Annotated in this window: 108 protein-coding genes and 2 pseudogenes; 52 read left to right on the forward strand and 58 right to left on the reverse strand. The window is 61.7% G+C overall.

The annotated features are described in order from the left end of the window. Positions 1-324 precede the first annotated feature (324 nt). The gene (locus ACKAMS_RS08255) at positions 325-519 is read left to right on the forward strand and encodes a hypothetical protein (RefSeq protein ID WP_408988862.1); all 195 of its coding nucleotides are present in this window, start codon (positions 325-327) and stop codon (positions 517-519) included. A 1-nt stretch (position 520) separates the two neighbouring features. On the opposite strand, the gene ACKAMS_RS08260 is transcribed toward ACKAMS_RS08255, so the two are convergent. Both ACKAMS_RS08260 and ACKAMS_RS08265 read right to left on the reverse strand, forming a co-directional pair. After that, positions 521-1,339 carry a Cof-type HAD-IIB family hydrolase gene (locus tag ACKAMS_RS08260; RefSeq protein WP_408988863.1) on the reverse strand — a complete coding sequence of 273 codons (819 nt, stop codon included), beginning with the start codon at positions 1,337-1,339 and terminating at the stop codon, positions 521-523. A gap of 62 nt (positions 1,340-1,401) precedes the next feature. After that, positions 1,402-1,872 carry a MarR family winged helix-turn-helix transcriptional regulator gene (locus ACKAMS_RS08265; protein WP_408988864.1) on the reverse strand — a complete coding sequence of 157 codons (471 nt, stop codon included), beginning with the start codon at positions 1,870-1,872 and terminating at the stop codon, positions 1,402-1,404. Between the two features lie 111 nt (positions 1,873-1,983). Here ACKAMS_RS08265 and ACKAMS_RS08270 point away from each other — a divergent pair, with 111 nt between their 5' ends. Genes ACKAMS_RS08270 through ACKAMS_RS08280 form a run of 3 tightly spaced genes read left to right on the forward strand, consistent with a single transcriptional unit; the run spans position 1,984 to position 4,391 of the window. Beyond that, the gene (locus ACKAMS_RS08270) at positions 1,984-2,499 is read left to right on the forward strand and encodes a VOC family protein (protein ID WP_020968462.1); all 516 of its coding nucleotides are present in this window, start codon (positions 1,984-1,986) and stop codon (positions 2,497-2,499) included. A 37-nt stretch (positions 2,500-2,536) separates the two neighbouring features. After that, positions 2,537-3,325, forward strand: a complete 789-nt coding sequence (locus ACKAMS_RS08275; RefSeq protein WP_408988865.1) for a pirin family protein — start codon at positions 2,537-2,539, stop codon at positions 3,323-3,325. A gap of 1 nt (position 3,326) precedes the next feature. Further along, positions 3,327-4,391, forward strand: a complete 1,065-nt coding sequence (locus tag ACKAMS_RS08280; protein WP_408988866.1) for a maleylacetate reductase — start codon at positions 3,327-3,329, stop codon at positions 4,389-4,391. Between the two features lie 7 nt (positions 4,392-4,398). Here ACKAMS_RS08280 and ACKAMS_RS08285 read toward each other — a convergent pair whose 3' ends face one another. After that, positions 4,399-4,920 (reverse strand): Lrp/AsnC family transcriptional regulator, encoded by a 522-nt coding sequence (locus tag ACKAMS_RS08285; RefSeq protein ID WP_019746936.1) that lies wholly within the window; start codon positions 4,918-4,920, stop codon positions 4,399-4,401. 109 nt (positions 4,921-5,029) lie between these two features. Between ACKAMS_RS08285 and ald the strand changes: the two genes are divergently transcribed. Then, positions 5,030-6,130, forward strand: a complete 1,101-nt coding sequence (gene ald / locus ACKAMS_RS08290; RefSeq protein WP_408988867.1) for an alanine dehydrogenase — start codon at positions 5,030-5,032, stop codon at positions 6,128-6,130. Positions 6,131-6,183: 53 nt separating this feature from the next. After that, on the forward strand, positions 6,184-7,059 hold the full coding sequence (locus ACKAMS_RS08295; RefSeq protein ID WP_408988868.1) for an aldo/keto reductase: 876 nt from the start codon (positions 6,184-6,186) through the stop codon (positions 7,057-7,059). On the opposite strand, the gene ACKAMS_RS08300 is transcribed toward ACKAMS_RS08295, so the two are convergent. From ACKAMS_RS08300 to ACKAMS_RS08310, 3 genes are all read right to left on the reverse strand, one after another. After that, entirely contained in the window at positions 7,060-8,310 is a 1,251-nt protein-coding gene (locus ACKAMS_RS08300) for an NADH:flavin oxidoreductase/NADH oxidase family protein (protein WP_070385833.1), read from the reverse strand. It lies immediately after the preceding gene. A gap of 28 nt (positions 8,311-8,338) precedes the next feature. Then, positions 8,339-8,842 (reverse strand): SRPBCC family protein, encoded by a 504-nt coding sequence (locus ACKAMS_RS08305; RefSeq protein WP_408988869.1) that lies wholly within the window; start codon positions 8,840-8,842, stop codon positions 8,339-8,341. Positions 8,843-8,914: 72 nt separating this feature from the next. After that, positions 8,915-9,490, reverse strand: coding sequence for a TetR/AcrR family transcriptional regulator (locus tag ACKAMS_RS08310; protein WP_007734151.1), 576 nt, complete (start codon positions 9,488-9,490; stop codon positions 8,915-8,917). Between the two features lie 85 nt (positions 9,491-9,575). Between ACKAMS_RS08310 and ACKAMS_RS08315 the strand changes: the two genes are divergently transcribed. Both ACKAMS_RS08315 and ACKAMS_RS08320 read left to right on the forward strand, forming a co-directional pair. Continuing rightward, complete coding sequence (locus ACKAMS_RS08315; RefSeq protein ID WP_003945940.1) at positions 9,576-10,034, forward strand: PaaI family thioesterase; 459 nt, start codon at positions 9,576-9,578, stop codon at positions 10,032-10,034. 288 nt (positions 10,035-10,322) lie between these two features. After that, the gene (locus tag ACKAMS_RS08320) at positions 10,323-11,624 is read left to right on the forward strand and encodes a TrpB-like pyridoxal phosphate-dependent enzyme (protein ID WP_003945451.1); all 1,302 of its coding nucleotides are present in this window, start codon (positions 10,323-10,325) and stop codon (positions 11,622-11,624) included. Positions 11,625-11,688: 64 nt separating this feature from the next. Here the strand turns inward: ACKAMS_RS08320 and ACKAMS_RS08325 are convergent, their stop codons facing one another. Beyond that, on the reverse strand, positions 11,689-12,810 hold the full coding sequence (locus ACKAMS_RS08325) for a CU044_5270 family protein (protein WP_408988870.1): 1,122 nt from the start codon (positions 12,808-12,810) through the stop codon (positions 11,689-11,691). Beyond that, positions 12,810-13,409, reverse strand: coding sequence for an RNA polymerase sigma factor (locus ACKAMS_RS08330; RefSeq protein ID WP_019746930.1), 600 nt, complete (start codon positions 13,407-13,409; stop codon positions 12,810-12,812). The genes ACKAMS_RS08325 and ACKAMS_RS08330 overlap by 1 nt, the downstream gene beginning before the upstream one ends. Before the next feature lie 246 nt (positions 13,410-13,655). Here ACKAMS_RS08330 and ACKAMS_RS08335 point away from each other — a divergent pair, with 246 nt between their 5' ends. Together ACKAMS_RS08335 and ACKAMS_RS08340 are read left to right on the forward strand one after the other, a co-directional pair. After that, on the forward strand, positions 13,656-15,080 hold the full coding sequence (locus ACKAMS_RS08335) for a PQQ-binding-like beta-propeller repeat protein (RefSeq protein ID WP_408988871.1): 1,425 nt from the start codon (positions 13,656-13,658) through the stop codon (positions 15,078-15,080). A gap of 256 nt (positions 15,081-15,336) precedes the next feature. Next, complete coding sequence (locus ACKAMS_RS08340) at positions 15,337-15,654, forward strand: hypothetical protein (RefSeq protein ID WP_134771713.1); 318 nt, start codon at positions 15,337-15,339, stop codon at positions 15,652-15,654. A 66-nt stretch (positions 15,655-15,720) separates the two neighbouring features. On the opposite strand, the gene ACKAMS_RS08345 is transcribed toward ACKAMS_RS08340, so the two are convergent. Continuing rightward, positions 15,721-17,040 (reverse strand): PucR family transcriptional regulator, encoded by a 1,320-nt coding sequence (locus ACKAMS_RS08345; protein WP_408988872.1) that lies wholly within the window; start codon positions 17,038-17,040, stop codon positions 15,721-15,723. A 318-nt stretch (positions 17,041-17,358) separates the two neighbouring features. Here ACKAMS_RS08345 and ACKAMS_RS08350 point away from each other — a divergent pair, with 318 nt between their 5' ends. Further along, the gene (locus tag ACKAMS_RS08350; protein ID WP_037120120.1) at positions 17,359-18,699 is read left to right on the forward strand and encodes an MFS transporter; all 1,341 of its coding nucleotides are present in this window, start codon (positions 17,359-17,361) and stop codon (positions 18,697-18,699) included. A 257-nt stretch (positions 18,700-18,956) separates the two neighbouring features. Next, positions 18,957-20,267: an FAD-binding oxidoreductase gene (locus ACKAMS_RS08355; RefSeq protein ID WP_019746926.1), complete on the forward strand. Its 1,311-nt coding sequence runs from the start codon at positions 18,957-18,959 to the stop codon at positions 20,265-20,267. Between the two features lie 165 nt (positions 20,268-20,432). Here the strand turns inward: ACKAMS_RS08355 and ACKAMS_RS08360 are convergent, their stop codons facing one another. Continuing rightward, positions 20,433-21,305 (reverse strand): alpha/beta hydrolase, encoded by an 873-nt coding sequence (locus tag ACKAMS_RS08360; protein WP_020968453.1) that lies wholly within the window; start codon positions 21,303-21,305, stop codon positions 20,433-20,435. Beyond that, on the reverse strand, positions 21,302-22,528 hold the full coding sequence (locus tag ACKAMS_RS08365; protein ID WP_225320273.1) for an amidohydrolase family protein: 1,227 nt from the start codon (positions 22,526-22,528) through the stop codon (positions 21,302-21,304). The genes ACKAMS_RS08360 and ACKAMS_RS08365 overlap by 4 nt, the downstream gene beginning before the upstream one ends. A gap of 98 nt (positions 22,529-22,626) precedes the next feature. On the opposite strand from ACKAMS_RS08365, the gene ACKAMS_RS08370 reads away from it, so the two are divergent. Both ACKAMS_RS08370 and ACKAMS_RS08375 read left to right on the forward strand, forming a co-directional pair. Next, entirely contained in the window at positions 22,627-23,190 is a 564-nt protein-coding gene (locus tag ACKAMS_RS08370) for a TetR/AcrR family transcriptional regulator (RefSeq protein WP_408988873.1), read from the forward strand. A 245-nt stretch (positions 23,191-23,435) separates the two neighbouring features. Next, positions 23,436-23,804 (forward strand): cupin domain-containing protein, encoded by a 369-nt coding sequence (locus ACKAMS_RS08375; protein WP_007734139.1) that lies wholly within the window; start codon positions 23,436-23,438, stop codon positions 23,802-23,804. 26 nt (positions 23,805-23,830) lie between these two features. Here ACKAMS_RS08375 and recD read toward each other — a convergent pair whose 3' ends face one another. Genes recD through recC form a run of 3 tightly spaced genes read right to left on the reverse strand, consistent with a single transcriptional unit; the run spans position 23,831 to position 32,298 of the window. Further along, positions 23,831-25,699 carry an exodeoxyribonuclease V subunit alpha gene (gene recD / locus ACKAMS_RS08380; protein WP_336505085.1) on the reverse strand — a complete coding sequence of 623 codons (1,869 nt, stop codon included), beginning with the start codon at positions 25,697-25,699 and terminating at the stop codon, positions 23,831-23,833. Continuing rightward, positions 25,696-29,013, reverse strand: coding sequence for a UvrD-helicase domain-containing protein (locus ACKAMS_RS08385; protein WP_408988874.1), 3,318 nt, complete (start codon positions 29,011-29,013; stop codon positions 25,696-25,698). The genes recD and ACKAMS_RS08385 overlap by 4 nt, the downstream gene beginning before the upstream one ends. Positions 29,014-29,016: 3 nt before the next feature. Further along, positions 29,017-32,298 carry an exodeoxyribonuclease V subunit gamma gene (gene recC / locus ACKAMS_RS08390; RefSeq protein ID WP_408988875.1) on the reverse strand — a complete coding sequence of 1,094 codons (3,282 nt, stop codon included), beginning with the start codon at positions 32,296-32,298 and terminating at the stop codon, positions 29,017-29,019. Between the two features lie 97 nt (positions 32,299-32,395). Between recC and ACKAMS_RS08395 the strand changes: the two genes are divergently transcribed. The 4 genes from ACKAMS_RS08395 to ACKAMS_RS08410 all read left to right on the forward strand — a co-directional run bounded on the left by ACKAMS_RS08395 (position 32,396) and on the right by ACKAMS_RS08410 (position 36,011). Further along, positions 32,396-33,229: an ABC transporter ATP-binding protein gene (locus ACKAMS_RS08395; protein WP_020906250.1), complete on the forward strand. Its 834-nt coding sequence runs from the start codon at positions 32,396-32,398 to the stop codon at positions 33,227-33,229. Next, positions 33,226-34,056, forward strand: a complete 831-nt coding sequence (locus tag ACKAMS_RS08400; protein WP_003945560.1) for an ABC transporter permease — start codon at positions 33,226-33,228, stop codon at positions 34,054-34,056. Before ACKAMS_RS08395 ends, ACKAMS_RS08400 begins: the two co-directional genes overlap by 4 nt. After that, entirely contained in the window at positions 34,053-34,850 is a 798-nt protein-coding gene (locus ACKAMS_RS08405) for an ABC transporter permease (RefSeq protein ID WP_070385825.1), read from the forward strand. The genes ACKAMS_RS08400 and ACKAMS_RS08405 overlap by 4 nt, the downstream gene beginning before the upstream one ends. Before the next feature lie 78 nt (positions 34,851-34,928). Then, the gene (locus tag ACKAMS_RS08410; RefSeq protein WP_070385860.1) at positions 34,929-36,011 is read left to right on the forward strand and encodes an ABC transporter substrate-binding protein; all 1,083 of its coding nucleotides are present in this window, start codon (positions 34,929-34,931) and stop codon (positions 36,009-36,011) included. Positions 36,012-36,023: 12 nt separating this feature from the next. Here the strand turns inward: ACKAMS_RS08410 and ACKAMS_RS08415 are convergent, their stop codons facing one another. Continuing rightward, on the reverse strand, positions 36,024-36,623 hold the full coding sequence (locus ACKAMS_RS08415) for a TetR/AcrR family transcriptional regulator (protein ID WP_408988876.1): 600 nt from the start codon (positions 36,621-36,623) through the stop codon (positions 36,024-36,026). Between the two features lie 118 nt (positions 36,624-36,741). On the opposite strand from ACKAMS_RS08415, the gene ACKAMS_RS08420 reads away from it, so the two are divergent. Next, positions 36,742-37,686, forward strand: a complete 945-nt coding sequence (locus ACKAMS_RS08420; RefSeq protein WP_097387874.1) for an alpha/beta fold hydrolase — start codon at positions 36,742-36,744, stop codon at positions 37,684-37,686. A 17-nt stretch (positions 37,687-37,703) separates the two neighbouring features. Here ACKAMS_RS08420 and ACKAMS_RS08425 read toward each other — a convergent pair whose 3' ends face one another. Then, a complete protein-coding gene (locus ACKAMS_RS08425) occupies positions 37,704-38,060 on the reverse strand; it encodes a hypothetical protein (protein ID WP_408988877.1) in 357 nt (118 codons plus the stop codon). A 125-nt stretch (positions 38,061-38,185) separates the two neighbouring features. Between ACKAMS_RS08425 and ACKAMS_RS08430 the strand changes: the two genes are divergently transcribed. Beyond that, entirely contained in the window at positions 38,186-38,620 is a 435-nt protein-coding gene (locus ACKAMS_RS08430; RefSeq protein WP_003945598.1) for a cupin, read from the forward strand. On the opposite strand, the gene ACKAMS_RS08435 is transcribed toward ACKAMS_RS08430, so the two are convergent. After that, entirely contained in the window at positions 38,609-39,814 is a 1,206-nt protein-coding gene (locus ACKAMS_RS08435; RefSeq protein WP_020968438.1) for a cytochrome P450, read from the reverse strand. The two genes, ACKAMS_RS08430 and ACKAMS_RS08435, sit on opposite strands and share 12 nt — an antisense overlap. A 139-nt stretch (positions 39,815-39,953) precedes the next feature. Here ACKAMS_RS08435 and ACKAMS_RS08440 point away from each other — a divergent pair, with 139 nt between their 5' ends. The 3 genes from ACKAMS_RS08440 to ACKAMS_RS08450 all read left to right on the forward strand — a co-directional run bounded on the left by ACKAMS_RS08440 (position 39,954) and on the right by ACKAMS_RS08450 (position 43,692). Next, positions 39,954-40,814 carry an SDR family oxidoreductase gene (locus tag ACKAMS_RS08440; RefSeq protein WP_336505094.1) on the forward strand — a complete coding sequence of 287 codons (861 nt, stop codon included), beginning with the start codon at positions 39,954-39,956 and terminating at the stop codon, positions 40,812-40,814. Beyond that, on the forward strand, positions 40,811-41,539 hold the full coding sequence (locus ACKAMS_RS08445) for an acetoacetate decarboxylase family protein (RefSeq protein WP_007734116.1): 729 nt from the start codon (positions 40,811-40,813) through the stop codon (positions 41,537-41,539). Before ACKAMS_RS08440 ends, ACKAMS_RS08445 begins: the two co-directional genes overlap by 4 nt. Positions 41,540-41,634: 95 nt before the next feature. Further along, positions 41,635-43,692: a neutral/alkaline ceramidase gene (locus ACKAMS_RS08450; protein ID WP_408988878.1), complete on the forward strand. Its 2,058-nt coding sequence runs from the start codon at positions 41,635-41,637 to the stop codon at positions 43,690-43,692. 81 nt (positions 43,693-43,773) lie between these two features. Here the strand turns inward: ACKAMS_RS08450 and ACKAMS_RS08455 are convergent, their stop codons facing one another. Next, positions 43,774-44,970, reverse strand: coding sequence for an MFS transporter (locus tag ACKAMS_RS08455; RefSeq protein WP_020968434.1), 1,197 nt, complete (start codon positions 44,968-44,970; stop codon positions 43,774-43,776). A gap of 143 nt (positions 44,971-45,113) precedes the next feature. Here ACKAMS_RS08455 and ACKAMS_RS08460 point away from each other — a divergent pair, with 143 nt between their 5' ends. Beyond that, positions 45,114-45,560 carry a MarR family winged helix-turn-helix transcriptional regulator gene (locus tag ACKAMS_RS08460; protein ID WP_003945852.1) on the forward strand — a complete coding sequence of 149 codons (447 nt, stop codon included), beginning with the start codon at positions 45,114-45,116 and terminating at the stop codon, positions 45,558-45,560. Here the strand turns inward: ACKAMS_RS08460 and thrS are convergent. Beyond that, complete coding sequence (gene thrS, locus ACKAMS_RS08465; RefSeq protein WP_408988879.1) at positions 45,557-46,777, reverse strand: threonine--tRNA ligase; 1,221 nt, start codon at positions 46,775-46,777, stop codon at positions 45,557-45,559. The two genes, ACKAMS_RS08460 and thrS, sit on opposite strands and share 4 nt — an antisense overlap. A 330-nt stretch (positions 46,778-47,107) precedes the next feature. Between thrS and ACKAMS_RS08470 the strand changes: the two genes are divergently transcribed. Together ACKAMS_RS08470 and ACKAMS_RS08475 are read left to right on the forward strand one after the other, a co-directional pair. Next, positions 47,108-48,382 (forward strand): DUF445 domain-containing protein, encoded by a 1,275-nt coding sequence (locus ACKAMS_RS08470; protein WP_019746908.1) that lies wholly within the window; start codon positions 47,108-47,110, stop codon positions 48,380-48,382. Between the two features lie 14 nt (positions 48,383-48,396). After that, entirely contained in the window at positions 48,397-49,221 is an 825-nt protein-coding gene (locus ACKAMS_RS08475) for an Abi-alpha family protein (protein ID WP_019746907.1), read from the forward strand. Between the two features lie 63 nt (positions 49,222-49,284). On the opposite strand, the gene hsaB is transcribed toward ACKAMS_RS08475, so the two are convergent. The 4 genes from hsaB to hsaA are packed head-to-tail and all read right to left on the reverse strand — an operon-like array spanning position 49,285 to position 52,832. Next, positions 49,285-49,869 carry a 3-hydroxy-9,10-secoandrosta-1,3,5(10)-triene-9,17-dione monooxygenase reductase subunit gene (hsaB, locus tag ACKAMS_RS08480; protein ID WP_003945677.1) on the reverse strand — a complete coding sequence of 195 codons (585 nt, stop codon included), beginning with the start codon at positions 49,867-49,869 and terminating at the stop codon, positions 49,285-49,287. Beyond that, positions 49,866-50,768 carry an iron-dependent extradiol dioxygenase HsaC gene (gene hsaC / locus ACKAMS_RS08485; RefSeq protein ID WP_003945585.1) on the reverse strand — a complete coding sequence of 301 codons (903 nt, stop codon included), beginning with the start codon at positions 50,766-50,768 and terminating at the stop codon, positions 49,866-49,868. Before hsaC ends, hsaB begins: the two co-directional genes overlap by 4 nt. Next, a complete protein-coding gene (hsaD, locus tag ACKAMS_RS08490) occupies positions 50,768-51,646 on the reverse strand; it encodes a 4,5:9,10-diseco-3-hydroxy-5,9,17-trioxoandrosta-1(10),2-diene-4-oate hydrolase (protein WP_182261264.1) in 879 nt (292 codons plus the stop codon). The genes hsaC and hsaD overlap by 1 nt, the downstream gene beginning before the upstream one ends. 10 nt (positions 51,647-51,656) lie before the next feature. Continuing rightward, positions 51,657-52,832, reverse strand: a complete 1,176-nt coding sequence (gene hsaA, locus ACKAMS_RS08495) for a 3-hydroxy-9,10-secoandrosta-1,3,5(10)-triene-9,17-dione monooxygenase oxygenase subunit (RefSeq protein ID WP_031332838.1) — start codon at positions 52,830-52,832, stop codon at positions 51,657-51,659. A 195-nt stretch (positions 52,833-53,027) separates the two neighbouring features. On the opposite strand from hsaA, the gene ACKAMS_RS08500 reads away from it, so the two are divergent. Together ACKAMS_RS08500 and ACKAMS_RS08505 are read left to right on the forward strand one after the other, a co-directional pair. Next, positions 53,028-54,188, forward strand: a complete 1,161-nt coding sequence (locus ACKAMS_RS08500; RefSeq protein WP_003945847.1) for a Rieske 2Fe-2S domain-containing protein — start codon at positions 53,028-53,030, stop codon at positions 54,186-54,188. A gap of 2 nt (positions 54,189-54,190) precedes the next feature. Further along, positions 54,191-54,562 carry a hypothetical protein gene (locus ACKAMS_RS08505; RefSeq protein WP_007734099.1) on the forward strand — a complete coding sequence of 124 codons (372 nt, stop codon included), beginning with the start codon at positions 54,191-54,193 and terminating at the stop codon, positions 54,560-54,562. Positions 54,563-54,635: 73 nt separating this feature from the next. Here the strand turns inward: ACKAMS_RS08505 and ACKAMS_RS08510 are convergent, their stop codons facing one another. The 6 genes from ACKAMS_RS08510 to ACKAMS_RS08535 all read right to left on the reverse strand — a co-directional run bounded on the left by ACKAMS_RS08510 (position 54,636) and on the right by ACKAMS_RS08535 (position 59,185). Then, positions 54,636-55,469: a hypothetical protein gene (locus tag ACKAMS_RS08510; protein WP_408988880.1), complete on the reverse strand. Its 834-nt coding sequence runs from the start codon at positions 55,467-55,469 to the stop codon at positions 54,636-54,638. A gap of 194 nt (positions 55,470-55,663) precedes the next feature. Further along, entirely contained in the window at positions 55,664-56,290 is a 627-nt protein-coding gene (locus ACKAMS_RS08515; RefSeq protein WP_007734097.1) for a TetR/AcrR family transcriptional regulator, read from the reverse strand. Between the two features lie 74 nt (positions 56,291-56,364). Then, positions 56,365-57,621, reverse strand: a complete 1,257-nt coding sequence (locus ACKAMS_RS08520) for an NAD(P)/FAD-dependent oxidoreductase (RefSeq protein ID WP_408988881.1) — start codon at positions 57,619-57,621, stop codon at positions 56,365-56,367. Then, the gene (locus ACKAMS_RS08525; protein ID WP_060938438.1) at positions 57,621-57,812 is read right to left on the reverse strand and encodes a rubredoxin; all 192 of its coding nucleotides are present in this window, start codon (positions 57,810-57,812) and stop codon (positions 57,621-57,623) included. Before ACKAMS_RS08525 ends, ACKAMS_RS08520 begins: the two co-directional genes overlap by 1 nt. Before the next feature lie 30 nt (positions 57,813-57,842). Then, positions 57,843-58,013 carry a rubredoxin gene (locus ACKAMS_RS08530; RefSeq protein ID WP_081098331.1) on the reverse strand — a complete coding sequence of 57 codons (171 nt, stop codon included), beginning with the start codon at positions 58,011-58,013 and terminating at the stop codon, positions 57,843-57,845. Next, positions 58,010-59,185 (reverse strand): alkane 1-monooxygenase, encoded by a 1,176-nt coding sequence (locus ACKAMS_RS08535; protein ID WP_003945652.1) that lies wholly within the window; start codon positions 59,183-59,185, stop codon positions 58,010-58,012. Before ACKAMS_RS08535 ends, ACKAMS_RS08530 begins: the two co-directional genes overlap by 4 nt. Before the next feature lie 465 nt (positions 59,186-59,650). On the opposite strand from ACKAMS_RS08535, the pseudogene ACKAMS_RS08540 reads away from it, so the two are divergent. Together ACKAMS_RS08540 and ACKAMS_RS08545 are read left to right on the forward strand one after the other, a co-directional pair. Then, a pseudogene (locus ACKAMS_RS08540) lies at positions 59,651-60,031 on the forward strand (DUF1254 domain-containing protein); the annotation flags it as partial. A gap of 616 nt (positions 60,032-60,647) precedes the next feature. Continuing rightward, a complete protein-coding gene (locus tag ACKAMS_RS08545; protein ID WP_408988927.1) occupies positions 60,648-60,938 on the forward strand; it encodes a DUF1214 domain-containing protein in 291 nt (96 codons plus the stop codon). 82 nt (positions 60,939-61,020) lie between these two features. On the opposite strand, the gene ACKAMS_RS08550 is transcribed toward ACKAMS_RS08545, so the two are convergent. Beyond that, positions 61,021-61,527 (reverse strand): HIT family protein, encoded by a 507-nt coding sequence (locus tag ACKAMS_RS08550; RefSeq protein WP_408988882.1) that lies wholly within the window; start codon positions 61,525-61,527, stop codon positions 61,021-61,023. 102 nt (positions 61,528-61,629) lie between these two features. On the opposite strand from ACKAMS_RS08550, the gene ACKAMS_RS08555 reads away from it, so the two are divergent. Next, positions 61,630-63,237: an FAD-dependent monooxygenase gene (locus tag ACKAMS_RS08555; protein ID WP_408988928.1), complete on the forward strand. Its 1,608-nt coding sequence runs from the start codon at positions 61,630-61,632 to the stop codon at positions 63,235-63,237. Here ACKAMS_RS08555 and ACKAMS_RS08560 read toward each other — a convergent pair. From ACKAMS_RS08560 to ACKAMS_RS08585, 6 genes and pseudogenes are all read right to left on the reverse strand, one after another. Continuing rightward, positions 63,224-63,712, reverse strand: coding sequence for a VOC family protein (locus tag ACKAMS_RS08560; RefSeq protein WP_020906146.1), 489 nt, complete (start codon positions 63,710-63,712; stop codon positions 63,224-63,226). The two genes, ACKAMS_RS08555 and ACKAMS_RS08560, sit on opposite strands and share 14 nt — an antisense overlap. After that, positions 63,709-64,461 (reverse strand): SDR family NAD(P)-dependent oxidoreductase, encoded by a 753-nt coding sequence (locus ACKAMS_RS08565; RefSeq protein WP_182261267.1) that lies wholly within the window; start codon positions 64,459-64,461, stop codon positions 63,709-63,711. Before ACKAMS_RS08565 ends, ACKAMS_RS08560 begins: the two co-directional genes overlap by 4 nt. Before the next feature lie 3 nt (positions 64,462-64,464). After that, positions 64,465-65,507: pseudogene (gene dmpG / locus ACKAMS_RS08570) on the reverse strand (4-hydroxy-2-oxovalerate aldolase). Further along, entirely contained in the window at positions 65,504-66,406 is a 903-nt protein-coding gene (locus ACKAMS_RS08575; RefSeq protein WP_019746894.1) for an acetaldehyde dehydrogenase (acetylating), read from the reverse strand. Before ACKAMS_RS08575 ends, dmpG begins: the two are co-directional and overlap by 4 nt. Positions 66,407-66,414: 8 nt before the next feature. Further along, complete coding sequence (locus ACKAMS_RS08580) at positions 66,415-67,200, reverse strand: 2-keto-4-pentenoate hydratase (protein ID WP_408988883.1); 786 nt, start codon at positions 67,198-67,200, stop codon at positions 66,415-66,417. Between the two features lie 3 nt (positions 67,201-67,203). Next, positions 67,204-68,802, reverse strand: coding sequence for an FAD-binding protein (locus tag ACKAMS_RS08585; protein WP_021332385.1), 1,599 nt, complete (start codon positions 68,800-68,802; stop codon positions 67,204-67,206). A 115-nt stretch (positions 68,803-68,917) separates the two neighbouring features. Between ACKAMS_RS08585 and kstD the strand changes: the two genes are divergently transcribed. From kstD to ACKAMS_RS08600, 3 genes are all read left to right on the forward strand, one after another. Continuing rightward, positions 68,918-70,642: a 3-oxosteroid 1-dehydrogenase gene (gene kstD / locus ACKAMS_RS08590; protein WP_172932259.1), complete on the forward strand. Its 1,725-nt coding sequence runs from the start codon at positions 68,918-68,920 to the stop codon at positions 70,640-70,642. Then, entirely contained in the window at positions 70,632-71,489 is an 858-nt protein-coding gene (locus ACKAMS_RS08595; protein WP_046377926.1) for a MaoC/PaaZ C-terminal domain-containing protein, read from the forward strand. The genes kstD and ACKAMS_RS08595 overlap by 11 nt, the downstream gene beginning before the upstream one ends. A 69-nt stretch (positions 71,490-71,558) precedes the next feature. Then, the gene (locus tag ACKAMS_RS08600; RefSeq protein ID WP_021342857.1) at positions 71,559-73,322 is read left to right on the forward strand and encodes a cholesterol oxidase substrate-binding domain-containing protein; all 1,764 of its coding nucleotides are present in this window, start codon (positions 71,559-71,561) and stop codon (positions 73,320-73,322) included. 135 nt (positions 73,323-73,457) lie between these two features. Here the strand turns inward: ACKAMS_RS08600 and ACKAMS_RS08605 are convergent, their stop codons facing one another. Further along, the gene (locus tag ACKAMS_RS08605; protein ID WP_128636506.1) at positions 73,458-73,694 is read right to left on the reverse strand and encodes a hypothetical protein; all 237 of its coding nucleotides are present in this window, start codon (positions 73,692-73,694) and stop codon (positions 73,458-73,460) included. A gap of 484 nt (positions 73,695-74,178) precedes the next feature. Between ACKAMS_RS08605 and ACKAMS_RS08610 the strand changes: the two genes are divergently transcribed. The 4 genes from ACKAMS_RS08610 (at position 74,179) to ACKAMS_RS08625 (ending at position 77,727) form a co-directional block, all read left to right on the forward strand. Beyond that, a complete protein-coding gene (locus ACKAMS_RS08610; RefSeq protein WP_020906139.1) occupies positions 74,179-74,466 on the forward strand; it encodes a MerR family transcriptional regulator in 288 nt (95 codons plus the stop codon). Positions 74,467-74,610: 144 nt separating this feature from the next. Beyond that, complete coding sequence (locus ACKAMS_RS08615) at positions 74,611-75,798, forward strand: serine hydrolase domain-containing protein (protein WP_408988884.1); 1,188 nt, start codon at positions 74,611-74,613, stop codon at positions 75,796-75,798. Positions 75,799-75,986: 188 nt separating this feature from the next. Then, the gene (locus ACKAMS_RS08620) at positions 75,987-76,796 is read left to right on the forward strand and encodes a PE-PPE domain-containing protein (RefSeq protein WP_020968420.1); all 810 of its coding nucleotides are present in this window, start codon (positions 75,987-75,989) and stop codon (positions 76,794-76,796) included. Between the two features lie 82 nt (positions 76,797-76,878). Further along, positions 76,879-77,727, forward strand: a complete 849-nt coding sequence (locus tag ACKAMS_RS08625) for a sterol desaturase family protein (RefSeq protein WP_019746874.1) — start codon at positions 76,879-76,881, stop codon at positions 77,725-77,727. Between the two features lie 18 nt (positions 77,728-77,745). On the opposite strand, the gene ACKAMS_RS08630 is transcribed toward ACKAMS_RS08625, so the two are convergent. Together ACKAMS_RS08630 and ACKAMS_RS08635 are read right to left on the reverse strand one after the other, a co-directional pair. Beyond that, positions 77,746-79,053: an FtsX-like permease family protein gene (locus ACKAMS_RS08630; RefSeq protein WP_408988885.1), complete on the reverse strand. Its 1,308-nt coding sequence runs from the start codon at positions 79,051-79,053 to the stop codon at positions 77,746-77,748. After that, entirely contained in the window at positions 79,050-79,895 is an 846-nt protein-coding gene (locus ACKAMS_RS08635; RefSeq protein ID WP_408988886.1) for an ABC transporter ATP-binding protein, read from the reverse strand. The genes ACKAMS_RS08630 and ACKAMS_RS08635 overlap by 4 nt, the downstream gene beginning before the upstream one ends. On the opposite strand from ACKAMS_RS08635, the gene ACKAMS_RS08640 reads away from it, so the two are divergent. Beyond that, on the forward strand, positions 79,870-80,619 hold the full coding sequence (locus ACKAMS_RS08640) for a helix-turn-helix domain-containing protein (protein WP_408988887.1): 750 nt from the start codon (positions 79,870-79,872) through the stop codon (positions 80,617-80,619). The two genes, ACKAMS_RS08635 and ACKAMS_RS08640, sit on opposite strands and share 26 nt — an antisense overlap. On the opposite strand, the gene zapE is transcribed toward ACKAMS_RS08640, so the two are convergent. Beyond that, on the reverse strand, positions 80,606-81,595 hold the full coding sequence (gene zapE / locus ACKAMS_RS08645; RefSeq protein ID WP_408988888.1) for a cell division protein ZapE: 990 nt from the start codon (positions 81,593-81,595) through the stop codon (positions 80,606-80,608). The two genes, ACKAMS_RS08640 and zapE, sit on opposite strands and share 14 nt — an antisense overlap. Positions 81,596-81,722: 127 nt before the next feature. On the opposite strand from zapE, the gene ACKAMS_RS08650 reads away from it, so the two are divergent. Next, a complete protein-coding gene (locus ACKAMS_RS08650; RefSeq protein WP_408988889.1) occupies positions 81,723-82,289 on the forward strand; it encodes a TetR/AcrR family transcriptional regulator in 567 nt (188 codons plus the stop codon). Between the two features lie 10 nt (positions 82,290-82,299). Here ACKAMS_RS08650 and ACKAMS_RS08655 read toward each other — a convergent pair whose 3' ends face one another. Then, positions 82,300-83,460, reverse strand: coding sequence for a lipase family protein (locus ACKAMS_RS08655; RefSeq protein ID WP_046377918.1), 1,161 nt, complete (start codon positions 83,458-83,460; stop codon positions 82,300-82,302). A gap of 207 nt (positions 83,461-83,667) precedes the next feature. Between ACKAMS_RS08655 and ACKAMS_RS08660 the strand changes: the two genes are divergently transcribed. Continuing rightward, on the forward strand, positions 83,668-84,462 hold the full coding sequence (locus tag ACKAMS_RS08660; RefSeq protein WP_279218347.1) for a putative protein N(5)-glutamine methyltransferase: 795 nt from the start codon (positions 83,668-83,670) through the stop codon (positions 84,460-84,462). On the opposite strand, the gene ACKAMS_RS08665 is transcribed toward ACKAMS_RS08660, so the two are convergent. Genes ACKAMS_RS08665 through ACKAMS_RS08675 form a run of 3 tightly spaced genes read right to left on the reverse strand, consistent with a single transcriptional unit; the run spans position 84,453 to position 86,866 of the window. Next, positions 84,453-85,082, reverse strand: coding sequence for a TetR/AcrR family transcriptional regulator (locus ACKAMS_RS08665; protein WP_097387891.1), 630 nt, complete (start codon positions 85,080-85,082; stop codon positions 84,453-84,455). The two genes, ACKAMS_RS08660 and ACKAMS_RS08665, sit on opposite strands and share 10 nt — an antisense overlap. Positions 85,083-85,112: 30 nt before the next feature. Next, a complete protein-coding gene (locus ACKAMS_RS08670; RefSeq protein WP_003945537.1) occupies positions 85,113-85,913 on the reverse strand; it encodes an ABC transporter permease in 801 nt (266 codons plus the stop codon). After that, entirely contained in the window at positions 85,910-86,866 is a 957-nt protein-coding gene (locus ACKAMS_RS08675; RefSeq protein ID WP_003945489.1) for a daunorubicin resistance protein DrrA family ABC transporter ATP-binding protein, read from the reverse strand. Before ACKAMS_RS08675 ends, ACKAMS_RS08670 begins: the two co-directional genes overlap by 4 nt. 440 nt (positions 86,867-87,306) lie before the next feature. Between ACKAMS_RS08675 and ACKAMS_RS08680 the strand changes: the two genes are divergently transcribed. Next, positions 87,307-88,869 carry a glycoside hydrolase family 71 protein gene (locus ACKAMS_RS08680; RefSeq protein WP_021332377.1) on the forward strand — a complete coding sequence of 521 codons (1,563 nt, stop codon included), beginning with the start codon at positions 87,307-87,309 and terminating at the stop codon, positions 88,867-88,869. A gap of 33 nt (positions 88,870-88,902) precedes the next feature. Here the strand turns inward: ACKAMS_RS08680 and ACKAMS_RS08685 are convergent, their stop codons facing one another. The 6 genes from ACKAMS_RS08685 to ACKAMS_RS08710 all read right to left on the reverse strand — a co-directional run bounded on the left by ACKAMS_RS08685 (position 88,903) and on the right by ACKAMS_RS08710 (position 94,776). Beyond that, positions 88,903-90,363 (reverse strand): MFS transporter, encoded by a 1,461-nt coding sequence (locus ACKAMS_RS08685; protein ID WP_182261275.1) that lies wholly within the window; start codon positions 90,361-90,363, stop codon positions 88,903-88,905. Continuing rightward, positions 90,360-91,208, reverse strand: coding sequence for a mycofactocin-coupled SDR family oxidoreductase (locus ACKAMS_RS08690; RefSeq protein WP_019746862.1), 849 nt, complete (start codon positions 91,206-91,208; stop codon positions 90,360-90,362). The genes ACKAMS_RS08685 and ACKAMS_RS08690 overlap by 4 nt, the downstream gene beginning before the upstream one ends. Before the next feature lie 103 nt (positions 91,209-91,311). Next, positions 91,312-92,451 (reverse strand): serine hydrolase domain-containing protein, encoded by a 1,140-nt coding sequence (locus ACKAMS_RS08695; RefSeq protein ID WP_408988929.1) that lies wholly within the window; start codon positions 92,449-92,451, stop codon positions 91,312-91,314. A 180-nt stretch (positions 92,452-92,631) separates the two neighbouring features. Further along, a complete protein-coding gene (locus tag ACKAMS_RS08700; protein ID WP_003945857.1) occupies positions 92,632-93,042 on the reverse strand; it encodes a VOC family protein in 411 nt (136 codons plus the stop codon). 134 nt (positions 93,043-93,176) lie between these two features. Then, positions 93,177-94,178 (reverse strand): AraC family transcriptional regulator, encoded by a 1,002-nt coding sequence (locus ACKAMS_RS08705; protein ID WP_080908907.1) that lies wholly within the window; start codon positions 94,176-94,178, stop codon positions 93,177-93,179. Between the two features lie 55 nt (positions 94,179-94,233). Then, entirely contained in the window at positions 94,234-94,776 is a 543-nt protein-coding gene (locus ACKAMS_RS08710) for a GNAT family N-acetyltransferase (RefSeq protein ID WP_408988890.1), read from the reverse strand. A gap of 85 nt (positions 94,777-94,861) precedes the next feature. Between ACKAMS_RS08710 and ACKAMS_RS08715 the strand changes: the two genes are divergently transcribed. Continuing rightward, positions 94,862-96,166: a DUF222 domain-containing protein gene (locus ACKAMS_RS08715; RefSeq protein ID WP_408988891.1), complete on the forward strand. Its 1,305-nt coding sequence runs from the start codon at positions 94,862-94,864 to the stop codon at positions 96,164-96,166. 107 nt (positions 96,167-96,273) lie between these two features. Here the strand turns inward: ACKAMS_RS08715 and ACKAMS_RS08720 are convergent, their stop codons facing one another. The 6 genes from ACKAMS_RS08720 to ACKAMS_RS08745 all read right to left on the reverse strand — a co-directional run bounded on the left by ACKAMS_RS08720 (position 96,274) and on the right by ACKAMS_RS08745 (position 103,323). Then, positions 96,274-97,443, reverse strand: a complete 1,170-nt coding sequence (locus ACKAMS_RS08720) for a lipid-transfer protein (RefSeq protein WP_019746856.1) — start codon at positions 97,441-97,443, stop codon at positions 96,274-96,276. Beyond that, positions 97,440-97,880 (reverse strand): MaoC family dehydratase, encoded by a 441-nt coding sequence (locus ACKAMS_RS08725; protein ID WP_020968404.1) that lies wholly within the window; start codon positions 97,878-97,880, stop codon positions 97,440-97,442. Before ACKAMS_RS08725 ends, ACKAMS_RS08720 begins: the two co-directional genes overlap by 4 nt. A 2-nt stretch (positions 97,881-97,882) precedes the next feature. After that, positions 97,883-98,890 (reverse strand): bifunctional MaoC family dehydratase N-terminal/OB-fold nucleic acid binding domain-containing protein, encoded by a 1,008-nt coding sequence (locus ACKAMS_RS08730; protein ID WP_387405141.1) that lies wholly within the window; start codon positions 98,888-98,890, stop codon positions 97,883-97,885. 10 nt (positions 98,891-98,900) lie between these two features. Next, positions 98,901-100,052: an acyl-CoA dehydrogenase family protein gene (locus tag ACKAMS_RS08735; protein WP_084326786.1), complete on the reverse strand. Its 1,152-nt coding sequence runs from the start codon at positions 100,050-100,052 to the stop codon at positions 98,901-98,903. Beyond that, on the reverse strand, positions 100,037-101,077 hold the full coding sequence (locus tag ACKAMS_RS08740) for an acyl-CoA dehydrogenase family protein (RefSeq protein ID WP_020968401.1): 1,041 nt from the start codon (positions 101,075-101,077) through the stop codon (positions 100,037-100,039). The genes ACKAMS_RS08735 and ACKAMS_RS08740 overlap by 16 nt, the downstream gene beginning before the upstream one ends. 83 nt (positions 101,078-101,160) lie before the next feature. Continuing rightward, complete coding sequence (locus tag ACKAMS_RS08745) at positions 101,161-103,323, reverse strand: acyl-CoA dehydrogenase (protein ID WP_283384699.1); 2,163 nt, start codon at positions 103,321-103,323, stop codon at positions 101,161-101,163. Positions 103,324-103,417: 94 nt separating this feature from the next. Here ACKAMS_RS08745 and kstR point away from each other — a divergent pair, with 94 nt between their 5' ends. Both kstR and otsB read left to right on the forward strand, forming a co-directional pair. Continuing rightward, positions 103,418-104,056, forward strand: coding sequence for a cholesterol catabolism transcriptional regulator KstR (gene kstR, locus ACKAMS_RS08750; protein WP_003945752.1), 639 nt, complete (start codon positions 103,418-103,420; stop codon positions 104,054-104,056). A gap of 87 nt (positions 104,057-104,143) precedes the next feature. Then, entirely contained in the window at positions 104,144-106,684 is a 2,541-nt protein-coding gene (otsB, locus tag ACKAMS_RS08755) for a trehalose-phosphatase (protein ID WP_019746851.1), read from the forward strand. Positions 106,685-106,687: 3 nt separating this feature from the next. On the opposite strand, the gene ACKAMS_RS08760 is transcribed toward otsB, so the two are convergent. Then, positions 106,688-107,776 carry a LacI family DNA-binding transcriptional regulator gene (locus tag ACKAMS_RS08760; protein WP_007733995.1) on the reverse strand — a complete coding sequence of 363 codons (1,089 nt, stop codon included), beginning with the start codon at positions 107,774-107,776 and terminating at the stop codon, positions 106,688-106,690. A 139-nt stretch (positions 107,777-107,915) separates the two neighbouring features. Between ACKAMS_RS08760 and ACKAMS_RS08765 the strand changes: the two genes are divergently transcribed. The 7 genes from ACKAMS_RS08765 (at position 107,916) to ACKAMS_RS08795 (ending at position 113,796) form a co-directional block, all read left to right on the forward strand. Beyond that, on the forward strand, positions 107,916-108,866 hold the full coding sequence (locus ACKAMS_RS08765; RefSeq protein WP_408988892.1) for a metal ABC transporter solute-binding protein, Zn/Mn family: 951 nt from the start codon (positions 107,916-107,918) through the stop codon (positions 108,864-108,866). A 102-nt stretch (positions 108,867-108,968) separates the two neighbouring features. Next, positions 108,969-109,811, forward strand: coding sequence for a metal ABC transporter ATP-binding protein (locus ACKAMS_RS08770; protein WP_408988930.1), 843 nt, complete (start codon positions 108,969-108,971; stop codon positions 109,809-109,811). Next, positions 109,808-110,689 carry a metal ABC transporter permease gene (locus ACKAMS_RS08775; RefSeq protein ID WP_003945811.1) on the forward strand — a complete coding sequence of 294 codons (882 nt, stop codon included), beginning with the start codon at positions 109,808-109,810 and terminating at the stop codon, positions 110,687-110,689. The genes ACKAMS_RS08770 and ACKAMS_RS08775 overlap by 4 nt, the downstream gene beginning before the upstream one ends. A 34-nt stretch (positions 110,690-110,723) precedes the next feature. Continuing rightward, positions 110,724-111,485: a LamB/YcsF family protein gene (locus ACKAMS_RS08780; protein WP_408988893.1), complete on the forward strand. Its 762-nt coding sequence runs from the start codon at positions 110,724-110,726 to the stop codon at positions 111,483-111,485. Continuing rightward, positions 111,482-112,096, forward strand: coding sequence for a 5-oxoprolinase subunit PxpB (gene pxpB, locus ACKAMS_RS08785; RefSeq protein WP_084326791.1), 615 nt, complete (start codon positions 111,482-111,484; stop codon positions 112,094-112,096). Before ACKAMS_RS08780 ends, pxpB begins: the two co-directional genes overlap by 4 nt. Before the next feature lie 57 nt (positions 112,097-112,153). Then, entirely contained in the window at positions 112,154-113,026 is an 873-nt protein-coding gene (locus tag ACKAMS_RS08790) for a biotin-dependent carboxyltransferase family protein (RefSeq protein WP_408988894.1), read from the forward strand. 77 nt (positions 113,027-113,103) lie between these two features. Further along, positions 113,104-113,796, forward strand: coding sequence for an LpqN/LpqT family lipoprotein (locus ACKAMS_RS08795; protein WP_408988895.1), 693 nt, complete (start codon positions 113,104-113,106; stop codon positions 113,794-113,796). An 88-nt stretch (positions 113,797-113,884) separates the two neighbouring features. On the opposite strand, the gene ACKAMS_RS08800 is transcribed toward ACKAMS_RS08795, so the two are convergent. Next, positions 113,885-114,526: a hypothetical protein gene (locus tag ACKAMS_RS08800; protein WP_029254438.1), complete on the reverse strand. Its 642-nt coding sequence runs from the start codon at positions 114,524-114,526 to the stop codon at positions 113,885-113,887. Between the last annotated feature and the right edge of the window lie 104 nt (positions 114,527-114,630).

Here is a 114,630-nt window from a genome sequence, read left to right on the forward strand (position 1 = left end):
ACGCTGCCAGCTGTATTCACACGCATTGATTCTCTGATAGCGAGTGGCTCACCAAACGGGGTCCTACCAGTACATTCATCTCGCAAACCACTTCTGCGAACACATTCAAGATAGGAATTACCTCCTGTAGAATTTGAAAAGAAAGAAATGGAGTTCGTCGTCGGTGCGCACTTCTTGCGTCAGACTGGGCTCCCCAATACAAATCTCGGACTCTCTGTATCGACCGTTGCCGCACGACGCAATGCTCGCAACTCGCTACTCTTCAGACCCCAGCATAAAATTCTCGCTTCCCGATGGCGCACCCTGTAGTCCATTGAATCAACAATGCCATCGAACGGAATACTTAAGAAACTGCCGATTGCCAACCTTGCCGCCGAAGGTGCGTTTTACCTTGCACTCTCGGGCGCCGGACATTTCCCGCACCTTGACTACCCGGATCGCTTCGACCGCGTCTTCTCCGAATTCATGACGGACTGCGGAGTCGGTATCGGCACCGGACCCAAGGCCGTCAGCAGCTGAACTAGCGCCCCGCAACCAACTCTTCGAGGTAGCTCGCCACGCCGTCCTCGTCGTTCGTGGGCAAAATTCGGTCGGCGAGCTCGATGACCTCGGTTCTGGCGTTAGCCGGCGCCAGAGCTGTTCCGGCCCAGGTCAGCATGGCAACGTCATTGAAGGCGTCACCGGCTGCCGCCACTTCCGACGCGTCGATGCCGTCGATCGCGCACAACTGCGCGAGAGCGCTGGCCTTCGAGACGCCCGCTGCAGCCATTTCCATGTACGGGGCGCCGGAGTGGGTCAACTCCACGCCCTCGATGCCCGCAGCGACCGCTGTTCGGTACAGGTCGGCGCTGGGAACTTCCGCATGCCGGGCCACGATCTTGACCATCGGCTCCACGTCCAGCGGCAGGGTATCGGCGAGCACCATCTCGTGCAGGTGCCGGTGATGGTCCGCGAATTCGCACAGAGCGGCATACTCCGGCTCGGCAAAGAACTGCGTGGGTCCGACATTCGCGAACACGACGCCCGGAACCAGCGCCCGAACTTGCTCCATAGCCGTTGCAGCCAAGGATATTTCGATCGAGACGGTGTCGACGATCTCCGGAGTCCCGTCGGCGAGGTCGAGAATCACAGCTCCGTTGGCACACACAGCTTTACCGCGAAATCCGCACGAGTTCGCCAAAGTGTGTACCGAATGCCGGGCGCGGGCCGTCGCCCACACAACTTCGATTCCGGCGAGCCGCGCGTTCTCCATGGCCTGCGCAGTGCGCGCCGAAATCGTTCGGTCGGAGCGCAGCAGGGTGCCGTCGAGGTCGGTTGCGAACATACGAATGCGGGTCACCACACAATGATGGCAGTCCGTTCGCAGCCCTCACCAACTACGTGACGTGGACCGTTGCTCTGTCAATTACCTGGCTGGGTCCCGAGAAGGTGCCGACGCATCTCACCGAAGACCACACCCAGTCGCTCCACATCTCGCGGACTCAGCAGATCGAACATGCTCTCCCGCACTGCGGCTACGTGCGCCGGGCTTGCCGACGCCAATTTCTCGGCACCCTGGTCGGTCAGCTCCGCATTAGCGCCCCTCTTGTCGTCGACACACTCAACCCGGCGCACCCACCCTGCGCCGACCAATCGATTTACGGCCCTGGTCACACCACTTCGGGTAGCCATCACAGCATCGGCGAGCTCACTCATGCGCAGTTGCCGCCCGGGCGCTTCGGCGAGAGCGACCAGCAGTTCGAAATCGGTGAAGGAAATGTCGGAGTCTCGCACCAACTGCTGATCGAGAACACGCTGGAGCAGTCGGGTCGAGTCCAGGTAAGCCCGCCAGGCCGTTTGCTCCGTGTCGCTCAACCACCGCGTCGATTCCATGACACCAGCATATCCGAAGTAGTTGACAACGAAATCAAATGATCTATTCTCAATGTAGTTGATCAGTCAACTACCTGTTCGAAGAGAAGGTTCAACCGAGAGGCGGGCGCCATGAGCGACAACAACGCAGTGCAGTTCGACAACGCAGTGCAGTTCGAGGAACGCCGGGCCGAGATCAGGGATCGACATCTGATCCCCGCCGACAAACGACCCGCATCGACCGCACGCGGCCTGCACCATACGGCCCTGATCAGCAGTGACGTCGAACGAACCGTGAAGTTCTATCAGGATCTCCTCGGATTCCCACTCACCGAGTTGATCGAGAACCGTGACTATCCCGGGTCGTCGCACTTCTTCTTCGACATCGGCAATGGCAACCTTCTGGCCTTCTTCGACTTCCCGGGTCTCGACGTGGGCCCATATCAAGAGGTGCTCGGCGGTCTCCACCACATCGCGATCAGCGTCGAACCTGCCAAGTGGGCGAAGCTGCGCACCCAACTGACCGAGGCCGGCGTCGAACTGATCGAGCACAGCGAGGTTTCGTTGTACTTCCGCGATCCCGACGGCGCTCGACTCGAGCTGATCGCCGACCCCCTCGGCGAGATGTACGGCAATCACGTCCTCTGAAAACTTGCTCTCCCCCACACCATTCGGAAGGCACACCATGACCTCCACTCTGTCGCAGCCGAACCTCGATATCCGTCGATCCGAGGATCGCTTCAAGTCCAATGCCGGCTGGCTGGACTCGAAGCACTCGTTCTCGTTCAGCAATCACTACGACCCGAAGAACACTCACCACGGTCTTCTCCTGGTCAACAACGACGACATCGTCACGCCCGGAATGGGATTCGACACCCACCCGCACCAGGACATGGAGATCATCACCTGGGTACTGAGAGGTTCTCTCGTACATCAGGATTCGATGGGGCATTCGGGCGTCATCTACCCCGGTCTCGCCCAGCGGATGAGCGCTGGAACGGGAATCCTGCATTCGGAGAAGAACGATTCGTGGCGACTCGGTGACGTGGCGGGCGCGCATTCCGACAAGCACAGCGATCCGGTTCACTTCATCCAGATGTGGGTCGTCCCCGACGAGGCCGGAATCACACCCGGATACGAGCAGTTGGAGATCGACGCCGAATTGCTTGCCGGTGGACTGGTTCCCGTCGCGTCGGGCATGGACGCGTACGCCGATCACTCGGCAATCCGGATCAAGAACAAGTACGCCGCGATGCACGTTGCGCGTCTGCAACCCGGACAACCTGTGACCCTGCCGGACGCACCGTTCCTGCATGTTTTTGTCGCCGACGGTCAGGCCGCCATGGAAGGCGTCGGAGTGCTCGAACAAGGTGACGCGGTGCGAGTATCCGGCGGTGGAGGTCAGCAGCTCAGCTCCGATACCGGGGCAGAGGTCATCGTCTGGGAAATGCACGCCACCGTTTCGCAGGGATGACATGAAGCCCTTCTCGTACGACGCTTCACCGGCTCGAATTGTCTTCGGCCAAGGGATGATCGATACGATCGCCGAAGAAGTGCGGCGGCTCGGCCGTAGCCGAGTGATGGTGCTGGCAAGTCGTCGACTCGACGCGGTTGCCGCCGCCGTGACCGAATCTCTCGGCGACATGGCGGTGGTCCGCTTCGACGGCGCTGTGATGCATACTCCGATCGAAGTCACGACAGCCGCGCTGAGACTTGCCGAGAACCATCACGTCGACACGGTCGTCGCGATCGGCGGCGGTTCGGCAACCGGGTTGTCCAAGGCACTGGCACTACGAGCGGGGTTCGATCAGATCGTCGTTCCGACAACGTACGCGGGATCAGAAGTCACTCCGGTGTTGGGTGAAACAGAGAACGGACGCAAGACAACTCGCTCCTCTCCCCACATCAGACCCGAAACCGTCATCTACGACGTCGACCTCACTCTCGATCTGCGGCTGGATACCACCGTCACCAGCGCCGTCAACGCGATGGCGCATGCGGTTGAAGCGTTGTACTCCACCGAGTCCAACCCGATCACGGACTTGATGGCGATCGAGGCGATCGCCGGGATCACCCGTGCGCTGCCGAGCATTGTCGATGATCCGAAAAATCTGGAAGGTAGGGCCGAACTACTGCAAGCGGCCTGGTTGGCCGGAACTTGCTTGGGCACAGTCGGTATGGGGCTTCATCACAAGTTGTGCCACACCCTCGGTGGCAGCTTCGGTTTGCCGCATGCTCCCACCCACACCGTTGTCCTCCCCCACGCAATGGCATTCAACGCGCCTGCTGTCCCGGATGTGATGTCGCGAATAGCGACTGCTCTGGGCGCATCCGATGCCGCTACCGGCGTTTTCGACCTCGTCACCGCGTGCGGCGGACCGACCACTCTGCAAGAACTGGGAATGAGTCACGATCAAATCGAAAATGCAGTCGAACTCGCCACCTCCGCCGCGTATCCGAACCCGCGTGAGATCACCCCGCCGGGCCTGAGCGAACTCCTCGAGAACGCCTGGTCCGGGCGTCGACCCGCCATCAGGTGAGAACTAATCAGGCAGTACCGCCTCGAGGCCTGACGTGTTCGAAGATCAGAATCGTCTCGGTCGCAGCAACCGCTGGATGTGCCGAGAGATTGTTGACGACGAAGTCACGCAACTGCGCCGAATCCGTCGTTGCGACGTGCAGCATGTAGTCGTCGACACCGGCAACGAAGTACACGTTGAGCACCGAGTCCAGCTTGGCGAAGTCGTCGCCGAGCCGGTTGAGGTGCGACCGTGCGTTGGCCTGCAGGCGTACTGCGATCATCGCCTGCAGATCCATTCCGAGAGCGGCGGGGTCGATGTCCGCGTGAAATCCCCTGATCACGCCGTTGTCCACCAAGGCGCGCACACGGCCGAGGCATGTCGACGGCGCAATTCCCGCGATCGCGGCCAGCGCATTGTTCGGAATCCTCGCGTCTTTCGCCAGCTCTTCGAGCAGAACCCGGTCGACCTCGTCCAACTTCACGGCAGCCCGAACATGCTTCGGCGAGGCGGCCGTCTGAATACCGATTTTTGAACTTTCGCGCACCATGAATACAGCCTAGAGAATTATCTTCACTTCTCTTCACTATCTGACGACGAAACTTCATGCTTGGCACCTGCCATTCGAAGAAACAACAGACTCAGTTCGGAGCCGTGTCATGAAGGTCGGAATCCCCCGCGAAATCAAAAACCACGAGTACCGCGTGGCTATCAGCCCAGCAGGCGTCCACGAACTTGTCGGCCGAGGGCACGAGGTCGTCATCGAAACGGGCGCAGGCGTCGGCTCCTCGTTCAGTGACGAGGATTTCAAGGCCGCGGGCGCGCAGATCCTCGGGTCCGCCGATCAGGTCTGGACAGACGCAGATCTGCTCCTGAAGGTCAAAGAACCTATTGCAGAAGAGTATTCGCGACTCCGTCAGGATCAGGTGCTCTTCACCTACCTGCACCTGGCGGCGTCGAAGGAATGCACCGACGCACTCCTGGCCTCGAAGACCACTTCCATCGCCTACGAAACCGTTGTCGGTTCCGACGGTTCACTGCCCCTTCTCGCACCGATGAGCGAAGTAGCCGGACGCCTTGCGCCGCAGGCCGGCGCCTACCACTTGATGCGTCACGGCGGCGGACGCGGAGTGCTGATGGGCGGCGTCCCCGGAGTGCGCCCCGCCAAGGTCGTGGTGATCGGTGCGGGAGTCTCCGGCAAAAACGCCATCGCCGTGGCCTACGGCATGCAGGCCGACGTCACCGTTCTCGATCTGTCGATCGCTCGCCTGCGGGAAATCGACGAGCTGTACCACGGCCAGGTCAAGACCATCACGTCCAACAGCCTCGAACTGGAACAGGCAGTACTCGACGCCGACCTCGTCATCGGCGCAGTGCTGGTCCCCGGGGCGAAGGCGCCGACTCTCGTCTCCAACAGCCTGGTGGCGCGTATGAAGCCGGGTTCTGTCCTGGTCGACATCGCCATCGACCAGGGCGGCTGCTTCGAGGATTCACACGCGACCACGCACGCCGATCCGACGTACCAGGTTCACGGTTCGGTCTTCTACTGCGTTGCGAACATGCCCGGAGCCGTCCCCCGTACGTCGACGTACGCGCTCACCAACGCGACGCTTCCGTACGTCGTCGCATTGGCAGACAAGGGGTGGAAGGACGCGGTCGCGGCAGTTCCCGGCCTGGGGTCAGGACTGAGCACACACGACGGCCTGCTCCTGTCCGACAGTGTTGCAGCGGCGCATGGGTACTCGGCTACGACTCTCTGACCCAGGCGACTCTGACCCAGGCAAGGAAAGCTCGAGATCGCTAGCCTTGATCCATGAGCAATCCTGACATCACGCTGAATTCCGGAACCACGATCCCGCAACTCGGCCTCGGAGTCTGGCAGGCCACCAACGACGAAACTGAGCATGCAGTGCGGTTCGCTCTCGACGACGCCGGCTACCGGCACATCGACACCGCTGCCGCATATGGGAACGAAGAGGGCGTCGGACGAGGTATCGCCAACTCGTCCGTCGCGCGAGAGGACATATTCCTCACCACGAAGCTGTGGAATGCAGATCAGGGCTACGAGCAGGCGTTGAAGGCTTTCGACAGCAGCATCGACAAGCTGGGCGTCGATTACGTCGATCTGTATCTGATCCACTGGCCACTGCAGGACAACGACCGACTCCTCCGCACTTGGGACGCGCTCGAAAAGATCGCGGAATCGGGCCGCGCCAAGGCAATCGGGGTGTGCAACTTCGAGCCGCATCATCTGCAGCTTCTCGTCGATCGCGGCGGATTGTTGCCGGCAGTCGATCAAGTGGAACTGCATCCGCACCTCACGCAGCACGCGATCCGCGACAAGGCCGCCGAGCACGGGATCAAGGTCGAATCGTGGAGCCCACTCGGCGGTACCAGCAACGCGGGTTGGGGTAAGGCATCGAAGCCCAACACGCTGCTCACCGATCCGATCATCACTCGAATCGGTGACCGCCACAGCAAGACTGCCGCGCAGGTCCTGATCCGTTGGCACCTGCAGAACGGCCTGATCGTCATCCCGAAATCAGTGCATGACGCCCGGATCGCTCAGAACATCGACGTATTCGACTTCGAACTCACTGATCTCGATCTGAGCGAAATCGACACTCTCGACGACGGTACCCGCGTCGGCGCGCATCCCGATGAACTCAACATCGGTGCACCGAACTGATCAAGCCGCTCGTTTGGTGGGGCGAAGCGCATCGATTCCGTTTCGCCTCACCATGGTCCCGAGGGTTTTCCACCACGGCCGAGCCGGATCCGGCTCGTTACCGTCGCCCATTCGATGCAACTGATCGGTGTGCCACTGCAGGTCGAGTGCACCGTCGAGCATCGAGATGTCGGCAACCTTCCCCAACAACTTCCGCGCTCCGAACTCCACAGTCGGGACGATCAATCGTTCCCGATTCGATTCCAGGAGAACGGTTGCCGCGTCGGGAATCGTGATCGTCGGCCGGCCGAGGCCGATCACGTCGCAGGCGCCGGAAGCGAGTGCCTCGACCATCGCCGATCGCGAGCGGAAGCCGCCGGTGACCGCCAAGGGAATGTCGCCGGCAATCGCTCGAACCGTCTCGGCATACTCGAGGAAATATGCCTCTCGATCGCGAGTGCTCTGCTTCTGCGCTTTACCCATCATGGCCGGCGATTCATAACTGCCACCGCTGATCTCGATGAGATCGACCGACTCTTCGGTCAACGCGCGTACTACTTCTCGCGATTCGTCTTCCGAGAATCCGCCGCGCTGGAAATCAGCCGAGTTGAGTTTGACCGACACCGCGAATCCGGGAGCAACGGTCGAGCGTATGCGCCGAACGATTTCGATCAGAAAGCGTCGTCGACGCTCGGGATCTCCACCCCACTCGTCCGTCCGCTGATTGGACAACGGCGAAAGGAACTGCGCAACAAGATAACCGTGGGCGGCATGTATCTGCACGCCTCCGAAGCCGGAGGACTCGGCGACGCGAGCGGTTTCCGCGAACTTGTCGATGATCTCTTCGATCTCAGCAGTCGAGAGTTCTCGCGGCGTCGCCATTCCCGGAATCTTCAGAGCAATCGCGCTCGGTGCGACCGGTCGACCTCTGCTGGCGATCGGGTTGGATTGCCGCCCTGGGTGGTTCAGCTGCATCCAGATCTCGGCGCCGCCGTTCTTGGCAGTCTTGGCCCAGGCAGTCAGCGCTTCGGCATCACGATCGTCGTCGACGACGACGTTGCCCGGTTCGGCGATCTGCGATCGATCGACCATGACATTGCCGGTGACGAGCAATCCGAACCCGCCACTGCCCCAACGGCCGTACAGCGTTTCCAAGCGGGTGGACGGTCCATGAGTCCGGTCCCCCAGAGCCTCACTGAGCGCAGCTTTCATAGTGCGATTCCGCAGTATCTGCCCACAGGGCAAAGTCAACGATTCTCCGAGTGTGGTCATGGATACCTCTCGCATGAAGGGAAGAAAGTCAATGGCGTGGCGCAGAACCGAAGTGCCGCTTGGTATCGCGCACGAAGCTCGAGAAGATCAGTGAGTTGACCGGTACCCCGCCGCGCACCGCGAGCGACAGCTTCGGACGCGGCGAGAATGCAAAATTCCACTGCAATCTCGAACCCACTGCGAGCTCGTCGACGCGGTAGTCCTCCGCGAAGGATTGGAACAGCGGAACATTGGACTGTTCGACGTAAAACGAGTGCCGACGCGTTTCGTCGTCCCAGGTGATGAACTTTTCGCGCATCTGCATCGCGCCACCGCCCACCTCCGCGATTCGGCGCGTGCCGACGCCGTAGGGGCGCGGCGAGGTGTAGTGCACTTTTGTGAGCAGTCGGCACCACGACAAAGGCTCGTCGGCGGTCAGACCGGCCCAGACGACATCAGGTTCGGCGGCGAGGTCGATCGAGTACGTGAAGATATGCGGCGCCGTGTCGAAGAAATCCACACCGACCGGTTCGAGGTCGAACCAATGTGTCATCGCCTACTCCTGCCTAATTAGCCGTTACATGAAGTTACGGATACTTGGCGACCGAAGTCAACCCCCGAAGGCTCAGCGGGACCAAGCCTCAGAACGAGAGAGCCCCTGCAGTGAAGCGATGACCTGTTCGAGCGGCTCGATACTTCGAGTCGTCTGGCACACCGCCACTGCACCTTCGACCGACGTGATCGTCAGGTTTGCCATCGACTTTGCTTGCACTGCAGGATAACCCGCAGTTTCGAGTTGCGATTCGATCAACTTCTGCCATCCCAGCATGACCTCAGCCGATACTTCCGCGACTTCTGGCTCACTGGCGCGCGCCAACCCGCCGGCAATCACCGGGCAGCCGATCGCGAAGTCCGAGCGCGTGAGATTGAGTCGCCAGATGTCTCCGACCGCTTCGATCACGTCGGCAGTGGAACCGGTGGCCGCAGCCGAGCTGATTCGTCTGGTGATGATCGCACCAGCCGCGCGCACGGCTTCGACCATCAGCTCGGTCTTGCCGCCGGGGAAGTGATGGTAAATCGACCCACGGGGCGCGCCGCTGTGCTTGATGACGTCGCTGAAGGATGTCGCATCGACACCGTTGCGGCTGATCAGTTCGACCGCACTACGAATCATGCGATCACGTGAGCTCAGCTCTGCCATGTCACAGATCCTTCGGCCGTCGGTACACCTGTCGACTCATACGCTACGTTATGTATGACGACCTACATAGCGATGGGATGAAACAATGAGTGACGAGACAACCGCAACCGTCGATCCGGCGCAGATGACAGGCCTCGAACTTCTCCGCTGGATGGGAACGCAGGTCAACGACCGACCCAGCATCGGACGCCTCCTCGGCATGGAGATGCGCGAGGTCAACGAGGGATCGGTGAGCTTCGCCCTGACCCCGCGTGCCGATTTCAGCAACCCGCTCGGCACTGTCCACGGCGGAATCTGCGCAACGCTGCTCGACTCGGTCATGGGCTGCGCGGTACACACGATGCTTCCGGCCGGCGTCGGCTACACGACCCTCGAACTCAAGCTCAACTACATCCGCACGGTGCCTCTCGACGGTGACGAACTGACAGCCCACGGCAGTGTCATTCACGTGGGCGGGCGTACCGCGACGGCAGAGGGCAAGGTCTTGGACAAGAACGGCAAGTTGGTGGCGCACGGAACTACGACGTGCATGATTTTCCGCTGAGCCGACGGAGGATGGCGAAAATGTCGCTGAGCCGACGGAGGATGGCGAAAATGTAGCCGCGCCCGACGTGAGCAGGGTGCGAGTACCGATGTACGATCGGCTCGTGACCCTGCTCACTGCGCACCTCTGGTGGCCCGACCGCTGACGGTCAGCCGCAACTGCGTGCTGCCCGGACCGACATCGGGTGGTCCAGCAGGCTCCTCTCCAGGATCCCCGATCCGGCAAATGCCGTACGCGTCGTCGCTACGACCGCCAAGATCAGGTACCGAATCCACGAAGGAGAGTTAGTTGACCACCACCCCACTCAACCGTTCGCTCGAGCCTTTGGGCGTCTCCATCCCGTCGAAAGTGCCGACGCACTGGTACAACCTGGCGGCTGACCTCCCCGAGCCTGTTCCCCCGCACCTGCATCCGGGCACTCGTGAGCCGCTCGGCCCCGAGGACTTGGCGCCGCTGTTCCCGATGAACCTCATCGCGCAGGAAGTCGCAACCGAGCGCTACATCGAGATCCCGGAGACGGTTCGCGAGATCTACGGCATGTGGAGGCCCTCTCCCCTGTTCCGTGCGCACCGACTCGAGCGCGCTCTGGGCACACCTGCTCGCATCTACTACAAGTACGAAGGCGTGAGCCCGGTCGGTTCACACAAGCCGAATACTGCTGTCGCGCAGGCGTACTACAACGCGATCGAAGGAACCACCAAGCTCACCACCGAAACCGGTGCAGGCCAGTGGGGTGCGTCGCTGTCGTTCGCGGGCGCACTGCTCGGACTCGACGTCGAAGTGTGGCAGGTTCGCTCCTCCTTCGATTCGAAGCCGTACCGACGCATCCAGATGGAGGCATACGGCGGAATCTGTCACCCGTCGCCTTCCGACCTGACGGAAGCCGGACGCGCACTGTTGAAGTCGCATCCCGACACCACCGGCTCGCTTGGTATGGCGATCAGTGAGGCCGTCGAGGTCGCTGCGCAGGATCCGAACACGCACTACTCACTCGGTAGCGTGCTGAACCACGTCATGCTTCACCAGACCGTGATCGGTCAGGAAGCAATGGTCCAGCTCGAAGAAGCCGGCGACGCCGTCCCCGACACCGTGTTCGGTTGCGCCGGTGGCGGTTCCAACCTCGCCGGACTCACCTTCCCGTTCCTGGGACGAAACCTTCGCGAAGGCACCAAGACTCGTCTGGTCGCCTGCGAGCCTTCGGCATGCCCGTCCCTCACCCAGGGCGAGTACCGTTATGACTTCGGTGACGTCGCCGGGCTGACTCCGCTGCTCAAGATGCACACTCTGGGTAAGGACTTCGTTCCCCCGGCGATCCATGCCGGTGGCCTTCGCTACCACGGTATGTCGCCGATGGTCTCGCATGCGGTCAACCTCGGACTCATGGATGCGATTGCGGTCGATCAGGACGACGCGCTCCAGGCCGGTCTGATTTTCGCCCGCGCCGAAGGGATCATCCCGGCTCCGGAATCAACCCACGCGGTTGCCGGCGCCATCGCTCACGCTCGCGCCGTCACCGAACCCGAGGTGATTGTGATCGGACTGTCGGGCAACGGTCAGTTGGATCTCCCGGCGTACTCGCCTTACGTCTGACGCCGTCGGTGTGGTGGTCTCGTGTGTACGAGGCCACCACACTTCGTCACACCGAGCACGTTCCCTATTCGGATCCCAATTCGTCGACGGGTCGGACAGTGATCGAACTTGTCCCCAACACGGTGCCGGGGGCTATCCAAGGATCTTCCGGAGCTGCGCCCGCGACCCGTCGTTCACCGATGAACTCACCGGTTCCCGGATCGATGATCAAGTCGCGACGCTCGTGAACACCACTGAGCCCGAGTGCGATTCCGGATCGACCGTCGAGCGTGGTCTGTTCCACGGTCTCCACACCATCGATTCCGGCGATCGCGCGATACCACTGCGCTTTGACGTCAGGCGGCATCATGCCGGCTCTCAGTATTTCAATCGCGATGTGGAACATCGCTTCCGGCGTCGAACCGCGCGGCGCCGTGTAGTCGCGAAGCCATCGAAGCAACCCCTCGGGGTCAGCGGGCAGCGACCCATAGAAGTTGGGATCGTCCCAGTCGTCCGGAACGCAGTTGATGTTGTCGCGATTGTCGTCGAAGAATCTGCCGCAGCGGGCACGCCATTCCCCGTTTCGGGTTTCGTCGACGTACAGAGCTGATTCACTCTCCGGCGTCGTGCCGCCGAGCCACCGCGACTGGCCAGTTGACCGCCGCTCGAGCCATTCTTGTGTTTCGTCTGCCGGAATCCATAGCTGCGAACGGGTTTCGAGCAGGTAGGTGTAGCCGTTGCGTTGAGCGTCGGGCCCTGCTTCGTAGGGAGATCCGTACTCCATCCCCTGTTGGACCCACGCGTGCTCCTCGACGAGTCGAAACGGTCCCTGTTGAACGGAGATCATCTCGATCGATTCGAGAGAGCGCGCGGCTTGCTGTAGGACGTGTTCGGCGGAGGCGAGTTCGATGGAAGGCACCGGCAGCGACACACCACCCGTAGTGCCTGTCTGCTCTGAAGGTGCGAACTGCACCAGCACCGCAGCCAAGCAGACGGCCATGAGCACCGCGGCACCGGCGTAGACCGAAGCGGGCACGCGCCGCAGAGCAAACCTGCGACTGGGTACCGGCGGAGAACTTTCGGCCGCTTCCGCGTCGGCGAGGACCCGATTCCGGATCGCTGCCAAGGCGTCGACGTCCGGCTTGTCGAGCGCATCGCGGAGTTCGAGCAACGTGTCGTCCAGGGGATCGGTCCGACGATTCGGCATCAGTTCTCTCCCGAGGCTTGTTGGAGGTTTTCGGAGTCGAGCAGCAAAGTCCGCAGGCGAGTGCGTGTGCGGTGCAGCCTGGACCGGACGGTGCTGGCCGGCACGGACAGGATCTCCGCGATCTCAGCCGGCTCGAGATGGGCCCAGGACGAGAGGAGCAGCACGTCGCGTTCGTCCTCCGTCAGCTCGGCGAGTGCCGACGCGATCACCTCGAGGCGGCGGGACGCGTCCACCCGAGCCGTGACAAGGTCTTCCGGCGCAGTCTCGGACACGGCACGTTCGCCATGTACCCGCGCGAGTGCGCGTTCGGCGCGATCCTGGGAGCGAAAGTGTGCCCTGAGCAGGGTGTGGGTGATGCCGAACAACCAAGCGCGAACGGGAGCCCGGCTAGGGTCGTAGGTGGATCGACGATCGATCGCGACGGCAAAAGCCTCGGCGACGAGGTCGTCGGCATGATGTTCGCCGGCTCGGGCACACACGTAGCGACGAAGATCGGCGGCATGGGCGTCGAAGAGTTGAGCGAAGACCTCCGCCACGCGCGGGCTGTGCAGGTCCGGGTCCGGTGTGCCGCGATCACCGGGTGGGCTCGAAGATGTCACGGTGATACTTGGTCGGTGCGGCCCATAGCGTCCCTGGAGTGCCTGAGCGGGCGGCGATAACGAGGGACGATCCGCAATTTCCCCCCGAGTTTTTCACTACGCAGCGACGGTTCTCAGCCTCTTGGTCGGAGACAAACGCTACCCGGCCCTGACGCGGTAGGCCGTGGGATCGATTTCGCGATCGACATCGAGCCGGCCGTCCGCGAAACGAACCGATCAGTTTGCTCGATCGGTTACGGTCTTTCGATGCAGCTTCGGTTGAAGGAACACTGGAAACTGGTCGCCCTCGGACTGGCGTTGATCGTGGCGATCGCGTTCATCGTCGTATCGGCACTCTCCGACTCCAGTGAGGCGGCCTCGCCGAAGCAGAAGACAGGCGGTCCGATCGTCGAGCAGGGCGTTGTCGACGTGGACCTCTCCGATCCTCCGCAACAAGCTTGGGAACTCGATGTTCGAACGCTCACGGACAACTCCGGCGACGTACTGCTGTCGATGCCTTCCGGCCTCGATCGCTACTACGGCTACGGCAACACATACCAAGTCGGTGACGTGCTGGTGGCCGCGACTGCTTATCCCCTTCCCAAGACCGACGAGTCTTCGTCGAGTCAGGGAGTCGGTGCCGTCACACTGGTCGGTGTGAATCCCGACGACGGAAGTCCGCTGTGGAAAACGCGAATCGGCGGAGTCATCGGCCAGTGCAGTCAGCAGAACGAATCCACGATCATCGCGTGCTGGGGCGATCGACGGATGATCTTTGTAGATACCGCGACCGGAACTCTTATGTCCGACCTCGGAACCGACTTCGATCTCAATGGCGCCGTCATCACCGGAGACACCGTGTACACGTCCGGCGAAAGGATGGACGGAACGATTCGAACACGAATTCTCGCCAGCGGCAACACAACCAACTTAACGGCCAACTTCGTTCGCACCTTCGAACCAAGTGAGAAGTTCGGGGCCGTCTACACGGTCCCTCACACCGACACTGTCATTGCGATGGAACAGGGCGATGGCGGGCACCCACAGTACCGCTATCGAATCTACGATCTGGATTCCGGCGCAGAACGATTCAGATTCGAGGGTGATTCGCTTGCCCCGGCAGGGAACGGATTGTTCCTGACTAGTGTCGGCGGCAGATCAGGCTATGTGGGAACCCAAAACCTCTTGGCTTCAAATGGATCCACGATTCGTGCGATACCGATTCCCTCGTACTCATCGTCGTCCTACCCAAGTAAGTCCTCGACGGGCCTGCCGATGTTTCTCGGCGACGGCGCCTACGACCCGAATTCCGGTGACGAACTTTGGCGCAGTTCACAAATCGTCAACACCGCGATGGCCGGGACGGGAAGCGCCATCGCCGCAGTGGTAGGAAAAACAATCCTGGTCACGTCTCCCGAGACTCGCACAATCTCGGGTCTCGACATCGAGAGTGGCCGACAGTTGTGGCAAACGCCCTGGCAAGACGCGTACTGGGTTCGCAGCGGGGTAACCGATGGCGACCACTTCGTCTTCAGCGACTACACCGGCATGCACGCGATCCGGGCTCGCGACGGAAAGATGATGTGGTCGGTTCCCCTTCCCTCAGAAGTTGATCCACGCGGAGTCGTCGTCTCGAATGCCGGCAAAAACGTGTCGTTCTCCTGGCAGAACCATTTCACCGTTTGGCGTTAGGCCGGCAACATCACCGATACCGTGTCGTACTGACCAGCCAGTTCAGCAGCAAGCAAATGGCTAGACGTGCAGCATCAATGGCCACAATCCAGTCTGGCGCGTTTGTTCAATTTCGGGGGAACGATCTCGAACAACTGCATATATCTCCGCGACTCCAATTTCGGAAAGATCAGACCAGACCTGCAGTCAAGGGGTGCGTAAAAATCGCACCGGCTCAGGTATCTGATCCAATCCAACCGTAAAGGGAGCCAACGGGATGGACGCGAAATCCCCTGTGTGCAGTCGGCAACAAATTGTCCAGTTTGCGCGCAAACATCTGCGTACCGGGGGACCGAACTCAGACCAAATTCGTCGTCATTTCGGTTTGCAAAAACGCGCGTTCTTCACGCAGCTCGACACCCATCTGGACGATTCTGCACTTTCAATGCCCGAAAAAGTTGCACTCCGCCGCATCTGCCGACAGGAGGATAGAAGGTGCCCGATCAAACGTATGAACGTCTCAGCAGGTCAAGCCAACCCACCCCGGCCGATGTACGACGCGCTTCCTTTCCCACCCCAGAACCATCATGCTTGACGATCGAAAGCCCCAAACTACGTTGAGCCGCTGGATTCTTCCGCAGTCCCCTCTTCTCGGTTGGGATCATCGGAGATCTAACAACCGCGCGACTTTCAGACTCAAATGCAATGCCAACCGGTCGTCGCCGTTTGCCAAGTCTGCGCGTGTTATCTCCTGAATTCGCCGCAAACGATAGTACAAGCTCCCTCGATGCACACAGAGCGCCTCGGACGTTCGCTTTACGTCACCGGCATTGTCCAAAAAGCTCTCCAGCGTCGCGAGAAGAGCCTCACTTTTTGAGTCCTCATGGCTGAGCAAGGACTGCAAACCTGAGTGAATACTGTTCTCGAGTCGATCCTCCGACAGTTCGGCCAGAAGTCCGTAGACGCCGAGATCCCGATAATGCACAACATTTCCGAGCACCTTGACGACCTGGGCCACATCTGCGGAACGTCTGGACTCTTCGTAGGATTCGCGCACGTCTGCAACCGAGGTTCGCGGTTCACCGATACCAACCCAACATTCGATGTTCTGGCGCCCACTTTCAGACAAGACTCGCTCCCGGGCTGCCACGATCAACGAGTCCAGATGGGTTTGAGTCGAGCGTTCGGCCACCGATACGATCAACAGACTGTGGTCGGGGCGGTCGAGTTGGATTGCACTGTTCCGCGGGAGCCTCCGCCGAAGCTGATCGACGCCGACGGCAACACTCAGACGATCTCTTTCGGTCAATGTCGACCGGTCCACGGGACGAAGCAACATAGTGACCGCGACTGCTGGACCCGCAGCCATCAAGCCCTCATCAGCCAATCTGCTTGCCGCGTCCTCGCGCAGCGACCGCTCGCCAGACAGTACGTCTCGAGTAAGTTCCCGCTCCCGACTTCGGGACAACTCGTCCAGCAACTGTTCGCGGTGGAGGATCATCGCCGCCGCATCAGCCGTGCGCCTCAAGACCTCGGCTTGATCCTCGTCAACTTCGCCCTCTGAAGTCAACAGCCAGACGAAGCCCAGCAGCGCATTGCGGTACCGGATCGGCATCCCGACCCGGCCAAGGGTCAGCCCTAGTCCTTCGTTGACGGGAACAGTGAAGAGATCGAGGGCTTCACGGCCTCCACTCGCGTAGATGAAGTCCACAATCTCGCGTGAAACATTCCGCTGTAGAACGGAATTCATTCTGACTGAATCGACGGCACTGTCATGCGAGTTGTACGCGAGTAGACGGATCTGTGCATCATCGATCGCAACGGAACGGTCCAGTCGGCGCCCGGTAGTATCCACCAAATGCTGTAGTTCTCCGGCCATGGTCGAACTGTACGAGCCACGCTCGCCGTTTTGCAACATATGACTAAATTCGTCCGCGACAATTTGAACGAATGACAGTGATGCAACTAACTTTCGCGCCATAGGCTCGCTACATGCCGAAGCACATGAGACCCGGAACGTGTTCGCTCGGCCCGCGACCAGGCATACCCAGCAACGACAGGTTGCACGAAAGCGACGAGATTCGTTGCAGCCGTGAGATTTGCATTGTGGGCCGAAGCCAGCCGACACGCTCTCGCGTGAGAAAGCGTCGTCCCTGATCCGGAATCGATCGCAACCTCCGTTCGCCCGATCAACGTGGGTCCGGTCGGCCTCTTTCAATTTCGCATGCCTCCGAACGACATCGGCCACCGTGACGTCGCAAAACCGTTGCCATTCAGCATATCCCGAGAGGAATTTTTCATGACCGGTACAGCGAATGCTCCTGTAGAGCATCAAATCGAGACTTCACCCGGACGTCGATCGGCGCGCCGCAGGGCGCTGATCGCCGGCGCGACAGGCAACATCGTCGAATGGTTCGATTTCACGATCTACGGTTTCACTGCCGCAGTTCTCGCGACAGTGTTCTTCCCTCCGGAGTTCGGCAGTGGCGCACTGCTTGCCACCTTCGCTCTTTACGGAGTCGCATTCTTGGCCAGACCTGCCGGCGGCATATTCTTCGGAAGACTGGGTGACCGCCTCGGCCGGCGGAGGTCACTGTCCCTGGCAATTACGCTCATGGGCTGCTCGACAGCGGCTATCGGCCTCTTACCGACCTACGCTTCGATCGGTGTTGCAGCACCGCTGTTGCTGCTGCTCTGTCGCTTGGTTCAAGGATTCTCGGCCGGCGGCGAATACACCGGAGCGGCAACCTTCGTCGTCGAGCATGCGCCGTCTCACCGCCGAGGCTTGTACGCAGGGATTATCAGCTCTTCGTCGTTCGTCGGCAGCATCTTGGCCACGGTCACAGTCTTGTCATTCAGCTTGGTCGGCACTGAGTCCTTTGCCGAAGGGGGATGGCGTTGGCCGTTCATCATCGGAGGCGTTGTCGCCATGGTGGGACTGTTCATGAGGCTTGCGGTCGAGGAAACTCCGGCTTTCAAGGAAATGAAAGAAAACGATTCCCTTCCAACCCGCCCTCTCACAGATCTGTTCCGCAATCACTGGCGGACTCTGCTCACGTCATTCGTGTATTTCGCCTCGCTCGGTGTCGTTACTCATATGCTGCTCGGCTACATGCCGACATTTCTGATTCTTTCAGCCGACGTTTCGAGCACGGTGGCACTGCTGATGACAACCGGCGCTTTGGTTCTCGCAGTCCCGCTGTTCATCTTCTTCGGCGCCACGGTCGACCGAATCGGCCGGAGACCTCTCGTCAGAATCGGCATGGTGATGTCAGTTTTCGTTTCGGTGCCCAGCTACATGCTCATCGGCACCGGAAACATTTTCGCGATTGCCATTGCACTGGCTGCTCTGGTCATCGCGCTTTCCCTACTCGCGTCCGCTTTGCTCGTAATCCTCGAAATGATGCCGACGCATGCTCGATTCACCGGCACGGCAATCCCCTACAACATCGCATATGCGCTCTTTGCAGGAACTGCGCCGCTGGTGTGCGCAGCACTGGTCAACGCCACTGGAAGCGATCTGTCGCCTGCCTTCTACGCGACCGCCATCGCTTTGATCGCACTTCCCATTCTGTGGCGAGGGATTCCGGAATCGAAAGACTGGTCTGCCACGCGGGGCAGCTCGACGAAACATTTCTGACAACGGACGCGCCACGGCTGTGATTTTTTGAGCAGCTGTCGATAGCGTTCCGATGGCCGCCACGAGAGAGTTGAGGACGACGGACACCTCTGGACTTTCAGGTACCAAATCCATTAAGGCAGAGCCGAATCCGAGAAGTCGGGATACGGGTCTCCAGAGGAAGTCGACGGCGTCAGAATTACCAGAACCCAAGCTCGCCGGATCGAATAGCTGCGCTTTCGATCCGGCGAAGCCATCAGTAGAAAGAGGGGCCGAAAGTGCCTACCGACAAGACCGATGCAGTTGTGGTCGGAGCTGGAGTGATCGGCAGCTCCATCGCCTACGAACTGGCCGCTCGAGGCTACGAAGTCCTGGTCATCGACAAGTCTGGTGGTCCGGGCTACGGCTCGACCAGTGCATCCAGTGCGGTCATCCGGTTCAACTACTCCACATTCGACGGTATGGCTGCGGCTTGGGAGTCGCTGCATTGCTGGCAAAACTGGAACGAGCATCTCAACGCGACAGTCGACGGCGCGCTTGCGAAGTTTCGGCAATGCGGGATGGCACTGCTCGATGTCGACGTCGCACCCCACGCGCGCACGATTGGACTGTTCGAGAAGATCGGAATCGACTACCAACTTTGGGACGCAACGACACTCGTCGAAAAGATTCCCGGTATCGACGCAGGTAAATACTATCCACCGAAGCCAGTCGACTCGGAGTCCTTCTTCGCAGATGCGGAAACCACGCTCGGCGCGCTGTACACACCGCAGGCGGGGTTCGTCGACGACCCGCAACTGGCAGCCGCGAATCTTGCTGCGGCAGCACGTTCGCACGGTGCGGTTTTCGCATACAACACGCGTGTGGTGGCAGTCGAGCAGTTGCCTGACGGCACATGGCAGCTAGGGCTCGACGACGGGGAAAGTGTGAAATCCAAGATTGTCGTCAACGCCGCCGGCCCCTGGTCAGGAGCGTTCAACAAGCTCTCGAATGTCGGGTCCGACTTCAAGGTTTCGGTTCGGCCCTTGCGTCAGGAAGTCCATCACATCACCGCACCCACTGAGTACAACGAAAACGAGATCCTCGGCCCGATGATCGCCGATTTGGATCTCGGAACCTACATGCGAGCCGAACCTGGAAACGGTTTCCTCGTCGGCGGAACCGAACCGGATTGCGATCCGCTCGAGTGGATCGACGATCCTGATACCGCAAACCCGAATCGCACTGTTGCCCGATTCGAAGCGCAGGTTTTCCGCGCCGCCAGGCGTTTCCCCACCCTGGAGGTCCCTTCACAACCGAAAGGTATTGCCGGCGTGTACGACGCAGCGTCTGACTGGACCCCGATCTACGACAAGACAGACAGACAAGGTTTCTACGTCGCCATGGGCACCAGCGGGAACCAATTCAAAAATGCGCCCATCGCTGGGCGCCTCATGTCCAGGATCATCGACGAAGTGGAAGCTGGACACGATCACGACGCTGATCCCCTGACCTATGTCGGGATGCACACCGGGCTCGAAATCGACCTCGGCGCATTCTCCCGCCTTCGGGCACCCAATGCCGAGTCGACCGGGACGGTCATGGGTTAGAAGTGTTGTCCGGCTTGGAGAATCGATAGCCGCGACAACTGAAGAGACACGGCTGTGGGTGTCCACCACGTGGTGGACACCCACAGCCGACTTCTCCTTCAACGGCGTCTACGGAAAATCGCCCTAGAACGTGTCAGCGGCACATCGTCTCCGGGACGGAGAGCTCTAACGTGCATGGCAGGTCTTCAAGTAGCTCAGGAACGATGCCTGCAGCCCGGTAACGTGCGTCTCGTGCAACAACGCGGTCGAAACATCCTGCGACCGTCCCTTGCCATGCAACTGCTCCACGACGGCGAGAACGTTGCGTGACAGTCCGCGATAGATCGGAATTGGTCCAGTCAGTTCGGCTTCGTTCAGCGTAACGTGCAGCTGCGGCACAACTGAGCCCACGCCACGCTCGGGCAGCGCCTCGACCAGTGTGTGGATCTGGCTGTCAGCGTTCACAACTCCGGGACTACCCGCACCGAAGGTCGCGAATGGGGGCGCGTCGCGCAGCCATGCGTAGAGGGCGAAAAGGCCTCCGTACGAGTACCCGAAGAGTCCGTGCCCGGACTCGCTGACACGTAGCTCCGACGAGTACAGGCGAGGGTGGAGTTCGTTGGTCAGGAAGTCGAGGAAGACGTCCCCGTGGGTGTCTGCCAGCTCCTCGAGGTAGGCGTCCACGTACTCCTGGGTCATTGCACCCGAGTCGCGAGCAGCGGCAAGAGTAGCCATCATTTCTTCGCCTACCGGTTCCCCAGGCGGCACGAGATCGCGGTTGCGGAGCCGTGCCCAGTTGGCGGCCTCCTCACCGGCATATCCGACACTGACCTGAATGTACGGGGCGACCGTCAGGTACGGGTCTGCCTGCGTGACGATGAGCGGGGCGGTAAGACCTACAGCCCAGTTGCCGTCCATCACGTAGATCAGCGGTAAGGGATCCGTGGAGTCCGCGTAGCCGGGGGGTGTGGTCACCCAGACGCCGTAGCTGTGCCCCGACTTCGCCGTTATTTCGAAGTACTCCGTGTCTGCAAAACATCCGTGCAGCATTGCGCTCATCGAACGTCTCCCTTGACGATATTGCCGGACTTCACGACGAGAGCAGCCATGTCCGGATCGGCGAACACCTTTGCGTCTCGGAGTGGGTCTTGCTGCCAGGCAACCATGTCCGCCTGCATACCGACGCGGATAGTCCCGACGGTTTTCCCGATACCGAGAATGTCGGCATTGACGCTGGTGGCCGAAACGAGTGCATGCATCGGCGACTCCAACTCCGCGCGCAAGCGCAACTCCTCACCTCGGCGCTTTTGGTGCGGCCCGATGAGGTCCGAGCCCAGGCCGATCCTCAGGCCTGCTGCGCGAGAGGCCGCGAGCGCTCTGGCCATGCGTTGACGCACTCCGGCTGCACGTTCTCGTATTGCAGGGTCCAGGTCCATGCTTTCGGTGTCCGTCAACTGCTCGACCACGGCGAAGGTAGGGACCAGAGCCACGTCATGCTCGCGCATCAACTGGGCAGTCTCCGCGTCGATGTCGGTGCCGTGTTCCACGCACCGCACTCCCGCCCGCACTGCGTTGCGAATGCCCGCATTGTTGTGCGCGTGGACCGTGACGTAGGTGCCGCGCGACGCTGCTTCTTCCACTGCCACGGAGATTTCCTCGACGGTGAACTGTGTGTCGGTGAGGCGGTCATGGCCTCCGACGACACCGCCGGTGACGCACAGTTTCAGAAATGTGGCCCCTCGGCGGAACGATTCGCGCACGTTGCGTCGTAGCTCGTCGGCATTACCCGACATCAAGGACAAGGCGCAGAGCCCTGGAATGTGGTGCATGTTCCACAGCTCGGTCGGCTCCCATGCGGCCCCGTAGTAGCCGTGTCCACCGGTCTGGCACTGCACAGGACCACACGAGAGGACACGCGGACCACGCACCTTGCCGCTCGCAATAACGTCGACGACTCCGCCGTCGATGCCACCGACGTCTCGCACCGTGGTGAAGCCCGCGTCGAGGGCATCGCCCGCGGTGGCGAAGATGCCCGCAGCCAGTTCCGCTGCCGAGAGCTCAAACCCGAATTGCCTTCGGATCGGACTCGAAATACCCAGGTGGACATGAGCATCGATCAGCCCCGGAGTCAGAAGCATGCCGTCCAAGTCAACTGTCGTCGAACCCGACGGCGCCTGTCCGATCGCTGTGACAATGCCGCCACTCACGCACACGTCGACTTCGACCGGGTCGGTACCCGATCCATCCGCGACCATGCCGCCGGCAAACCATACGTCAGTCAAAGGGACCTCCCGAGCATTAGAAACCACTCTCCTAAACACTGGTGAATTCGATATGCGGTACCGTACTCAACAGTGGTGAACCCGTCAATGGAGGTAGCGTGAGATCGCCGGTTGGGGAGGGTCGAGAGCGACTGTTACAAGCACTGTTCGACGAGTTCGGTGAAACCGGCCCAAGTCCGAAGCTGTCGATGCGCCAAGTAGCGGAGCGACTCGGAGTGCACCACACGCTTCTGACCTATCACTTCGGATCACGACCAGGTCTCCTCAGCGCCGTACTGTCGGAAGCGCGCCGCCGTGACAACCTCGTCATAGCCGCGATGGGCAAGGATCTCGGGTTCCCGGCCCTGTGCAGGGCGATCTGGAGTTTCTACTCGAACGCCGAGCATGAAGATCGAAGCCGCACCTTTTTTCACCTGGCCGGACTTGCGGTTTACGAGCACAAAGCATTTCAAGATTTCGCCGCCGACCTCGACGACTTGGCTCACCTCCTCGAAGCGGCAGCACTTCGCGAAGGATTCACAGTGGTGGATGCAAAGCAGCAGAGCATCATCGCAACCGCATGTCTGCGAGGACTGTTGCTGCAGAGGTTGCTCACCCCCGACGCCGAGGTCGACGCGGCAGCCGAGCGCTTCATCACCTCGTTGACCACGACCACCACGTAAGGCCTCACAACCGATCACCCTCGTTCGAAATCACCGACGCGGGGCCCTTTGCCATTGGCTCGGTCACGTTTCGGCGCGAGCCGGGTCTCTGAACCCCGGTTGAATGGTGGCCGATCGCACTTTCGACATCTGTACGAGCGAAGTGCCGAAAGATGCGACAAGTGAACCTATCCCGACCCAGCAGACACACGACATCATCGACAAGTCCGATGATTCACATGAGTTTCGAAAGTCAGGATTGAATTGTGACCATTACCTTCCGTGCCGCAGAGTTGAACAGCGCAAGTGGGATCTTCCAGCAAGCACTGCTCGGCCAACCCAGTGCAGAGCCACTCGGCGGAGACATCATCACTCGTGCAGATGTCGAGTTCACCAGTGACGACGGCCGCATTCAATCCGGAGTCTGGGAGAGCGAACCGGGAAAGTCGCGGTGGGAGTTCCTCACCCGCGGCGAGATCATCACCATCGTCTCCGGCGCCATGACCGTCGAGGAGGACGACGGCGATCCCGTACATCTCGTTGCCGGTACGAGTGCAATCTTCCCAATCGGATGGAAGGGTACGTGGACGGTCACCGAGACCGTACGCAAGGTGTTCGTCGTATACAACGAATGACCAAGAGAATCCGCAACATCCGACTTTCACGGCCCGTCGTACGGACGGATCTCCCGACGCAGCCCACTTGCCCTGAGCACCTGTCGCTGAACTCCCGCCCTCACGGAATCCTCCGTGCCGATTACCCTCACATGGTTTCTGGCGCGAGTGATCGCCGTGTACAGCAACTCCCGGGTCAGTAGTGACGACGCTTCGGCCGGCAGCATCACCGATACCGTGTCGTACTGGCTGCCCTGGCTCCGGTGAATCGTCATCGCGTAAACGGTCTGCACCGACGAGAGTTGGCTCGGGTGAATCAGAAACGCATCACTCCCCCGCTGGAATGCGGCAATAGGAACGCCATCCTCACGCTGCACGATCACCCCGGCATCCCCGTTGTAGATCTTGGCCTCGTAGTCGTTGGCCGTCACCAACAGGGGTTGGCCCGGATACCACCTCGTCGGATCCAGGAATTGCCCTGATGCCGTGCCGACCCACTCCATCGCCTGCTGCGCCCACCGCCCGACACCGTACGGTCCGTCACGGTGCGCGCACAGAAGGCGGTGCGATTCCAGGCCTTTCAGGGCGCCGATCGCATCACCCTCCTCAGCCGACCTCGTCACCACCTCTGAACTCGCAACGATATCGGCGCGCAATGCGTCAACGTCCTCGGGAGAATGGAAGGAGACTGCGGGATCGCCACTACGCAGGATGCGCAGAACCTCAGCGGAATCTCCCGCTCGAACTGCCCTGGCCAACGACGCGATGGTTCCGTCGAAGCGGCGCCCACGTGAGAGTTGAATGATCCCGCCCCGCAGACGATCCTGCTCATCCGCACTCAGCGCCTCTTCGGAACCAGTGGCCGTGAGATCGTCACCCACCAACTGTGTCAGCGCCGGATTTCCACTGACTTCTACCGGGCGGGCGACAAGGTCAGCAAGAACAGCGCCGGCGTCGACTGAGGTCAACTGATCGGGATCGCCGACAAGCAGCAGACGGGCATCGGGGCGAACGGCCTCGAGCAGGCGCGCCATCAAGGTGAGGGAGACCATCGACGTCTCGTCGACGACGACCACGTCGTATGGAAGTCTGTTGGTCGCATTGTATTTGAAACGGCTCGAACTCCCCCGCTGCCAACCGAGTAGCCGGTGCAGGGTCATGGCCGCTAGTTCTTCGGGAAGGCCAAGGCTCGCGGTCTGCTCACGTACGGACTCTTGCAGACGTGCTGCGGCTTTGCCCGTCGGTGCGGCCAGCCCGATGCGAGCCTTCGAACCCAGTTCCTCCGACAGGAGAGCGAGAATACGTGCGACCGTATGGGTTTTGCCGGTTCCGGGCCCACCGGCGATGACCGTCGTCCACTGTGTCGCGGCGAGAGCAGCGGCTATCCGTTGACGATCAGGGGCGGTGGTCGGCCCGTTCTCGTCGACGAACAGCGAATCCAGGCGCGTTCGGACCGCTTTCAGGTCGGCGGGCGGCCACGTGGACGCACGCTCGTCGAGCACTCGCCGAATCGTCTGCTCCTGCAGAAAGTACCGATCGAGGTAGAGAAGCTCACCGTCGTCCGTGTCGACCAACCGGAGGGGCCTGAGCGGTCCGGCGTTGCCGCCGATCACCAGAGGGCTCAGGCGAAGGGCGGCAACGATCTCCGACGGTTCGGGCCACGGCAACGACGTGAGTTCGTCTTCCGTCGCATTGTCGACGCTCACATCACGCATCCGTCGTAGATCGAGGCACACCGAACCTGATCGCACGGCCCGAACTGCCAACGCCGCGGCTAGCATCACTTCTTCGGAAGTTTCACCGCCCAGGCTGCACACTCTCGTCGCGACATGAACGTCGGCGGCAACCAGAACCCCGGCTTCGTTGAAGATTCGCACGATCCCTTTGGCGCGCTGCGCCAATTGCGCCTCGGTCATCGAATCTTCTCCCCTACTGTGTGGGACGCATCAAGACCGGCCAGCAGATCCGATAGTTCAACCGTCAGCTGAGCAGGCGGTTTCCATTCGAATACACCACATTCCGGCGGACTGTCCGGGCCGAGCATCCCACGCACGAATTGATACTGCGCACCCCCGAGATGGCGATGCGGATCGTAGTCGGGCAGTCGCCACCGCAGATACCGATGCAGCGCAACCGAATACAGCAGTGCCTGCAAGGGATAGTGCGAGCGCATCATCTCCGTCGCCATGAGTTCGCGCGTGTAGTTGGCAGCCGTCAGATCGCCGCGGCCCAGCCGATTTGTCTTGTAGTCGACGATCACGAACGACGGGCCCGGGATCCGCAAGACGGCGTCGATACTGCCCGTCAGGAACCCGCGCATCGGTGACGTCTCGACACGGTCAAGATGGTCGGCGTACGACGCCAGAATGTCGTCCGGGGGAAGGTGGCGCCTCAACAGTTCCGACACTCCGCGAAGTGTGACACTCATCGACACCGGATCGTCGCCACCGGCCAGTGGGAGTTCGAAATCGAGTTCGGGAAGACGATCTTTCGGCGCGATCGTGGCCAAGGTTCCGAATCCCAGTGGAGTCTGCATCACCAGCAACAACGCATCCGCGAGTGCTTCGGAGTCGACTTCGGCCGCCCGAACCGAGACCGCCTCGGCGCAGCGTATACGGAGTTCCGCTCTCAGGTCTGAAGCAGCCGTGTCCACCACCTCGAGCACTTCATGCACCAGCGTGCCGAATGCGGCGCCCGCCGGAAGACCGTTCATCGGTGAAGGCAACGCCTCCAGCGGCGAGGGGGTGACGGTCCCGACGTCTACGGAATCCTCTGGCTCGTCGTCCTTTTCGGGATCCTCTACCTCACTGTCGGTGCTCGTGACCGCGTGGTGCGCTCCGGCGGTCAGTGCCGAGTACGACGTACGACGCCAGAGAGTGTCCAGGTCTCGATCGAAACGCGCCGCGGCCAGTTCGGTCACGTTCGCGGCTGCACCGGACCACTGGACGGGCGACGGTGGATGTGGACCAACAGGTTCCACCGAGATCACATCGGAAGCTGCTGCCGGCCACGTCGCGAGTCGTGCTGCGGTTGTACCGTCGTCGAGCACCTTCACTACCCGAGCAGGTTCGGCGATGCCGGGTGTACGTCCGAGCATCAACCGGTGCAGTGGCGAGCGTGAGGTCCCGTAGCTTGGCGCCCACCAGAGCACTAGTTGGCACTGCGCCCGGGTCAGCGCCACGTACAGCAGCCGCAGTTCTTCGCCCGCTTCTTCAGCCTCCGCAACAGTCTTTCTGGCGTTGTGCCCCGGGCCTTCCTGCCCACCGACGTCGAGGATGCGGCGCCCATCCGGATCGTGCAACAACTGCGTCGGAGAGTTGAAGCCGCCTACGCTCTCCCAACTGAACGGGACGTAGACGATCGGGAATTCGAGCCCTTTGGTGGCGTGCACGGTTGCGATTTGTACAGCGGCAGCATCGCTGTCGAGGCGACGGCTTCTGTCGGTGGCACTCCCGGACGTCGGGTCCTTGATCCGATCGGAGAGCCAGCGAACCAATGCGCTCAACCCGAACGCTTCCTCGGTGGCGACGCGGCCGAGAAGTTGTGCGACGTGCCGCAGATCGGTGAAATCTCGTTCGCCGGACGGGGCCGCGAGTACACGCTTCTCCAGATTCGTTTCGGCGGAGATCCTTTCGAACACGGCTGCGAACCCGACGCGCGCGAACAACCCGGAGTATGAGCGCAGTTGACCCGCGAGTTCCGCGACGACGTTGTCGCCGTCGAGGTCCAATTCTTCGGCGGTGCGCCCGAAAATCGGAGAGAGGGCGGTCAACCGGACGCGATCAGACCGGTGTGGCTGCTCGATCGCCTGCAGCAGCCACAGCCACTGTGTTGCGCTGGGTGTCGCGAAAACACTGGAACCGCCGGTCAATACGGACGGTACACCTACGGCATCGAGGGCATCGCGAATCATCGCCACCTGCTTGTGGGTGCGCACCAATACCGCGACGTCTCCCGGCTCGACCGGGCGCGGATCACCGTCGACTGCCAAGCGGGCATCGCTGCCCAGCAGTCCGACCACGTCTGCTGCGACGTCGTCCGCGACGCGACTGCGAAGTCTGCCTACGGCCGGAAATCCCGAACGATTGAGCGGTCCGGCTCCGGTACGCGGCAGATGGCGTACACGCATCGGCACCGGGCCGGACAACCGAGACTTCTTGTGCGAAGCCTCTACTGGATGCGCGACGATGCCCTCGTTACCCAGTGCGGCGCCGCCGTAGAGGTGTTCGAGTGCCGCCAACAACCCTGGATCGCTGCGCCAATTGGTGGTCAACTCCTGGTGCGCATCCGCCTGATTGACCGCATCGAGATAACTCAGGACTTCTGCCCCGCGGAACGCATAGATGGCTTGTTTGGGATCACCGACCAGGACCAGGGTGGTGTGACCGTGGAAGGCCAACCGCAGAATGTCCCACTGCAACGGATCGGTGTCCTGGAACTCGTCGATCAGCACGACCTTGAACTTTTCGCGCACCCGACGGCACGCGACGGGGCCGTATTCCGGATCCGTCAATACACCGTGCAACAGCGTCAGCAGATCGTTGAAGTCGCGAATTCCTTTGGTCCGCTTACGTCGTTCGACCTCGAGACGAGCAGCCGCCGCGAACAGGACTCGCTGACCGGGAGCGGTCTCCTCCTCGCCGTCGGGTTCGAGAATTGCCTGACCATCGCCGACTGCGCTTCGGGCAATCGCCAGCGCGTCCTTCGTGGAAAACGGTGGAGACGAGTCCGTCCGGCTGTAGCGGCTGAGGTACAAATCCGAGACGACCTCACTGATCAGGTCGTCGACCGACTCCACAAAAGTTGTGTCGGGTTCGCGTTCCCCGGCGATGCCGAGTCCGTCGAGCATCCTCTGACAGAAACTGTGGGTTGTCGTGATGGTGCCGGCGTCGAACTCCGCGAGAGCGCGCAGGAGTCGACGACGCCGCACGCCGATCTCCTCGTCGTCAGCTGTGGCGAGGTACGACACCAGATCATCATCCGACCGCCTCGCCGCCTCCGGGTCGACCAGAGCGGCGGACACTCCGGCGAACCTCTCCCTGGCACGCTCACGAAGTTCCTGAGTGGCGGCCCGGCTGAATGTCACCAGCAGAACTTGCGAAATGTCAGCGAGACCTTCGGCAACACAACGGGTTGCGAGTCCGACGATCGCGTAGGTCTTGCCAGTTCCGGCGCTCGCTTCCAACACCGTGGTGCCGGTCGGTAGCGGCCCCAAAAGGTCGAAGTCCACGGGTTACTCCGCTCTTTCGTTGGTCAGCAACGGATCCCACAGTCGTCGGGCGAGAACTCCGAATCGAGTCGGTTCCTCGGCCCAGACGAATTCGTCGTCCGACGGCGGATCCGCAGCCAACTCCGCCAGTGTTCGAGCTTCTCCGAAAACGTAAGCGTTGCTCGGATCGATCATCTCGCCGTACTGCCCGGTCCACTGGGTGTCCGCACCGTTTGTCGCATCGTCGACCGACTCGCCACCAAAGCGTCGGCGCGCATATTCGGCTGAAGTAGCGGCCCACATCGGCAACGGACGCTGCAGCCCCCGCTCGCGTAGGTCCACCAGTTGCTGCAGGATCTCGGCCGCATTGCCTGGCGCATCGAGCACCGACCGTGCCGCTGCTATCTTTCCCCGGCCCCGTCCGATGGAGACTGCATCGAGCGCACCGGGTCGTCCGTGCGCTTTCAAGGCGAGCAGGTTTATCCAGGCCGTCATTCGATGTTTAGGCGCCAGTGAGGAATACGACGCCCGCACCACTGAATTGCCGTGCACACCGGTTACCGTTCCGGTGAGACGACGCCCGTCACCGAGGTCGATGTCGACGTCGACAGCCTCGGAGTCGCCCTCGAGGTGTGGCAATGCAAGACCGGCAAGTTGGTCTACCACCCACTCGACGTTGCCCAGAACCGAGGCGCCCAGGTTGTAGGGCGGCAAAGTACCGCGGCGCCACTCGGCTGCACGGAAATCCGCCGAGCTGCGTCCAGCCAAGCGCGAGAGAAGCATCCGGTCACCCAGAGCCCAGGTGGACAGTGGATCGAGCTCGGTTGCCAGCGAATCCGCGATGTCGTCGTCGAGTTCCGGTACCCGGACGCCGAGGCGTTGGCGCAGAAAACCACGGGCGGGGTGTACGAGGAAGTTCACCAGGTCGGCAAGGTTCACTTCCTTCGGATGCACCTCGAGTAGCTTGGCCGACAAGACTGTCGGCAATTCGATCGGTGTTCCGGCAGCAGCCCTGGCACCGGCCAGCGCTGCCGTGTCGAAGCTGAACGGCTTGTTCGGCGCGAAGTTTCGATTGTCGAACGACTGCAACGGGTGTCGAGTCAGCACCCCGTTGATCGCTTCCGGGCCCACCGTCGCACTGAGTACGTCGAGGAGGCCACTGAGGGGGATCGCCGGTGGTCTGACGACGCCGGTGACCGGATCGGCACCGGTATACAACAGAATCAGATGCTCACCCGCAGACATCACGGCATCGAGAAGCAGTTGCCGGTCTTCACTGCGCAGATCACGCTCCCCCACAACGGGATCACGGGACAAGATGTCGTCGCCGTCGACTCCACCGGTTCGAGGGAACACTTCGTCGTCGAGCCCGATCAGAACGACCACGCGATGCGGCACCGAACGCATCGGAACCATCGTGCACACCGTCAGTTCGCCGGTTCGGAAGTTGGCACGCGTAGGTCTGCCCGCGAGGCTGCGCGAGAGCATCGCGCGAACATCGGCCAGACGTAACACCGTCTCTCCGCCGAATTCGACAGCAGCTACCAGTTCGCGGTGGGCCCCCGCGCTCTGCCAGGAATCTGCGGGCGCAGTGTCGGTCAGCAGATCCAGGGCCCGCATCAGCACACGAAGCCATTCGGCCGGCGAATGTGGGCCGGCAAGATCGCGAAGCGAGACTGCCAGGCGATCGACGAACTCTGCGAAACGACCACTCAGATCGATGTCTGTGCCGTCCACGTCATCGAGTGGCAGCGCGAGATCCAACCAGGCATTTTCCGATTCGTCCGCGCTGACCCCCAACAAGATTCGGTCCATGGCGGTGTTGAAGGTGTTCTGCGGAAATGCATCGAGACCGAACGTGGCACGCTGCCGACTACCGATTCCCCAGCGAGCACCCGCTTCCGTCGTCCATTCCCGCAGTCTTTCCAACTCGTCGTCGCCCCACGAAAAACGTGTGCGGACAGGCTCGGTCGCGGCCAGGTCGAGAACCTCACTGGCTGTAGCCCGGCCGTCGGCCAATTCGAGGAGAGAGCCGAGAACGGCCAGGACAGGATTGGTCTGACGTAATCCGCGGTCTGCCAGCCTTACTCGAAGGAGATGCCCCGGGTGGCCATGGACGCCTTGCCCGAATGCAGCACGAACCAAAGGTGCGTACGTTTCGACGTCCGGGCACATCACGAGTACGTCGCGCGGCTGCAATGTCGGGTCGTCCTCGAACAATCGGAGCAGGCATTCGCGGAGCACCTCGACCTGCCGTGCCGGCCCGTGGCAAGCGTGGACCTGAACTGTCCCGTCCGGTTCCGCTGCAACGCTGGGAGCACGATCTGCGATGACATCGGCCTTGACCGTCGCCAGGAGGGATTTCGGGCCGGCTGGTTCGGGAAGATGCACCGACTCGAACTCGGCGGCACCGAGGCTGATCTGAAGTTCACGAACGTCGCGAGCAAGACTCGACAGCAACGGATTGGCGGATATCAGCGCCGACCCGTCTTCCGAACGTCGGATCGTGCTCTCACTTCGAGGCGGTATGCGCGAGCTCATCTTGGTCCACAGCGCGGGGCTGGGATGCGGGAGCCAGATGTGCACGTCCCGATTCGCACTGAGTGCGCTCAAGATCATTCGCTGATCGACCGGCAGCCGGGTCGGCCCGAAGACCGACAGACGTTCCGGTAGGTCGACCAAGGCCGGGTCCTCGACCAGCGCGCGGCTCACTTGCCCCAGTCGCTCTGCGGGCCCCGGAACGTCGATCTTGTCCGCGACGATGCACCACAGACGTGCCTGCCATTCGAAATCCTCCGACAGCGCCAATCCGTGTCCGTCGGTCAACCGCCCGGCGGCCCAGTCGATCAGCATCTGTGGTCGTTGCGCGGCATAACTGCGGAAGAGTTCGGTGACATGTGTGGCGGAGGCAAACCGTCGACCTTCACGATGGCCTTCGAGATGTTTCGCCAGGACTCCGCACCAGGGCTCGCCGAGGGACTCGTCGATCACGTCGAGAACCGTCCATACCAATCGCGTCGGCGACCATGGGTCGTCGTCAGCCGTGATTCCACTGACCGCGGCCACGGACTCCGCGACCAGGCGCGCGGGTGATGGAAACGCGATGTTCGCAGAAATTCCGTCCACTGCTGACGGTCCGGACGTGCCTAGCTGGGAGGACAGCCGCTGATTGAGCCAACGCTCGACGCCCTTGGCCGGCACCGCAACAGTTTCCCGGGCGAATGGATCCGACAGCGGTGTACGGAGGAGCGTGGCCAACGCCGAGACCAAGGTGTCCGAACGCTCGGCCCGGTACAACTTCAGCAATCTTCGCTCCCCTCACTCCGTCCAGACGTCCATCTCACCACGGCGCTGTGACAGGAGACGCCGAACCAGCCTCACGCAGCGGTGACGCGCAGGCAACATGACCGCAACCGGACGTTCGTACTGTGCGGGAATGACCAGTCCCGTCACCACACCTCGCCCCGCTGGAACCGGTCTCGACATCTCCGGCCTCGGCAAGACCTTCGAGATGGGTCGTCGGTCGGTGACCGCGCTGACCGACGTGTCCCTTCAAACCAGCGAAGGCTCCTTTCTGTCTCTGCTCGGGCCGTCCGGATGCGGGAAGTCCACCGTTCTCCGCATCCTTGCGGGCCTCGACACTCCGACGTCGGGAACAGCACTTGTCAACGGACAGTCTCCGGCCGAGTTACGCAAGCGCCGCGAACTCGGAATCGCCTTCCAGGATTCGGCTTTGCTGCCGTGGCGGACGGTGACCTCCAACATCAAACTGCCGCTGCAGGTTGCCGGCATCGATCCCGACCCCGACCAGATCGCCGACCTGATCGCTCTCGTCGGCCTCGAAGGATTCGAGAAGGCCAAGCCCGCTCAATTGTCCGGCGGTATGCGTCAGCGTGTGTCGATCGCACGATCGCTCGTGGTCAAGCCGAGTGTCCTCCTACTCGACGAACCCTTCGGCGCGCTGGACGACATGACCCGACAACGACTCAACATCGAATTGCTCAGGATCTGGACCGAGAAGCCGGCGACCACGTTGATGGTGACTCACGGAATCGCCGAAGCCGTGTTCCTCTCCGACGTCGTTGCCGTCATGACGCCGAGGCCCGGACGCGTCCTCGAAGTCGTGCCGATCGACCTGCCGCGCCCGCGTACTCCCGAGATGATGCGTACACCCGAGTTCCACGAGATCCACGACTACCTCTCCGGACTGCTCTTCGGAAAAGCAGGCGTCGCATGACAATTACCGATATCGAGAACGTCGCGACCGCGGCGGCGCAGCCATCTGTGCCGCGCCGGATCCGATTGAAGCGTCCAACGTGGTTCGGCGGTGCAGTCGGCATCTGCGGACTGATCGCTCTCTGGTGGATTCTGGCGGCGGCCGGTGTTGCGGGAGGTACGATTCCGACGCCGTGGGTGGTTGTCTCGACGATGTTCGACGACGGTTGGTCGCTCTACGGACCCAATTTCACCGTCACGGCTTCCGGTGCGCTGCAGGGCTTTCTCTGGGGAAATCTGCTGGCGATCACGCTTGCCGTGCTTGTCGTCCTCATTCCGCCCATCGAGGGATTGGCCACACAATTGGCGATCCTGAGCTACTGCACACCGCTGTTGGCGCTTGGCCCAATCATCCTGGTCGTCTTCGGCGGCCGGACCCCCACGATCTTTCTCGCCGCGATGTACTGCTTCTTCACCACGATGGTCGGCACACTCGCAGGCCTGAGATCGGCAGACAAGACGAGCCTCGATCTCGTTGCCGCCTACGGCGGTGGGCGTTGGCAGAAGTTCACCAAAGTTCAACTGGTGAGCGCACTTCCGAGTACCTTTGCCGCCCTCAAGATTGCTGCACCCTCGGCTGTACTCGGTGCCATCCTCGGAGAGTATCTCGGCGGGGTGGACAGCGGGATCGGCGTCGCACTCACGGCCGCTCAGACATCGTACAACGTCCCGCGAACGTGGGGAATGGCCATCGCCGCCGCCTTGCTCGCCGGCCTGGGATACGCCGTCGTCGCAGCGATCGCCCGGCTCGTCACCCCGTGGACGAGCGCTCCGGGAGCACAGAAATGACCGCGGTACGAGGAACATTGAGATTCCTCGCTCCGATTGCCATCGCCTCGGCACTGCTGCTTGTCATCTGGGTGGTCTTCCTCAACACCTTCCCCCAGGTCGGCCCGCGTGTGGGAAAGACGCCGGCCGACGTCTGGGAGTACCTGTTCTCCGGTCCTAAATCCGCCGACGCTCGTTCGGGCATCATCGACAACCTGTTCATCACTCTGCGCGACGCCGGTGTCGGCTTTGCCGTCGGAATGACTGCCGCGCTCGTGGTGGCATCGATCTTCGTCGTTTCCCGCACTGTCGAACAGACTTTCATGCCCGTTGCAATGCTTCTACGATCTGTTCCTCTCGTTGCGATGACCCCGATCATCGTCCTGATATTCGGCCGCGGAATCGTGGGTGTGACGGTCATGGTTGCGATAGTGGTGTTCTTCCCGGCCCTGGTCATGATCATGGTCGGTCTGCGCGCCGCTCCGGCTCAGGCACAAGACCTCATCGCTGCGTACGGCGGGAGTCGTTGGACCGCATTGCGAATGGTGTCGGTACCGTCCGCACTTCCGGCGGTGTTCGCCGCCGCTAGGGTGTCAGTGCCCGGCGCTTTGATCGGAGCACTGATCGGCGAATGGCTCGGTAGCGGTCAAGGCTTGGGTTCGAGCATGATCAAAGCCATTCCGCGCTACCAGTACAACGAATTGTGGGCATCTATCGTGGTGATCACCGTGGTGTCGATCGTCCTCTACGCCGTGGTCGGGATCTTCGAAAACATCGCTCTGTCTCGTTTCGGTCCTTCGGCGGGCAAGTCGTGACATCTGTTAACACGACCTCAACAAACTCTCTCTCCCAAGCAAACTGAACGAAACCGACTGGCCCTAGTGTTCCGATTCATGACGCCATTCAAGCCCGTCCGCCAGCTGGACCGCAGGGCCTTCTTCCGCTACTCCGCGCTGACCGGCATCGCAGTCGCCGGCAGTGCCTCATTGCTCGCGTGTAGCAGTGACTCCAGCAGTTCGAGTGGCGGAACCACGGACGACGGTTCCGAATTCGGAACAGTTGCAGTGCAGCTGTCCTGGATCAAGAACATCGAGTTCGCCGGCGAGTACTTCGCTCTCGACAAGGGGTACTACAAGGATGCCGGGTTCGGGAATGTAGACCTGGTGGCAGGTGGCGCAGCCGGCACCGGCGTCGAAGCCGGCTTGGACACCGGCAAGGTGTGGATCGGAATGTCCGCACCGCAGCTCACAGCCCCCGCTGTGCTCGATGGACTGGAGGCAAGGATCGTCGGGGCGACGTTCCAGAAGAATCCGTTTGCGATTGTCAGTTCCGCTGCGGCACCGATCAACTCACCGCAGGACATGATCGGCAAGAAGATCGGCGTCCAGGATTCCAATCAGCTCGTCTTCGGAGCTCTCCTGGCAGCAAACGGCCTGACCGAAAGCCAGATGACGATCGTGCCCGCGCAGTTCGATCCGAGCCCCCTGGCAAACGGCGAGGTGGACGGCTGGGTCTCCTACGTGACCAACGAGCCGATCACACTGGCCGCCAAAGGTTTCCCCAACGCCCACTTCCTCTTCGCGGACTACAACTTGCCGTTGGTCGCCGAATCGTTCACGGTTCTCCAGTCCACCATCGACAACGAGAGGGACAAGCTCAAGGCATTCCTGAAGGCCGAGATCCAGGGATGGAAGGATGCGGTCGCTGATCCGGCAGAGTCGGCGCGGCTTGCCGTCGAGGTCTACGGCAAGGACCAGAACCTGGAACTCGAAGAGCAGATCAAGGAAGCCACCGCACAGAACGATCTTGTGGTGTCGGCAGATACCAAAGCAAACGGGTTGTTCACGATGACACCCCAACTGATCGAACAGAACATCGCGGCACTGTCGAAAGCGGGGCTGGAGATTACGGCGGACCAACTGTTCGACATGTCGATCCTCGAAGAGGTGTACGCCGAGAATCCGGAGTTGATCTGACTGAGCCGAGCGTCAACGAACCTCTCGCGCGAGTACGCCCGAGATGAATAGTTGTACAAGGACCTCGGCCTTGTACCGGGCATCGGACCCAGCACCGATACAAAGGTTCCCGATGCCTTTGAGCACGTTGTACGCATCGACCCGCGAAGCAGTGCCAACGGACTCGAGCGCTGCCGCGAGGAGGGAGTCACATACCGGAACGAGGCGGTCGACGAAGTAGATATGCAGAGCGTCGGACCCGGCGCTGTCTCCTTGCAGTGCACCGGCGAGCCCATGCTTGGTTACCAGGAACTCCACGAACAAAGCCACCCATGCCCGCAAAGCCGCCTCGGGCGTTGCACTCTCCGCGAGCATCTGTGGGCCCGCGTCCGCACACGCCTCGACTTGGTGTCGGTATACGGCGACCACCAACTCGGGACGCGTCGGGAAGTGGCGGTAGATCGTCCCCATGCCGACGCCGGCCTTCGCCGCAATCTCCCGCACCGGAGCGTCGACTCCGGACTCTACGAACACTGCTGCCGCCGCGTCGAGCAGCGCCTGCTCGCTTCGACGTGGGCGACCGACTTGCTTGGGAGAGGCGACGCGCGACTGCTCGTCCTGGGCATCAGCCATGTGCACTCCTCGCTGACTCACAACATATGTTTGCATTACGGAACACCGCTCCGTAATGTTGCGGAACGACGCTCCGATAAACAGTATCGCAGGGTGCAGCCTCAGCAAGGAACTTGCCATGACCTCATCAATGATCGACACTCTGAACGGCATCATCGGCGCCGGCACCCCGGTCGTCTCCGTTGCCCCCGTCGAGTTGTTCGCCCCCGATCGACCTGTCCCGCTGGAAGTACGTGTGTCTGCTCCGGCAGCAGGCACGAACCTCCCCGTTGTGGTGTTCTCCCACGGCAACGGCTGGAACCTCGATGGATACTCGCCACTCACGGCATTCTGGGCATCCCACGGATTCGTGGTGATCCAGCCGACACATCTGGACTCGCGCCGGAACGGTTTCGGGTTCGACCACCCGGTTTTCCCGACGATCTGGACCGAGAGGATCGCGGATCTCACACGCATCCTTGATCAGCTCGACACCATCGAAATTGCCGTGCCCGGACTTGCCGGCCGCATCGACCGCAGTCGAGTTGCCGTCACTGGTCACTCCTGGGGCGGGCAAACCGCTCAGTCGCTCCTCGGAGCAAGGGTCTTCGACGAGGCCGGCCAGGTCGGCCAGAACATGTCCGACAGCCGCGTCACCGCGGGAATCCTGTTCGCAGCAACCGGTCTCGGCGGCGAGAACCTGCATCCGTTCGCACAGGCGAACTTCCCGTTCATGCGCCCCTCGTTCCAGGAACTGACGACGCCGACACTCGTCGTCGCGGGCGACCACGACCAGTCCAAGATGTCCAGCCGCGGACCTGACTGGTTCACCGACGCCTACACGCACAGCCCCGGAGCCACCGACCTCCTGACCTTCTACGGTGCCGAGCACGCACTCGGCGGAATCGTCGGATACGAAGTCGCCGAGACCACTGACGAGAACCCAGAGCGGGTCGCCGCCATCCAACGGATGAGTACTGCCTACCTTCGGACCGCGTTGCGCATCGATGAGACCAGCTGGCCAGCGGCCCGGGCCGCGTTCTGCGACAACGCCGACCCGATCGGCCGAGTCGACACCAAGTAATGCGGCAGTGATCCAACTTATTGGCCGAAGTTGAACCTGAGATTCGCATTTATCAAGGTGTTGAGCCGCTTTCGCATCCGCACGACCTCCGCCTCCGACGGTATCGGATCTTCGAGGAAGAGCGTCCAACGCAGCATCGTGCCGTTTCCGACCGCCTCGATGTCGAATCGGATGACGGCGTCAGGGCGGTCCGGCCAGATCGACGACCAGATCACCAGCTCCGGTTCTACGGCCCTGACGATCTCCGGTTCGACCTCGGTCTCGAGCAGTTCCAGCCAGTGCCGGGCGGGCTGGCGGTACGGATCGATCAATGCCTCGAACATGAAGCGCGCAGGCGGCGGCTGGCTCCGGCGCCTCGTCGCGACTTGCTGCATGGCACGAGCGTAACCGCCACTCAAGGGCATACCTCTGCCTTCACCCTGCAAGATCCACGAAAACTGGGATAAACCGGGCGCCGACGGAGGACACTCAGGAGCACATCCGTCTGGGAGGGCCGCTCATGCGTAAACGCCATCAGGTTCTGCTTGCAGTGTCCGCAGCGATCGGGCTGTCTCTGACGCCGATCAATGCGTCGGCAACACCGAGCACGGGAGTACACGGTGAAATCCTCGGGCAGGTGACTTTCGACGGCAAGGACTACATCCTGCGTCAGATCACCATCGACCCCGGCGGTTCCACCGGTTGGCACTTCCACGACGGGACGCTCTACGCACTGATCGCGCAGGGCACGTTGAGCCACTACCGATCCGATTGCTCCGTCGACGGGATCTACAGCGCCGGAAATACTTTGATCGAACCGAGCGGTTCAGATCATGTGCACATCGGAAACAACTCGCAGACAACACCATTGGTACTCGAGGTCGTCTACGTCAATCCGGCGGGCAGCCCCCTCTCCGAAGATGCTGCGCCTCCCAACTGCCAACTACCCGGCTGACGGCGCCGAAGCGGTAAACCGCACCGGCATCGATTCGAGACCGGACACGAAGTTGGCGGCACGCCGCTGCAACGGCGCGTCGGTGGCAAGTGCCATTCCCGGCAGCCTGGCGAAGAGTTGCTCGAACATGATCCGTCCCTCGAGCCTGGCCAGCTGATTACCCAGACAGAAATGCGTTCCGAAGCCGAAGGCCACGTGTGGATTCGGTGTGCGGCCGATATCGAACCGTTCGGCGTTCAGGAACACGGACTCGTCGAAATTTGCCGATTCGAAGAGCAGCAGCATCTTCTCACCCGCCTTCAGTTGCGCACCGAAGAAATCGGTATCACGGGTCAGAGTTCGAGCCATGTTCTTGATCGGCGACGACCACCGCAGCATCTCCTCCAAAGCCAACGGAATGGCATCGGGATCGTCGACCAGCGCTCGATGCTGGTCCGGATGGCGCAGCAGCTGCTCCATGCCGCCGCTCAGGACGTGCCGTGTGGTCTCGTCACCGCCGATGAGTATCAGTAGGGACTCGTTGACGATTTCCTGATCGGAGAGGGCCTCGCCGTCAACCGCGCTGTGAATCAATGTGCTCACCAAATCGTCGGCCGGCTCGCTCCTCCGCTCGGCAATGGTTCGCATCATGTACGCGGTGAAGTCGACATACGCAGCCATCATGGCCTGCAGTTGCTCCTGGGAAGCGTTGCTTCCCAATGCCTTCACCAGATCATCCGACCACCGCAGAAACAACGCGCGTTCCTCGGGACGGACACCCAACATGTCGCCGATGACGGCCATGGGAAGTGGTGCGGCCAGGTCTGCGACGAAGTCGGCTTCTCCTTTCTCACAGACGGCGTCGATCAGTTGATCGCAGATCTCCCGGATACGGCCGGCCTTGGCTTCGACCTTCTTACGTGTGAAACCCGCGTTGACCAAGCGTCGACGCGTGAGGTGCTGCGGGTCGTCCATGTCGATCATCTGCGGCAATGGACCCGTTTCGGGACGGATGCCGCCGGCGTTGGAGAACAGTTCGGGATCCCGCTCGGCTGCGACGACGGCGTCGTAGCTCGCGGCCGCGGTGATTCCGTTGGCGTCGTCTCGGTACACGGGCTCGTGATCACGCATCCAGGCGTATGCGTCGCGCACATTCCCGAGGTCTCCGCTGTAGAAGCGTCCGTCGATCAAATCGAAGGTCGGTCTGGTAGCCATCACTCCACCTCTCGCACAACCCTTGCCACAATAAGTAGAACCTGTTCCTATATAGCGTGGGGCGTTTTCACCGAAGCCGAACCGGAAAACCTCCAGAATCAGCACGCGAGCCCGCCGGAGCAACGACCAGGAGACACACATGGACGACGACACCGCCTCAGCGGGCATACCCACTTTCACCGGCACATCGATACTGGTGACCGGCGGCGGTAGTGGCATCGGTCTGGGCATCGCTCGTTCGCTGGTTGCGTCTGGCGCTCACGTCACGATCTGCGGACGCAACAAGGAGAAACTCGAAGCTGCCGCCGAATCGATCCGGCAGTCGAGTCCGGAAGGATCGGTCAGCGTCTCCCCTACCGACGTCACGATCGAGGCAGACGTCGTCGCCGCTGTTGCCGCGGCGGTCTCCGTCACCGGAAAGCTCGACGGAGTCGTGGCCTGCGCCGGCGGGAACGAAACCATCGCACCGGTCACGCAACTCGACGTCGACGCGTGGCGCCGCACCGTCGACCTCAACGTCACGGGGACCATGCTGACGATCAAGCACGGCGCGCGGGCGCTGGCGGCAGGCGGCGGTGGATCCATCGTCGCGATCTCGTCGATCGCCAGCAGCAACACACATCGCTGGTTCGGCGCGTACGGCGTCTCGAAGTCCGGCGTCGACCACCTGGTGCAATTGGCGGCAGACGAACTGGGCGCCAGCAACATTCGTGTCAATGCGATCCGGCCGGGTCTGACCCGAACGGATCTGGTCGCGCTCATCACCGACGGTGGCCCCATCCTGGACGATTACCTGGCCAACACTCCGCTCGAACGCGTCGGCGAGGTCGAGGACGTCGCCGGACTCGCTTCCTTCCTCCTCGGACCGCAGTCCACCTGGATCACCGGGCAGATCATCAACGTCGACGGAGGCCAAATGCTGCGCCGCGGACCGGATTTCCGCTCGATGCTCGAACCCGTCTACGGATCCGACGGACTCCGCGGGGTGGTCGCGCCATGAGCTACACGATTCTGGGCAAGAAGGTCGAGATGCCCGTCGAAGTTCGCACCGCGTCGGCCTTCATGGCGTTGTACTCGGTACCCAGCGCAACGGCGCAGTCGATCATCGATTACACCGGCTTGACCGTCCTCCAATACCGTCCCGGCCGGGCGCTGTGCGGCCTGGTTTTTGTCGACTACATCGATGGGGATCTAGGGCCGTACAACGAATTCGGGGTGACGTACATGGTGCGCAGCCACACTGCGCCTCCCGAAACCTCGGTGCTGGGAGATCTACGTTCGCTCGCTGCCGGAACTGCAGGGGCACTCATTCACGAGTTGCCGGTGGACGGAGAGTTCACCAAGGCCGCCGGCCGGGAAATCTGGGGATTCCCGAAGGTGCTCGCCGAGTTCGACACCGAGCACGTCGGCTCGGTCAAGCGCGGATCCGTCTCGCGCGACGGCAAACTCATCACACAGTTGAGTGTGAAGTCCGGCGTCAGCGTGCCTGGCGGCGGAGCCAACATGTCGTTGGCCGCGTACTCGCATCTCGACGGCGCAACCAGGTGCACGTCGTGGGACATGGCGCCGACCGGCGTCAAATCGCGCCCTGGTGGAGCAGAGGTTCAGCTGGGTAGTCACCCGATGGCGGCGGAGCTTCGGAAACTGGGACTCCCCCGCCGGGCCCTGATGACCACGACCATCAAAAACCTGGCGATGACGTTCGGGGAGGCGACAACGATCTGAGTGTCGGCCGACGGCACCCCTTTCGGTCACGTGTGACTCGGGCTACACTCCTGGACGGTTGACCAACTCGCGTCAGACCGCCCGAAAGGACACTCGTGCAGATCACCCGACGCACCGTACTGGCAGGCGCTGCCGCCGCACCTGCGCTCGCCGCTCTGTCGACGAACCACGCCGTCGCAGCTTCGCCGGCACGCACCGTTTCATCCGCACGCACCGACAAGTCGTCGGCGTCACTGCAGGTGGGCGTCGGAATTTCCGACGTGACCGGACCGGTCGCCGAAGTCGGCATGATGGGCTACTCGAGCTTCGACCAACGCGCCGAAGGCCTGCACCAGCGAATGCGCGCACGCGCCTTCATCTTCGAGTCCGGCGGGTCACGGGTCGCCTACGTGTGCGTCGACAACTGCATGATCTTCCAGTCCGTTCACGACGAGGTCCTACGCCGGCTGGCTGGGAAATTCGGCGAAATCTACACCGAACGCAACGTCATGTTGACGGCCATCCATTCACACGCGGCATGTGGTGGGGCCTCGCACAACTACGCGTACAACCTCGCAGTTCTCGGCTTCGAACTGCAGGTGTTCGAAGCCGAGGTCAACGGCATGGTCGAGGCGATCAGCGCTGCCCACGAGAACCTGGCGCCGGGCTCCGTCCGTTTCGGGCGGTCCGATCTCACCGATGCCAGCGTCAACCGATCGCGAGTGGCGTTCGACCTCAATCCCGAAGAGGACAAGGCCTATTACCCCGGTGGCAACGATCACCACATGCGTGTCATGCGGATCAGTCGGGGCAGCAAGGACATCGGGGCGATCAACTGGTTCGCTACCCACTGCGCCTCGCTCACGAACGAGAACCATCTCATCTCCGGGGACAACAAGGGCGCCGCGGCGTACTTCTGGGAGCACGACGACCGGGGTGTGCGTTACCTCGACGGCGACACCAGCTTCATTGCCGCTTTTCCGCAGACCAACAGCGGCGACATGTCACCGAACCTCTTCCTCGAGCCCGGACGCGGACCGACCGAGGACGAATTCGAGAATGCACGCATCATCGGGCTGCGCCAGGTTGCGGCGGCTCAAACTGCCTTCGGCTCGGCCTCCGAAACCGTCACTGGTGGTGTCGACAGTCGGATTATGTACCTGGACATGGCAAATCAGGTGGTGAGCGGAAGATTCACCCCGGACGGGCGCGAGCACCGCACTGCACCGGCAGCGATCGGTGCGGCAATGAGCGCCGGAAGCGTCGAGGACGGGCCGGCAATTCCGATCTTCCCCGAGGGCACCCGAAACCCCATGATCGACGCCTTGGGCGGCATGGATGCTCCTGTGCCTCAATGGCTTCAGGATGCACAGGCGCCCAAACTCGTAGTCGTTCCGGTCGGCCTGCTGCCACCGGGCGGATGGGTGCCGAACGTACTCAAGATCCAAATCCTGCGGATCGGCCAGTTCTACATCGTCGGTGGCCCTGCGGAATTCACCATCGTCTCCGGATTACGAGTGCGTCGAACCGTCGCCGAGGAGCTTGGAGTTCCGCTCGAGAACGTCATCTTCCAGGGCTACGCGAACTCGTACTCGAGCTACTGCACCACGCCACAGGAATACGATTCGCAGCAGTACGAGGGCGGCTCGACGATGTTCGGCCGTTACACACTGCCGGCCTATCAACAGGGGTACGCCGCTCTCGCAGCCGCGATGCGCGACGGCACCGAACCTCCTCGCGGCCCCGCGCCGGCCGACCTGTCCGGGTTCCAACCCAGCTTCGGACCTGGCGTCGACTTCGACGAGCCCTTGCCGGGAACACAATTCGGCGATGCGACCGTCCAGCCCGGCGACAGCTCACCGGGTGCGCAGGTTGCCGTCGAGTTCGTCACCGGCCACCCCAAGAACGACACTCACCGAAACGGGACCTTCTACGAGATCCAGCGAAATACCGGCGGATCCTGGACACGGGTCGCCGACGACAACGACTGGTCCACCAAACTGCACTGGCGCCGGGTCGGGAGCAACGGTTCCGTCGTTCGCATCACGTGGGATGTTCCGGCCGATACTCCGGCGGGTACGTATCGAGTCCAACACTTCGGTGCGTCGAAGGCTCGGGGTAGCGGCGCGATTTCGCCCTTCTCCGGGGTGACCGCCGAATTCCGCCTCACCTGACCCGCGTGAACGTATCGCTCCCCTTGTTGGACAAGGGGAGCGATACGTTCACGCGATGGGGTCAGAGCGCAATGGCCAGGTTCAGGCGGCGGTCGGGTGCAGCGAGGTGCTCGACGTCGACTGCTCTGACGCTGCCGGGCGGTCGATCTTCGCCGCGACGATCAGGACCAGCAGACCGGCGACGGTGACCGCCGCCCCCATCCAGATCGGGGAGGTGAAGCCGAGTCCCGCGGCGATGGTGATTCCGCCCAGCCATGCCCCGAGCGCGTTGCCGACGTTGAAGGCGGCAATATTTGCACCCGATGCCATGGTCGGTGCGGCCGACGCGTAGTTCATGATCCGCATCTGCAGACCTGGAACCGTCGCAAAACCGAAGGCGCCCATGAAGAACAGCGAGATCACGGTCATGACCTTGCTCTCGGCGGTAGCGGCGAACACGATCAGAACGACGGTCAGGATCGCGAGAATCCAGACCAGCGCCTTCGTCAGCGAGCGGTCGGCCGCCTTGGCACCGAGGAAGTTACCGACGAACAGGCCCGAGCCGAAGAGGATGAGCAGCCACGGAACGCTGGACGTCGCGAAGCCGGTGACCTCGGTGAGGGTGAAGGCGATGTAGGTGAACGCTCCGAACATTCCGCCGTAGCCGAGGATGGTGATGGCGATCGAGAGCCATACCTGCTTGTTGCGGAATGCCCCCAACTCTCCGCGCAATCCGCCGCCGGTCGTGCTGGCGGGCGTCGTCGGGACGAGTGCTGCAATTCCGATGAGCGCGATGACGCCGATAACGGTGATGGCCCAGAACGTCGAGCGCCATCCGAGTTGCTGGCCCAGCAGAGTGCCGAACGGAACGCCGAGAACGTTGGCGATGGTCAGGCCCGCGAACATCATCGCGATGGCGCCGGCACGCTTGTTGGGCGCGACCATATCGGCGGCAACCACCGAACCGATCCCGAAGAACGCACCGTGGCACAGTGCCGCAACGATGCGTCCGCCCATCATGACCTCGTAGGAGGGCGCGAGCGCGGACATCAGGTTGCCGATGATGAACAGCACCATGAGCGAGAGAAGGACCTTCTTGCGCTCGAAGCGGGTGACGGCAGCGGTCAGGAGGATCGCGCCGATCGCCACCGACAGTGCGTAGCCCGAGATCAGGTAGCCCGCGACGGACTCGGTGACCTCGAAATCAGCCGAGACCTCGGGCAGGAGGCCCATGATGACAAATTCGGTGAGGCCGATCCCGAACCCGCCCATAGCGAGGGCAATGAGACCCAATGGCATCTCGATGTTCCTTTCACAGATTTACGCGTAAGCCGTTAGCGGGCGTGTGCAGTAGTTGCAGGCGCGCTATAAATAGTTGCACGCGCGCGCTACATGCGCAAGCTGGTAACCTGGAGTCGCAGGAAACGGACAAGGAGAATCACATGGGGATCGCCGACGACGCCGTCGAAATCCGTTCGCAAGGGTGGCGCACGCTCGCAGCACTGCACGGCGCCCTCGACACCGAACTGGAACGCGCGCTCCAGCGTGAGCACAAACTGTCCGTCGTCGAATACACCGTGCTCGACGCTTTGAGCCGCCAGGACGGCTGGCACATGCGGATGGCCCAGTTGGCTCGCGCTGCCGCACTGAGCAGCAGCGCCACGACGCGCTTGGTCAATCGACTCGAAGATCGAGGACTACTGACGCGCATCCTGTGCGCCGACGACCGCCGAGGCATCTACACCGAACTGACGCCGGCCGGCCGCGAGCTTCTCGAAAGCGCACGGCCGACGCACGACGCCACCCTCGAGGCCGCACTCGACGAGGCGTGCAAAACACCCGAACTCGCGCCACTGGTGCGCGCGCTCCACGAATTACCCGTCGGCTAGAAGTCTGCCGGAAGCAGGGCACGCTCCTCGATGCCCGAGACCACCTGAGCGACAAACACACTCGCATCGACGACCGCCCGCCCACCACGCGCAGGGACCAGAACGTCGACGGTGCCGCCGTGCACCTCGTTGTCCCCGATCACCGCGATGTACGGGTCACGGTGAGTGCGTGCCTCGCGGATGCGACGTCCCAACGATCCGTCAGGCGCGATCGCCACTCGAACATCGCGAGCCTCGAGATCGGCCCGCAAACGCTCGGCCTCAACCTGGTGCCGGTCGCCGACGGGCAGAATCGAGACTTGGTTGGGTGCCAGCCACGGCGGCATCCGCCCTTCGAACCTTTCGATCAAAAGCGCAGTCATGCGTTCCATCGACCCGAGCAAGCCCCGATGGATCATGACGGGGCGAGCCTTGGATCCGTCCTCAGCGGTGTACTCGAGGTCGAACCGCTCCGGTTGATTGAAGTCGAGTTGCACGGTCGAGAGTGTTTCCTCGCGGCCGTGCGCGTCTCGCACCTGGACGTCGATCTTGGGACCGTAGAACGCTGCCTCCCCCTTCGCTTCCACGTACTCGATCGAGCGTGCATTCAGCGCCCCGCGAAGGTCATCCTCGGCGTCCACCCACTGCTCGTCGGTGCCGAGGTACTGCCCCTCTCCCCCTCTGATCGAGAGTCGGTACCCCCGTTCGGCAATCCCCAGAGTCGAGTAGCAGCGCTCGATCGCGTCGAGCGCGACGATCACTTCCGCTTGCACTTGTTCACGACTACAGAAGACATGTGCGTCGTCGAGATTGATCTGTCGGACTCGACTCAATCCGCTGAGAACTCCGGAGAGTTCACTACGGAACATCGGGCCGAGTTCACGAACGCGGAAAGGTAGCTCGCGATAACTACGACCGCGAGCGGCGAATACCTGAGCGTGATGAGGACAGTTAGCCGGACGAAGGAGAAATGACTCTCCGCCTATCTTCATTTCAGGGAACATGTCTTCCGAGAACTTGGACCAATGACCAGATCTCTCGTACAACTCTTTCTTAGCCATAACCGGGGTATAGACACCCTGACAACCGGAGCGCACTGCTTGTTCGGCGGCGAACTTTTCGAGTTCGTTCCTGATGACGGCGCCGTCCGGTAACCAGAGCGGAAGGCCGGCTCCGACTATGGGGGTGGTGGCGAAAAACTCCAGGTCGCGCCCGAGTTCGCGGTGGTCAACGCTCATGAGAGCTCTCCAAATCATTCAAGGGGAGACGCACACGGAGCGACGAAACAGGAAAGCCCCGGGGCGATAACTCCCGGGGCTGAAAGGGTTCGGTCAGCAGTTGCTAAACGATGCGCCGGAAGAGAACCGGCGTCGTCGTGTTGTGCGCAATACTGACCATGTACGTGAGGTTACATCAACTTCCTACCCACCTACAGCCCGAATTGTCGGGCCTCTATGCTGACGCAACTGGGAAGGCGCAGCAGTAGCCAACGAAACACCCACGAAGAGCGAAGTTTCGGCAATCATGTCCGAACGTGAGGTTCTCGGATATGAGGAGGATGTGCGACGGTGCCGGACCACTTGCTCGAACAGTTGATCACCATTCCTTTGTTCACCGGAATCATCGGGTACATCACCAATTGGTCGGGCGTCCTGATGCTGTTTGCGCCGATCAACTTCCACGGGATCAAAGTGCCCGGCCTCAAACTGCTCTTCCCGTTCCTCCCCCGGCGCGTCCAGGTGATCCCCGCGATCACCAGCGACGGCAGATTCGGTTGGCAAGGCATCGTCCCCTCGCGGGCGGAGAAGATGGCGTCGATCGCCGTCGACAAATCCCTCGCGAAAGTCGGAAGCATCGCCGATTTCTATCGCGTCCTGGACCCGGACAGCATCGCCGAGCACTTGGTGAACATCTCCCGCAGTGAAGTGCGCGGCGTGGTCACCAGAATCATGACGGCCGAGAATCCTCAGCTGTGGCACAACCTTCCGACGTCGGTGAAGGAAGCCGTCTTCCGCAAGGTGGAGGACGATCTGCCGGCCAGCGTGCGCATGATCACCGACCGCATCGAAGAGGACATCGACGAGTTCATCGACGCGAAGCTGATGGTGATCCGCTACCTCTCCTCGCATCCCAAACTGCTCAACGACATCTTCCGCACGATGGGCAACAAAGAGCTCAGGTTCATGCAGAACTTCGGCTTCTACTTCGGGTTCCCGATGGGCTTCGTGCTCGTCGGAATCCTCCATCTGGTTCCGCAGTGGTGGGTGCTTCCCATCGGTGGCGTGATCATCGGGTACATCGTGAACTACCTGGGAATCACGATGATCTTCGAACCGATCACCCCCAGCCGTTGGGTGCCGTGGCGGCAGGGACTTTTCCTCAAACGCCGCACCGAGATCATCGCCGGGTACGCAAAAACCCTGGCCGATCACGTCGTGACGCTCGAGAACATCGGCACCGAACTCCTCGAAGGTCCCCGCTCGGACCGAACGCGGCGGATGCTCGATCAGGTACTGCGCGAATCCGTCGACGACGCCGCCGGCTGGGCAAAGTCGGTGGTCAAGATGACCGTCGGTTCGCAGAGCTACAAGCGTCTGCCCGGCCTGGCCACCACCGAAGTGCTCGATCTGTACCCAAGGGTCTTCGAGGACGCGGAGTTCGCCGAGAGCCAGTCGGAGAAGATTCGTGTCTTCGTCACCGAACGCATGAGCATCCTTTCACCGGAAGATTTCAGTGAACTACTACGCTCAGCCGTCAAACAGGACGAGTGGCTGTTGTTCGTACACGGGGCCGTGCTGGGCTCGTTTGCCGGTTTCCTGCACCTCGCAATATTCGGAGTATGAGTCGGAGTATGAGTATGAGTGAGCACGACCATCGCCTGATCGTCGAAGCGGAATCGTACGACTGGGCTGCGGACATCGCGCCGGTCGAATCCGTGGAAAAGCGTCTGATCCGCAGCCTTGTCGGGCTTACTGCCACGACGACGCTCACGTCGATCAAGCTGACGGGTTGGGCTTTCGGGACGGCGAAGGAGGCGACGCGGCAGATCGTTCAGGCTGCCGCCGAAGCCGCGGCAGAGGCCGCTGAATCGGCCAATGTTCAATCCGAACGTCGGGCCGAGAACTCCAACGGAGACGGCTCGCGGACCGAAAACCTACGGGCAGCAATGGCAACTCGAACCAATCGCAAACAGAGTGTCGAAGCCACTCTCGCGGCGCTGCGGGCACGCGGCGACAGGTTGCTGGACCGTTCCGCGGACGTGACCGATCGCGACGATCTGCACCCGGCCTACGACCGGATCCTCGACGAGATCGCGCCGGACGAAGCTCGAATTCTTCGGTTGCTGGCCACTTCAGGTGCGCAACCGAGCGTGGACGTACGTACGGCGCGGCCGTTCGGCGTCGGCTCGGAGATGATCGACGAGGGTCTGTCGATGATCGGAGAACTGGCGGGATGTCGTCATCTGGACCGCATCAGCGCGTACCTGAACAACCTGCATCGGCTCGGTTTGGTGGCGTTCTCACGAGAGCCCGTCGAGGCCGACCGGTACCAGGTGGTCGAGGTCCAGCCGTCGGTGATCGAGGCGGTCAAGCGAGCCGGACGATCCAACAAGATAGTGCGTCGTAGCATCCTGCTGACGCCGTTCGGTGACGACTTCTGTCATACCTGTTTTTCTCTGTAGGGCCTCCGGCCCCGTGAGTGGTTAAGGAGCCCCTGGACTCCTTAACCACTCACGGGGGTGCCCCTACAGCCAGGTATCTTCTGTCGTGGTCGTCAGGAACGCTTCCAGATCGTCACGCCAGGTAGCCGGAACAGTCTTGTCCGGCTCGATGCCCGTGTACTGCCCGCGGTAGAAGAGCAGCGGGCGTTCGGTCTTGATCTCACTCATCGACGACACACGGCCGAAGACGACGTAGTGATCACCGCCGTCGTGGACGGTTTCCACCGTACAGTCGATGTGGGCAAGCGACTTGTCGATGATCGGTGACCCCAACGGTGATGGCGTCCAATCGATACCCGCGAACTTGTCCGGCTCACGCGACCCGAAACGAGCACACACCGCCTGCTGTTCCTCCGCCAACACGTTGACGGCGAACTTCCCGGTCCGCTCGATTGCCGCCCACGACCGAGAACCCTTGGTGGGGCAGAACAACACCAAAGGCGGGTCGAGTGACAGGGCGGCAAAAGACTGACACGCGAACCCGACCGGCTCACCGTCGTCGACTGTCGTGATGATGGTGATACCCGTGCAGAATTGCCCGAGAACCGTGCGGAACTGGCGTGGATCGATAGCCTGCTCCGCACTCACCGACGCGTCGGGCGAACTCACGGCTTCATTCCCACCGTGAAGTCGTGACCCCACAGGCTCACGGCCGTGCTTTCCCTCGCGATCCAGTTTTCGTCCTCGACCTCTAGCCCCTCACAACCGAATTCGATGTCGAACCCGCCCGGAGTCTTCATGTAGAACGAGAGCATCTCGTCGTTGACGTGGCGGCCGAGAGTCGCCGACATCTTGACCTTCTTGCGCAGTGCCCGGTCGAGGCACAGTCCGACGTCGTCGGAGTTCTCCACCTCGAGCATCAGGTGCACGATGCCCGTCGGGTTGGGCAACGGCAGGAACGCCAAGCTGTGGTGACGCGGGTTGCAGCCGAGGAACCTCAGCCACGCCGGGTCGCCGTCCGCGGGCCGGCCGACCATCTGCGGAGGCAGACGCATCGAGTCGCGAAGCTTGAATCCGAGTACGTCGCGGTAGAACCGCAGCGAAGCATCGTCGTCATCGGTGGTGAGCACGACGTGGCCGAGGCCCTGCTCGCCCGTCACGAACCTGTGCCCGTACGGGCTCACGATCCGGCGGTGTTCGAGAGCAGCTCCGTGGAACACCTCGAGGGAGTTGCCCGAGGTGTCCTCGAACGCGATCATCTCGACGACGCGACGGTCCTTGAGCTGCTCCGCCGTGCCTTCCTTGAACGGAACACCGGCTGCTGACAACCTGTCACGGATATCCTGCAGCTCAGCCGCATTCGCGGTTTCCCAGCCCGAGACGAGCAGACGGTCCGTGTCGTTCGGAACGATGACAAGACGCGCCGGGAAGTCGTCCATACGCAGATACAGCGATTCCGCGTCGACGCCCTTGCCCTCGATCATTCCGAGGATCTTGAGTCCGTATTCGCGCCACGCGGCCATATCGGTGGCCCCGATGCGCATGTACGCCAGAGATCGAATACCCATCATTTACCTCCGTCGAGCAGGAAGTCGGTTGCGAGCCGGTTGAATTCGTCGAACTTCTCGAGCTGCGCCCAGTGACCGCAACCGCCGAAGACGTGGAGTTGCGCGCGCGGGATCATCTTGAGCGCAACCAGTGCGCCGTCGAGGGGGTTGACCCGATCCTCACGGCCCCAGATCAGCAACACACGCTGTCGAAGCTTGTACGCCTCGCGCCAGAGCATGCCGAGCTCGAAGTCACCGCTGGAGAAGGACTTACCCATCGCCTTGGCCGCAGCCAGCGACTCGGGAGTGCTGGCGGCAGCAAAGCGTTCGTCGACGAGTTCCGACGTGATCAGCTTCTGATCGAAGACCATGATCCGCAAGAATGCTTCGAGGTTCTCACGTGTGGGCTGGTAGCTGAACTTTCCGAGGTTCTTGACGCCCTCGGTGGGGTCCGGCGCAAACAGGTTGACACTCAGACCGCCGGGGCCCATCAGAACGAGGCGACCCGCACGGTCCGGGTAGTCGAGTGCAAAACGAACAGCAGCGCCACCACCGAGCGAATTACCCAGCAGATCAACGCGACCGGTGATCTCGAGCGTATCCAGAAGATCATTGAGCGCCGACGCACTGTGCACGAAGTACTGCGGATGCTCCGTCGGCTTGTCGGACTGCCCGTAGCCGGGCTGATCGACGGCGATGACGTGAAAGTTCTTCGCCAACACCGGAATGTTGCGGGCGAAGTTCGACCACGACGACGCGCCTGGGCCACCGCCGTGCAGCAGCACGATGGTCTTGTCGTTTCCGACGCCTGCCTCGTGGAAGTGCAGTTTCAGATCGGGGCGCACTTGCGCGAACCGCGAAGTGGACTCGTAGGTGAGAGCTTCTTCGGTGGTTGTCACTGAGCCTCCTCTAGACCATCGTGTCGGTGATCGGCAGACCGAATTCGCCGGTTCCGAACATGACGTATGCGCGTTCGGGATCGTTCGCGGCGTGGACGCGACCAGCGTGGGCGTCGCGCCAGAAACGCTGAATCGGAGTGCCGTTCTGCAGCGCCGTGGCACCGGAGTTCTCGAAGAGCTTGTCGATCGAGGCGATCGCACGGCCAGTGGCGCGCACCTGGTCGCGTCGAGCGCGCAGTCGCAGTTCCATCGGAACCTCTTCGCCTGCAAGGATCAACGCGTACTCGTCGGCGACGTTGCCGGAGAGCTGACGCCACGCGGCATCGATGTCACTGGACGCCTCGGCGATACGCACCTTGGCGAACGGATCGTCCTTCGACTTCTCGCCGGCGAACGCAGCACGAACACGCTTGCCTTGATGCTCGACGTGCGCTTCGTAGGCGCCGTAAGCCATTCCGACGATCGGCGCCGAGATCGTGGTGGGGTGAATGGTTCCCCACGGCATCTTGTAGACCGGCGCGGTGTTCTTCTCGAGGCCCGGGGCGGTCAATTCGCTCATCGCCCGGAAGCTCAGAACGCGATGCTTGGGAACAAAAACATCCTTGACCACAACGGTATTGGAGCCGGTTCCACGCAGGCCGACCACATTCCACACGTCGTCGATCTGGTAGTCCTCGCGAGGAATCAGGTAGCTCACGAAATCGACTGCGCGGCCGTCCTTGAACACCGGACCACCGAGAACGGCCCAGCTGGCATGGTCGCAACCCGAGGACCACGCCCACGCACCGTTGACCTTGTATCCGCCCTCGACTACTTCACCCATACCCATCGGAGCGTAAGAGGACGAGATGCGCACGTCAGTGTCGTTGCCCCACACGTCTTCCTGCGCCTGCTGAGAGAAGAGGGCGAGGTGCCAGTTGTGTACCCCGATGATCGAGGAGACCCACCCTGTGGAACCGCACGCGCTGGCGATCTTCTTGACTGCGGAGTAGAACAGCACCGGATCGGCTTCGTACCCGCCCCACTGCTTCGGCTGCAGCAAGCGGAAGAAGCCTGTTTCCTGGAGTCCCTTGATGGACTCGTCGGGGATACGACGCAGATCCTCGGTCTCCTGTGCGCGCTCGCGCAGTGCCGGCAGTAGTGCGTCGAGCCTCTGCATCACCTCGTGGCTGTCATGGTTACCCACTTCGACGCTCCCGTCTTCCTCGATCGGTTGGTTCACTTACACTTGAGACTAGAACACGTTCTCTTTTCTGTCGAGACGCTGACAAAGGTCCCGTTTGTGGCCGCAATGCTGTAACAAGTGCCCCCAAAATCTGGCGGAACCGGATCGAGTTCTATAACGTGTTCTACTAACAGCTAGAAGGGATGTGAGGTCACAATGGCGCAGATTCGCGAGATCGACGTCGGAACGGTGCAAACGCGTTTCGCCCGCGGTTGGCACTGCCTGGGTCTACTGAAGACCTTCAAGGACGGCAAACCGCACGCGATCGAGGCTTTCGGTACGAAGCTCGTGGTGTTCGCCGACAGCAAGGGCGACATCAAAGTTCTCGACGGATACTGCCGTCACATGGGTGGTGACCTCACACAAGGCGAGGTCAAGGGTGATTCCATCGCCTGCCCCTTCCACGACTGGCGCTGGGGCGGCAACGGAAAGTGCACCGGCATTCCTTATGCCCGCCGCGTGCCTCCGCTCGCACGCACCCGCGCGTGGACGACCCTCGAGCAGAACGGTCAGCTCTTCGTCTGGAACGACCCCGAGGGCAATCCGCCGCCCGAGGAGATCGTGATTCCTCGTATCGAGGGTGCGTACAGCGACGAATGGACCGACTGGACCTGGAACTCCATGGTCATCGAGGGGTCCAACTGCCGCGAGATCATCGACAACGTGGTCGACATGGCGCACTTCTACTACATCCACTACGCCTTCCCGACGTACTTCAAGAACGTCTTCGAAGGTGAGATCGCCACTCAGTACCTCAACACCACCGGCCGTCCCGACATCGGAATGGCCTCCCAGTACGGCGGCGACACGCTTCTTCGCTCCGAAGCTGCGTATTACGGACCGTCGTACATGGTCAATCCCCTGTGGAACAGCTACAGCGGATACGAGGTCGAGAGTGTTCTGATCAACTGCCACTACCCGATCAGCCCGGACTCGTTCGTGCTGCAGTGGGGCGTGACGGTCAAGAAGCCGACGGGTGTCTCCGACGAGATGGCCGACAAGTTGGCCGGCAAGTTCACCGAGGGCATCAGCGAGGGCTTCCTGCAGGACGTCGCGATCTGGAAGAACAAGACCAAGATCGAGAATCCCCTTCTCTGCGAAGAAGACGGCCCCGTCTACCAGCTACGACGCTGGTACGAGCAGTTCTACGTGGACAAGGCCGACGTCACCGAGAAGATGACGCAGCGCTTCGAGTTCGAGGTGGACACCACCAAGGCAAACGAAGCCTGGCACGCCGAGGTCGAGGAAAACCTCGCACGCCAGAAGGCCGAGAAGGAAGCTGCAGCAGAAGCGGCAAAGAAGGAAGCAGAGGTCTAATCGTGAGCGCCTCGATCGGAACCGACGCACGGTGGGCTCGCTGGGCCAAGGCACCGGACTTTGCCGGGCAAACGGAACGGCTCGAGGCGATCGCGGCCCAGACGATCGAGGACAAGCACGAATACCTCGACTCGGGTCTGCAGGAAGTCGACTGCAAGGCATGCGGTGCCTGCGTGCTTGTTCGCAAGAACACGTACAAGCACACCAGTGTTCAGTGGACTTCCGACCCGGCGCTGCGTTGCCACACCTTCAAAGAGGCAATTGCTTCCGGGCAGTCGACGGCGTTGAAGGACGGCTGCCCGAAACTGCACGACAGCATCGCCGACGCAGTAAGGGACGGCACCATCACGGTGCGTGATCCCGAGGTCAGCTGACCTGACTGTGAAGAACGAGGGCCGACCCACCACGGGTCGGCCCTCGTTTTACGTTCCAGCGACTGCGCGTCCGTCAGGCAGGCGGTCGCACCTTTCGTGCAGCCACCGCGTAGACGTCGCTCGACGTGGTGAGAGAGTTCTTTCCGCTGGCCGCCGGCACTCCCCCGCGTAGATTCACCGCCCAGTTGAGCGCACCGAGCGGTCCACATCCGCTAGCTCCCGGCGCCGCAAACACAGCATCCGAATGTGGGACTGCCGGGAACACTGCACCGGGGAACTCACCGATAGGTTCCGACGGAGGGTTTCCGGTTGTGGTCAGGTGAAGGTTGATCGGATTCGAAACCGAACCGATGTAGCAATCGTCACCGAGCAACGGATTAGACAGTTTCAATCGAACAGGCATGGTGAGTTCCTGCTCGAGAACCTTCAGATCCGGGACTCCCACCGATTCCACCGTCGCGCTGATCTGAGTCAGTCCCAGCGGAGTATCGATCCCGAGAGCACCTCCGGGTACCGAAATCGGATTGGAATAGACCCCGTTGGACCCGTCCTGCTTGGCGACGAACGTCTCGATGAAACTGTTGTCCGGCTGGGTCGCGTATTTCACGCCACCCGCAACCTTGAGACTTCCGTCCGGGATCGGCACCGAGAGCGCGCCCAATTTCATGGTCCCTCCGCGAACTACGACGCTGGCGCACGTCGTCACCTCGAGATCCTCGATCGGGCACGTGCCCCAACCGTCGAAGGTCAACGGATCAACCTCTGCCCCACCGGAGGAACCGAGCGATCCGCTGCCGGAAGACCCTGACGATGATTCGTCGGCGATTGCCACACCTGCACCGGCCATGACAAATGTTGCAACTAGCGCAACTGTCGACATCACTCGAGACTTATTGCAGCTCTTCATCTTCGAAACCCTCTACCGTTGACGGAATCTGACGAGAGCCGCCCACGGGCTGCACCTCGACGCACGTCCGGCACGCTACCGAGAAGCGGGACTTGGATTCACACATATCGGCGAAACTTCCCACCAAAGAACTACGGCGATCAGTCTCGATCGAACTTCCGTCCTAGCTCGGAAACCGTATCGATCCTGTCGGCTCAGTTCGGTTCGACTGTGCCCGAACCGATGACTTGATCGAGGAACGGCCCGAACATCTCCCCCAGGTTCTCGGCGATCTGATCGGGAGTACCGAAGGACAACGTCACGTGACTGATCGCCAGACGCACTATCGTGCTGCCGAACATCTCGGCATGGATGCGGTCGACGTTCGCCCAACTGGTCATGAAGATCTCGGCCAACCTCGCGCTCGCATGTTCGAGCAGTGGAGTCCCGTCGGTGGTGACCAGGCTCAGCAGGTCATGTTGCGGACGAGGACCGACAATACTGACCACCATCGGATCCCGGGCACCGGCGTCGAAGAATGCACGGAAGGCCGCCGAGACCGCACCTCGGGGGTCCGAATGGTGCAGCGTTACTTCGCGTTCCACCTCTTCGAGGAACTCGTCGACGAAACGGATGAGGTATCCGGACGCCAATCCCTGGCGGGACGTGAACTCCTTGTACAACGTCTGCCGGCTCATACCCGCAGCTTCCGCGATATGCGCCATCGTGATGTCGTTCCACGATTTCTCGGTCAAGAGTTCGCGTGTGGCGTCGAGCGCTGACGCACGGAGGAGTTGACGAGCTGCCTCGTGGTACGGGACACGGGCACGAGCGGTGGACATATCGGGAAGATTTCCATCGCCCGTGCTCGGTGTCAAAACAGTGGACACGCAAGCCACAGAAGTCACGAGCGCACTCAGAGCACCGGTGAGGCGACAAGACCCGCCGCAAGTTCGGTCAGATCCCTGTTCGAATCGGCGAGTACGTCGACGCTGATGTCCGGGGAGCGTTCGATAAGGGTTCGGACGGCGCGAATGTCCTTCGGCCGGCCCACGCTCACAGCACCGACGATATTTCCATCGCGCATGCAGATCGCAGTGAAGTCATAGGAGTCCAAGTCTCCTCGAACAATCACGGTGTCGTCCGCGCCTGGCCAACCAGCTACTTGAATGTTGCGGCCGAATTGGTTCGACCAACTCCATGGGACGGATTCGAAAGGTTCCGCCTTCCCCACAATGGTCTTGGCAACTGCGACGGCGTGGTCCTGCGCAGTGTTCCAGTGCTCGCCGCGGTGCATGCCGCCGAGAAAACCGTTGGGCACGTTGGCCACATCGCCGATCGCGTACACACCATCGACAGACGTTCTGAGGTAACGGTCTACCGTAATCCCGTTGTCCACCGCAATACCCGCAGCAGCAGCCACATCGGTATCGGGCAAGGATCCGATTGCGACCACGGCCAAGTTCGCTGTCCACTCGCGTCCGTCACGCGCACGTGCGGTGACGCCGTCGACACCTGTCGTGAGCGTCTCGAGGTCGACTCCCGTCTGCAAGGCGACGCCCGCCGAGGCGTGTAGCGCGGCGATCTTCTCCGCTATCGACGGTGGAAGCAGCCTGGACAGGGGCACCGGTTGCGCTTCGAGAACCTGCACACTGCAACCCAAGTCACGTGCCGTTGATGCCACCTCCGATCCGATCAAGCCACCGCCGACCACCAGTAGCGAGGATCCTTCGATCAGCTGGGATTGCAAGTGTCGCATGTCTGCGATATCCCGAAGATAGTGAACGCGCTCAGAATCTTCCGCGGTCAACCGTCGGGACCGTCCACCCGTGGCAAGAATCAGAACGTCGTAGTCGATGCTGTCCCCGTCGACTAAACATACTGTGCGGGAATCTGTGTCGATACTCGTGACAGTCACGCCGATCCGAAGGTCGATACCCTGCTCGGTCCAGAAAGTCGGCGGTCGCAACCGAACCCGATCGATCGACGCTTTCCCTGACAGTAGTTCCTTCGACAGCGCCGGACGTCGGTACGGCTCCTCCGTTTCGCTGCCGATCAGGATGATGCTGCCGCCGAACCCTTCCTTGCGCAGGGCCTGCGCGGCACCAGAACCGGCGATGCCCGTGCCCACGATCACGACGGTGCGTGTGTCGGGCTCGCTGACCGCTGTCATCAGCGGTCCACCTCCACCATTTCGAAATCGACTTTGGCAGCACCACAATCAGGGCAGGACCAGTCTTCGGGAATCTCGTCCCAGCGAGTACCCGGCTCGATACCGTCATCGGGCCAGCCGATCGCTTCGTCGTATTCGAACCCGCACTGGAGGCAGCGGAACAATTTGTATGTAGTGGCAGTCTCGGACATCGGTTTTCCCTTCGCCGGTGGGTATTTCGATCAGGATTGTGTGACGAGAGTGAAGTCGATCTTCTCGCGGACGCCGCAGTCGGGACAACACCAATCGTCCGGGATACTCGACCACGGCGTGCCAGGCGGAAAGCCCTCTCGCGCAGCGCCTGTCGATTCGGTGTACGTGTAGTCGCAGATCGGGCAGATATAGGCGTTCATGCATTCACCCCGTAGGCCGCGAGGATCTTGGCGCGCTTCTTCGGCGCGATGTTGACCTGAGTGATGTCACCTCGGTAGTGCTCGAGAACGCGGTGGTCCATCACCTTGCGCCACAGGGGCGGGACTGTTGCGAGCATGATCATGCTGGCGTAGCCGCTCGGGAGCTGAGGGGCCTCTTCCATACTGCGAAGCGCCTGGTAGCGACGTGTCGGATTCGCATGATGATCGCTGTGTCGCTGCAGGTGATAGAGAAAGACGTTGGTGCAGATGCGATCACTGTTCCAGCTGTGTGCCGGCGTGCATCGCTCGTACCGTCCGCTTGCGGTTTTCTGACGCAGGAGTCCGTAGTGCTCGAGGTAGTTGATCGCTTCGAGCAGCGAAAACCCGATGAAGGCCTGGATCACGAGGTACGGCGCAATGCCGATCCCGAATACTGCAAGCGCGACACCGAACAGGACTACAGACATGAGCCAGGCATTGAGCACGTCGTTCTTGATGCTCCAGTGTGTGGTGCCCAAACGCTCGAAGCGGGTCTTCTCGAGATGCCAGGCCGACTTCAATCCCCCACCGACGCTGCGCGGCCAGAATCCGTAGAGGGTCTCACCGAAGCGCGAGGTCGCCGGATCTTCCGGAGTCGAGACCCGCACATGGTGGCCACGGTTGTGTTCGAGGTAAAAGTGGCCGTAAGCACTTTGCGCGAGAACGATTTTGGACAACCAGCGCTCGACGCTCTCCTTCTTGTGCCCGAGTTCATGGGCGGTGTTGATGCCGATTCCGGCCGTCACGCCGATCGTCACCGCCAGTCCGATATTGGAGAGAACACTCAGATCCCAACGCGCCCAGATGTAGCAGGACAGGAAGAAGGCCGTGTACTGCAGCGGCAGATAGGCGTAGGTGCACCACCGGTAGAAGCGGTCGTTCTCGAGTTCGTCGATCACCTCGTCGGGCGGATTCTTCCCGTCCTCACCCGCCAGAATGTCGATGACGGGAATGAGAGCAAACGCAATCAGTGGGCCGGTCCACCAGAAGACATTCCATCCGGTGGCGGTAACAAGCCCCACTGCGATGAAAGTTGCCGATGACGGAATCAGCGCCAACAGCCATAAGTAGCGTTTCCGGTCTCTCCAAGTTGCGAGCCGACCATCTGGCTCGGTGTACACCAACGCCGCCATCGAATTCTCCAGTTCTCGTTCGGATCAGTGAGTGCGTCCTGCGCGGCAACCCGCGACACGAACAACATCTATGTATAGAGAGTGGACAAATTGCGGTCTTTTGTCAACGATTTTGAAGGTAAAAGTTTTACAAACATGCTGATTTGTACACGCCGGAAGCTCGGGGAGGGCCAGGTGTCGCCTTCGGAATCCCCGGTCGATCCGCTCGCCAGAGCGCAGTTCTCATCCTTGACGGGCGATCCCCCAGCGCTCCAACCGTGATTGTGTGGTCGAAGTCGGCGCGCACTGCCACGCCGCGACCGAGCGAGAGGATCGACGATGGGGCACTACGACGACTTGGCGGACTCGAAGTTCGAGACCGGATTCCCGACTCGCGAGACTTCGATCTCGTTGCGAAACGAGTTGGTGTTCCAACGAGCCGTACAGAGCTATCTGTGGTCATTGCCGGCGATCAACATCTGGGCGATGAAAGAGGGTTCGGAATCGACGTTCGGTGCCGGATACAACGTCCTCCCGATATGGCAAAACCGAATCGATGCAAAGACTCTCGTGACAACCCCGAACTTCGACGTCGTTTATGCCATGGGATATCTCGATCTCGACAAATACGGCCCTTTGGTCGTCGAGGCCCCGGCGGGAGTCCAGGGGATTTTCGACGACTTCTGGCAACGTCCGATCGTCGGCCCCACTATCGAGGGACACACTTGGAAAGGTGATGTCGGCTTGGCGGGGCCCGACGCCGGATCCGGTGCGACATACGTGCTGCTGCCACCCGGGTACTCCGGGCCGGAACCGGCCGAGGGATACATCTACCGCTCACGCACGAACAACGTATTCCTTTTCTGGCGTGCGTTCTTCGCCGATCCCGCCGATTTGTCTCCCGCTGTCAACCGGATCGAGAGCACCGTCATATATCGCCTCGGACAGAAGGACGGCGCGTTACCCATGCAGTTCCCTCGCGCTTCAGGGGTGGAATGCAACATGCTCTTTCCACAGGACGGCACCTACTTCGAGATGCTCGACAGGTTCATCCAGAGCGAGGCCGTGGACCCCTATGACCTTGACCTGCGCGGCTTTCTCCACACACTCGGAATCGAAAAGGGAAAAGCATTCGATCCCACTCCTGACGACCGAGAACTTCTCGACAAGGCCGCTCGCACAGCATTCAAGATGTCCAAGGTGACCGTGACCAGCTTGCTGGCGCTCGAACCGGGGGGCACCTACTATCCAAATCAACCGTGGGTCAACACTTTCGCCGGCGAGAATACCGAGTTCCAATCGAGCGGCACATTCACGAATCTCGAGCAGCGCGGTGCGTTCTTCACTGCGGCGTACTCCAATTCACCTGGCATGGTCGTGAACATCGTCGACAAGGGCGCAAAGTACCCGGCGACCATGAAAGATTCCGAAGGAAACTGGTTGGACGGGGGGGAACTCGTACTCACTTCATCTACCTCCGGACTTGCCCGCGGCGCTTTTCTGGTCAGTTGCTCTCTACGACAGCGTCACCGCGTCCGGCCTCGACAACGGACAACCCTTCCCCTCGGTCAACACGATGGACAAACCAACGATCAACCCCGACGGGTCACACGACATCTACTTCGGGCCGACCAAGCCGAACGCTGCAGACGAGACGAACTGGCTCCGAACTCTGCCGGGAAAGGGCTACTTCGTGATCCTTCGTCTCTACGGCCCTGGCAAGCCATTCTTCGACCAGACATGGACGCCAGGTGATCTCGAGCCGATACGCTGACGCCTACGCGGAAATGGCCATTTCGCGAATTCACTACCCGGTTCCTCCGCCTGCCCCAGCACTCGGCCGAGTGCGTATTGGATCAGAATTCGAGGAACCGAGGGCGCAAAAGTGCACCGAAAGGCGCTCGAGCTTGGGGTGAAACGTACGACGCTTCGCCATGCCGGGAGTACAGGCGATCGTCCTCGTAGCGCGGAAATACGTGGACGTGGTGGTGCCAGACGTCCTGGTTGCCCGCCGGTTCGTTGTGCTGCCTGGTCGAGACACCGTCACAGCCGTATTCTTCACGAATTGCAACAGCCACAGCCTGAACCAGGTCGAACACCGAGTGCCCGACGCTCGTGGGCAAAGTGTAGAGATGCTCGAAGTGTTCGATCGGTGACACAAGTACGTGGCCGGGGTTGTCCGGCCACCACTTCGGGGAAATCCGAGCAATTACATTGTCGGTTCGGGCGACGAGGTCGGTCGACGCGTTGTACTCGTCGAACTCACCGAGCGCGTAGCGACAGAACGGGCAGCGGTACCCCGGCGGCTCATGATGCAACTCGTCTGCCCTCACCTCGCGATCTTCCCACGATCTTCGATCCATGCAGGAAACCCCCAAATGTCCGATTTGGGTCAATTTCCCCAAAACAAAAGTTCGCTTACCCATACTGAAATGACCGACTGTCCCCGACGTGAGTGGGTCCTCATGGATACCGACGTATTGGTAGCGGGCGCCGGCCCGATCGGTTTGACCACCGCGATCGAGCTGCGCAGACGCGGCATCTCCTGTCGAATAGTCGACCCCCTCGACGAACCGCGGCAATACGCGAAAGCCGTCGGGATTCAGCCACGCACTCTCGAACTTTTCGAGAACATGGGGGTGCTCCGCCATGCACTCGACGCCTCGACACTGATGCGCGGTCAGATCATGTACACGAACGGCGTCGAGGTCGCCCGCGTCAACCTCACCCTCCCCGAGGACGTTCCTTACTGGTTCCTCTGCCTCCCCCAGTACTCGACGGAGCGCATCCTCACCGAGCGACTCGCCGAGCTGGGGACAACCGTCGAACGCGGAGTCGGTCTCACCGCATTCGAACAATCCGACGGCGCCGTCACCTGCACACTCAGCGACGGCAGCACCGTGAATGTCCAGTATCTGGTGGGTTCCGACGGCGCTCACAGCGTGGTCCGCAAAGGGCTTGGCCTGAGCTTCGAGGGCGGCGCGTTTGCGGAAAGCTACATGCTCGGTGACGTCGAAGTCGACTGGTCGATCCCCAGCGGCTACTCCGTCCGCGCCAACCACACCACCGACGACGGAACCACCGACGACCTACTCGTCTGCATCCCACTTCCCGGACACAAGCGGTACCGCATGTCGATGCTCGTTCCGGACGATTTGATGCCGGACGAATCGTCGAACAAAGCCTCTGTACAACACGGTTTTTCAACCGGCAAGACACCTGAACTCCATCACATCCAGGCCGTGCTCGACAGATTGTCCCCAGAACCGACAACCGCCTCGATGCTGCGATGGTCCTCGGTCTTCCGCATCAGCCACCGCATCGTCGACGCTTACGGTCGCGGACGGGTTTTTGTCGCCGGCGACGCCGCGCACATCCATCCCCCGACTGGCGCGCAGGGCATGAACACCGGCATCCAGGACGCCCACAATCTCGCATGGAAGGTAGCGCTCGCCGTCAAAGGCGTTGCAACAACAGATCTTCTCGGGACCTACGATGTCGAAAGACGTCCGGTCGGTGAAGAAGTCGTCGGGATGACCGTCCGAAATGCTCGAGAAGGAATCGGTTCGGGAGAGTCTTCCATCGACACGGCAATGCGGCGCCAGGCTCAATTGTTGATCGACTACTCGGAGAGTCCGCTGAACACCGGGCGTGATTCTTCGAGTCCACACGTTCAACCGGGCGAGCGTGCACCCGATGCACGCGGAATGCGCCGAGACGGTGTGCAGTATCCAATTCGGTTGTTCGACTTGCTGTCCGGAGTCGACCACACGTTACTGCTGACTTCGGACGGATCCGCAGAGAGCATCAACAGCCTCGAGAAGGTCGCCGACGCCGCCATTCGATCAGCGCACGGCATGTTGGACGTCTACGCGATAGTGCCACCGGGAACCGTGACCGTCGATTCGTTGGTGCCTATCATCGAGGACAACGACTCGCAGCTATGCGCCGCGTATGGGGTGGAAGGTACGGCGGCGCTGGTCATTCGCCCCGACGGCTACCTCGGATTCCGCGGTCACCCGGAGAACGTTTCCGACTACTTCGCAAAAGTGTTTGCCGTCAATCAGGAATGAGCGAAGCGAACATCAACCGGATCTCGGGTGAGAGCTTCATCAACTCGACGTATCCACCCAATGGCCCGGCATCGAGGTAGGAGAACTCCATGCCGGCGCCCTCTACCCGACCTTGTTGCACCACCGACATTCCGCGACGCTCGGCCTCTAGCAACGTCGCCTCGTAATCGTCTGGAACCCAAGCCATGTGATGAACTCCGACGCCGTGAGTCTCCAGGAATTCCGTGTACAGGTTGCGTCCGGACACTGGTTGGATCAGCTCGAGCTGTTGGCTGCCCGCATATCCGATCGACACGTGCACGACATAGTCCGCGGGCTCCCCGCGATACGTTGTGGTCTCGGGGCCAAAGACGATGCCTGGCATACGCAGCCACCGCTCCACTCCCCACTGCCGAGTGAACTCCTGTTCGGCAGCCTCGATGTCCTCGACCACCCAGCAGATCTGGAAGATCGGTCCCGAGACCAACGGGTTCATGCCATTTTTCCGTTGTCGACCGAGTAAACGGCCCCGTGTATCGCCGAGGCGTCGTCGGAGGCCACGAAAGCCACCATCTTCGCAACGTCCTCGGCTTCCATCAAGCCACGCGGCGACGCAACCTTCATGACGAGATCGAAGTCGACTCCGTCGGGGAAGGTGAATCCGGTGACTTGAGGGGTCATCATGCCGCCGGGGCAGATTGCGTTGACACGCAGAGATTTTCCGGTGAACTCCATCGCCATCGCACGGGTCAGTCCGATGAGTCCGTGCTTGGCAGCGCAGTATCCAGCCGAGTACGCCTGCCCTTCCAGCCCCGCGATCGAGGAGACGTTGACGATGTTGCCGCCCCGTTCCAGCAAGTGCGGCAGTGCTGCTCGGGAAAGGAAGAACGGTCCGTTCAGATTGACCGCAAGGTCATGTGCCCATTCGGAATCCGCAATATCCGCCGTATGACGAAGCGAGTGCGATCCCGCCACGTTGACGAGGATGTCGATACCACCGAGCGCGTCGACACAGGCTTGCACGGCCGCATCACACTGAGCAGAATCCGAGACGTCCGTCGCTGCGTAACGACGCTCACCGTCCGTGCCGGCCACCTCGACCATCGACTGCCGCAGCTTTTCCTTGTCACGGGCGATACCGAAAACCTGTGCGCCCCTGCTGTGGAGTATCTCGGTGACGGCGCGCCCCAGCCCTGAGGACGCGCCGGTCACCAAGGCCACTTTCCCGGCCAGTACGTCTGCCATGGGCTAGGAAGCCGCTGCTTCGCGCTGGAGTTCCAGCGCGATGTCGATCAACTGATCTTCCTGGCCGCCGACCAACTTGCGCTTGCCTGCGCGCACCAACAGTTCCGCGGACGACACTCCGTACCGCTCGGCCTGACGCTCGGCATGCTTGAGGAAGCTCGAGTACACGCCGGCGTAGCCCATCATCAGCGCTTGACGATCGAGCAGGCATTCCTGCGGCATTGCCGGGCGCACAACATCTTCGGCTGCATCGGCGATGGCGAAGAAGTCGATACCGGTCTTGACGCCGATCTTGTCGCAAACACCGACGAAGGCCTCGACCGGGGCGTTGCCGGCGCCGGCACCGAACCGACGGGTACTACCGTCGATCTGCTTGGCTCCCGCACGAACTGCCGCAATGGAATTGGCGACGCCCAGGCCCAGGTTCTCGTGGCCGTGGAAGCCGACCTGAGCGTCGTTGCCGAGTTCCTGAACCAGCGCCTCGACGCGATCGGATACCTGCTCGAGTACCAGCGCGCCGGCCGAGTCGACCACGTACACACACTGGCAACCGCGTCGGCCATGATGCGAGCCTGCTTGGCCAGCTTCTCCGGCGGAATCGAGTGAGCCATCATGAGGAATCCGACTGTTTCGAGTCCACGCTCACGCGCGAGGCCGAAGTGCTGGATGGATACGTCTGCCTCGGTGCAGTGAGTTGCGATGCGGCAGATGGACGCACCGTTGTCCTGTGCGATGACGATGTCGTCCTTGATGCCCAACCCGGGCAGCATCAGGAAGGCGATCTTCGCGTTGGTCGCCGTCTCGACTGCAGCTTTGATCAGTTCCTGCTCGGGAGTCTTCGAGAAGCCGTAGTTGAAGGAGGACCCGCCGAGGCCGTCGCCGTGAGTGACCTCGATGACCGGCACTCCGGCTCCGTCGAGGGCACCGACGATGGCTCGTACTTCTTCGACGGTGAACTGATGACGCTTGTGGTGGGAGCCGTCGCGCAGTGACGTGTCGGTGACGCGGATGTCCCAGCTCGAATCGAAATGAATCATGTCGCTCATGCCTTCACACTCAGAAGCTTCTGGGCGATTTCCTCGCCCACCTTGGTGGCTGCTGCCGTCATGATGTCGAGGTTGCCCGCGTACGGCGGCAGGAAATCGCCTGCGCCTTCGACCTCGACGAACGTGGTGACCGTTGCATAGCCACCGGAAACGACGCTCGGTTTGTCGAACTGCGGTTCGTTGAGCAACCGGTAGCCGGGCACGTACTGCTGGATGTCCTTGACGACACGGTGAATGGAGTCGGTGATCGCGGCCTGATCGGCGTCTTCGGGGATAGCGCAGAAGATGGTGTCGCGCATGATCATCGGCGGGTCTGCGGGGTTGAGGATGATGATCGCCTTACCGCGCTGTGCGCCGCCGATGGTCTCGATACCGCGGCTCGTGGTCTTGGTGAACTCGTCGATGTTCGCGCGAGTTCCCGGGCCGGCGGACAACGATGCAACGGAGGCGACGATCTCGGCGTACGCCACGTCGACGACTCGCGATACCGCATAGACGATCGGGATGGTTGCCTGCCCACCGCAGGTGATCATGTTGACGTTGGGTGCGTCCAGGTGCTCACGCAGGTTCGCGGGCGGAACCACAGCCGGGCCGACCGCGGCCGGAGTCAGGTCGATGGCACGGATACCGGCGGCCTCGTAGCGTGGTGCTGCCTCGCGGTGCACGTATGCCGACGTTGCCTCGAAGACCAGGTCCGGTTTCTCCGCCTGGTTCAGCAACCAGTCGACGCCCTCGGCGGAGGTCTCGAGTCCCATCTTGCGGGCGCGCGCCAATCCTTCACTCTCGGGATCGATTCCGATCATCCATCGCGGTTCGAGCCACTCGGAACGCTGCAGTTTGTACAACAGATCGGTACTGATGTTTCCCGATCCGACGATCGCCACACTTGCCTTGGTCATGACTACTCCTACGTGAACTGAAGAGAGACGGAACCGAGGCCGCTGAACTCGGCTCGGAAGTTGTCGCCTGGATGAGCGTCGATCGCTCGCGTGCACGAACCCGGCAGAACGATGTCGCCGGCCTTGAGCCGAACTCCGAACGTGTCGACCTTCTGCGCCAACCACGCGACAGCGGTGATCGGGTTACCGAGAACCGCATCGCTGCGCCCCTCCGCAATCCGCTCGCCGTTGCAGGTCAGCACCGCATCAATCGCCTTGATGTCGATGTCCGACGGGCGAACTCGTTCCTTGCCGAGAATGAACCCGGCGGAGGACGCGTTGTCCGCGATGGTGTCCGAGAGGCCGATCTTCCAGTCCTTGATCCGGCTGTCGATCAACTCGATGGACGGCGCATAGGCGACAGTGGCGTCGATGACGTCTTGTTCGGTGCACCCGGCGCCCGGCAGATCTGCTCCCAGAATGAAGGCGACCTCCACCTCGACGCGTGGGAAGCAGAAGCGCGCCGTGTCGACCGGACGGTCCTCGAACTCTTCCATCTCGGCGAGCAGGTGACCGTAATCTGGCTCGTCGACGCCCATCATCTGCTGCATCGCCAGTGACGAGAGTCCGACCTTGTGTCCGACCACCTTTGCGCCACCGGCAACACGACGCCTGATGTTGATGAGCTGGATCTCGTAGGCGTCGACGACGTCGATGTCCGGATACGTGGCGATCAGCGGGCTGATCGGAGCGCGATCCCGTTCCGCCGAATCAAGATGGTCGGCAAGTTCGCCGCGGATCTGCGTCGAGAGCATCGTTCAGGCCTTTCCGACTGTGGAGAATGCGGCTGCATGCTGACCGGCTCGTCGTCCGGAGAACACGCAGTCGGCGAGCGACAAGCCGCTCACATACGAGTTGGAACAGATACCGACGGCGGTACGGCCGGCGGCATACAGGCCAGGGATACCCTCCCCGGCCTCGTTTTTCACCATGCCGGACGATTCGTCGACCACCAATCCACCGAGCGTGAGCATCGGGCACGGATTCATCATGTTGGGCTTGATCGAGACGTCGTACATCGTGAACGGCGCAGACAGTATCGGCCTGACGAAGTCCGACGGTTTGCCCATCGGATCAGGTTGTCCGGCAGCGGCAGCGGAGTTGTGCGCGTCGACGGTGGCTTGAAGGCCGGCGACGTCTATCCCCGCTTTACGGGCGACCTCGGCAATGGTGTTGCCACGCACTGCGGTACGCATCATGCCAGTGGTCTGTACCCGCTGGAACCACATCGACTGGTCACTGATCTGCGATTTCGCTTCGCGAACGAGTTCGGAATCTGCCAGCAGCCAACCGATTCCGTTGCTCTTCTCTGCCATCGCCTGACCGAGAGCGGCACCGTAACGTGACTCGTCGACGATTCGCGCACCGGATTCACCCACCAGGATGGAACCGAGAAAAGCACTCGGCGGGACGATGAATCGCCAGGCGGAAACATTGCCGAGCTTGTCGGTGGCTCCCCCGGCTTCGATACCGAGGTTGATGCCTTTGCCGTCGTCCCCGGAGGTGCCGAGCGGGATACCGCCCTTGTAGGCGGGGGCATGGGTGCGCATCATCTCGCGATTGGACACGAAGCCGCCGGCGCTGAGGATCACGCCGCCGCGTGCCTGGATGCGAATCCGCTTAGCGTGCTTCTTCTCGATCTTCGCGATGAGTGCGTCGAGAATCGTGCGCAACTGCGGCGCGTAGACGCCGGGCTTGGAGGACAGAGATCCGAGCGTCGCGTGACGCCGACGAACTCCGGCAGGTGCGTCACGAAGCGTCAGTACTTCGACGCCGATCACCCGGCCGTCCTCGATGATCAGCCGGTCCGCTCTCGTCTGGCCGAGCAACTGGACGCCCTTGGCCTCCGCGGACTTCGCGAGCGGGCCGTAGAGCATCTTTCCCGACGTGCCACGCCCCTTGGCGCGATGGCCGCGAGGAGCAGGTTTTGCGATGTCACGGAACCCGCCGGCAGATTCGCTACCCGAGAAGTAGAGGTAGTGCTTGTTGCTCGGGTACGACGTCTTGTACGGACAGAGTGACGCCTCGAACGGCACGCCGTGACTGCGCAGCCAGTCGATCGACGCCGGGCTCTCGTCGACGAACCGGCGCAGAGTCTGCGGCGTCACCGCGTCACCGACCTCGCGGTTCAGGTAGGCGAGCATGGCTTCGGGACTGTCCTCGACACCGGCTTCCTTTTGAATCACGGTGCCGCCGCCGGCGTAGTAAATTCCTCCGGAAATAGTGCTGGCCCCACCACCGAGTGCTCGGTCGATCGCCAAAACCGACGAACCGGCCGCTACCGCTTCGAGCGCCGCACTGGCGCCCGCCACACCGAACCCGACCACAAGGACGTCAACCGAAGTATCCCAGGTCACACCGCACCATCCTCAATCTCACTGCAACGTGTTTCGTTATCAATGACAACGTCCGGAAATACTTCCTGGCAGAAAGCATGGACTGACACCCCCATCATTCTATAACGTGTTCTACATGAGCAAGCAGGAATACGACATCGTCGTCGTCGGCAGTGGTGCCGCAGGTATGACAGCGGCCTTGACCGCAGCCCACCAGGGCTTGAGTGTGGTCATCGTGGAGAAAGCCGCCCACTACGGCGGATCGACCGCCCGTTCCGGTGGTGGGGTCTGGATCCCCAACAACGAGGCACTTCAGGCGGACGGTGTCACCGATACCCCGGAGGCCGCACGTTCCTACCTGCACAGCATCATCGGCGACGTCGTCGCTCCCGAACGCATCGACACCTATCTCGAGCGCGGTCCCGAGATGCTCTCGTTCGTGTTGAAGAACAGCCCTCTCGAACTGCAGTGGGTGCCCGGCTACTCCGACTACTACCCGGAAGCTCCCGGCGGACGCCTCGGTGGCCGCAGTGTCGAGCCCACCCCGTTCGACGGCAACAAGTTGGGCGCCGACCGCAAGAACCTCGAGCCCGACTACGTCAAGGCCCCCAAGAACTTCGTCATCACCCAGGCCGACTACAAGTGGCTCAACCTGCTGATGCGCAATCCTCGCGGACCCCTGCGCGCCATGAAGGTCGGCATGCGATTCCTCGCAGCCAAGGCCACAAAGAAGGATCTGCTGGTTCGCGGCCAGGCACTGGTCGCCGGTATTCGACTCGGACTTCAGTCCGCCGGAGTACCCATCCTGCTGAACACCCCGCTGACCTCCCTGTACACCGAAGACGGCGCAGTTCGCGGCGTCAACGTCCTAATCGACGGCGAGGAGCAGGTCATCCGCGCTCGCCACGGAGTTGTGTTGGGATCCGGCGGATTCGAGCACAACAAGGAAATGCGTGAGAAGTACCAGCGCGCACCCATCGGCACCGAATGGACCGTCGGCGCGAAGGCAAACACCGGCGACGGCATCCGCGCAGGCCAAGAAGTCGGCGCTGCAGTCGATTTCATGGACGACGCCTGGTGGGGCCCGTCCATTCCGCTGACCGGCGGACCGTGGTTCGCTCTCTCCGAGCGCACCCTCCCGGGCTGCATGATGGTCAACATGTCGGGCAAGCGCTTCGGCAACGAGGCGGCTCCGTACGTCGAGGCAACCCATGCGATGTACGGCGGTGAGTACGGTCAGGGCGAAGGCGCCGGCGAGAACATCCCGACGTGGATGATTCTCGATCAGCGCTACCGCAACCGCTACACGTTTGCCGGTATCACTCCCCGCTCCCCCTTCCCCGGCCGCTGGCTCAAGGCCGGCATCGTGGTCAAGGCGGGAACCATCGCCGAATTGGCCGAGAAGACAGGGCTTCCCGTCGCATCGCTGACCGAAACCGTCGACCGGTTCAACGGCTTCGCACGCAACGGCAAGGACGAGGACTTCGGACGCGGTGACAGTGGTTACGACGCGTACTACGGCGATCCCCGACTGAAGAACCCCAGCCTCGCCGAAATCAGCAAGGCTCCGTTCTACGCCATCAAGATGGTTCCGGGTGACCTCGGCACCAAGGGTGGTATCTGCACCGACGTCAACGGTCGAGCACTACGCGAAGACGGAAGCGTCATCGACGGTCTCTACGCCGCTGGCAACGCGAGCGCTCCGGTCATGGGCCACACCTACGCCGGACCAGGCGCGACCATCGGTCCCGCAATGACTTTCGGTTACCTGGCAGTACTCGACATCGTCGAGCGTGCGAAGAAGGCTGAGAGCACCGAGGCACCGGCAGCTGAAAAGACGGCGGTCGACCATGCCAATTGATCCGAAGATCGCACTCGGCGCCGAGCTTGCGCCACAAGAGTTCTCATGGACACCGTCGGACGTGCAGCACTACCACCTGGCACTAGGGGCAGGTGCTCGGCCGCTCGATTCGAACGAGCTTCGATACCTCGACGACGAAAAGCCTCAGGTACTACCCACCTTTGCCACCGTCGCCGCCAACTTCCACGCCACCGAAGCGCCGAAGGTCTCGTTCCCCGGCGTCGAAATCGATCTGGCGAAGGTAGTCCACGGGAGCCAGGAAGTCACTGTCCATCAGCCGATCCCGGCAAGTGGAAGTGGCCGCACCACAACTCGAATCGCCGAGGTCTGGGACAAGGGCAAGGCCGCGGTGATCGTGCAGGAATCCGTCACGGTCGACGCCGAGGGCAACCCGCTGTGGACAGCTCGCTCGTCCATTTTCGCCCGCGGCGAGGGTGGTTTCGGGGGTGAACGTGGTCCGTCGGAGTCGATTACGCTTCCGGATCGCGAAGCAGATGAGACAGTGGTGACGCCTGTGCTTCCACAGCAGGCTTTGCTGTACCGGATGTGTGGTGATCGGAATCCGTTGCACTCGGATCCGCAATTCGCCTCCGCGGCAGGCTTTCCAGCGCCTATCCTGCATGGACTGTGTACTTACGGAATGGTCTGCAAGACCGCAGTGGATACCATGCTCGACGGCGACAGCAGTCGGGTAGCCGGATTTCGGGCCCGCTTTGCCGGGGTCATATTTCCCGGCGAGAACTTGAGTATCCAGATCTGGAAAGACAATGGGCGACTCCTGATCTCAGCTTCCGTACTGGAGCGCGAAGCTCCTGCCCTGGCTGACGTAGTTCTCACTCTTGTCTGATACCAACCTGTCTGATACCCACCTGTTAGAACTCACCGTAGTTCTCGAACCCGATGGAGTAGCCCGAAGATGACGGCACAAGACGAAAAGTTCCGACTGTCCCGACGAGGTTTCATGGCCGCTGGAGCCGGCGCCGTGGCAGCGACCGCATTCGCCGGCTGGACGCCGGCCTACGCCGTCCCCGCCGGCTCCTCCGGCTCCGCGGGTGGTCCTGTCTCCACCCTCACACCGCCGCCTGCCTTCCCCGAAGGCATCGCGCTGTACCAGCAGGCATATCAGAACTGGTCCAAAGAGATCATGCTCGACGCGATCTGGACCTGTTCACCCAAGACGCCCGAAGACATAGTCCGCCTCGCTAACTGGGGCCATGCCAACGGCTACACCATTCGTCCCCGCGGTGCCATGCACGGCTGGACGCCGCTGACCATCGTCAACGGTGCGCCGGTCGACAAGGTCATCCTCGCCGACACCACGGTCCACCTCACCGGCGTCTCCGTCAACGCCGGTGGCAGCCCGGCCACCGTCACCGCAGGACCCGGCGCGACCCTCGACGCCATCACCACCGCACTGCAGGCACAGGGCCTCGGGTTCGCGAACCTGCCGGCGCCCGGTGTGTTGACCATCGCCGGCTGCCTCGCCGTCGACGCTCACGGTGCAGCGCTCCCCGCCGAAGGCGAAGCACACGTTCCCGGACAGACTTTCGGCTCACTCTCCAACCTCGTCACCTCCCTGACCGCAGTGGTCTGGAACGGCAGCGAGTACGCGCTCGAGACGTACGCGCGTAGCGATGCAGCGATCAAGCCGCTGCTGACTCACCTCGGACGCACCTTCCTCACCTCCGTCACCTTGCAGGCCGCCCCCAACTACCGCATGCGCTGCGTCAGCCACACCGACATCGGTTGGCAGGAACTCTTCGGTGCCCGCGGAGCGTCCGGACGCACCTTCGAGAAGTTCGTCCGCGAAAACGGTCGCGCAGAAGCAATCTGGTACCCCTTCACCGAACGCCCGTGGATGAAGGTGTGGTCACTTGCCCCCACCAAGCCGCCGTTCTCGCGTGAGGTGACCGGGCCCTACAACTACATCTTCTCCGACAACCTCCCGGAGCCGGTCACCGACATGATCGGGCAGATCAACGCCGGAAACCCGGGCATCGCACCGGCATTCGGGCAGATCATGTACGCCACCACCGTTGCCGGACTCGCCGCGACCTTCTCCAACGACCTGTGGGGATGGTCCAAGGACGTCCAGTTCTACATCCGGGCCACCACCCTGCGCCTGACCGAGGGCGGCGGAGCCGTCATCACCTCCCGCGCCAACATCGGCCAGGTCATCCACGACTTCACCCAGTGGTTCAACGGTCGCATGGAGTACTACCGCTCTATCGGACAGTTCCCCCTCAACGGCCCCGTCGAAATCCGTTGCTGCGGCCTCGATCAACCCTCGGACGTCGAGGTCGACTCGGCAGGCGCCCCCACCATCTCGGCCATGCGCCCGCGCCCCGACCATCCGGAATGGGACACCGCCATCTGGCTCAACGTCCTCGGCGTCCCCGGAACCCCCGGCATGTTCGCGTTCTACCGCGAAATGGAACAGTGGATGCGTAATCACTACAACAACAACGACGCCACCTTCCGCCCCGAGTGGTCCAAAGGCTGGGCGTTCGGCCCCGACAAGCCGTACACCGACGCCCCGATCATCACCCAGGGCCTCCCCCAGACCTACCGCGACGGCGTCCCATCGAGCGACAACTGGGACACCGCCAACGCCGCATACAACGCGTTGGATCCGCACAAGGTCTTCAGCAACACCTTCCTGGACCAGTTGCTGCCCTGAGGTCCAAGCACCAGGCACGCACTCTGCCAACTCGACGGTCGTCGCCACTCCCCTACTTTCGGGAGTGCGGCGGCCGTCGTGCGTTGCAGTGAGCGGGATGAAGGAGTCCCCCCGCATCCCGACCAGGTAACTGACTCAATCGCGATCAGGATGGATCGCCTCGTGCATACTTTCCACGGCCCTGGCATGAGTTGAGAGCTCGGACCGAGCCGACCGAATCGTGGCGCTGTCGCTGCGTGCCCCCGGCTCGGACGACGACGAGCCCTCTCCGGGGTTCGACGCGCCACCAGCGGGATGCTCGGAGGAGCCGGTGCGCTCTTCCCTCTCCGCGCGGGCGCGCAACAACGACTCGGACTTCGGGGTATTTCGCATCGGAGCATTGTCCCAGATTCATCTCCCATGACTCACATGGAGCGCTCTCACCCCCGGTGACCAGGCCGTTCCTGAACATCGATACCTAGAAACTTCGCGACAAAATATCTACAGCGGTCAGGGTAGACATTCTCACGAGGGTGTTGTATCTTTTTTCTCGTAGCAAGGAACGAGTCAAGAGATGCGGGAGAGATGAACTACCCGCAAGCAGTACCGCAGGGCAGGGACGTGCCGGGGCCGAATTCGTGTGTGAGTGTGTAGTAGGACCCGGCACCCCCCTTCAAAGCGGCTACCGGACGTTTTGTGCGAGTCCGGAAGTTCGAAAGAATGCAGTTATGTAAGTAAGTTCAACCCCATCCGGCCCCCGGCGCACCTCGCGCCGGGGGCCCCGTCCGTTCAGCGAAAGAAGCGAGCCATTCCGGCAGATACACCACCGGGGGACCCCTCCGGCAGATTCGACGACGAGAACTATCCTGCGTACAGCATGGGACATGCGGCCGAGATCCTCGGTGTCAGGCAAGCTTTCCTTCGTAGCCTCGATGCCGCGAAACTGCTTACCCCACAACGCTCTGAGGGCGGACATCGCCGCTACTCCCGGTACCAGCTGCGCATCGCGGCCCGCGCGCACGAACTCGTAGCCAACGGCACGGCGCTCGACGCGGCTTGCCGCATCATCATCCTCGAAGACCAACTCACCGAGGCTCGTCGCATCAACGCCGAGCTCCAGCAAGCGCAGGACCGACGAGCGGAATCGGACGCAACGCCGGACTGAGGACTGACGTGATCAGGCACTGGGAGTAGCAGTCACCCCTAACCGTCAATCTGTTCCCTCCCCCTTCGAACTGCGCTAAATTCAGTCAATTGGGACATTGCTAGGCGTCGGTTGCTCGATTTCCACATCGAAGGGATCGCAGGCATGAATTCCTCCCACCACCGCACTCGGGTGCGGCTAGCTGCTCTGTCGATCGCCTTGACCGTTGCCATTGCAACCGCTGCGTGCAGTTCCGACGAGGACTCGGCAACAAACACGAGCAGCGCATCTCCCAGCACCGCGAGCAGTCAGGAATCCACCGAGATCGCGGACCTCGTCCGCCGTCAGGTGGCCGACTTGGGCCTCAGTGCCGCCGTGTTCGGAGTGTGGCGGGGCGACGACGAGATTGCTCTCGGTGCCGTCGGAGAGTCCCCTATCGGAGTTCCGGCGACAACCGACATGCAGTTGCGCGTCGGTCAGCCGATGGAACCGATGCTCTCGACAGTTCTGCTGCAACTCGACGAAGAGGGAACGCTTCCCCTCGATCAACCGATCGCGAAGTGGGAACCGAACTTTCCACGCGCAGAGACCATCACTCCACGAATGCTGGCCAACAGCACGTCGGGCATCTCCGACTACGTGACCGATCCACAGTTCCTCAAACTCTTCACGGACAACCCGATGAAGGGCTGGACTTCTGAGGAGATCCTGAATCTTGCCAATTCCCGCCCACCGCTGTTCGAACCCGGCACCGGTTGGGCGTACGCGCACAGCGATCTGACGCTGCTCGGCGACGTCATGGAGAAAGCGACTGGAAAACCGCTGGGCGACCTACTTCAGCAGCGCGTCTTCGATCCGCTCGGGATGGACCACAGCAGCGTTGTGCTCACGTCGCAGATGGACGAGCCGATCCTGCACGGCTACACCAATGAACGCGGAGTATTCGAAGACTCCACTTTCTGGAATCCGACGGCTTTCCTGCACAGCGGAAACATGAACGCGCCTGTCGCCGACGTCGGAAAGTGGGTGCGCGCGCTCGGAACGGGAGAGTTACTCTCCGACAAGGCTTTCGAGCAGCAGATGGCGCCGACGACTGCGGGCTTGGGAAGTATGACGGCGGACAAGTTCTTTTCCTTCGGGACCGGGCACCTCGACGGTTGGCTGGTGATGAACCCGTCGTACGGCGGCTACGACGGGCTTGCGCTCTATTACCCCGACTCGAAGACGACGATCGTCGTCTACGCCACGCTCGGGCCGACGACCAACGCGGACCTCAACAACGCCGTGCCGATGGGCAAGGCCATCGGAACCCTCCTCGAACCGGATCACCCACCGCAGGTCCCGACGCCGTGACGCGCCACACACGCTGGTAGCAAACAGCGTCGGTCGGCAACTTCCTGTTTACGCACGGATTACCTCCAGGACTTATCGCCCCATCACCATTCTCTTCAGTACCGAACGAAACGCGTCGGACCGCGGGTTGTCTCGCCAGTGAACGAGAACGTAGATAGATGGGGACAGGCCCGATGAGGAAATACGCGATGTCAGTGGCATGCACGGTTGCAGTCACAGCGGGGGTGACTCTTGTGATGTCGGTGCCTGCCGGAGCGGACCCGAATGACAGTGGGTCGTGCCCGGCCGGTGCGGTATTCGCGGTCGGCGGAACGTGGGATCCGACGGGACAAACGACGCAACCCGTCACCGATCGCTACGTGGCCCAGGGTTACGCCTCCAAGCCGGTGACCTACCCCGCCAGCTTCTGGCCGCTCGGCGATCAGACGTACGACCAGAGCGTTGCCGCCGGCGCCCAGACGCTTCGCACTGAAGTCAACGCTTTCCACGCTCAGTGCCCGGGCAGCGAGATCGTCGTCACCGGATACTCACAGGGAGCGCGTATTGCCGGCGACGTTCTCGGTGACATCGCACGCGACGGATCCATTCCGCAGTCGCAAGTCGAAGGCGTCCTCTACGCCGACCCTCGCAACTCGGCCGGGGGCATCGAAACCGTAGTGCCCAATGTCGTTCCGGGAGCGACGATGTCCGGAGCACGGGGCGGATTCGGAGACATCGCAGTGCAGGAAGTCTGCATCGAGGGTGACGGCATCTGCAACATGCCCAAGCCGCGTGATGCGCCCGAGGTGTTCGTGGATTCGGTCTTCGGCTACTTCACGAAGCACAACACCTACACGCCGATGATGTCCGAGCCCGCTCCGCCTGCTCCCCCGGCACTGCCGCAGACGCCGTCTGTGCCACTGCAACCCGCTGACGTTGCCACTGCGATCGTGACGCGGGTCGTCGAGAACATCACTCCGTATCTGAGCGCTGCACTCGCCACCGTACTGACGAAGTAACGCGATACCGCCTGTTCGGTTGACTGAAAGTCGACCGATTCGTACAAGTCGAGAGCCACCAGTATCGAGCACCATCGATCACATGCTCACCTTCATCGTCAGATACGGGTACGTCCCGTTCATGCTCTTGGGAATCAACGGAGCCGCAATCGCGCTGGCGGCATCCGGCGCGCCGAAATGGTCACTGGTGGCATTGATTCTCTTCGCAGTGGCCTGCTCTTTCGCGGCCGAACGGGCGCTTCCCTACGAATCTTCGTGGAATGCCCCGGGACCGGACAGGTTTCGCGACGCTGTCCATGCGTTTGTCAACGAATCCCTCATCTTGGTCAGCGTCGCGGTAATCCCGTTGATGGCCGCGGTGATTCCGTTCGACGGGCTGTGGCCGAGCGGTCTTCCGTTTGTCCTTCAGGTCGTCTTCGCAGTGTTGGTTGCCGATTTCGGCATCACCGTGGTGCATTTGATCAGCCACAAGGTTGGATGGTTGTGGCGTTTCCACGCGGTTCATCACAGCCTCGAACGGTTCTACGGTATGAACGGACTGATGAAGCACCCCGTGCATCAGACTTTCGAAACCGCCGGTGGCGTCCTGCCACTGATCCTCCTCGGGATGCCCGTCCCGGTTGCCTCGGCGCTCGCGGTTTGTGTCGCTGTCCAACTCCTGCTTCAGCATTCGAATGCCGATTACCGCATCGGCCCCCTGCGTCCGATACTCGCCCTCAACGCCGGCCACCGATTCCATCACCTGAAGTGGGCGGGAATCGGTGACGTCAATTTCGGTTTGTTCACTCTGATCTGGGATCACCTTTTCCGCACTTATTCTTTCGATCCGGAAAAGCGCTTCAGCAGTGACGATCTCGGAATGGCGGCCAAGCCCGACTACCCGGACGACTACCTCGGCCAGTTGGCCGAACCGTTCCGGAAACAGAACTGACGGACGATCGGTGGAGATTCAGCCCGCGAGTACCCGTCGCATGACGGGCTTGGCTGCAAACGCACTGGCCAACACCAACGCGATCCCCACAGCCAGGGTGACACCCAACTGAACCAGCGCCATCGGAGTGGTCAATACGGCTGCCCCTGCCAGTGGGAAGAGGAACAGCAGTGCAGCGCCGGCGCCGGCCAGTGCCATCACCACCACGGGAGTGCGAACGTGCCTCATGCGGGCGCTGTCCATCACCTCGACAGGTGTGCCGGCCAAAGTCAGACTCCGATACAGCTCACGGTTGTCGAGGATCCCGGATACCTGGGTGAGCGCAGACGAGATGGCCGCCAACGTGAATGTTGCTCCGAGAGTGAACAACACCCCGGTTCTCATGTCCGCGAACAGGAACTCCTGCCCTGGCTGCAAATCCTGCCCTTCCCCGTTGCCTATCGCGGCGAGGAGAGATGTGCCTGCGGCAACGAAGCTGGCCATCGTCACACCGCTGACCGTGCGCCACACAGCCTTCGGATTATCCAGGACCCGACGCGCCGCAATCAGCGAAGCACCGTCTTTGGCGCATTTGAGCATGATCCGTCCAAGCAGCGAAATGACGAACGGACCGACCAACGCAACAACGCCGAAGCAGAGACCAAGGCCCACCAGGATTGCCGCGATGCTTGCCGCGGAGCCCCCGAATGCACTCCATCCCACAAGAACCCCCACCCCAGCCACAGCGAAGATCATCTTCGGTGCGGCGCTAGGATTGCCCGCCGTGACGCCCAACGGGCTCACGAACACCTGGCGCATCCCGAGCATCGACGTCAAAGCAGCCAGGATGGTCATTCCGAATACGATGCCCACCAGCGGAAGTGCGCCTACCCAAAGCTCACTCCACTCGAATGTCCGACCTTGAAATTTCAAGAGAGCTACGAGCGGCAACGCGAGGAGGTATCCCACCACACCGATCAACGCACCGGCCAAGCCCTGGATACCCGATTCCGCAGCGCACAGCGCAACGATCTGGCGAGGGGTGGATCCGATGAGTCGCAGCGAGGCAAGTCGTTCGTCGCGACGACGGGCGCCCAAGCGGGCCGCCGCCAGACCGAGAGTGATGGCTGGAACGATCATCAACACCGAAGCAACCCCTGCGAGTGCTAGGTACGCCTCGGCTTCGGGTTCGCTCGATCTGCCCGCGAATGCACCGTAGCCGCCGAGCACCGTCAGCAACAACGTCGTCGAGGCGGCAAATGCGGACACTGGGAGCGCGAAGGTACTCAAGGCCTTTCGCCCTTCACCGCGCACCGTCATCAATGCAACGCGCGCTGTGGCCTTCATGCCGCCACCTGTGTCCCGACGAGCGAACCGGCCTGCATCATCATCGTGCGATCACACCACCGAGCGACTTCGGCATCGTGAGTGACGACGACCAACGCAGAACCGATCTGTTGAGCCGAATCACGCAACACCCTCATCACTTCCCAACTCGTCTGCGCGTCGAGGGCACCGGTCGGCTCGTCTGCGAAGAGAACGGCGGGTTTGGTTACCAACGCTCGCGCAATCGCCACACGTTGCGACTGCCCACCCGACATCTGACCCGGGCGACGATCCTGCAACCCATCCAGCCCCAACGGCGCGAAGAAGCCGTGCGCCGTCCGCTTGGCTTCTGCGATGGACAACCCGTTGAGCACCAAGGGCAAAGCGACGTTCTCGATCGCCGGAAGCTCCGGCAACAGTTGGCCCGATTGAAAAACGAAACCGTACGACTCCCGTCGGAGCCGGCTGCGGTCGTTCTCACCGAGGTTCTCGATATGCCGGCCGCTCAGCAAGATTGCTCCCGCGTCGGGCTTGACGATTCCTGACATGCAATGCAGCAGTGTCGACTTCCCCGATCCTGAAGGACCCATGATGGCCGTGGCAGTACCGGCGCGCACTTCCAGCGATACACCTCGGAGCACCGGAACGTCGCCGTACGACTTGCCCAGCGCGTGGACCGACAGGACTGCGGGTGCTTGTGCGTTGTTCATGATTCCACCTTCTCGTGAACCCTTCGCGAACACATCGGCCCAGCGCACGATCTTCGGACTGAGCTCGGTCCTACCGGAGGATGACCGGACCCCGAGCTCTGTCAGGGTCGTCACTATGATTTCCGACATGACCTGGTCCGGCGCCGTCCACATGCAGCCCGGAATTCTCATGTTCACCGGCGCAGTGGGATCCGCGCACATGCATTCGCACGCCGCTGTTCAGATCATGATCATCGACGACGGGGACGTCACGGTCACGGACGTGGACGGCCACAGTGAAGTCGTGCGGTCCGTGGTCATTCCATCCGGGGCGGTCCACGCGTTGTCCGCCTCCGAGGGTGCGCGGGGACGGGCGATCTACGTTGACTCCACCACCGGGATGGGTCTGCGCATCAGGCCACCGGAGCCGGGCCGCGGTGATGTGGCCGACTGGTCGGACCGTGGGCAGACCGCAGTAGTGATGACGGACCGCGGCGCTGATTCGGATCTGGAATACGCAGCGAGGCTGATCGATTCACTATCCGAACGCGAAAAGGCGTCGAACTTAGGCGCTCTTCACCCGGCCCTCGAGCATGCCCTGACGCTACTTCCCGAGAGAATCTCGGGGCAGGTCACACTGACGGACATCGCCGCCCTGGTCTCCATCTCGCCCGGACGGCTGGGAAGAATCTTCAACGATCAACTGCAGATGAACTTTTCGACCTACATCCGCTGGTTACGGTTACGACGTGCCATGGAAGTGATGAGCAGTGGCGCAACCCTGACAACCAGTGCACACGAGGCCGGTTTCACCGACAGCGCCCATCTCAACCGTATCTGCCACAGTATGTTCGGGCTCACGCCCAGCGCCGCGACCGGCGGCCTCACCTGGAATTGACGCTACTCCTCAACTGACGCTGTCCGTCCCCGTTGACGCTGTCCATCTCCGTCCTCGCCAGCAACGACAGACGACTGTAGAGGCGCGCCAATCCGGGAACGTCCCGAAGACTGCCCGCAACGTCCTCGACACCGGCAGCGGCATACACCGTCAGTCGCGCATCGACGTCGTAGAGAACATCGACGACATTTCCGAAACGGCGAAGGGCAAATTCCGAAGCTTCGGCGAGCACCGGTACTCCGAAGATCACCCAGTCGTCGAAGCTGGAGGCAAGCTCGAGATAGTCGGCAGCCGAGGTCGAACCAGCGCACAGCACCTCGAAGTCGAACCAGACAACACCGTCTCGAATCGCCGAGCACTCCAATGTGCGTGTGCCTATCGTCAATTCGACACTTTCGCCCGAAGGCCACGTAATTCCCGAGCCGACGAGGAATTCCCCTGTCGCAAAACGGTAGTCTCCGGCACCTGGCTGACCCGCCGTCCGATAGTCGACGGAGCCACCCAATTCGATCACCTCGAGAGTCCGCTCGATCAACTCGATCGACGGAACGAACTGCTCGTGAAAAAGCGGATTCGGAAGAAGATCGGTCGGCGGGACATTGGACGTGACAACAACAGTCACACCTTTCGCGACGATTGTGTCGAGAACCCTTGCCATGAACATGGCGTCGGCGACGTCGTCGATGTGGAACTCGTCGAAACAGAGCACGCGGATTCCGTCGACGACGTGGTCCAGCGCCGCGCCCATCGACCCGAGTTCGTGCGCCCGAGAGTGCAGATCTGCAAAGAACCGATGAAAGTGAATGCGCCGCTTGCCGACTCGGATGCTCTCGTAGAACTCGTCCATGAGCATCGTCTTACCGCGGCCGACGCTACCCCAGAGGTAGATCCCTCCGCCGGCCTCACCGCCCGAGATTCGGGCCCGCAGTGCATCGAGGGCTTCATGTGCCGCCAACTGCTCTTCGTCCAGCAACATGAGGCTCCTCTACATCTGTAGAGTCGAGGCTAGTGACCGAGGGCAAATCGAGTCAATGTGACCCTCACGACGCACCATCTGCAGCATGCAACTCCGGGAGCATGCAACATCGACAGCAAGGAACGACATGAAGCCCGATCGCAGAGCCCTCATTGCGGCGTCCGCCGTCACGATCATCGCCGAGCAGGGCCCGCGTGCACTCACCCACCGGGCGGTTGATCAGTCCCTGGAACTTCCTGCCGGTTCGACGTCGTACTACTTCCGCACTCGCGAGTCACTTCTCGAAGCAACCGCATTGCACATCGTGCACCGGTCACGTTCGACTTTCGACGAACTCCACGAGAGGCCCAGCGATCCTGCTGCCCTGACGGCCGAGTATCTCGACGATCTTCTCTCGCACCGCAGACACGAATTGATCGCGCGCTATGCACTACTCGTGGAAACTCCCCGAGATTCGGCATTGCACCAACTCCTCGAAGGCAGCGTGTTTTCGTTCGAGAAGGCAAGACCCGTCTTCGAAACCGTTGGCGTTGACGACCCTGACGTCTCCGCCGCAAATTTCCTGAGCCTGCTGGAGGGCTTGATCTTCGACTATTGCCTGGGATCACGTAGCCGGGACCCTCACTCCAGCGAAACCGTTCGGCAACTTCGGATCCCGATCGACATCCACCTTCGCGGAGTGGGGGTCATCTGAAAGACCTCGGTCAGCAGAGGCTTCCGGTACAGGGTTGTCGACCAGAGAACAGCGCCGCGACAAAGGGAGTGCTGTCTGGAACCGAAGCCGGGACGGTTCCCAGATGATCAGTGGGATAGGTATGGAATGCAAAATCCACACCGTTGGCAGCGAGGTCAGCCGCGAACTTCAGTGTCAGCGGTGCCGGAACATCGATGTCCGACAACCCCTGACCGATGAAGAACGGGCGGTCGTATCCTGCGGTCGGCACAGTGAGCAGTTCACGCGCAGCCTCCATGAATACTGGATTGTCCAGCGACTTCGTCAGCACCTGCCCGAGTGTGACGGTTCCGTACTTCGTGCGCGCCTCGGTGTAGCACATGTTGTTCTCGACGTCGTCGAGGATGGTCTTGCCGAGCGGGGTCAGATACGAGTCGATGTCGATGTCCGGCCGCGAAGCACGCAGTCCGTCAAGAACGTTCGCGATGTAGACCGTCGTACCCTTGAGCGGAAGCGCCGGGAAAGCCGGACCACCGAGCGGTAGAAGATTTTCGATGTTCGAGGGGACACCAGTGGCGACAGCGCCGCGGTAGTCCAACTCCGGTGCGTAATCAGTGGCAAGCGAAGCGGTGAACATAGTCGCCTGCCCACCCTGCGACTGTCCCATCGCAACCCATTCGCTCGACAGGTCGTCGTCGACCGCACGAGCGGCACGCACCATGTCCACAACGCTGTGTGCAGCGGAACGACCGTCGAGATACGGGTGAACACCAGGTGTTCCGAGCCCCACGTAGTCGGTCGTCACCACCGCGTATCCCTGCTCCAACCAGTGACCCAGATGCGTCGCGGTCCGTTCGAGCGGAACACTGCTGCTCGGCGCACACTGATCCGCCACACCCACCGTTCCGTGCGCATAGGAGATGACCGGCCAACCACCCTCGGGCGGAGCTCCCTCTGGGCGATACACCACACCGGTGCTCGTCATCGGCGCGTCCTTCGGGCCCGTCGACCAGTACGTCACCTTTGTTGCGCTCACGGCACCCGGGATCACCCGATCGGGACCGAGTAACTCCCGACTCACGACAGCACCCGGAGCATCATTCGGTTCCGCTCCGGCCGGCGCCGCAACTGTCAACGCCACCAAAGCACTCGCACTCAGCCCGACGAGCGTCCTACCCAGTCGCTTACTCACGTACTTCTCCTACGATTGCGGTGACGGTGCATCTGTGGTGATCGGCCCCACATCAGCCGATCGAGTTCAGACCATAGAACAGCCTTACCAATTGGTCAACCTAGATTCCCATTCCGCATCTACCGTCGTGACACGCCTGCTCGGGTAGGGTGGCGGTGTTCGATACGTGCAGGTCCCAGCGAGATCAGGAGGCCGAAAGGCTCTCTCATGTCAGCACCTGATCTCCCGACCTTCCCTGCTTCGCAGCAGAAGTCGGTGGCTGCGATTCTCCGAGCAGCAGGTTGCGTATTCGCCGAAGACGAGGCTCGCCTACTTCTTCACACCGCACGCTCTCTCGATGAACTCGACGCGATGGTCGACCGACGAGTTGCCGGCGAACCACTCGAACCTGTCCTCGGATGGGTCGAGTTCTGCGGCTTGCGCATTCACATCGACTCTGGAGTCTTCGTCCCACGCCGGCGCACCGAGTTCCTCGCCAAGCAGGCCTGCTCACTCGTCGTCTCGGGAAGCGTCGTCGTCGACATGTGTTGTGGCTCAGGAGCTGTCGGTACCGTCCTGCAGTCGACGCTCGATGCCGTCGATTTGTACGCGGTAGATGTGGAACCAGCCGCGGTGCGGTGCGCTCGCCGAAACATCACACCGCCCGAGCGCGTACTCGAAGGCGATCTGTTCGAACCACTGCCGACGGAATTACTCGGTCGCGTTGATGTCGTCGTTGCCAATGCACCTTACGTCCCCACCGATTCGATCAGGCTGATGCCGCCCGAAGCCCGTCTTCACGAACCGCTGGTCTCGTTGGACGGCGGCACCGACGGACTGGACCTGCAGCGACGCATCATCGCGGACGCTGCGCCGTGGCTACGACCGGGTGGCTGTCTTCTCGTCGAGACGAGTACGGAGCAGGTCGAAATGACTGTTGAAACATTCACTCGGGGAGGTTTTCTCACTCGAGTGGCAACCTACAGTGAGACCGCCTCGACCGTAGTGATCGGTCAGTGTTGAAGGCGATCGGATCCTGGCGTGGACCACTCCCGAGCGCGGGCGGCAAAGCCGTCGACAAAAAGCCCGAACGCACGATCGACGCGGGCCCGGTCCCCAGTGGCCAGAAGATCCATCGACAGACCCCGCATTTGCGAGAGCAACAGAGTAGCGACAGAGGCAACATCGTCCTCGGGGCAACCCGCTTGTCGTAGACCGGCTTCCAGTGCCTCGATCCAATCGCCTACAAAACGGTCCAGGAACCGTCCGTAGCGTTCGCGGTCGCCGAGCGCGAGGGCGTAAATCTCGACCATCACTCGGAACCGCGGCAGGACCTCCGGCGTCGTACGTTCGGTCCACCACGCGGTCAGCACTGTCGCCGGATCGACCCCCGATTTCATCGGAACCGCAATCGGAATGGACTCACCACGCATGTTCTCGATGACCTCGGAGAGCAGGTTCTCCTTGCTCTCGAAATGGTTGAGCAACGACGCATGCGACACACCTACGGCCTTGGCGAGCTGCCTCACCGTCAGTTCCCCGACACCGTTGTCGATGACGTAGCGGGTCAGCGCGTCGAGCAACTCCTCACGTCGCCCGGCGTATCTCAGGCTGCGTTTGTCGATGCGTTCGGGCTCCGGCACATACCCACCCTACCGGCCGGAATCACCAGGTCAGCGGCTGACTGCCTTCTGATACCGGCGAATAGCGAACGGCACGAAGACGATCAGCAAACCGAAAGTCCACAACAGCGACGCGATGACCGGATTCTGCAGTGGCCACGCATCCGGAACCGTCATCGCAGGATTGGTATTGCCGAACAGTTCACGCACCGCCTGAGTCACCGCCGACACAGGATTCCACTCGGCGATCACTTTGAGCGGGCCGGGAAGATTGGTGGTCTCGACAAAAGTGTTCGCGATGAACGACAGCGGAAAGATGACGATGAAACTCGCGTTGTTGAACACCTCCGGCGTGCGGATCCAAAGCCCGACAACAGCCATGACCCATGACAATGCGTATGCGAAGAACAGAAGCAGCGCATACCCGGCCACCGCCTCGAGGAAGCTGGAATGGATGCGCCACCCCACCAGAAGACCGGTCAACGACATGACCACCAAGCTGATGACGTTGATCAACACGTCACTCGATGTTCGGCCGGTCAGCACGGCAGACGGGGCCATGGGCAGCGATCGAAATCTGTCGATGATTCCTTTCTGAATGTCTTCGACCATCCCCAAACCAGTCCAAGTTGCACCGAATATGACCGTCTGCGTGAAGATTCCGGCGATCAGGAACTCTCGATACGACGTGCCCGGGACGGAGATCGCGCTGCCGAACACGTATGCGAACAAGAGCACGAACATGATCGGCGACAAAGTGGTGAACACCAGCAGATCCGGAACGCGTTTGATCTTGATCAAGTTTCGCCTGGCGATGGTCAAACCGTCTTCGAGCGCCATCTGCACGGTCATTTCTGATCCTCCAGTTCAGCCTGGTGCCCGGTCAGTGTGAGAAAGACATCGTCGAGAGTGGGCCGGCGCAGACCGACGTCGAACACCCGGATGCCTCGTGCCGACAGGAGATTCAGCGCTGCAACCAACGCATCGGTGCCGTCGTCGACAGGAACGGTGACGCGACGGACATTCTCTTGAACCTGAATGTCCCCCACGGCAAGCGAGCGCAATTCCTCGCGGACGATGTCGAGATGCTCGACCTCGTGCACACTCAGTTCGATGCGCTCACCCCCGACCCGAGCCTTCAGCTGATCTGCAGTACCGCGCGCGATGACCGAGCCGCGGTCGATGACGGCGATCTGGTCGGCCAACCTCTCGGCTTCCTCCATGTATTGCGTCGTGAGCAACAGTGTTGTCCCCTGCGCCACCAACCCTTCGATGACATCCCAGAGGCCGAGTCGCGCCCGAGGATCGAGGCCGGTGGTCGGCTCGTCCAGAAACAACACCTGCGGCCGAGCAACCAATGCGCCGGCGAGATCGAGACGTCGCCGCATTCCTCCGGAATAGCCCTTGACCGGCCGATCTCCAGCCTCGACGAGATCGAACTGCTCGAGCAATTCACGCGCTCGGGCCTTACTGCTTCGGGCGCCGAGGTGGTACAGCCTCCCGACCATGTCCAAGTTCTCATAGCCCGTCAGGTACTCGTCGACCGCGGCATACTGACCCGAAGCACCGATCTTGGATCGCAACGCCCGCGCATCCTCGACCACGTCCAGCCCGGCAACCTTGGCGCGTCCACCGTCCGGAATGAGCAGCGTCGTGAATATCCTTACCGCAGTCGTTTTTCCGGCGCCGTTGGGACCCAATAGAGCCATCACCGAACCCTCGCGCACTTCCAGGTCGATGCCGTCCAATGCCGTGACGTCGCCGTACTTCTTGACCAGCCCCTCGGCCACAATCGCTTCGGTCATGAGCCCTCCCGCATCGGTAATCCGTCGGTAGTCCGTTCCCCAGTGTGACCCAGGAGGCCGACACATTCCAGGAAATTTCGTCAGTTGCCCGGCTGCAATCACCTCCCTGGTTTCGCCGGTGCCTTTCGGCCACTAGGTACGGAACAGACCACACGTCCCAGTCCTGCCCAATACAGCCGATAAATTTCACCGACCTTTCGACGGATATATACCGGAAAGAAAAACCCGAAATTCTTGAACAAAGACCGCTTTCAGGTATTCATGATGAACGCGGCAGCGTTACACTCGTACAGCAAGTGACACTCGGGCCGGTGACGGTTGACTTATGGTGTCGAATCTCGAATTACAAATCAGACAGAGGCCGAAAAGAATTGAATCACCGATTCAGTGCACGCGGGGAAGACTCACACTTCGGGGGATCGAGAAAGGCTGACTGTGCCATGAGTATCAGAACTCGATACATCCGAACTCCGTGGATCCGAAAAACGGCGAAATATTCCTTCGAGACCATCTGCTTCACCCTGGCCGTGATTGTCGCGGCCGCACTGATCGCCGCGTACAACACACAACCGCGCTCCGCGCCGACGTACACGCCGGCCTCGTTCTCGGCGAATCCTGAATCTGCAGCGCTGCCCTTCGACATTCCACCCAAGTCAGCACTGAACGGAAAGTTGGTTTTCGCTCACTACTTCCCGCCCTATCCGGTTTCGATCGACAATGCGAATCCGTCTGGCGATTACTATGCGACACAATATCTTACGGTCAACGGCGAGAACAACAAACACGTTCGCTACGGAGGATTCCTCCGCGATCGGCCGACACCGCGGCAACCCATCGCCGATACGCAGTGGCGCCAACGCGACCTCGAAAACGAAGTTCGTTCGGCAATCGCCGCGGGCATCGACGGATTCTCCGTCGACATCATCGCCAAGGCAACCGACACCAGTTGGTGGGGTTCCACCGTGCCCACCGCCCTGATCAAAGCGGCCGCAGCAGTCGATCCGAATTTCAAGATCATGCTCATGCCTGATATGAACGGCGCGTTCAAAAACATGACCGCAGCTCAAATGGCAGCAGAGATGAAACCGTATTCGACCATGGCATCATCGTTCAAATTGAACGACGGACGGCTCGTGATATCTCCATTCCTTGCCGAAAACAAGACTGCGGGCTGGTGGTCGGAGTTCATCACTCTTATGAAGAATTCTTACGGCATAAATGTGGCATTTGTTCCGGTTTTCCTCGACGCTGCAGCCAACCGGAATTCTTTTGCATCGATCAGCTACGGGATGTCGAATTGGGGTAATCGAAATCCGGCAGGAAATCCGCTCTCGGGATCGAACCCGAACTCTCCGATGGGACTTGCCGCTGCCGCTCACTCCTTGGGAAAGATATGGATGCAACCAGTCGCCTTCCAAGATGTTCGTCCTAGTCAGTCGATCTACGACGAGGCACAGAATTCACAGAATCTGCAGAACATGTGGCAGATTGCGATTGCGTCCAACAGCGAATGGGTACAGCTCGTCACCTGGAACGACTACAGCGAGGGAACGTCGTTCGCGCCCAGCGTCGGCCATGGGCGTGCGTTGCTCGACATGAGTTCCTACGGGTTGTACAGCTTCCGCACCGGCGCCTCACCCGCGATTGTTCGCGACACCGCGTATCTCATCTACCGCAATCAGTCGGTCTCCGCGGTCCCCGTCAATCGCTCTGCTGCCCCTATGACACTGCGCCAATGGTCGTCCCCCGCTCGCGATACCGTCGAAGTTCTTTCCTTCTTGACGGCGCCGGCGGTCGTCAAAGTGACGGTGGGAACCACGACAACCACCTGCAATGCCCCGGCCGGGATGAGCAGCTGCATAGCACCGTTGAAAGTAGGTTCCATCAAGGCTTCTGTCGTTCGCGGCACTACCGAGGTGTCCCGGGTGAGTTCGCACGCTGCGGTAACGGCCACCCCGTACAACCAGAATCTCGAGTACCTGGTTGATTCCAGTCGAAGATAACGGTGACGACGAAGATCGGGTCAGTCCGTCGACTCACCCGATCTTCGTTGCGCCATCGGTTTCGGCTGCAATTGGTAACTCGGGCAGCGATACCGCCCCCGTCCGCTCCACCTTCACTGCCAACGTCACCGCGGCGGCCAGTGCTGATACGCCCGCTCCGATCCAGTACAAAACCGCGAACGAATGCAGGGTCGGCACAGCGCTCGCACCGATCACCACCGTTGAACTGGCCAATACCGCTGCCGCAACGGCGCTTCCGGTGGAGGTACCGACCGAACGGAGCAGGCTGTTGAATCCGTTGGCCGAGGCAGTCTGATGGATCGGTGCAGATTCGGTGATCAGAGTCGGCATGGCTGCCAGGGAAAATGCCACACCGGCCGATACCACGGCAGCGCCGATCACGATATTGACCAACGTCGGCGCCAACAGCACACGCAAGACATATCCGATTGCAATGACGATCGCACCCGACGCCAACGTAGCCTTCGCTCCCCATCGCCTCGTCACTTTCGACGACACCGGCGCCAATCCGATCATCAGGACTCCGCCCGGCATCATCGCCAGTCCGGCTTCGGCAGCCGAGAGTCCGAGACCGTCCGCCGACGCCAGGGGCAACTGAAGTTCCTGCGTTGCCGCCAACGCGCTGATGAACATGGCAAAACCGAGTAATACTGCGCAGACGTTCGAAACCAGAATCGGAGCGCGAAGGGAAGTCCGCAGATCGACCAGCGGTGCCGGCGTGTGCAGTTCCCACGGAATCCATCCACAGAGCAAGACCACGCCGGACACGATCAGAACCAGAACCTCGGGGCTTGCCCAGCCCCATTCGGTTCCTTTCGAAACGGCCAGCAGCAGTGCAGTCATAGCGAGCGTGAGGACTGTGGCTCCCAGAAAGTCGAAGCGTCCGCGACTCTTCACAGCCGATTCCGGCACCACCAGCGGCAAGACGACTATCAGTACTACCCCAAATCCACCGGTGACCCAGAAAAGCGCGGGTAGTCCCCAGTGCGCCGAGATCACCCCAGCCATCGGCATACCGAACATGCCACCGATCCCCAACGTCGCACTCATGAGAGCTACTGCACCACTGAGCTTTTCCGGAGGAAGGACATCGCGCATGATACTGATTCCGACGGGCAGAAGTGCCGTCGCGAACCCCTGCAACGAGCGCCCGAGGATCAGTAACCAGAAACTCTGGCTGAGCGCAGCAACCATGCAGCCGACGATCATCACGGCAAGACAGACGAGCATCATCGCGCGCTTGCCGAACATGTCGGCGAGTCTGCCGATGAGAGGGGTTGCGACGGCACCGGTCAGCAACGTCGAGGTCACCAGCCAGGAAGCGGTGGACGACGATACTCCCGATGCCGTCGCGAACGCAGGCAGGACCGGCACCACCAAGGTCTGTTGCAGCGCGACCACCACACCGCTCAGACTCAGGACGCCGACGACCCACCCGGTCCGCGCTTTCGCGCGAACAGTCTTGTCCGTCAAGCGTTCGAGCGAGCGGCTACTCCGGCGTCGACAGGAACCACGATGCCACTCATGTGGGCGCTCGCGTCGGCGGCGAGGAACAGGACTACTCGCGTGATCTCGAAGGGATCCAGCCAACCGACCGGCTGCGCATGCAGAGTCGCGTACACGGGTTCGACGTCGTCTGCCGTCGGCGATTCGAGGTCAGGCCGCATCATTGCGTACATCATGTCGTTGTGAATCATCGGCGTCGAGATGTTTCCCGGTGCAATAGCATTCACGGTCACACCCGAGTTGGCCAGTTCGAGCGACACACTCTTCGTCAAACCGATGACGCCCCATTTGGAGGCGCCGTACGCCGCCATCTGGGTGCCACCTGATCGACCCATCATCGAGGAAATCGTGATGATGCGACCGTAACCACGTTCCGCCATTCCACCTGACACGGCCGCAACGGTGTTGAACACACCAGTCAGGTTCGACGAGATGACTTCGTTCCACTGTGCCGACGTCATCGACGTGATCGGAGCGGGCACGGACACACCGGCATTCGCGACGGCGATGTCGACACGGCCGAACTCGGCTTCAGCGCGGGCAACGAGCGCGTCCATTGCTTCGCGATCAGCAGTGTCTGCCTTGACGGCAATGCACCGACGACCGGTGGCTTCCACCAAACGAACGGTTTCCTTCAGATCCTCCTCGTTTGCGAGGGGGTAGGCGACGACATCACTGTTCTCGCACCGGTCGCAGATCACGATGTCCGCGCCACGCTCCGCGAATGCAACAGCGTGGGCGCGCCCCTGACCGCGTGCGGCACCGGTGATCAGTGCAACTTTTCCTTCGAAGCTGCCTTCGAGGCTGTTCATGCCGTCTCCTAGTTCGTTGTATGCAAGCGTGCGCTGTACTGCATGCGTACTCCGAACCCGCCCGAAAGAAACAGTCGATCCCGGACAGCGGGAATCCAGCCGATCACTGGTAAACGGCGGTCTCGAATTCCAGGTATCCGTTGATGGATCCAGCGTCCGCGAACGGCAGAATCTGCGTTGCCCAGAACCCGCCGACGCCGGTCTGCCGGTCGATCCAGTAATAGAGGTTGGCAAGACCCGCCCAAGCCAGCGATCCGGCCGGCCTACCGGTGGGTGCCACCTCTTCATTTGTCATGAAGGAGTATGCCCATCCCTTGGGTACACCGGGGAAGAATTCCGCATCGTTGGACAGCGTCGGGAGAACTCCGGGCAACAACCCCACGTGCTGGCCTTCGAGCCCGTTCTGAACAGCTGCAGCTACCGTCTCCGGCGACAACACGCGACCGGATGTGCCTGCGCCGTCGTTGAGCCACATACGAATGAACTTCGTGTAGTCGCCGACAGTGCCGTGCAAACCGTGACCACCCATGTGCACCTCGGGTTCGGCCGGAAGCTCGAATCCGATGAGCGGAGTGAGGCTTCCGTCGCTCTCACGCTGATGGATCGGCGCAAGTCGATCCTTCATCGACGGGCTCATCGTGAATGCCGTATCGGCCATCTCGAGAGGTTCGAAGATGCGCTGACGCATGACATCGCCGAGTCGCTGACCTCGAATCGACTCGACGACCTGTCCGGCCCAGTCGATGTTGGTGCCGTACTCCCATTTCTCACCCGGGTCGAAGAGCAGCGGTGTCGTGAGCGCCGCTTTGCTACACGTGATCACGCTGGGCTGCCCATGTTCCTGCGAGAGCCGGTTGTACGACTCGTTGAAGAAGTCGTAGCCGAACCCTGCAGTGTGAAGGAGCAGCATGCGAGTGGTGATGTCACGCTTGGGTTCTCGAAGAACGGGGTTTCCGCCGGCGTCGAAACCGTCCAGGACCTTCAGCTCACCGATGTCGGGAACATAGGTCGCTGCAGGTGCATCGAGATCGAGCAATCCCTCCTCCACACATTGCAGGACAGCGGTACCGGTGATCGCCTTGGTGGTGGAGAAGAGCGCAAAGGTTGTATCGAGGGTCATCGGAACGCCGGAACCGAGAGTCCGCTCGCCCGCAGCACCCTCGTAGATGTTGCCTTCTCGATCCGTGATCATCGCGACCACACCCGGGACGCGATCAGCCCCCTGAGTTGCTCGCGCCAGCACGTCGTCGAGGCGCTGCTTCGAAAGGGGCTTCCGCGCAATATCTTCGATCGTCACTGCATTTCTCCATCCGACTTGCAACTTGTCTTGTCGAACAGAATGTAACGGCGATCACACACCCGGCTCTGCCTCGAAACGGCAGGAAAACTGTCTCGTTTCGGCAGAACCGGGCAGAGTCTGGAGTCAGCTCTGGGGCGCTCCGATATTCACCAGCCAGGAAATACCGAATTTGTCTGTACAGGCGCCGAATTCGTCGCCCCACATCTGCTTCTCGAGCGGAACGCTGACCGTACCTGTTCCCGACAGTTGCTCCCAGTACCCGCGCAGCACATCGCCGTCGTCGCCGCTGAGGCTGACCGTGATGTTGTCGCCGGGGTTGTACGGCATGCCGGGCGGAGTGTCAGCACCCATCAGGGTGTATCCCTGATCGGTCTCGAGCATTCCGTGCATGATCTTGTCCCCGCCTTCGCCGGGATTGCCGAATTCACCGAACGTGCTCAGCGCCAGCGTGCCACCGAAAATGCCCTTGTAGAACTCCAACGCTTCACGCGCGTTACCGTTGAAACTGATGTACGGATTGAGTCGAGTTGCCATGACGTACTCCTAGCTCGTGGGATTGCTGTCTTGTTCGATTTCAATCCTTGCAGAACGCTCCGACACGAAACAACGGATCATCGCAGTTCATCGAGTGCGTAAACCGATCGTCACGACCGTTCAAACAACTGTCCTCAGAGTGGGTTCCGAGTCTCGGAAGGCAACTCTCCGAACCGTTTCCGGTAGGCGGCCGCAAACATGCCCAGATTGACGTAGCCCCAGGCGTTTGCGATTTCGGAGACGGTTCTCCCATCGGAACGCAACAGTTCGCTGCGTACCCCCTCCAGTCGACGCGCGCGCAATCGATGCCCCGGCGTGGTGTCTCGGTATCGTCGAAATCCCGCAGTGAGCGCCCGGACACTGACGCCCACCGCAGCCGCGATCTCGGACGCCGTCGGCACCGAGCGCGCGAAGGTATCGATGTACTCCTCCGCCGATCGCACGTATGCCGGTTCGGCGGAGGCGACGTCGGCGCCGAGTTGCAACCCGGCCTGCGTCGCCCACTCGTCGAGAAGCTGAGCCGTGATGAGTTCTTGAACCCTGGCGCCCAGCCTTTCACCCGACATCGCGTCAGGCGACTCTGCAATCGCGCGAACGACGTAGTCCATCAATGCGAGCCAACTCGAGCCACGCCCGCCGATGGTGCACTTGTGCCGCCACAGACGATCGTCGGGAACCGCCCCGTACCACTGCCGGGCGTGGTCCGCGACAAGCTGATGCGGCACAGTGAGATTCAGCTGCAGATGATCCGCGTCGAATTCGACGAAATAGTCGGTCCGACTACAGTCGGCGACAAAAGTCTCCCCCACGGCAGTATTTGCCGCAGCTCCCCGACCAAGGGCATGTCGGCCGTTGCCTCTGATCGTCGTCAGAACCAGAATGTTTCCGGCCTCAGGAGAACATTCACCGACAGAGACCGGAATGCCGTAGCAGAATCGGGTGACGTCGATCTTGCCCACCGCCGCCGAGTACATGTCCGAAGCCGGCTTCAACCGACTTCCTATCGGCGTGACCGTATACGGCATGTAGATGTTGTCGGACCATTCCTTGATGCGGTCCCAGTCCCGAGAAAAGGCCTGGTGATGCTGCATAGTGGGCCGGCCGGCCGCGTCGATGAGCAAGGCATCCTCGAACATGGTTCGAGTATCGCACCAGGGCCCGGGAAGGTCACGAAAAGTGAGCTGACGCGGTCTATGGCTGTACGGCGGCAGATCGTGTTGCAGCAAAAAGCAGCGAATCCACCGCGGTCCCCCGGATCACCATGTGTGCCCTCATCCGCCCCTCCTCCACCATTCCGATTTTGGTGAGCACCGACGCCGACGCCGAGTTCTCCGGACGACACGTTGCCTGCACGCGCTGTGCTCCAAGGCGAGCGAAGGCGAGTCCCAGGACCGCGCTCCCTGCCTCGGATGCATAACCTCGTCCTTGGGACTTCGGGTTCACGACAAAACCGAGTTCCGCCCGCCGGTGCGCGGCGGACACTTCCCACACAGCTACGGAACCGATGACCGTTCCATCAGCCTTCGACGTGATGGCCAGGGTGAACGTGCGACGTTCGACGAGCTCAGCTTCGAGTGCCGCGTCAGCCAGGAATGCCCTGCTCACCGCGGGGGTGTTCGGCCCCCAATCAACATATCTACAGACGGCAGGGTCGGACGCGTACTGATGGACGGCATCTTCATCCGCGACAGTGAAATCTCGAAGAACAAGGCGTTCCGTAGTCAACGTGAACATCCAGCGATCCTAGAGCGAGCCCGAAAGCACCTCTTGACTCGAACGGGTGTTCGAGTATTGTTTGGGGAGGGGATCGGGGGATTCAATGAGTGTTCTGTTGTCGGATGTGGTGTCGGGTTCTGCGGTGGGGTTGCGCGGACGCCTGTGGCGGTTGTCTGCTTCTGAGTTGCGTGCGGCTGCGGTGTCGGCGAGTGCGGAGATTCTGCGGCTCGAGGCCGTTCGTGTGGCGGCGGTGGACGAACTCTCGATGCGCCCGGATGATCAGGTGATTGCCAGCCGCGGTGTCGGTTCGTGGTTGGCGGCGAACACGATGCTGCAGGTTCGGGACGGGAAGAAGATCGCCGCGTTGGGTGCGGCGCTGCGGCCGTTTCCGGCGGTGGCTGCCCGGTTCGATGTCGGGGACTGCTCCTTCGAGCACGCCGTGCTGATCGTGGCGTTCTGCGAATCACCACCGAAGGGAATGCCGGACGAAGCGCTCCCTCGCTGTATCGACCTACTGTTGGCGGCCGCGTCCGGAGTGGAAGCGACGACCACGAAAGTCCGGAACGTCATCGCGACCTTGGAGCGAATCTTCGAATCGGATGAGATTCCGCCCGCCGAAGATGTGGATCGCAACGAGCTCCGGATCGCGTCGACGTTGAACGGCCGGGTGGTGGTGCGCGGCGATTTCGATGCTCTCACCGGCGAAATGCTGCTCTCCGCCCTGTCGAATCTGACGATTCCCACCCCGGCACCCGATGGAACCCCCGATGCCCGGTCGGCGGCGAAGCGGACCGCGGACGGGTTCACCGAACTGATCCGGCGTTACCTGGACTGCGCGAAGACCGGTAACGATGGTGGCCAGCGGCCGCACGTGAACGTGCACATCAACGCCCGTGATCTCGCGGAGCACCGGGACTGCGCCGCCGCGCCCGCTGCTCCTGATGGTGGAGCGGCTGTGTCGGATATCGATGTCGGGCACATGCCCTGGCTCGGACCACTATCCGTATCGCAGACCAGACTCCTCGGGTGCGACTGTTTCCTCTCGACCGTGCTGCTCGACGATCACGGCGCGCCGCTCGATGCGAAACCCGGGAAACGGTTGGTCACCGCGGAGCAGCGAGTGGCGTTGATCGCCCGCGACAAAGGCTGCGCCTTCCCCGGCTGCACATGCGTGCCCGCCTGGACGGATGCGCACCACATCCGGCACTGGGCCAACGGCGGCCCGACGGTGATGAACAACCTTGTCCTACTGTGCCGTTCACATCATCGATTGATGCACCGAAAAACCGGATTCGTCGGGAAATGGGAAATCCGGATCGGGGTCGACAACAAACCGTGGTTCATCCCACCACCCTCGATCGACCCGCAGCGGCATCCGCGGCCGGCGAACACCACCTTCAAAACCTGAGGTAGTACTCCTCGGGCACAACAGAACACGGGCCAGCACCGCATCGAAGGAAACCTCGGTGCGGTGCCAACAGGCCGTGACGCTTGATGAAGCTGTGCTCACAACGATCAGCGAGTCAGAACAAGCCCTGATGTCGGAACGCCCGTTCCCGCAGTCACCAGTACATTCTCGACGGAGTCGACCTGGTTGACCGAAGTACCGCGGATCTGCCGAACTCCCTCGGCGATACCGTTCATCCCGTGGATGTATGCCTCGCCGAGCTGTCCACCATGGGTGTTGATCGGAAGCTTGCCTCCGAGTTCGATTGCGCCACCGGCGATGAAGTCCTTGGCCTCTCCCCTTCCGCAGAAACCGAGTTCCTCGAGCTGCATCAGAACATAGGGCGTGAAGTGGTCGTAGAAGATCGCCGTCTGCATGTCCGACGGGCGCAGCCCACTTTGTGACCAGAGTTGATCGCCGACAAGGCCCATCTCCGGTAGGCCGGTCAAACCGTCGCGGTAATAGCTGGTCATGATGTATTGATCTGCCCCGCTGCCCTGTGCGGCGGCAGCGATAACGGCGGGTGTGTTCTTCAGATCTTTGGCTCGTTCTGGCGAGGTGACGACGATGGCGATGCCGCCGTCGGATTCCTGGCAGCAATCGAGGAGATGCAAAGGTTCAGCGATGAATCGCGAGTTCTGATGGTCCTCGAGGGTGATCGGTTTTCCGTAGAAGAACGCCTTCGGATTGGTGGCTGCATGCTTACGGTCCGCGACGGCGATTCGACCGAAGTCCTCGCTGGACGCTCCGTATACGTGCATGTATCGCTGCGCGACCATCGCGACAAACGATGCGGGAGTACCCAATCCGTGAGGATAGGAAAAGGCGTTGTCCGTTCCCGACGAATTGACCTGCGCCACAAGGCCGGAGTTCACCTGCCCGAAACGCGCACCCGATCGCTCGTTGAATGCGCGATAGGCCACGACGACGTCCGCGACGCCAGTGGCAACCGCCATGGCCGCCTGCTGAATCGTCGCCGCAGCGGCACCGCCACCGTAGTGAATACGACTGAAGAATTTGAGGTTCGGGATACCCACCGAACGAGCCACTGCCACTTCGGTGTTGGTGTCCATGGTGAACGAGGTAAGACCGTCGACGTCGGCGGGTGTCAGACCGGCGTCGTCCAACGCGGCTTGAACAGCCTCGGCGGCCAGTCGCAGTTCACTGCGACCGGAGTCCTTCGAGAAATCCGTGGCTCCGATTCCGACGATCGCGGCCTTGCCGGACAATGCGCTCATTCAATGTCTCCGTTTTCAATGTCTCCATTCGAGCCCGACGCCGGAAATGCCAGTGTGACCTGCGCAGTGATGTGATCTCCCAGACTGTTCTTGCCGACCACCGCGAGAGAAACGAGATCCTCGTCGTAGGAGGTCACCGTGCCGGAGAGCGTCAAAGTGTCGTAGGCGTACCACGGGACCCCGAGGCGCAGCTTGATCGACGTGAGTACTGCCCGCGGTCCTGCCCAGTCGGTCACGAATCGCTGCACCAGGCCGGTGTCGGTGAGGATGTTGACAAAAATGTCTTTCGAGCCGCGTTTCTGTGCGAGATCACGGTCGTGGTGAACATCCTGAAAGTCGCGGGTAGCTAGTGCTGCCGAGACCACAAACGTCGGGTCGCCGTAAATCGAGAGCTGCGGAAGAACTTCTCCCACAGTGATATCCGTCGTCAAAGTCATCGTCACTCCTTCCCCGCAGAATCCGCAGAAACCGCCGAAACCGCAGAAGCCCCAACCGGCTGCCAGGCGTACAAAGTCCAGGGAGTTCCCCCGGTCTCGTCGTCTCCGGGGAAGTCGAGGTAGATCGCCTCCACCTCCATTCCGATCGACACACTCGAGGGATCGACGCCGCGCAATTCGCCGAGCATCCGCACACCCTCAGGCAGTTCGACCAGGGCAACGACGAACGGCAACGACCGACCAGGAACCTTGGGCGCGTGGTGAACGACGAAACTGAAGACCGTTCCCCGCCCTGACGCGACCACGTAGTCGGTCTGCTCCGACTTGTCCTTCCAGATCGCGGGCACGGGTGGGTGCTGCACCGAACCATCCGCACGCAGTTGAATACGCAACTCGTGTGCGGCGACACCGTCCCAGAAGAACTGTGTGTCGAGAGACGCCGTCGGGCGCAGCATCCGAGATGCGTCCAGGTCCGCAGGCACGTCAGTGGAGGGACGCTCACTTACCGGCGGCGCGAACTTCAAGATCCGGAACATCATCTCCGAGACCAGTTCTTCGCCGACCCGCCAGAAGCTGCGGGTAGTGAAGAACCACCCTTCACCAAGACCTGTCTTCTTCGGTCCCACTACGTCTTCCAACACCGAGGAGATGGTGACTTCTTCACCCGGCTTCAAATAGCGGTGGTAGATCTGATCGCAGTTGGTCGCGACGACGGACGTGAATCCGGCCTCGTCGAGAATGTCCGTCATCCGGCCCAACGGATCGTCGGCTTCTCGAATTGCCCCCAGACCGCGCATCGTCCATACCTGCGCCATCGCCGGCGGCGCGACTATTCCGTCGTGTCCGGCGGCGCGGGCGGCCGATTCGTCGACGTAGATCGGGTTCTCGTCACCGATCGCCTCGACCCAGTTGCGGATCATCGGCAAGTTCACGGGGTCACGGCCGGCGCGAGGAGCGCTTGGCCCGTCCTCTCGAACCCGCTCGGCAGCAGTGAGAATGGGATCTGACACGATTTGTTTCCTATCTCGGAACGCGGGGAAGCTTCAGGCCGGCGGTAGCGATCAATTCGCGCATCACCTCGTTGACTCCACCGCCGAAGGTGATCACCAGGTTGCGCTTGATCTGCATGTCCAGCCACTCCATGAGATCAGCCGTTTCGGGATCGATCGGATTTCCGTACCGTCCGACGATCTCTTCCGCGAGTCGACCGACTCGCTGGATGCGTTCGGTCGCAAATACTTTGGTTGCCGAAGCGTCGGCAATGTCCACCGACTCCGAATCACTCGATGCCACTTGCCAGTTGAGCAGTTCGTTGAGGCGATACGTCGCGTGAATCTCACCGAGCGCGCGTCGTACGTCAACGTGATCAAGCAGGTTTTCACGCTTGGCCCAATCGAAGACGTGGTCGTAAATCCCTGCGACACGACCTGCCGGACCGAGCATGACGCGTTCGTGGTTGAGCTGCGTCGTGATCAGGCGCCAACCCTGATTCTCTTCACCCACAAGCATGTTCGCCGGAACGCGAACGTCCTCGTAGTAGGTGGCATTGACGTGATGCGCACCGTCGCAAGTGATGATCGGGGTCCAGGTGTAGCCGGGATCTTTGGTATCCATGATCAGGATCGAGATGCCGCGGTGCCGTGAATCGGCAGATCCGGTCCGCACGGCGAGCCACACGTAATCGGCGTCATGCCCGCCGGTGGTGAAAATCTTCTGGCCGTTGACGACGTACTCGTCACCATTGCGTGCCGCCGAAGTACGCAGGGCTGCAAGGTCGGTGCCGGCTTCCGGTTCGGTGTAGCCGATCGCGAAGTGCACTTCACCGGCGAGGATCGCGGGCAGGAATTTCTGCTTCTGCTCCTCGCTGCCGTACTTCTGCAGAGTCGGACCGACGGTCTGCAACGTCACCGAAGGCAGTGGGACATCCGCCCGCACAGCCTCGTTGACAAAAATCTGCTGCTCGACTTCACCGAACCCACGTCCGCCGTACTCCACCGGCCAGCCGACGCCGAGCCAACCGTCCTTGCCCATACGACGGATGACCTCACGATAGGTAGGGCCATGCCGCTCCACACGCATGATCTTGGCCTCCTCGGGCGAGATCAGCGTCGAGAAGTAGCGTCGAAGTTCAGCTTGCAATGCGCGCTGACTGTCGGTCAGATCGATGAACACCGGGCCCCCACGAGGTCGAGTCGCTGCGAAGCGCCGCCGAGCAGGCGCGCCAAGTCTTTTGCAGTCGAGTAGTAACGATGAAGCGGATACGTGACGTCGACGCCCAGACCGCCGTGCAGGTGGTGAAGCACCTGCATTGTGGCGGGTACTTCCTGGGCGATCCAGTACGCCATGACGTCGAGGTCCGACTGAGCATCCAGGCCCTCCGACACGCGCCAGGACGCCGACAACGCCGCGACGTGAAGAGTCCGCGAGGTGACATAGGCGTCGGCGATCTGCTGTGAGACCGCCTGGAACGTTGCGAGCGGCTTGCCGAATTGCTCGCGTGAGCCGACATGTGCCGCAGTGAGATCGACGGCACCGGACACTAAACCGTCTGCAACGGCTCCGATACTCGCCGTAGCGATCCGGTACAGCGTCTGGACGGCTTCCTCACCGGCACCGAGAAGTTCACCGACTGCCTCGTCCATCGTGACTGCGAACTCGGGACTGCCGGAAGCACTGGGTGTCGGCGTCAATGCGACGCCGGCGGCGGTCGGATCGACAAGAACGACTCCGGCGTCGGTGGGCACAAGAATTCTGTGTGCGCTCGCCGCGAAAGGCACGGCAAGCACCGTCCCGCTGACGCGATACCAGTCGCCCGACTGATGGGCGGTGGTCGACGGCTGCGCCGGGAACTGCTGACCCGGCTCACCGAGCGCCGCGGTGAACACCCGTCCGGCGCTGACTCCGGTGAGCAATTCGTCCTGCTGAGCGTCGGTCCCCAGAGCAACGATGGGAAGTACGCCGAAGCCGAGGGTTGCGAGAGCCGGAATAGGAGCGGCGGCCCGGCCGACCTCGACGAGAAGAGAGCCGACGTCGGTGACCGAGAGGCCCTCGCCGCCCAGACGCTCGGGCAGTGCCAACGTGAGCAGGTCGGCTTCGGCGAATGCCGCCCAGAGCGCGTCCGGCTCCAGTTCACGGGCAAGGAGCGCGGTAGCCACCTCGGCAACCGCTTCCTGGGTTTCATCGGGAGTGAAGTCCACGCTGGCAATCCTGTCTCTGATGTAGAACGTGTTCTAGTTGTATCACCAACGTGGACATTTCTAAAGGCCTCTACTCGCGCCGTCTAATCACGCGGCAGGCCCAGAATTCTCTCCGCGGCGACGGTCAACAGAATCTGCGTGGTTCCGCCGGCAATCGACAGGCATCGCGTGTTGAGGAACTCACGCGAGAGCGGACCCTCCACCCATCCGGCTGGGCCACCCAATTCCATGGCGAACTCTGCGACATTCTGACGCTGGCGCACGCCCACCAGCTTGCGGACGCTCGACGCCGGGCCCGGATCCTGACCATCCAATTGCCGCAGTGTCGTGCGCAATTCCAGCAACGAGCCCACCATGGCGGTTCCGATCAGCCCACCGAGCTTGTCTGCAACCACAGGATCGGAATCGCCCGCCAGCTCGAGCAATTCCTCCATCGCACCGCCGAGCGAAGAGCCGCCGCTCATCGCGACTCGCTCGTTGGCGAGGGTTGTTCGGGCCAGTTTCCAGCCTCCGCCGAGGTGGCCGACGACGCAGTCGTCCGGCACGAAGACGTCGTCGAGGAAGACTTCGTTGAAGAGCGCGTCGCCGGTGATCTCACGCAGCGGCGAGATCCGAATCCCGGCTGTCTTCATGTCGAGAAGGAAGTACGTGATGCCCTTGTGCTTGGGAACCTCGCGATCGGTTCTGGCGAGGCAGATAGCCCAGTCAGCTTCACGTGCAAGCGAAGTCCAGACTTTCTGTCCGTTCAGCTTCCAACCGCCGTCGACCTTCTCCGCGGTCGTACGCAGCGCGGCAAGATCGGAACCTGCGCCAGGTTCACTGAAAAGCTGACACCAGGTGATCTCACCCTTGAGCGTCGGTGTCGCAAATCTTTCGATCTGCTCCGCACTGCCGTGCTCGAGGATGGTGGGAACTGCCCACCACCCGATCACGAGATCGGGTCGGCCGATACCGACGGCAGCCAACTCTTCCTCGATCAAAATCTGTTGCGCGGCCTTGGCGCCCCGGCCGTACGGCTTCGGCCAGTGCGGCGCAAGGTAGCCCGATTCGGCCAAAGCGTTGCGCTGTTCGGATTCGGGCAGCGCCACCAATTGCGCTACCTCTTCGCGAATGTCGGACCGGTCGGATTCCAGCTCACTCAAGTCGATCTGAAGGTGACGCCGTGCACCACCGATCGTCAATTCAGCGACGCGTGCGCGCCAGCGGGACGATCCGCCCAGAATCTGCCGGAGCGACAGTGCTCGGCGAAGGTAGAAGTGCGCCTCGTGCTCCCAGGTGAATCCGATGCCGCCGAGCACTTGAATGCAGTCTTTCGCCGTGTCGACAGCGGCGTCCAGAGACACCGCGGCCGCCACCGCCGCCGCGATCGGAAGTTCGTCGCCCGACTCGGCAGCGACCGCACCGTCCCAGGCGACAGCTCCGGCATTTTCCACTCGGCACAGCATTTCGGCACAGATATGTTTGATCGCCTGGAACGAACCGATGGGCTTTCCGAATTGTTCGCGAATCTTCGCGTACTCCACCGCAGTACGCAGACTCCACGCCGCAATTCCGGCAGCTTCGGCAGCCCCAAGTACCGCCGCTAGATCGGAAACCGATCCTGGCGCAATGTCATCGAGGATTCGGTCGGCGTCGACCGTCACTCGGTCGAAGGAGACTCGCGCCAGTGGTCGCGACTTGTCGATCGTGTCGACCGCTTCGTAGGTCACACCTTCGCTGTCTCCGTCGACGAGAGCCCAGACGACACGCGAGCCTTCACCTTCCGACACCACGCCCGCCGACACGAGGACCGATACGCCCGAGTCTCCACCCCAGGCGTAACCTCCTTCGCCATGAAGCTCGATGCCGCCGGACGCATTCGCCGTTGCCGCAACTGGACTTTCGTCCAATACGACAGCACACGGCAACGCACCGTCGGCGAGCATTTCGGACCAGCGTTTGGCAGCTGGCGACGAACTACGCCCAACCACCAGAGCTGCAAGCGCAGTCGTGAGAACAGGACCCGGCACGAGTTCGATTGCCGCCTGCTCGAGCATTGCTGCGAGATCGACGATTTCGGCTCCGGCTCCGCCTACCGATTCAGGAACGGCGACCGAAAATATCCCGAGAGACGCGAACTCGGACCATTTCTCCCGCCACGAAACTGCTGGTCCACGGCGTACCATGTCCATCGGCGTGGCCGAGCGAGCCCAGGCCTCTATCGATTCCTGGACCGCCCGCTGTTCATCGGTCGTGGCGATTGTCACAACTGGTTCCCGCCTCTCGATAAGTGACACAATTGTTTAGAACGTGTTCTAATATGACACCTGGCCAAGAGTCAAGGCGCGAAGGAATTTGTCGATGACCACAACATCCCGATCCCGCTCCAACGCGGTTGCTTCTGCAACGCTCGGGGACGACGATCTCAGCTCCAACGCGCAACGTGAACGCCGCAAGCGGATTCTCGACGCAACCCTCGCCCTGGCGTCCAAGGGTGGCTACGAGGCTGTTCAAATGCGCGCCGTGGCCGAGCGCGCCGACGTCGCAGTCGGAACGCTCTATCGCTACTTCCCGTCCAAGGTTCACCTGCTGGTGTCCGCTCTGGCACGCGAATTCGAGAAGATCGATTCCAAGGGCAAGATCCCACCCGGAACCAGCCCGCTCGAGCGGATGCAGCTGATCCTCAGCCTCATCACCCGCGCGATGCAGCGCGATCCGCTCCTCACCGAAGCCATGACTCGCGCGTTCATGTTCGCCGACGCCTCCGCAGCGGCAGAGGTCGATCAGGTGGGTCAGTTGATGGACCGCCTCTTCGCACGAGCGATGACCGAAGAGGAGCCGACCGAAGAGCAGTTGGCAATCGCGCGCGTGATCTCCGATGTGTGGCTGTCCAATTTGGTGGCCTGGCTCACGCGACGTTCTTCGGCTACCGATGTCGCCAATCGACTGGAATTGACGGTTGAACTGCTGCTCGGTGATGGAACACGGAAACCCGAATAGACATCCTTTGTCGCATCTGTCATTTTTGCACTGATCTGGCAGAAACGTATCGAGCCAGGAGTCGCTGCATCACCTAGATTTGAAGAGGTGAGCGCACAAGATCTGTCCATCGAACTCCGCCGAGCGCTGTCGGGCGTGGCACGCACGCCGCGTCTGCTCGTAGCCTCCGACTACGACGGGACGATGGCACCCATAGTCGCCAACCCGGACAAGGCGTATCCCCGCGCGGAAACGGTGCGTGCGCTCCGCTCCCTCGCCAGCCTGGCGTCGACGACTGCTGCCGTGATCTCGGGCCGCGCCCTCAAGGATCTGGCGGCGCTGTCCCGGCTTCCCGCCGAAGTGCAATTGGTCGGCAGCCACGGCTCCGAGTTCGACATCGGATTCGTTCACGCGATCGACGCCGACGCCAGGAAACTGCTCGACGAGATCGTCACCGAGTTGGGCCGAATCGCCGCCGATACCCCCGGCGCAACTGTGGAGAAGAAGCCCGCCAGCGTCGCCTTGCACGTACGCAACACCAGCGCCGACGACGCCGAGAAAGCGCTCATCGCCGTTCGCACCGAATCGGCCCTCTGGCCGGGTGTTCAGGTCACCGAGGGTAAGTCGGTGGTCGAGTTGGCGGTCATCGCCACCGACAAGGGCCACGCACTCGACTTGATCCGCCATCAGGACGGCGCTACCGCTGCCGTCTTCATCGGGGACGACGTGACCGACGAAAAGGCGTTCAGCAGGCTGCAGGGGCCGGACATCGGAATCAAGGTCGGCAGCGGGGACACCGTCGCCGACTATCGCGTCGACAGCACCGAGGATGTCGCTGCTGCTCTGGCGTTCCTGCTCGACGAGCGTCGTACGTGGCTTTCCGGTGCCGACGCTCCGCCCATCGAGCGACTCTCGATGCTCGCCAGTCCGCGCACCGTCGCTTTGGTGACCCCGGATGCGACGCTGACCTGGTTGTGTCACCCGGAACCGGATTCCGCGGCGGTCTTCGCGCACCTTCTCGGCGGAACCGGGGCCGGCCACTTCTCGGTCGGGCCTCGCCGAACAGCCTTGCCACTGAGCCAGAAGTACATCGACAGCACGATGACCGTTCAGACCCGCTGGGCGAGCCTGTCCGTCACCGACTACCTCCCGCACGACGTCCCGCAGGGGCGAACCGACCTGACCCGCATCATTTCCGGTCAGGCAGACGCGATCGTCTCGTTTGCACCCCGTCCCGAGTTCGGCCAGGGTCAGGTCACGCTCGAGGTCGTCGACGAGGGCATTCGGGTCCTCGGCACCAACGAGCCGTACGTGCTCCGCTCCCCTGGTGTGCTGTGGAACATCGCCACCGACGGAAACCAGCAGACTGCCCACGCCATCGTCGAGCCGTCCAAGGGCGACGTCGTACTCGAATTGCGCTGCGGAACAGAAGAACTCGGCCCTTCCGAAGTTCCGGAACTCGAGCGTCGAGCGACTTCGGAGGCGTACTGGTCCGATTGGGCCAAGACGCTCGAACTGCCGAAGCTGAAGCCGGACTTGATGAAACGCTCTGCGTTGACCTTGCGCGGGCTGGTTCATGCCGATTCCGGTTCCATCATGGCCGCCGCCACAACATCCCTGCCGGAAGAGATCGGCGGAGTCCGCAACTGGGACTACCGCTACTGCTGGTTGCGCGACGCCGCCCTCACCGCAACAGCTCTCGTGAGCGTCGGATCCACCGACGAAGCCGAGAACTACCTCGACTGGGTCCACCGCGTGCTCGAAACGCTGCCGGGACCCGAGCGCCTGCACCCCCTCTACACGCTCTACGGGACCTCGCTACCGCCAGAGGCCGTCATCGATTCACTTCCCGGATACGCCGGCTCCAGACCGGTCCGCGTCGGAAACGCCGCGAATCAGCAGGTTCAACTGGACGTGTTCGGCCCGATCGTCGAATTGATCGTCGAACTGGCGAATGCACGCGAAAAGGCCGGTGCTCCCGATCCTTTGAGTGACCGCGACTGGGAACTGGTGTGCGCCATGGTCGAAGCAGTGCAGCGGCGCTGGTTCGAACCGGACCACGGCATCTGGGAAATTCGCGACAACCCGCGCCACCACGTCTATTCCAAGGTGATGGGTTGGGTCACCGTCGACCGCGCCGTCGATCTTGCTACTCGCTTTTCTCGCGAGGCTCTGCCCGAGTGGGCGGAACTGCGTGACCAGATCGCCGACGAAGTACGACACAAAGGCTGGAAGGACGACGTCCAGTCGTACACCGCGGCCTACGACGGTACCGATCTCGACGCCGCTACTCTGCACATCGGGCTGTCGGGACTGATCGATCCGACGGATCCACGCTTTGCAGCGACCGTCGTAGCCACCGAAGCTGAACTACGCAGCGGCTCAACGGTATACCGATACCATCACGACGACGGTTTGCCCGGCATCGAAGGTGGGTTCCACCTCTGCGCCGCCTGGCTCGTCGAGGCCTACCTACTGATCGGACAACGCCTGCAAGCAGAGGCACTGTTCGATCAGTTGGTCGCGGCAGCGGGTCCCACCGGACTACTCGCGGAGGAGTACGACCCCATCGCGGAACGCTCGCTGGGCAACCATCCCCAGGCGTACAGCCATCTGGGATTGTTGCGGTGCGCGCAACTCCTGGCGTGAGCGCTACCCCTTGATCCGACCTGATGTTCGCCCTGCCAGTAGTTCGGTGTCGAGCATCTCGACTATCGGAACGCCGGATCCAGACGGCGACATCAGGAGCGCACCGGCGCGCCGGCCCTTCTCTTCCTGGGGCTGGCGCACCGTTGTCAGTGATTCGCGCAGCGCCTCGTCGACGCCGTCGAATCCGGTGATCGACAGTTGGCCAGGTACATCGATGCCCTGCCAGCGCGCCCAGTCCAAGGCGCCGAGAGCCAGCACGTCGGTGGTACAGACCAGTGCGGTGATCTCAGGGTTGGTCGCGAGAGCTTCCGCCGCCGCCGAGTGCCCGGACTGCGATGTGTGGACGTACCGCTCGATCACCGTGAGTGAGAGTGGGTCCATGTCGGACGCCACCATCGCGTCGCGCACTCCTTCGATCCGCTCACGCTGGACGTGGAAGTGCGGGGACTTGAGTCGTTCCTGGCTGACAACGCCGTCCATCCGGTCGCGCCCCAGCCTCATGCAGAGCACGCCGATGTCACGGTGGCCGAGCCCGATGAGGTAATCGGCGACCTTGCGCATGGCAGCGCGGTCGTCGATGCCCACGAGGGATGCACCGGGAATCTCGCGCGGCTGGTCGCACACCACGATCGGAATGTGACGCTCGAGCACGGCAGCGAGATACGGATCGTCGTCGGCCACGGAGTAGACGACGAAGCCGTCGACGCCCGCCTGCTGGACCACGGCTGCAGCATCCACCTCATCCCGGCCGGGCCCGGCCGGGATGAGCAGCAAGCCCTGGCCGGCGTCCTCACACGATTCCGAGAGACCGGCAAGGAAGCTCATGGCGGCCGGGTCGCGGAACGAATAACTGAGTGCTTCGGTGAGCAGAAGACCGACGGCACCGGCTTTGCGAGTTCGCAAGGAGCGGGCGACCGGATCGGGTCCGGGATATCCGCGTCGCTTGGCCGCTTGGAGCACTCGATCCCGCAGCTCGACGGAGAGCTGATCGGGTCGGTTGTACGCGTTCGAGACTGTAGTTCTCGACACATTGAGCTCGGCGGCAAGCGACGCCAAAGTGGCTTGACGGCGTGGCTGACGGGACCGGGGCATAAACGGACGTTAGCCGTAGTGCCCGCAGACGGCGCGTTGGGGCTGAACCGAAGGTGAACTACCAGCGACTATGCGCTAATGTGTAACGGTAACGGTTTCCAATAGCATTTAGCCCAGCCTTTGTTCAGGAGAAAAGCACGTGCGTTCGTCGTCGAAATTCCGCACCGCCACCGCCCTCGCGGCCGTCTCGGTCGCCGCAGCATTCGCGCTCACCGCGTGCAGCTCCAGCTCGTCGAAAGACGAAGGCATCACCGTCGTCGCATCGACGAACGTGTGGGGCGACGTCGCGCAGGCCGTCGCCGGCGACAAGCTGACCGTGACGTCGATCATCAACGAGCCATCCGCGGACCCGCACTCGTTCGAGGCGACTCCCGCCGATGCCGCCAAGATCACCGACGCATCGCTTGTCGTCTACAACGGCGGCGGCTACGACCAGTTCATCACCGACGTCCTCGACGCGGGCAAGGGTGAGCAGAAGACGGTCAACGCCTACAACCTGCTCGACGGCGGCATCCACGCCGGCGAAACCGCGGGCGAATCGCATGACGGTCACACCCACGGCGCAGTCAACGAACACGTCTGGTTCGACATTCCGACCGTCGACGCCGTCGCACATTCGGTTGCCGATCAGCTGAGCGCTCTCGATCCGGACAACGCGGCGACCTACGAGGACAACGCGAAGGCATACAGCCAGAAGCTCGCCGGCGTCACAGCGATCACCGATTCCATCGCCGCTGCCCACGCGGGCGCACCGGTGGCGCAGACCGAGCCGATCGCGCACTACCTCCTGGTCGCAGCTGAACTGAAGGACGCAACTCCCGAAGAGTTCACCAGTGCCATCGAAGACGGCAACGATCCGTCACCGGCCGCAATCGCCGCAACGCGCCAGCTCCTCGCGGAGAAGCAGGCCCGCGCACTGGTCTACAACATCCAGACGCAGGACAAAGTGACCCAGGACATGCGCACCACAGCCGAAACCGCCGGAGTGCCCGTCGTCGAGGTTACGGAGACTCTCCCCGAGGGCCTGGACTACATTCAGTGGCAGACGCAGACCGCGGAGTCGCTCGCAAACGCCCTCTCTGCCCAGTAATTATTTGCCCCACCATTTCCGAGAAGAACCGATCGGCTTGTGACAGAAACTTCCGCGAATACTCCTGTGCCCCCTGGTAACACCGTGCCTTCTGGCAACACCGTGCCCGCTGTGACGCTGAAGGACGCTCGATTGTCCTTCGGTGCCCGCACCCTCTGGGACGGACTCGATCTCGAGGTACAGCCAGGTGAGTTCATCGCCGTACTCGGACCGAACGGGTCGGGCAAGACCTCGCTCCTGAAGATTCTGCTGGGCCAACTACAACTCAGCGGCGGTAGCGCACAGATCGTCGGCACGCCGGCACGGGCCGGGAACTCACACGTCGGGTACATCCCGCAGCAGAAATCCATCGACGACGGCCTCCCGCTCCGCGGCCGCGACCTGGTCGGCCTCGGCGTCGACGGTCACCAGTGGGGTACTGGCCTACTGCGTCGGGGTCGTCGCCGCAAGATCGTGGACGCCGCCATCGCACAGGTCAGCGCCCAGTCGTTTGCCGACGCTCCCATCGGTTCCATGTCCGGCGGTGAGCAGCAGCGACTGCGGATCGCGCAGGCTTTGGTCGGCGACCCGCGGATCCTGCTGTGCGACGAGCCGCTGCTCAGCCTCGACCTCGCCAACCAGCACCTGGTCTCGACGCTGATCGACAAGCGTCGGCGCAGCCATGACACCGCAGTGCTGTTCGTGACGCACGAGATCAATCCGATCCTGCCGTTGGTCGATCGAGTGCTCTATCTGGTGGACGGCAAATTCCGGATCGGGACGCCGGCCGAAGTGATGACGTCCGAGGTTCTCTCGGATCTGTACAACACCGACGTCGAAGTGTTGCAGGTTCGTGGCCGCCTCGTCGTGATCGGCACCGGAGACGCCATCGACGCGCTCGGCAGCGCAGGCGGACTACGGCCGGGAGAAGGCGTTCACCATTCTGATGAGGATCACCACCAGTGAGTAACAAGTTCACCGACGCGATGTCGCGGATGTTCGACGTGTCCGCCACCGTCGACCTACTGCAGTACGACTTCGTCCAACAGGCGTTGATTGCCGGTGCCATCCTCGGATTGTTGGCAGGCATTATCGGGCCGCTGATCGTGAGCCGTCAGATGTCGTTCTCGGTGCACGGAACGAGTGAACTGTCACTGACGGGTGCATCCGCCGCACTTCTCGTCGGTGTGGGCGTCGGCTTCGGTGCCATCGTCGGATCCGTGGTCGCGGCAGTGCTGTTCGGGCTGCTCGGAGCCAAAGCGCGGGACCGAGATTCGGTGATCGGTGTGATCATGGCTTTCGGTCTCGGCTTGTCGGTGTTGTTCCTCTGGGCGTACGACGGTCGCACGGGAACCAGCTTCTCACTGTTGGTCGGACAGATCGTGGCGCCGGGAAACAGTGGTCTCGAACTTCTGCTGCTGTGCGCGGTCATCGTGATCGGCACACTCGGATTCATCTACCGCCCTTTGCTGTTCGCAAGCACCGACCCCGAAGTTGCTGCAGCTCGCGGTGTTCCGGTTCGGGCACTGTCGATCGTGTTCGCAGTGTTGGTCGGCATCACCGCAGCACTCGGCGTACAGATCGTCGGTGCGTTGCTGGTGATGTCGCTGCTGATCACCCCCGCAGCGGCCGCCGCGTACGTCACGGCAAGCCCACTCAAGGCCACGATCCTCTCCGTCGTGTTCGCCGAACTGGCAGCCGTCGGCGGCATCCTTCTCTCGCTGGCACCCGGCGTTCCCGTCTCGAGTTTCGTCACCTCGGTCTCGTTCGTGATCTACCTGATATGCCGACTCTTCGGATCCGCACGTCGCAAGAATGCGGGACGGATTCCGGCGCACGCCTGAACACCGAGAGCCCATACCTACCTAGAATCGAGGTATGGGCTACAGCGTTGATCTGAACAGCGACCTCGGCGAGGGCTTCGGAGCCTGGACTCTGGGCGACGACGACGCCATGCTCGAACTTGTCACCAGCGCGAACATCGCCTGCGGATTCCATGCCGGCGACCCGACAACGCTGTTGGCGACTTGCGAATCCGCAGCCACCCGCGGCGTGCGGATCGGCGCGCAGGTGGGTTACCGAGACCTCGCGGGTTTCGGCCGACGCTTCATCGACATGTCCCCGAAAGACCTCACCGCCGACGTCATTTATCAAATAGGGGCACTCGACGGTTTGGCTCGTGTCGCCGGATCGCGGGTCACGTACGTCAAACCCCACGGCGCGCTTTACAACGCAATAGTCCATCACCGACGGCAGGCGCGGGCCGTGGTCGCCGCCGTCGTTGCCTACGACAGTTCGCTACCTGTTCTCGGACTACCTGGTTCGATGTTTCTGGAAGAGGCGCGCGAAGCCGGTCTCGACGTGGTCGCCGAGGCTTTTGCCGATCGCGCGTACACGGCAGAAGGCACCCTGGTCCCCCGCACCGAGTCGGGCGCCGTTCTGCACGACCCGGCGCTTGTTGCAGAACGGGTTCGGCGAATGGTCGTCTACGGCGAGTTGGATGCGGTCGACGGGAGCACCCTCAAAATTACCGCGGAGTCGGTGTGCGTACACGGTGACAGTCCGGCAGCCGTCGACATGGCCGCAGCGATCCGCGCTCTCCTCGAATCCTCCGACGTCGAGATCACACCGTTCACATGATCACGATCCTGCCCGCCGGTGAATCCGCAGTCCTCGTCGAATACGACGAACTGCCGAGCGTGCTGGGCAACTTCAGGGCTCTCGACGCCAGTCGGATCCCCGGAGTGATCGATCTGATTCCCGCGGCGCGAACCATCCTGATCGAGTACGACAACACGATCACCGGGCACAAACTCGTGGAGAAGTGGGTACGTGGGGCCGTACCGATCGAACTCACAGCAGATGAGAGCGGGCCTGCTGTCGAGATTCCGGTCCGCTACGACGGCGACGATCTCGTCGAAGTGGGCAAGCTGACCGGACTCGGGGTCGACGGTGTCATCGAGGCTCACACGTCTGCGTCGTGGACCGTCGCGTTCATCGGTTTCGCCCCCGGCTTCGCGTATCTGACCAGCAACGAGAGAAAGCTCGAAGTTCCACGTCGATCGGACCCGCGCAGGCAGGTCCCGGCCGGTGCAGTCGGGTTGGCCGGACCGTTCTCGGGCGTCTACCCGCGTAGCTCCCCGGGCGGCTGGCAGTTGATCGGAACGACGGAACTGTCGGTGTGGGATGCCGAGCGCCGCCCGCCGGCGCTGCTTCTACCCGGCACCACAGTCACCTTTGTCCGTGCATGATTTCGGTGCAAGCATGATTTTGGTGTCTTCACCGCGTTGTTGCGGGACAATGGATTCATGGCCTGGCTCGAGGTAGTGCGTACCGGCCCGCTCGCCACAGTTCAGGACCGCGGGCGGAGAGGCTACGGCGCTCTCGGGGTCGGCAGATCCGGCGCCGTCGACATGATCTCGCACGACAGCGCGAACAGACTCGTAGGCAACACTTTTCGAGCAGCAACCATCGAAGTCACCACTGGGGGTTTTGCGATGCGGGCCGTCGGTTCGATGACGGTGGCAGTGACAGGCGCGCGGGTGCCGCTGGCCGTCGACGGACGGCCGGCACCTGACTACGCGAGCATCCACCTGGGCGGTGGCAGCACTATCGAATTGGGTTACAGCACAACCGGGTTGAGAACGTACATCTCTGCGCGCGGTGGCGTCGACGTCCCGCAGGTACTCGGCAGTAGATCCACCGACACGCTCTCCGGGCTCGGGCCGCCGCCGCTCGCCGCCGGTGATCTACTCCTCCTCGGGGCAGAGGAAGGGACGTGGCCCACCGAAGAGTTGATTCCACCGCCGGCATCTGCACTCGGCGCAGTTCCGATCGAGATCACGCTCGGCCCCCGAAATTCCTGGTTCACCGCCGCATCCGTTCACGCGCTCCTTCACACCACGTGGAAAGTCACCGAACACACCAACCGAGTCGGGGTCCGGTTACAGGGCCAAGGGCCTTTACATCGCTCACGCACCGAGGAATTGCCGAGCGAAGGCGTCGTGATGGGATCCATCCAGGTGCCGCCAGGCGGCCAGCCCGTCGTATTTCTGGCCGACCATCCCGTGACTGGCGGATACCCGGTCATCGCCGTCGTTTCCGACGCTGGGATTGCGTCGCTGGCACAGCTGCGGCCCGGCAGCACCATTACCTTGAAGGCCACTACCAGGCCGTCCTAGCGCTGATAGTCTCAGCCGCGCCAGCAATGCTGCCGGCGGCGCTCGGCCGTCGCCAGAACCTGAAGGACTGTCACACTATGAGCCCTAAGAGCAGCACACTTGCTCTCGGAATAGCGTCACTGATCACTGCTGCACTCGTCCTGTCCGGATGCAGCAGTTCGGAAAGCGGCGACGCTGTCTCCAGTGATACCAACACCAGTGAGACCACCGCTTCCGAAAGTTCTGCATCCTCGTCGTCTGCCGCTCCCGCGACGCCGACTTTGCGGGACGGGACACCGTTCATCGGTGAGCGGACGACGATCGAAACCGGCGACGACCCCGAAGCGCCGAACATCAGCGTCAGCCTCCCGCCGAGCTGGACTCACGGTGAGAACATCCCTGCCGGCGTTACTGATGCGTTGTCCAGCAACAGCCAGGAACCCAGCGGTTTCATGCCGAACACCACCGTGACGGTCGAAAACCAAGGCACCGCAACAAAAGACGAGGTTCTTGCCGCTGCGCGTGAAACGATCGCCACCCTCGACGGGTGGACAGAAGTGAAGTACACCGAGATCGACGTCGACGGACAGCAGGGGTTCCGCCTCTCCGGAACCTGGACCGCCCCAAACCTGGACGTTCCGCTCTACGCCGTCATGACGGTCGTCGCTTACCAAGCCGACGACAACTCGCCGGTCTACCTGGTCAGCTTTGCGAATCAGTTCACTGACATGACGAACATGCAGACTTCCAACCAGGTGGAAGAAATTAATACCTCGATCGAATTCGGCTGAGCACCTCATGATTTGAGCACTTGATCACCGAACAACCGCGGCGGGCCGAGACTACGACAGTCTCGGCCCGCCGTTTCACAACTCTCGACTAGCTCGAGCCGAACAGTCCGCTGAGGGAACCGAGGCCACCACTCAACGAGCCGAGCGATCCGGTTCCGCCACCGGTTCCGGGGCCAGTGGGATCAACCGGATCAACGGGATCAACCGGGTCAACGGGATCGACCACATCCGCGGCGCGGACAGTGATGGACGGGCCCAAGTTGGCGAAATTCGCACTCGACTGGAATCCGTTGCCCATCACCGTGGCACCTACCGCCAATCCACTTCCGTACACGGTTCCCGGCGCACACGAAGCAGTGACCGTGTAACTGGTCTTCATGGTCACCGGTTTGCTGCCGTTGTTGATCCAGCCGGCACTGGTCACCTCGAGCGTCGTGGCTGTCAGTTCCGGCGTTTCAGTGGTTTCGGTCATCGTCCCGCCAACGTGAAACTTCGTGACCTTCGCCGAGCCCGGGACAAAGGTCAAGCATGCGGCATGCGTCTCGGTGAACCTGCTGATATATCCGTCGATTCCGCTCTTCTTCGACACTGTCGTGTAGGTGATCGTGTCACCGATCTTCGGGGAAGCATTGTCCACGGTGCGAGTAAATGTGTAGGCACCAGAAGTTGCCGTCTCGGCAGTCGCGACTCCCGCACCCAGCGCGCTTGCGCCCACAGCAAGAGCAATCACCCCCAAACCAGCTCCAACGGTGGACAGACTACGATTCCTGGATCCAAACATTGCCACGAACAATCTCCACTCTGTGTGGTTCCAGGACAACCGAATTCATTGAT

It is taken from the genome of Rhodococcus sp. 5A-K4 (genome assembly GCF_046097995.1).
Classification (GTDB): Bacteria; Actinomycetota; Actinomycetes; order Mycobacteriales; family Mycobacteriaceae; genus Rhodococcus_F; species Rhodococcus_F erythropolis.

Excerpts from the sequence above, each read along its gene's own strand:
- ACKAMS_RS08255 (WP_408988862.1), top strand. The coding sequence starts at position 325 with ATGCCATCGAACGGAATACTTAAGAAACTGCCGATTGCCAACCTTGCC.
- ACKAMS_RS08265 (WP_408988864.1), bottom strand. The coding sequence starts at position 1,872 with ATGGAATCGACGCGGTGGTTGAGCGACACGGAGCAAACGGCCTGGCGG.
- ACKAMS_RS08270 (WP_020968462.1), top strand. The coding sequence starts at position 1,984 with ATGAGCGACAACAACGCAGTGCAGTTCGACAACGCAGTGCAGTTCGAG.
- ACKAMS_RS08275 (WP_408988865.1), top strand. The coding sequence starts at position 2,537 with ATGACCTCCACTCTGTCGCAGCCGAACCTCGATATCCGTCGATCCGAG.
- ACKAMS_RS08280 (WP_408988866.1), top strand. The coding sequence starts at position 3,327 with ATGAAGCCCTTCTCGTACGACGCTTCACCGGCTCGAATTGTCTTCGGC.
- ACKAMS_RS08285 (WP_019746936.1), bottom strand. The coding sequence starts at position 4,920 with ATGGTGCGCGAAAGTTCAAAAATCGGTATTCAGACGGCCGCCTCGCCG.
- ald (WP_408988867.1), top strand. The coding sequence starts at position 5,030 with ATGAAGGTCGGAATCCCCCGCGAAATCAAAAACCACGAGTACCGCGTG.
- ACKAMS_RS08295 (WP_408988868.1), top strand. The coding sequence starts at position 6,184 with ATGAGCAATCCTGACATCACGCTGAATTCCGGAACCACGATCCCGCAA.
- ACKAMS_RS08300 (WP_070385833.1), bottom strand. The coding sequence starts at position 8,310 with ATGACCACACTCGGAGAATCGTTGACTTTGCCCTGTGGGCAGATACTG.
- ACKAMS_RS08305 (WP_408988869.1), bottom strand. The coding sequence starts at position 8,842 with ATGACACATTGGTTCGACCTCGAACCGGTCGGTGTGGATTTCTTCGAC.
- ACKAMS_RS08310 (WP_007734151.1), bottom strand. The coding sequence starts at position 9,490 with ATGGCAGAGCTGAGCTCACGTGATCGCATGATTCGTAGTGCGGTCGAA.
- ACKAMS_RS08315 (WP_003945940.1), top strand. The coding sequence starts at position 9,576 with ATGAGTGACGAGACAACCGCAACCGTCGATCCGGCGCAGATGACAGGC.
- ACKAMS_RS08325 (WP_408988870.1), bottom strand. The coding sequence starts at position 12,810 with ATGCCGAATCGTCGGACCGATCCCCTGGACGACACGTTGCTCGAACTC.
- ACKAMS_RS08335 (WP_408988871.1), top strand. The coding sequence starts at position 13,656 with ATGCAGCTTCGGTTGAAGGAACACTGGAAACTGGTCGCCCTCGGACTG.
- ACKAMS_RS08340 (WP_134771713.1), top strand. The coding sequence starts at position 15,337 with ATGGACGCGAAATCCCCTGTGTGCAGTCGGCAACAAATTGTCCAGTTT.
- ACKAMS_RS08345 (WP_408988872.1), bottom strand. The coding sequence starts at position 17,040 with ATGGCGCGAAAGTTAGTTGCATCACTGTCATTCGTTCAAATTGTCGCG.
- ACKAMS_RS08350 (WP_037120120.1), top strand. The coding sequence starts at position 17,359 with ATGACCGGTACAGCGAATGCTCCTGTAGAGCATCAAATCGAGACTTCA.
- ACKAMS_RS08360 (WP_020968453.1), bottom strand. The coding sequence starts at position 21,305 with ATGAGCGCAATGCTGCACGGATGTTTTGCAGACACGGAGTACTTCGAA.
- recD (WP_336505085.1), bottom strand. The coding sequence starts at position 25,699 with ATGACCGAGGCGCAATTGGCGCAGCGCGCCAAAGGGATCGTGCGAATC.
- ACKAMS_RS08395 (WP_020906250.1), top strand. The coding sequence starts at position 32,396 with ATGACCGCAACCGGACGTTCGTACTGTGCGGGAATGACCAGTCCCGTC.
- ACKAMS_RS08400 (WP_003945560.1), top strand. The coding sequence starts at position 33,226 with ATGACAATTACCGATATCGAGAACGTCGCGACCGCGGCGGCGCAGCCA.
- ACKAMS_RS08405 (WP_070385825.1), top strand. The coding sequence starts at position 34,053 with ATGACCGCGGTACGAGGAACATTGAGATTCCTCGCTCCGATTGCCATC.
- ACKAMS_RS08410 (WP_070385860.1), top strand. The coding sequence starts at position 34,929 with ATGACGCCATTCAAGCCCGTCCGCCAGCTGGACCGCAGGGCCTTCTTC.
- ACKAMS_RS08415 (WP_408988876.1), bottom strand. The coding sequence starts at position 36,623 with ATGGCTGATGCCCAGGACGAGCAGTCGCGCGTCGCCTCTCCCAAGCAA.
- ACKAMS_RS08420 (WP_097387874.1), top strand. The coding sequence starts at position 36,742 with ATGACCTCATCAATGATCGACACTCTGAACGGCATCATCGGCGCCGGC.
- ACKAMS_RS08425 (WP_408988877.1), bottom strand. The coding sequence starts at position 38,060 with ATGCAGCAAGTCGCGACGAGGCGCCGGAGCCAGCCGCCGCCTGCGCGC.
- ACKAMS_RS08430 (WP_003945598.1), top strand. The coding sequence starts at position 38,186 with ATGCGTAAACGCCATCAGGTTCTGCTTGCAGTGTCCGCAGCGATCGGG.
- ACKAMS_RS08435 (WP_020968438.1), bottom strand. The coding sequence starts at position 39,814 with ATGGCTACCAGACCGACCTTCGATTTGATCGACGGACGCTTCTACAGC.
- ACKAMS_RS08440 (WP_336505094.1), top strand. The coding sequence starts at position 39,954 with ATGGACGACGACACCGCCTCAGCGGGCATACCCACTTTCACCGGCACA.
- ACKAMS_RS08445 (WP_007734116.1), top strand. The coding sequence starts at position 40,811 with ATGAGCTACACGATTCTGGGCAAGAAGGTCGAGATGCCCGTCGAAGTT.
- ACKAMS_RS08455 (WP_020968434.1), bottom strand. The coding sequence starts at position 44,970 with ATGCCATTGGGTCTCATTGCCCTCGCTATGGGCGGGTTCGGGATCGGC.
- ACKAMS_RS08460 (WP_003945852.1), top strand. The coding sequence starts at position 45,114 with ATGGGGATCGCCGACGACGCCGTCGAAATCCGTTCGCAAGGGTGGCGC.
- thrS (WP_408988879.1), bottom strand. The coding sequence starts at position 46,777 with ATGAGCGTTGACCACCGCGAACTCGGGCGCGACCTGGAGTTTTTCGCC.
- ACKAMS_RS08475 (WP_019746907.1), top strand. The coding sequence starts at position 48,397 with ATGAGTGAGCACGACCATCGCCTGATCGTCGAAGCGGAATCGTACGAC.
- hsaC (WP_003945585.1), bottom strand. The coding sequence starts at position 50,768 with ATGGGTATTCGATCTCTGGCGTACATGCGCATCGGGGCCACCGATATG.
- ACKAMS_RS08500 (WP_003945847.1), top strand. The coding sequence starts at position 53,028 with ATGGCGCAGATTCGCGAGATCGACGTCGGAACGGTGCAAACGCGTTTC.
- ACKAMS_RS08510 (WP_408988880.1), bottom strand. The coding sequence starts at position 55,469 with ATGAAGAGCTGCAATAAGTCTCGAGTGATGTCGACAGTTGCGCTAGTT.
- ACKAMS_RS08515 (WP_007734097.1), bottom strand. The coding sequence starts at position 56,290 with ATGTCCACCGCTCGTGCCCGTGTCCCGTACCACGAGGCAGCTCGTCAA.
- ACKAMS_RS08520 (WP_408988881.1), bottom strand. The coding sequence starts at position 57,621 with ATGACAGCGGTCAGCGAGCCCGACACACGCACCGTCGTGATCGTGGGC.
- ACKAMS_RS08525 (WP_060938438.1), bottom strand. The coding sequence starts at position 57,812 with ATGTCCGAGACTGCCACTACATACAAATTGTTCCGCTGCCTCCAGTGC.
- ACKAMS_RS08530 (WP_081098331.1), bottom strand. The coding sequence starts at position 58,013 with ATGAACGCCTATATCTGCCCGATCTGCGACTACACGTACACCGAATCG.
- ACKAMS_RS08535 (WP_003945652.1), bottom strand. The coding sequence starts at position 59,185 with ATGGCGGCGTTGGTGTACACCGAGCCAGATGGTCGGCTCGCAACTTGG.
- ACKAMS_RS08550 (WP_408988882.1), bottom strand. The coding sequence starts at position 61,527 with ATGGATCGAAGATCGTGGGAAGATCGCGAGGTGAGGGCAGACGAGTTG.
- ACKAMS_RS08555 (WP_408988928.1), top strand. The coding sequence starts at position 61,630 with ATGGATACCGACGTATTGGTAGCGGGCGCCGGCCCGATCGGTTTGACC.
- ACKAMS_RS08560 (WP_020906146.1), bottom strand. The coding sequence starts at position 63,712 with ATGAACCCGTTGGTCTCGGGACCGATCTTCCAGATCTGCTGGGTGGTC.
- ACKAMS_RS08565 (WP_182261267.1), bottom strand. The coding sequence starts at position 64,461 with ATGGCAGACGTACTGGCCGGGAAAGTGGCCTTGGTGACCGGCGCGTCC.
- ACKAMS_RS08575 (WP_019746894.1), bottom strand. The coding sequence starts at position 66,406 with ATGACCAAGGCAAGTGTGGCGATCGTCGGATCGGGAAACATCAGTACC.
- ACKAMS_RS08580 (WP_408988883.1), bottom strand. The coding sequence starts at position 67,200 with ATGCTCTCGACGCAGATCCGCGGCGAACTTGCCGACCATCTTGATTCG.
- kstD (WP_172932259.1), top strand. The coding sequence starts at position 68,918 with ATGAGCAAGCAGGAATACGACATCGTCGTCGTCGGCAGTGGTGCCGCA.
- ACKAMS_RS08595 (WP_046377926.1), top strand. The coding sequence starts at position 70,632 with ATGCCAATTGATCCGAAGATCGCACTCGGCGCCGAGCTTGCGCCACAA.
- ACKAMS_RS08600 (WP_021342857.1), top strand. The coding sequence starts at position 71,559 with ATGACGGCACAAGACGAAAAGTTCCGACTGTCCCGACGAGGTTTCATG.
- ACKAMS_RS08605 (WP_128636506.1), bottom strand. The coding sequence starts at position 73,694 with ATGCGAAATACCCCGAAGTCCGAGTCGTTGTTGCGCGCCCGCGCGGAG.
- ACKAMS_RS08610 (WP_020906139.1), top strand. The coding sequence starts at position 74,179 with ATGGGACATGCGGCCGAGATCCTCGGTGTCAGGCAAGCTTTCCTTCGT.
- ACKAMS_RS08615 (WP_408988884.1), top strand. The coding sequence starts at position 74,611 with ATGAATTCCTCCCACCACCGCACTCGGGTGCGGCTAGCTGCTCTGTCG.
- ACKAMS_RS08620 (WP_020968420.1), top strand. The coding sequence starts at position 75,987 with ATGTCAGTGGCATGCACGGTTGCAGTCACAGCGGGGGTGACTCTTGTG.
- ACKAMS_RS08625 (WP_019746874.1), top strand. The coding sequence starts at position 76,879 with ATGCTCACCTTCATCGTCAGATACGGGTACGTCCCGTTCATGCTCTTG.
- ACKAMS_RS08630 (WP_408988885.1), bottom strand. The coding sequence starts at position 79,053 with ATGAAGGCCACAGCGCGCGTTGCATTGATGACGGTGCGCGGTGAAGGG.
- ACKAMS_RS08640 (WP_408988887.1), top strand. The coding sequence starts at position 79,870 with ATGACCTGGTCCGGCGCCGTCCACATGCAGCCCGGAATTCTCATGTTC.
- ACKAMS_RS08635 (WP_408988886.1), bottom strand. The coding sequence starts at position 79,895 with ATGTGGACGGCGCCGGACCAGGTCATGTCGGAAATCATAGTGACGACC.
- zapE (WP_408988888.1), bottom strand. The coding sequence starts at position 81,595 with ATGTTGCTGGACGAAGAGCAGTTGGCGGCACATGAAGCCCTCGATGCA.
- ACKAMS_RS08650 (WP_408988889.1), top strand. The coding sequence starts at position 81,723 with ATGAAGCCCGATCGCAGAGCCCTCATTGCGGCGTCCGCCGTCACGATC.
- ACKAMS_RS08660 (WP_279218347.1), top strand. The coding sequence starts at position 83,668 with ATGTCAGCACCTGATCTCCCGACCTTCCCTGCTTCGCAGCAGAAGTCG.
- ACKAMS_RS08670 (WP_003945537.1), bottom strand. The coding sequence starts at position 85,913 with ATGACCGTGCAGATGGCGCTCGAAGACGGTTTGACCATCGCCAGGCGA.
- ACKAMS_RS08675 (WP_003945489.1), bottom strand. The coding sequence starts at position 86,866 with ATGACCGAAGCGATTGTGGCCGAGGGGCTGGTCAAGAAGTACGGCGAC.
- ACKAMS_RS08680 (WP_021332377.1), top strand. The coding sequence starts at position 87,307 with ATGAGTATCAGAACTCGATACATCCGAACTCCGTGGATCCGAAAAACG.
- ACKAMS_RS08690 (WP_019746862.1), bottom strand. The coding sequence starts at position 91,208 with ATGAACAGCCTCGAAGGCAGCTTCGAAGGAAAAGTTGCACTGATCACC.
- ACKAMS_RS08700 (WP_003945857.1), bottom strand. The coding sequence starts at position 93,042 with ATGGCAACTCGACTCAATCCGTACATCAGTTTCAACGGTAACGCGCGT.
- ACKAMS_RS08705 (WP_080908907.1), bottom strand. The coding sequence starts at position 94,178 with ATGTTCGAGGATGCCTTGCTCATCGACGCGGCCGGCCGGCCCACTATG.
- ACKAMS_RS08710 (WP_408988890.1), bottom strand. The coding sequence starts at position 94,776 with ATGTTCACGTTGACTACGGAACGCCTTGTTCTTCGAGATTTCACTGTC.
- ACKAMS_RS08715 (WP_408988891.1), top strand. The coding sequence starts at position 94,862 with ATGAGTGTTCTGTTGTCGGATGTGGTGTCGGGTTCTGCGGTGGGGTTG.
- ACKAMS_RS08720 (WP_019746856.1), bottom strand. The coding sequence starts at position 97,443 with ATGAGCGCATTGTCCGGCAAGGCCGCGATCGTCGGAATCGGAGCCACG.
- ACKAMS_RS08725 (WP_020968404.1), bottom strand. The coding sequence starts at position 97,880 with ATGACTTTGACGACGGATATCACTGTGGGAGAAGTTCTTCCGCAGCTC.
- kstR (WP_003945752.1), top strand. The coding sequence starts at position 103,418 with ATGACCACAACATCCCGATCCCGCTCCAACGCGGTTGCTTCTGCAACG.
- ACKAMS_RS08760 (WP_007733995.1), bottom strand. The coding sequence starts at position 107,776 with ATGCCCCGGTCCCGTCAGCCACGCCGTCAAGCCACTTTGGCGTCGCTT.
- ACKAMS_RS08780 (WP_408988893.1), top strand. The coding sequence starts at position 110,724 with ATGGGCTACAGCGTTGATCTGAACAGCGACCTCGGCGAGGGCTTCGGA.
- pxpB (WP_084326791.1), top strand. The coding sequence starts at position 111,482 with ATGATCACGATCCTGCCCGCCGGTGAATCCGCAGTCCTCGTCGAATAC.
- ACKAMS_RS08790 (WP_408988894.1), top strand. The coding sequence starts at position 112,154 with ATGGCCTGGCTCGAGGTAGTGCGTACCGGCCCGCTCGCCACAGTTCAG.
- ACKAMS_RS08795 (WP_408988895.1), top strand. The coding sequence starts at position 113,104 with ATGAGCCCTAAGAGCAGCACACTTGCTCTCGGAATAGCGTCACTGATC.